Below are 115343 nucleotides of genomic sequence, written 5' to 3'. Positions count from 1 at the left end.
TATAAGCAGCTCCAGGACCGCCAATAAACGAGCTGGCGCTGATATAGGTGGCGGTGAGCGTCATCGCTAATACGAAGCCACCCATTGAACGGCTACCGAGGAAATACTCGTTAAGGAAATTTCCTGTCGTGCGACGCCTCATGGCATACATTGAAATGCCAAAGACGACTAACAGATAGGCTACCAGCGGCAGTACGACTTCAAGCTGCATGATCATCCTCCAATGGGATATCGCGGAAGATGAACTTCACCATGGCCCAGCACAGCAAAATAAACAGCAGAGGTACCAGCAGGCACGCCATTTCAAACCAGTGTGGGAGACCTGTTGGGCCGATATCGTTATTAGGTAAGTAAGCAGCCACTAACCATGCTGCGAGATAAAGAAGGGTTAGCCAAAGCGCCCAGCGGGCTTCTTTATGGGCCTGAACAAAACGCGCGTCCATTGTTGTCCCTTGAGTTGGCGGAAAGCGGCGATTGTAACGCATAGCCAAAAAAGAAAAAGGCCGGATAACCGGCCTTTTAGCGATGTTGACTGAGAAAACTTAGTCCTGAAGACCCAGTTTCTTCTCCAGATAGTGGATGTTAGTCCCGCCGTGCTGGAAGTTTTCATCGTTCATGATGCGAGTCTGCAAATCAACGTTGGTTTTGATGCCATCGATGATCAGCTCAGCCAGGGCGTTCTTCATACGCGCAATCGCCACTTCACGGGTTTCACCGTAACAAATAAGTTTTGCGATCATTGAATCGTAGTATGGAGGAACAGTGTAGCCGGAATAGATATGCGATTCCCAACGTACACCAAAACCACCCGGCACATGGCAGCGAGTAATTTTGCCAGGACTTGGCAGGAAGGTATTCGGGTCTTCGGCGTTAATACGGCATTCAACCGCGTGGCCTTTAACCTGAACATCTTCTTGCTTGATAGACAGTGGTTGTCCTGCAGCAATGCGAAGCTGTTCTTTAATCAGATCAACACCGGTGATCATTTCTGTTACCGGGTGTTCAACCTGGATACGGGTGTTCATCTCGATAAAGTAGAACTCACCGTTTTCGAACAGGAACTCGAATGTACCTGCACCGCGATAGTTGATATCGATACACGCTTTAGAACAGCGCTCACCGATGAATTTACGCAGCTCAGGCGTGATGCCTGGTGCTGGCGCTTCTTCCACAACTTTCTGGTGACGACGCTGCATAGAGCAGTCACGTTCAGCCAGATAGATCGCTTTACCCTGGCCATCAGCAAGAACTTGAATCTCGATGTGGCGTGGGTTTTCCAGGTACTTCTCCATATAGACCATATCGTTGTTGAAAGCAGCTTTTGCTTCCGCACGGGTCATATTAATGGATTGTTCCAGATCGGCATCGTTACGTACGACACGCATACCACGACCGCCGCCGCCGCCGGACGCTTTAATAATTACCGGGTAACCGATGCGTTTAGCATGGGCACGGTTTTTATCCATATCGCCGTCAAGAGGGCCGTCAGAGCCTGGTACGCAAGGTACACCAGCTTTCTTCATTGCGTTGATTGCAGAAACTTTATCGCCCATCAGACGGATAGTTTCAGCACGCGGGCCAATGAAGATAAAGCCTGAACGCTCAACCTGCTCAGCGAAGTTGGCATTTTCAGACAGGAAGCCATAACCCGGGTGAATCGCAACGGCGCCAGTAATTTCTGCCGCAGAGATGATAGCCGGGATATTCAGATAGCTTTTTACGGACTGAGCCGGGCCGATACAAACAGTTTCGTCCGCCAGCAATACGTGTTTTAGATCGCGATCGGCAGTGGAGTGTACCGCGACAGTCTTGATGCCAAGTTCTTTACAGGCACGAAGAATACGCAATGCAATCTCACCACGGTTAGCGATGACAATTTTATCCAGCATGTTCGCCTCGTTACTCGATGACGACCAGCGGCTCGTCAAATTCAACCGGTTGACCATTTTCAACCAGAATGGCTTTCACCACACCGGCTTTGTCAGCTTCGATCTGGTTCATCATTTTCATTGCTTCAACGATACACAGAGTGTCGCCAACGTTAACCTTCTGGCCAACTTCAACAAATGATTTAGCATCCGGGCTTGGGGTGCGGTAGAAAGTACCGACCATTGGGGAACGCACGATGTGACCACTGATTTCAGCAGCCGCCGGTGCTTCTGCCGGAGCGGCAGGTGCAACAACGTTAGACAGGCCGGCCTGTGGCTGTGGCTGGTACATTGGCGCAGCATAAGCCTGTTGCATCATCGGGTAGCCGGTGTTTACCGGTGCACGACTGATGCGAACAGATTCTTCGCCCTCAGAAATTTCCAGTTCAGAAATGCCTGATTCTTCAACCAGCTCGATCAGTTTTTTAATCTTACGAATATCCATGAGTGGGTTCCGTACTCTTGTTTAGATGGATTTTGACAAGCGTTTTACCGCCGTCTGTAGTGCATATGAATAGCCGTCAGCGCCTAATCCGCAGATGACACCAACCGCTTTATCAGAAAGATATGAATGATGGCGGAACGGTTCGCGCGCATGCACATTGCTCAGATGGATCTCGATAAACGGAATATCCACCGCTAACAAGGCATCACGCAGCGCAACGCTGGTATGTGTAAACGCGGCCGGATTAATCAGAATAAAATCGACAGTGTCTTTAGCCTGATGAATTCGGTCGATCAACTCATATTCAGCATTAGATTGCAGGTGGCTGAACGAGACATTTAGCGTTTTTGCTTCTTCTTCGAGAGAGTTAACAATTTGCGCTAGCGTCAGCGTGCCGTACTTCTCAGGCTCGCGTGTTCCCAGCATGTTAAGATTCGGACCGTTCAAAAGCAAAATGTGAAAATTAGCCGACATCGTGCTGCCATCTCCTGCAATTTGTAGGTATTTTACAAAATATACCTAAGTTGCTCGGTTGTCACCTTCAGAGCCAGAAAATGGCCTGTCAGAAAAACCAAAGTCGCACATTATAACGATTTCGTAGCATTTGGCAGCTAAATACTGGTCTTATCAGGGAAGATGATCAACTCATATCCTTTTTAGGGGCACAGTTGATCACTTTTCTGCGGAGAAGAACACATATCTGGAGTTAACGCAGCCACATCCGGAATTTCTTATAGCGCAAGGCCAAAAGGATGAATGCGCCAAGAGCATACAGCAACGGTTGCGGGGAAATAACCTTTACTGACCATAAAAAATGTATGGGGGCGAGAATTGCGACCAGATAGACGAAGTTATGCAGTTTTTGCCAGCGTGAACCTAATTTTCGTTGTAAAGATTGGGTCGATGTTGCCGCCAATGATAGCAGCACCAGCCAGCTGATTATTCCTAAAGTCAAATAGGGGCGCGTGACCAACTCCTTGCCGAGCAGTGCCAGATTACTGATTCCCAGTTCCAGCATGGCGTAGCTAGTTAGATGAAGAGTGGCCCAGGCAAAACACCACAATCCCAGTAGACGACGGGTACGAATCAGCAGTGGTTGTTTACCGTATCGCGCTAAAGGGGTGACCAGGAGAGTCGCCAGCAGTAACTTGAGCGCCATCCTGCCGGTAAAATGCTGGATATCCTTCGCCGGATCGGCGCTCAAAAAACCTTGGTTTGCGGCATAAAATAGCCAGACAAAAGGTAAGAATGCCGCGAGATGTAACCCCACTTTTAGCCACGTGATTTGCTTTGCAGTTAATCTCACTTAGAAATTCTCCTTCAGATTTAAACCTCGGTACAGCGAAGCAACCTGATCGGCATAGCCATTAAACAGCAATGTAGGCTGGCGTTTTACATCAAGCACGCCACCTGAACCAATGAATCTTTCACTCGCCTGCGACCAGCGTGGGTGGTCAACATTTGGGTTTACGTTGGCATAAAATCCATATTCATTTGGAGCTGCCATATTCCAGGTGGTGGGCGGTAGTTCACTAACCAGTTTGATACTGATGATCGATTTAATCCCTTTAAAGCCATATTTCCACGGAACGGTCAGGCGGATTGGCGCGCCGTTTTGCGGCGGTAGCGCTTTGCCATAAACACCCACAGTCAGCAAAGTTAGCGGATGCATCGCTTCATCAAGTCGCAGTCCTTCAACGTAGGGATACTTCAAACCGCCGCCAATAAATCGATCTTTCTGTCCAGGCATTTGCTCAGGGTCGTAAATTGTTTCGAAGGCGACATATTTCGCATTGCTGGTTGGTTCAACCAAAGCCAGCAACTTGCTGAGTGGGAAACCAATCCACGGCACAACCATTGACCAGGCTTCAACACAACGCATGCGATAAATTCGCTCTTCAAGCGTGAATTTTTTGTAGAGATCGTCGTAATCCAGTGTCAGTGGTTTTGCTACTTCGCCACTAATGGTGATTTTCCACGGATCGGTTTTCAGACTCCCGGCGTTTGCCGCAGGGTCGGCTTTATCCAGACCAAATTCGTAGAAGTTATTGTAGCCAGTGACTTTATCTTCTGGGGTCATGGCGAGCTTTGCCTGCCATTGTTCCGGTTTACTAAATTGCAAAGGTTTCCCTGAAGGGGCTGGTGGCCGGTCATTACCTTTAAACCAGGAAAGAATATCTGCATTTGCAGTCTGAGGAAGCGAGAGGGCAGCCGCACTGATACCTAGTGCTTTCAGTACCTGGCGGCGTTTCATCATAAAAACGGATTCAGCTGTGACATCAGCTTCTGTGAAGCGGGCGACCTTCTTCATCTTATACTCCAGCGTGGCTTTATTCCCTAAGCATGACGGAGAACGCTAAACCCTGCGAATTTGTCACAAAAAATTGAAACTTAAACATAGTTCTAGGTTTGTTGAATATTTGTTAATAGGGGCAGAGCTGTCAGCAGCTATACTTGAGTTTCAGTGTGCAAAACACTCGCTTTGCAACAAAGGGTGAGAATATGTTCACTGTGTTTGCCAGGGCACCTCTTTTGCTATGTAATGCCGCATCAGGTCAGGCTTGGTATATCTTCACCAAACGGAGTTAACACAAGGATGCGATTAACGACGAAACTCTCTGCTTTTATGACATTGCTGACGGGGCTCGCTATTTTTGTGACGCTCGTTGGTTGTTCATTAAGCTTCTTTAATGCGATGCATTATAAAGTGCATCAGCGTGTGGTTGCTGTTGCCACCATTATTGATAACGATTTAGTTTCCAGCTCACCAGATGCTCTGATCAAGCGCCTCAATGAGGTTATGGTTCCGATTGATATCATCGCGGTCGATTTCAAAATTGGCGATAACACCGTTTATCAGCACCAATTGACCCAAACCTATCGCTTGCTGGGAAACAGCTACAATTTCCGCACCGTGACTGTTGAATTAATGAAGCATCCCGGCATGTTTCTCAGTTTGACCTATCGCGATCCGGTCGCGGATTACTACAAATCTCTTTTCGCGACGGTACCTCTTTCTATCACGATTGGATTCATGCTTATCGTGCTGTTCTTTGCTATCCGCTGGATGAAAAAACAGCTTGCCGGGCAAGAGTTACTGGAAAGCCGTGCGCGACGAATTCTGAATGGCGAAAGAGGTGTTGAAGTACGTGGCTCGGTGCTGGAATGGCCGCCACAAGCCAGTAGTGCGCTTGATGTGTTGCTTTCAGATCTGCAAAACGCCAGCGAACAACGTAGCCGAATGGATACTCTGATTCGTGCTTTCGCCGCGCAAGATGCGAAAACGGGTCTGAATAATCGCCTGTTCTTTGATAACCAACTGGCGACTTTACTCGATGAGCAGGAGCAAGTTGGCGCGCATGGTGTGGTGATGATTATTCGTTTACCGGATTTTGAAACACTGCATGAAACTTGGGAGCGAAACGCAGTAGAAGAGTATTTGTTTACGATTATTAATATGTTATCGACATTTGTGATGCGCTATCCGGGGGCTTTGCTGGCACGCTATTTCCGTAGTGATTTTGCCGTTTTGTTGCCGCACCGCACATTGAAAGAAGCCGATAGCATTGCCAACCAATTACTGAAGGCCGTCGATTCGCTACCCCCAACGCGAATGTTGGATCGTAATGACATGATGCATATCGGTATTTGCGCATGGCGTAGCGGGCAAAGCAAAGAGCAAGTTATCGAGAATGCAGAGGTGGCGACGCGTAATGCTTCCCTGCAAGGAACCAACGGCTGGTCGGTTTATGACGATAGTTTGCCGGAAAAAGGGCGTGGTAACGTTAAATGGCGTACGCTCATTGAGCAGGTGTTGCAACGTGGCGGTCCACGCTTCTACCAAAAACCGTCCGTGAAGCGCGATGGCTATGTGCATCATCGGGAAATTATGTGTCGGATTTTCGACGGTGAACAAGAAGTATTGGCGGCAGAGTATTTGCCGATGGTTAAGCAGTTTGGTTTATCGGAGCAATATGACCGACAAATCATCGCACGGCTATTGCCGTTAGCAGGATTCTGGCCTGAAGAAACGTTAGCCATTCAAGTGTCGGTTGAATCACTGATTCGGGCTCCTTTCCAGCGTTGGTTGCGTGATGCGTTAATGCAATCTGAAAAATCACTTCGACGACGTATTCTTTTTGAACTTGCAGAGGCAGATGTTTGTCAACACATCAGCCGTTTGCAACCTGTGATTCGTTTGATCAAAGCATTGGGCGTACGTATTGCAGTTTCCCAGGCGGGATTGACCGTAGTGAGTGCGTCTTATATTAAAGAGTTGGATGTAGAGTTGATAAAACTGCATCCAGGGCTTGTGCGTAACATTGAGAAACGAACCGAAAATCAGCTGTTTGTACAGAGTTTGGTTGAGGCTTGTAACGGGACTCAGACACAAGTTTTTGCGGTCGGTGTAAGAACGCGAAGTGAATGGCAGACACTGGTAGAGAAAGGCGTGGCGGGTGCTCAGGGAGATTTTTTTGCGGCCTCTGAACCGCTCGATAGCAACGTGAAAAAATATTCGCAAAGATACTCGGTTTAACCTGCCGTTTATAAATATTTCACGTAGAATAACGCGCGCTGCATCTCAAGGGGGTGGATACGCCTGCTGACCAGATTGTTAAAGCACGAATGAACCCAGTTTGCTTCCTTGCACTGTTCGTTTAACCTACAGCGTTTGTTTAATTCCTCTGCGGTTCGAGGATAAACGTGCCGAAAGTGTAACGGTCGTAGTAAACTGCGCAAATTTTCACCATTGCAGAACATTTATGCGCCTTGTCGCTGCAATGAGTGGTTGGTAAAGTAAGCGGATTTTGTTTCCGCCCCAGCTTTCAGGATTATCCCTTAGTATGTTGAAAAAATTTCGTGGCATGTTTTCCAATGACCTGTCCATTGACCTGGGTACCGCGAATACCCTGATTTATGTAAAAGGACAAGGCATCGTACTGAATGAGCCATCTGTCGTGGCCATTCGCCAGGATCGTGCCGGTTCACCTAAAAGTGTTGCGGCCGTAGGTCATGATGCTAAACAGATGCTGGGTCGTACCCCTGGCAACATCGCGGCTATCCGTCCGATGAAAGATGGCGTTATCGCTGACTTCTTCGTGACCGAAAAAATGCTGCAGCACTTTATCAAGCAAGTGCATAGCAACAGCTTTATGCGCCCAAGCCCGCGTGTTCTGGTTTGTGTGCCAGTTGGCGCAACTCAGGTTGAACGCCGTGCTATCCGTGAATCTGCGCAAGGTGCAGGTGCTCGTGAAGTATTCCTGATTGAAGAGCCAATGGCTGCGGCTATCGGTGCTGGCTTGCCAGTTTCTGAAGCAACCGGTTCTATGGTTGTGGATATCGGTGGTGGTACTACTGAAGTTGCCGTTATCTCTCTGAACGGTGTGGTTTACTCCTCTTCCGTTCGTATTGGTGGTGACCGCTTTGATGAAGCCATCATTAATTATGTGCGCCGTAACTACGGTTCACTGATTGGTGAAGCAACCGCTGAACGTATCAAACACGAAATCGGTTCTGCTTACCCAGGCGATGAAGTGCGCGAAATCGAAGTTCGTGGTCGTAACCTGGCTGAAGGTGTTCCACGCGGCTTTACTCTGAATTCCAATGAAATCCTCGAAGCCCTGCAAGAGCCTTTGACCGGCATCGTGAGTGCGGTAATGGTTGCGCTGGAGCAGTGCCCACCAGAATTGGCTTCTGACATTTCTGAGCGCGGTATGGTTCTGACTGGTGGTGGCGCATTGCTGCGTAACCTCGACCGTCTGCTGATGGAAGAAACAGGCATTCCGGTAGTAGTTGCAGAAGATCCATTGACTTGCGTAGCCCGTGGTGGTGGCAAGGCACTGGAAATGATCGACATGCACGGCGGCGACTTGTTCAGCGAAGAGTAATCAGCCACACGTAAAAGGCAGTGACCATCACTGCCTTTTCCTTGCTGGCCCTGGAATACGCATAGCCTATGAAGCCAATTTTTAGCCGTGGCCCTTCGTTGCAGTTTCGCCTAATTCTGGCGGTGCTGGTGGCGATTGGTGTCATTATTGCCGATAGCCGTCTGGGTACGTTCAGTCAAATTCGAACGTATATGGATACTGCCGTCAGCCCTTTCTATTTTGTCTCAAATGGTCCCCGTGAATTGCTCGACAGCGTCTCGCAAACACTGGCATCACGCGATCAGCTAGAACTCGAAAATCGTGCACTGCGTCAGGAACTGATCCTGAAAAACAGCGAATTACTGATGATGGGTCAATATCGTCAGGAAAACGCACGTCTGCGCGAATTGCTTGGTTCACCGTTGCGTCAGGACGAGCAAAAAATGGTGACTCAGGTTATCTCTACCGTTAACGATCCTTACAGTGACCAGGTTGTCATTGATAAAGGGAGCGTGAATGGGGTCTATGAAGGTCAGCCAGTCATCAGTGATAAAGGTGTCGTAGGTCAGGTCATTGCGGTGGCTAAACTCACCAGCCGTGTTTTGCTTATCTGTGATGCGACCCATGCGCTGCCGATTCAGGTACTGCGTAATGACATTCGCGTTATTGCGGCGGGTAACGGCTGTACTGACGATCTACAACTGGAACATTTACCGGCAAATACCGATATTCGCGTAGGCGATGTATTGGTGACGTCTGGTTTAGGTGGTCGCTTCCCTGAAGGTTATCCGGTGGGTGTCGTTTCCTCTGTGAAACTTGATACTCAACGTGCGTACACAGTTATTCAGGCTCGCCCAACCGCGGGTTTACAACGTCTGCGTTATTTGCTGCTGTTGTGGGGCGCGGATCGTGAAGGCAAAACCCCTATGCCGCCGGAAGAGGTTCATCGCGTAGCTAATGAGCGTCTGATGCAAATGATGCCGCAGGTATTGCCTCCGGCTGATTCTGTTGGCCCGCCAGCCCCAGCTCCGATTCCACCTCCGGCAACCGGAATGACTCAGGCTCCTGCAGGGAAGCCCGCTTCTCCTGCACCTGCTACCCAGGGAGGGCAGTAGTGGGGAGTTACCGTAGTCAGGGTCGTTGGGTAATCTGGCTCTCTTTCCTTGTCGCCTTGCTGTTACAAGTAATGCCCTGGCCTGACGATCTGAAAATCTATCGTCCGGACTGGGTTTTACTTATTCTGCTGTACTGGATTCTGGCGTTGCCCCACCGGGTAAATGTTGGCACTGGTTTTGTGGTGGGTGCCATACTGGATCTGATCAGCGGTTCCACCCTGGGCGTGCGAGCGTTATCTCTGAGTATCGTTGCTTACCTGGTGGCGTTGAAGTACCAGCTATTCCGCAATCTCGCGCTTTGGCAACAGGCTTTAGTGGTTATGCTGTTGTCATTGATGACAGATGTCATTGTTTTCTGGTCTGAATTTTTAGTCATTAACGTATCTTTCCGTCCGGAAATTTTCTGGAGTAGCGTGGTTAACGGCGTGCTGTGGCCATGGATATTTTTGCTGATGCGTAAAATTCGCCAACAATTTGCTGTGCAATAGGATTTAACATGACATCTTTGTATCTGGCATCGGGTTCTCCACGTCGTCAGGAACTTCTGACTCAGTTGGGTGTGTCATTTGAGCGCATCATTACCGATGTAGAAGAACAGCGTCTTAGCGGTGAGAGTGCGCAACAATATGTTGTGCGCCTGGCGCGAGATAAAGCGCGGGCAGGTGTGGCATTAGCGCAACATGACTTACCGGTTTTAGGTGCAGATACTATTGTTATCTACAATGGCAACGTGTTGGAAAAACCTAAAGATGAACAACATGCTGCCGAAATGCTGCGCATGTTGTCCGGGAATCAGCATCAAGTGATGACGGCAGTAGCGTTAGCCGATCGCGAATCGTTACTGGATTGCCTGGTGACGACTGAAGTGACATTTCGCGCATTATCAGAACAGGATATCGCCGGCTACGTGGCCTGCGGTGAACCCATGGATAAAGCAGGTGCATACGGTATTCAAGGGCTTGGTGGTTGTTTTGTCAGGAAGATTAATGGCAGCTACCATGCTGTAGTCGGCTTACCGCTAGTTGAAACCTATGAATTGCTGAGTAATTTTCACGCTTTGCGTGATGGACGAGGAAAACATGACGGCTGAATTATTAGTCAACGTGACCCCATCGGAAACTCGGGTGGCTTACATTGATGGTGGAATACTGCAAGAGATCCATATTGAACGCGAAGCACGTCGCGGGATCGTAGGGAATATCTACAAAGGTCGTGTAAGCCGGGTACTTCCGGGAATGCAGGCGGCATTTGTAGATATTGGCCTTGATAAGGCAGCGTTTCTTCACGCTTCTGACATCATGCCACATACCGAATGTGTGGCTGGTGAAGAGCGAAAAAACTTCACAGTACGCGATATCTCCGAACTGGTGCGCCAGGGGCAAGACCTGATGGTTCAAGTGGTGAAAGATCCGCTGGGTACTAAAGGCGCGCGACTGACCACTGATATCACACTGCCGTCCCGTTACCTGGTCTTTATGCCAGGAGCCTCGCATGTGGGGGTCTCTCAACGCATTGAAAGTGAAGCTGAGCGTGAGCGCCTTAAACGTGTGGTTAACGCATATTGCGACGAGCAAGGCGGATTCATCATCCGTACTGCGGCAGAAGGGGTATGTGAAGACGATTTATCTGCAGATGCAGCTTACCTAAAGCGTGTATGGACAAAAGTCAGCGAACGCAAAAAACGTAATAAAACACGATGCCAGCTGTACGGTGAATTAGCGTTGGCACAACGTGTACTGCGTGATTTCGCAGATGAGGCACTTGACCGAATTCGTGTCGACTCCCGCCTGACTTACGACATGCTGCTGGAATTTACCGCAGAGTACATGCCGGAAATTCACGGCAAAATTGAACACTACAGCGGTCGCCAGCCTATTTTCGACCTGTTTGACGTTGAGAACGAAATTCAGCGCGCGCTGGAACGAAAAGTTGAGCTGAAATCTGGCGGCTATCTGGTTATCGATCAGACTGAAGCCATGACTACCGTGGATATCAACACGGGGGCATTTGTTGGTCATCGCAATCTCGACGATACTATTTTTAATACTAATATCGAAGCGACGCAGGCTATTGCCCGCCAGTTACGTTTGCGTAATCTGGGCGGCATTATCATCATCGACTTCATTGATATGAGTAATGAAGATCATCGCCGTCGCGTGTTGCATTCTCTTGAGCAAGCGTTGAGTAAAGACCGTGTGAAAACCAGTATTAATGGTTTCTCGCAGCTTGGCCTGGTTGAAATGACACGTAAACGCACGCGCGAAAGCGTTGAACATGTGCTGTGTAATGATTGTCCAACTTGCCACGGTCGCGGTACCGTGAAAACGGTTGAAACGGTCTGTTATGAGATTATGCGTGAAATTGTCCGCGTGCATCATGCTTACGATTCTGACCGCTTCCTGGTTTATGCCTCACCAGCCGTGGGGGAAGCACTGAAAAGTGAAGAGTCCCATTCACTGGCCGAAGTTGAAATTTTTGTCGGCAAGCAAGTCAAAGTACAGATCGAGCCGCTCTATAATCAGGAGCAGTTTGACGTCGTTATGATGTAGCTCTCTGTGCGGTTGGCGCAGGTTCGAGTCCCGCTCCGGCGGCTAACAAGGAGATATACGTGAGGCGACTGCCCGGCATTCTGCTACTCACTGGCGCAACGCTTATCGTTATCATCGCACTGCTGGTGAGTGGTTTGCGGCTGGTTTTACCGCATCTCGATGCCTGGCGCCCGGCTTTGTTAGATAAAATCGAAGCGATGACTGGCACGCCTGTCGACGCCAGCCAGATAAAGGCAAGCTGGGAGAATTTTGGCCCGACGCTCGATGTGCGTGATATTAAAGCGGGTCTGAAAGACGGCGGTGAGTTGAGCGTTAAGCGTGTGACGCTGGCGCTCGACCTTTGGCAAAGTATTTTGCATGCGCGCTGGCAATTCCGCGATCTCACTTTTTACCAAATGCAGATGCGTACTAATACCCCATTGAGTCAAAACAAAGGGGATAGTAAATTCGAGCCGGGTAAAATCAGCGATCTCTTTTTACGCCAGTTCGATCACTTTGATTTGCGCGACAGCTCCCTTAGTTTCCTGACTCTATCTGGCCAACGAGCCGAACTCACGATCCCACAACTTACCTGGCTTAACACCAAAAACCGTCACCGTGCTGAAGGATTAGTCAGTCTGTCGAGCTTTACCGGACAACACGGTCTGGCAAAAGTACGGATGGATTTACGGGACGAAAATGGCCTGCTGAATATCGGCAAAGTCTGGCTACAGGCTGATAACGTTGACGTAAAACCCTGGCTCGGCCGCTGGATGAAGGACAATGTTGATTTACAGACTGCCAAATTCACCCTCGAAGCATGGATGGATATCAAAGATGGCGATATTGCTGGTGGCAATATCTGGCTGAAGCAAGGCGGTGCAAGCTGGGCTGGGAAAAGCTCCTCTCACCAGCTGTCTGTTGATAATTTAATGGCTCACGTCAATCGTTCTGATGCGAGCTGGGATCTTGCTATTCCTTCAACCAATATCACGCTTGATGGTAAAACCTGGCCGAAAGGTTCGCTATCTTTAGCGTGGATTGCTCCGCAGGATGTGGGTGGAAAAGGGAATACTCGTGGTGACGAATTGCGGGTGCGCGCCACAAATATGGAGCTGGAAAGCTTCACTGGTTTACTGCCGATTGCCGAGAAAATCTCACCCGATTTAGGTGATATTTGGACCTCCTTGCAACCTCGCGGGCACATTGATGTGTTGGCACTGGATATCCCGCTCCAGCAAACGGAAAACACCCGTATGCAAGGGCGCTGGAAAGACGTGAGTTGGAATCAATGGAAAATGCTTCCCGGTGTCGAACACTTCGCAGGTTCAATTACCGGTAGCGTTGCCCACGGGCAGCTTAATGCACAGATCCTCGATGCTAAAATGCCTTATGAAGGTGTATTCCGCGCACCGCTAGAGATTGAACATGGCGCCGCAACGCTTGAGTGGCGGAAAAATGCTTCTGGTTTCCAGCTTGATGGCAAAAATCTTGATGTAAAAGCTCGCTCGGTATGGGCGGCTGGCGACTTCCGTTATTACCAGCCTGAGGGTGGTGACCCATGGTTAGGTATTTTAGCCGGAATCAGTACCAACAACGGTGCTGATGCCTGGCGTTATTTCCCTGAAAACCTGATGGGCAAAGAGCTGGTTGATTACCTCAGTGGTGCTATTCAGGGCGGTGAAGCTGAAAACGCGACGTTGGTCTACGGCGGCAACCCCCATCTTTTCCCTTATCTGCATAACGAAGGACAGTTTGAGGTCTACGTTCCGCTACGCAATGCTAAATTTGCTTTTCAGCCTGACTGGCCTGCATTAGAAAACCTGAATATTACACTTGATTTCATCAATGACGGTTTATGGATGAAGTCTGATGAAGTGAAACTCGGGGGCGTTACTGCGCGCAACCTCACGGCGATTATCCCGGATTACTCGAAAGAAAAACTGTTGATTGATTCTGATATCAACGGCCCTGGAAGTGCAGTTGGCCCGTATTTCAAAGAAACACCTCTAAAAGATTCGCTGTCTGCTGCTCTTGATGAACTCCAGATCGGTGGGGATGTAAATGCTCGCTTACATCTGGATATCCCATTTAATGGCGATATGACCACGGCTTCTGGCGACGTCCAGCTTCACAATAATACGCTGCTGATAAAACCTCTCTCCAGCACGCTGAACAACCTGACGGGTAAGTTCAGTTTTGTGAACGGTGATTTGAAAAGTGAACCGTTGAAAGCTTCCTGGTTTAACCAACCAGTAGGTATTGATTTTAATACCAAAACGGGTGAGAAAGATTACAAGATTGGCGTCAATTTGCTGGGCGACTGGCAGCCAACTAAAATGGGTGTTTTGCCTGAGCCGGTTAACAAAGAGTTGAGCGGTAACGTTCCGTGGAAAGGTGATGTGGCGATAACGCTTCCTTATCACGGAGAGGCAAATTATCAGGTCAATGTGGATGCAGACCTAAAAAATGTGAGTAGTCACTTACCTGCTCCTGTGAATAAATCAGCGGGCCAGGCACTGCCATTGAAAATCGCAGTGAAAGGCGACCTGAATAGCTTCAATTTGACAGGTAATGCTGGGCCGACAAATCACTTCTCCAGCCGCTGGCTTCTGAATAAGAAACTAACACTGGATCGCGCTATTTGGGCAACGAACAGTCACACAATTCCACCGTTACCTGACAATCCGGGTGTTGAGCTTGATCTCCCTGCGATGGACGGCGCGCAATGGTTAGCGCTCTTTAGCCAAGGTGCGGCGGAAAGTGTCGGTAACTCTGCATCATTCCCATCAGATATTACGTTACGTACGCCTTCGCTGACTTTCGCTGGGCAGCAGTGGAATAACCTGAGTCTGGTTTCCCACGCGATACCTGGCGGTACGCGTGTTGAAGCACAGGGGCGTGAAGTGAATGGCTCGTTGACGATGCAAGATAATGCACCGTGGCGTGCAGCAATCAAATACCTCTATTTCAACCCTGACTGGGGTAATAGCACAGCCAAAACGACCAGCACTTCTCCACTGGGAGACAATACTTCAATTGATTTCCGCAGCTGGCCTGATCTGCAACTGCGTTGCGCCGAATGTTGGCTGTGGGGGCAAAAATATGGCCGTATTGAAGGTGATCTTGCTGTTAAAGGGAACACGCTGGAATTAGAAAATGGATTAGTCGATTCAGGATTTGCAAGACTAACCGGCAGTGGTCAATGGGTTAACAGTCCAGCAGAAGAGCGCACTTCTATAAAAGGTAAACTTCATGGCAGCAAGCTTGATGCCGCAACCAATTTCTTTGGGGTTAAAACGCCAATTCAGGGTTCATCTTTTGATGCGGATTATGATTTGCACTGGCGTGATAAACCCTGGCAGCCAGACTTTGCTTCACTAAACGGAATCTTACATACCAAATTGGGTAAAGGTCAGATTGCCGATCTGGGCACAGGCCACGCCGGGCAATTGCTGCGTTTGGTGAGTGTCGATGCGCTAATGCGTAAGCTGCGTTTCGATTTCAGCGACACCTTCGGTGATGGTTTCTATTTTGACTCCATCCGCAGTACGGCCTGGATTAAAGATGGTGTGTTGCATAGCGACGATACGTTGGTTGATGGTCTGGAAGCTGATATCGGCATGAAAGGCTCCGTTGATCTGGTTCGACGTCAGTTGGACCTTGAAGCTGTTGTCGCACCTGAAATCTCGGCAACCGTTGGTGTGGCGACTGCATTTGTAGTTAACCCAATAATAGGTGCCGCCGTGTTTGCCGCGAGTAAAGTGTTAGGGCCTTTGTGGAGTAAAATCTCCGTGTTGCGCTATCACATCACGGGATCGGTCGATCAACCGCAAATTAATGAAGTGCTCCGTCAGCCAAGAGTTAACGACGCTAAGTGATTTGACGCGAACGGCTAATTGCCGCAAGCTCAATAGATATCTCCAATCGATAGACAAATAAGAGTAGCGAAACGATGAGTCTGAACCTGGTAAGTGAGCAGTTGCTGTCTGCGAATGGCTTAACCCATCAAGATCTTTTTTCCATTTTGGGACAATTGTCCGAGCGCCGACTCGACTATGGCGATCTCTATTTCCAGTCCAGTTATCACGAATCCTGGGTGCTGGAAGACCGCATCATTAAAGACGGCTCTTATAACATCGATCAAGGTGTTGGCGTGCGTGCGGTCAGCGGTGAGAAAACCGGTTTTGCTTATGCCGACCAGGTCAGCTTACTGGCACTAGAACAAAGTGCCCATGCGGCCCGAAGCATCGTGCAGGATAAAGGAAATGGCCGCGTACAGACATTAGGTGCTGTGCAGCATAGCGCGCTTTATACCAGCGCTGACCCGCTGCAAAGCATGACGCGCGAAGAGAAACTCGACATCCTGAAACGTGTTGATAGCGTAGCCCGTGCGGCAGATAAGCGCGTTCAGGAAGTGACAGCCAGCCTGACTGGTGTTTACGAACTGATTCTGGTCGCGGCAACTGACGGTACACTGGCAGCTGACGTTCGCCCATTAGTGCGTCTTTCTGTTAGCGTGCAGGTTGAAGACGACGGTAAACGTGAACGCGGCTCAAGCGGTGGCGGTGGTCGCTTCGGTTATGACTATTTCCTCGAAACCGTTGATGGCGAAGTTCGTGCCGACGCGTGGGCGAAAGAAGCTGTGCGTATGGCACTGGTGACCCTTTCTGCTGTAGCAGCACCTGCAGGTACGTTCCCAGTAGTGCTTGGCGCGGGCTGGCCGGGCGTGCTGTTGCATGAAGCGGTTGGTCATGGTCTGGAAGGCGATTTTAATCGTCGCGGTACTTCCGTATTCAGTGGTCAAATGGGCCAACTGGTTGCTTCTGAGCTTTGCACTATTGTTGATGACGGCACCATGGCCAATCGCCGTGGTTCCGTTGCCATTGATGATGAAGGTGTTCCGGGCCAGTACAACGTATTGATTGAGAATGGCATCCTGAAAGGCTATATGCAGGACAAACTGAATGCCCGCTTAATGGGTGTTGCGCCAACAGGTAATGGTCGTCGCGAATCTTATGCACATCTACCAATGCCACGTATGACCAACACTTATATGCTCGCTGGTAAGTCTACTCCGCAAGAGATCATCGAATCCGTTGAGTACGGTATCTATGCTCCTAACTTTGGTGGCGGTCAGGTAGATATCACATCTGGTAAGTTTGTGTTCTCAACTTCCGAAGCCTATCTCATCGAAAACGGCAAAGTGACGACTCCGGTAAAAGGCGCAACGCTGATTGGTTCCGGTATCGAAACGATGCAGCAGATTTCGATGGTAGGTAACGATCTGGCGCTGGATAACGGCGTCGGTGTGTGTGGCAAAGAAGGGCAGAGTCTGCCAGTCGGAGTTGGCCAGCCAACGCTTAAAGTCGATAACTTAACGGTTGGCGGCACAGCGTAATATTCTACTTTCTCTCGTAATAATCAGCCGGGTTAACCCCGGCTTATTTATTTTCAATTTCGCCCATTTTACCCCACATCTTTCCCGCGTCCTTTGTTGTCGCGTACCCCTTGATAAAGATGCGAAACCTTCACGAAATACTCGGTCAGATAGTTAATACAAACCTGTACTTTCAAAGGCAGCTTATCTTTTTCGGTATACAGCGCGTACACCGGGCGCGGATCAGATTGATAGCTCGGCATTAAGATCTCAAGCGTCCCATCATTGATCTCATCGATCACCCACATCAGTGGTACGTAAGCGATCCCGGCACCTATTTTTAGCCAGCGGCTTAACGTCATGGGATCGTTTGTGACAAAGCGACCTTGCGGGATCATACGTGTGGTGAGGCCTTCCGGAGCGATCAATTCAAATTCATTGTGCGGGCGAATGCTGTATTCAAGCCAGGAATGGCTGGCAAGATCGGCAGGTTTTTCTGGTGTACCGTTTTGTTGCAGGTAGCTTTTTGCGGCACAAATTACCATCGGCATCGACCCGAGGCGTGTGGAGAAAAGGCTTGAATCCTGCAACGCACCGACACGAATAACGACGTCCAGACCATCGGCAATTAAGTCAGGTGCTGGAATCCCCGTGACAAGATTTACTGTCAACTCAGGGTACTCTTTGAGCATGTCAGCGGTCATGGACGCGAGGACATTTTGTGCCATAGTTGAAGAACTTCCGATGCGCAGCGTGCCAATTGGTGTGTTGTTAAATGCATAAAGTTGTTCATGCACAGCCTGCGCTTCATGTAGCATCTTGCGGCAACCGAGGTAGTAAATTTTACCCGCTTCGGTCAGCCCAATACTGCGTGTGCTGCGGTTTAGCAGCTTGACCTGTAACTCATCTTCTAATTTGGAAACGGTTTGGCTGATGGATGATACGCTCATTTCCAACTGCCTGGCCGCGGCGGTGAAAGAGCCAAGTTCGACAACTTTGGCAAATACCGACATGCGTTTAAGTCTTTCCATTGTTCACTCTGAGTTAAAAGTGATTTAGATCACAGATTATAGATAACGGGCTAACTATTGCGGTAATATATTATTAACAACACGACCCGTATCACTCGTTAGCTCAGTATTCCTGGCCGTCCCAGGGTTTGTGTCTTCCGTATTTTCTGCAAGGTTAACATGAGTCTATTTCCCGTTGTCGTGATATTCGGTCTTTCTTTTCCGCCGATATTCTTCGAGCTAATTCTTTCGCTGGCGTTGTTCTGGTTGGTTCGCCGTCTGCTGACTCCGACGGGAATTTATGATTTTGTCTGGCACCCGGCATTATTTAACACAGCACTTTATTGCTGCCTGTTTTATCTGATCTCGCGCCTGTTTGTTTGAGGTTGATGTGAAAGCACTTACAACAAAAATGATCCGCACTGCCATCACACTAATTCTGGTGCTGCTGGCTTTCATCGCTATCTACCGCGCCTGGGTGTTTTATACCGAATCACCGTGGACGCGTGACGCCCGCTTTACCGCAGATGTTGTCGCGATTGCACCCGATGTTTCCGGCTTAATTACTGATGTGAAGGTCCACGACAACCAGCTGGTGAAGAAAGATCAGATTCTCTTCACTATCGATCAACCCCGTTATCAGAAAGCATTCGAACAAGCTCAAGCCGATGTTTCCTACTTCCAGGCTTTAGCTGGTGAGAAACGTCGTGAAGCCGGGCGTCGTAATTCCTTAGGCACGCAGGCCATGTCGCGTGAAGAAATTGATCAGTCCAACAATGTGCTTCAGACCGTTTTACATCAGCAGGCAAAAGCTGAAGCAACCCGTGATTTAGCCCAACTGGACTTGCAACGTACTATTATCCGCGCACCCGCAGAAGGTTGGGTCACTAACCTGAATGTTTATACCGGGGAGTTTATTACCCGTGGCTCAACCGCTGTGGCGCTGGTCAAACGTGGCTCTTTCTACATTCTTGCCTACATGGAAGAAACCAAACTTGACGGTATCCGCCCAGGTTATCGGGTGCAAATTACACCGCTTGGCAGCAATCGTGTATTACGTGGCACGGTCGATAGTATTTCTGCCGGTGTAACCAATGCCAGCAGTACCCGGGATACCAAAGGTATGGCGACGGTTGATTCCAATCTTGAGTGGGTGCGTCTGGCGCAGCGTGTGCCAGTGCGTATTCATCTTGATGAGCAACAGGCTAATCTCTATCCCGCTGGGACAACGGCAACCGTCGTGGTGACAGGGGATAAAGACAGAGATACCGACCACGAATCGGTATTCATTAAACTCATGCATCGTTTGCGTGAGTTCGGTTAAGCGTAGGTCGATATGTATTATATTTCGCGGTTACATTTGCGCTTCGCTTTCAAATTGGCTTTTGCCATCGTGCTGGCGTTATGGGTAGGGTTTCATTTTGAACTGGAAACCCCGCGCTGGGCGGTGCTGACGTCAGTGCTGGTCGCCGCCGGTCCTGCTTTTGCGGCAGGCGGTGAACCCTATTCCGGAGCAATTCGCTATCGCGGAATGCTGCGTATTGTCGGCACATTTATTGGTTGCTTCGCCGCGTTATTCATCATCACGACATTGATTCGCGCCCCAGTCGTTATGCTACTGGTGTGCTGTATCTGGGCCGGATTTTGCACCTGGATTTCCTCGCTAGTTAAAGTCGAAAACTCTTATGCCTGGGGGTTGGCGGGCTACACCGCCCTGATTATTGTTGTCACCATTCAAGCCAATCCTCTGGTGGCCCCGCAGTTTGCCGTTGAGCGATGCAGTGAAATTGTGATTGGTATTGTTTGCGCCATCATTGCTGATTTAATTTTCTCCCCGCGTTCTATTAAGAAAGAAATCGACAGCCAGCTGGACAGTCTGTTGGTGGATCATTACCGCCTGATGCAGTTGTGTATCGCGCATGGCGATAAAGAAGAAGTTGATAAAGCCTGGGCAAGCCTCGTTCAGCGCACGACGGTTCTTGAAGGAATGCGTAATAACCTGAAGATTGAATCTGCTCGTTGGGGGCGTGCGAACCGCCGCCTGAAAGCGCTCAATACGGTTTCTCTGGCATTGATTACTCAGGCATGTGAAACCTTCCTGATTCAAAATACGCGCCCTGAATTTGTCACACCTGAATTTCGCGAGCTATTTGAAACGCCTGTAGAAACGGCTGCGGATGTACATCAGCAGTTGAAAGTTATCCGTAAAGTCGTGTCGTTCGCCGGTGAGAAGTATACCCCTGTCACCATTGGTAGTTGGGTTAGCGAAGCGACGCGCTATTTAGTGCTGAAACGAAGCGTTATCAGCAATACTCGTATCAATGCGATTGAAGAAGAGATTTTAACCCAGGAAGTTGTGGTAAAAGTGCAGTCTGCTGAAGGCCACCACGCGATGATCAACTTCTGGCGCACCACGATTTCTTGCCTGTTAGGCTGCTTGTTCTGGCTTGCTACCGGTTGGACATCCGGTAGCGGTGCCATGGTCATGATCGCGGTGGTCACATCGCTTGCCATGCGTTTGCCGAACCCTCGCATGGTGGCGTTAGATTTTCTCTACGGAATGCTGGTGGCGTTACCGCTGGGAGGACTCTATTTTCTGGTCATCATTCCTGCGACCCAGCAAAGTATGGTGCTGCTTTCTATTAGCCTTGCGTTATTGGCGTTCTTTATTGGTATTGAAGTACAAAAACGACGCCTGGGTTCGATGGGGGCGCTGGCCGGGACAATTAACGTTATCGTGTTAGACAACCCAATGACGTTTCATATCAATACATTTCTGGATGGGGCGTTGGGGCAAATTATTGGCTGTTTCGTGGCGCTTATGGTGATACTTATCATCCGCGATAATTCGAAAGCACGAACGGGGCGCACGCTGTTGAACCAGTTTGTCTCTGCGGCGGTTTCCGCGTTAACAACCAACAACGCTCGCCGCAAAGAAAACCATCTGCCCGCACTGTATCAGCAGCTTTTCTTACTGCTGAATATGTTCCCAGGAGATATCCCGCGTTACCGCCTGGCGCTGACATTAATCATTGCTCACCAGCGTTTACGTGATGCACCGATACCGGTGAACGACGATCTTTCTGCATTCCATCGTCAACTGCGCAAGACAGCAGATAAAGTGACTTCGGCTTCCAGCGATGACAAGAAACAGCGTTATTTCAAGCAATTGCTGGAGGAACTGGATATCTACCAGGAAAAATTACGTATCTGGGAGGCGCCGTTGCAGGTCACGGAACCGGTGCGACGGCTGGCTGAGGTGCTGCACAAATACCGGCACGCTTTCATCGCCGCCTGACCCGAGCCGACGCAATGCGTCGGCTTTTTTGTATCTATACTTATACCCGTCATACTTCAACTTGCAGATGCGTTGGCTGCGTTTGCTCACCCGAATCACTTACCAGAGTAAGCTCATCGGGATTCACTCGCTTGCCGCCTGCCTGCAACTCGAATTATTTTGGGTATATCAGATGCCCAATTCATAACAGGAGAAAACTATGACAAATCAGGCACTCCAGGACAGTGAATTATTCAACACTGGCTATCTCGTAAATGGTGAATGGCGCAAGCTGAGTGAAACTTTCGAGGTTATTAACCCCGCAACGGGCGAGGTTGTCGCCAAAGTCGCAAAGGCTGGTAAAAAAGAGGCTGAAGAAGCTATCGCCGCTGCCGCTAAAGCCTTTCCCGCATGGCGTGCAAAAACCGCCAAAGAACGCTCCACCATTCTCTACCGTTGGTTCCAGTTGATAATTGAGAACAAAAGCTGGCTCGGCCGCTTGATGACTACCGAACAAGGCAAACCGTTGAAAGAGGCAGAAGGGGAAGTCGAGTACGCCGCGAGTTTTATTCAGTGGTTTGCGGAGCAGGCTAAACGGGCAAATGGTGAAATTATACCTGCGATCAAACCGGGCTCACGTATTCTCGCCACCCGTGAACCGATAGGCGTTGTAGCCGCCATTACTCCGTGGAATTTCCCGATGGCAATGCTGACCCGCAAACTCGGCCCGGCGCTCGCCGCGGGCTGTACCGGAATCATCAAGCCTGCTAATAACACGCCGCTATCAGCATTTGCTTTACTGGCGCTGGCGAAGAAAGCAGGCGTGCCTGATGGCGTGCTAAATGCTGTAGCCGGTAATACGCAAGAAATCAGCGACGCGATAATGGCGAGCCATGAAGTGCGGAAGATTTCGTTTACTGGATCCACCGCCGTTGGCAAAACGCTGGTGCGCAATGCCGCGGAAACCATGAAAAAAGTCTCCATGGAATTAGGCGGTAACGCGCCGTATATCGTCTTTGATGATGCCGATATTGATGAAGCCGTGAAAGGTGCGATTGCTAACAAATTCCGTAACGCCGGGCAGGTTTGCGTCAGTGTTAACCGTTTCTTTATTCAGGAAAAGGTTTACGACCAGTTCGTCAACAAGCTGGCCGATGCGGTTAAAGCCCTCAAAGTTGGGAATGGCCTGGAAGAGGGCGTCGCCATCGGGCCATTAATTGAGAAATCCGCAGTCGATAAGGTCTGTGAACACGTGGAAGATGCGCAAGCGAAGGGTGGCAAAGTACTGGTGGGTGGCAAGAACCATGAATTGGGTGGCAATTTCTGGCAACCCACGGTGATTGTCGATGCTAATGACGACATGAAACTGGCGCAGGAAGAAACTTTTGGCCCGGTGGCTGCCTGTTTCCGATTCAAAACGGAAGAGGAAGTTATTGAGCGGGCGAACAATACGCCATTTGGTTTGGCAGCCTACTTCTATACTCAGAATCTGTCGCGCGTATTCCGTGTCTCTCAGGCGCTTGAAAGTGGGATGATAGGGATTAACGAATGCGCAGTTTCGACTGAACTGGGACCATTTGGCGGCGTGAAAGAGTCCGGTCTTGGTCGTGAGGGTTCGGTATTGGGTCTGGATGAGTTTCTGGAAGTCAAAACCTTGCATATTGGTGGGTTGTAGAACGATTCGTTCTGGTTAAGGTGGCAAGCAATGAAAAAATACACCTTTGATTTTAGTCAGATAGAAGACCAGCCTGGATTCTATCGTCACTTTACCCAGGTATTTCAACTTGAGAAAAAGCAGGTCCACGATCTCGACAGCTTATGGGATGTGGTCGTCGGGGGCACTTTACCTCTCCCGGCGGAAATCGAGTTTGTTCATTTACCAGAGATGCAAAAGCGGCGTTACGGGGCTTTGATTTTGCTTTTTGACGAAGCAGAGGAAGAGCTGGAAGGGCAGTTGCGCTTTAACGTGCGCGGCTAACGCTATTTTAGATACAAAAAAGCCCCCGCGAGCGGGGGCAAAGTCGTCAGAATTTGACGACGAGGGTTTATTTATACAGTTCAGCGGTGGCGTGCCAGCTATCGCCAGTACGTGCTTCGGTAATGCGATATGCCGATGCACCTTCTTTAGTCGCCTTCTGTGATAATTCCTGACGCATATCCATTGGCGCACTGCCAGTCTGACTGACAGAAATGCTACCCATAGACTGCATGTTTTGTGCTTGTTCGCTGTTTACCTGATGCGCGGCTGCGTTAGCGCCGAAAGAGATAACAGAGAAAAGGCTCAGTGCTGCGATGGTTAATTTGGTTTTCATGATGTCTACTCCTGAATTATGTTCTCAACGACCGGAAGGGCTTAACTGCGTTTATTGTTCTTGGGGCCGTCGTTTTGATTAATCGATATTACTTATACCTGCCAGGCTTATTTATACAGCTCAGCAGTGGCGTGCCATGCATCACCAGAACGTGCTTCAACGATGCGATAAGAAGATGCACCTTTCGCTTCAGCTTTTTCATTCAGCATTTGGTGCATATCCATTGGTGCACTGCCTATCTGGCTTACAGAAACTGTGCCTATCGGCTGAAGATTCTGTGCCTGTTCTGCGTTAACAGATGTGGCTGCGAAAGCACCAAATGACAGCATTGAAAGCAGGCTGGCGGCTACTACTGTTGATTTCATGTTCATAATTTTTACCTCGTCGTATTCTTTTATTTGGGTCCTCATTCCGTGACCCTCATCACAAAATCAAGTATACACTAATAACGTGGAAAATTAATACCACGCTAATTATTCTCTATGAAACTTTACAATAATAGAGGTTTTCTTTATTACGTAAAGTTATTAAAAATGATCTTTTATTGCTTTTCTTATGTTAAATATAAGTAAAAACAATGAGATATCAGACTTTGACTTTTTGTGCGGTTCATCACATAACTTGCTGATGGGTTGGGTTTTTAAAGTAGGAGTAGATGTGAAGAATGAAATTTGCAGGCAGGTATAAGAAAACAGAAGGATGTTATCAAGCAGGTTGCTCCCGCCATTCAATAACAGCGGGAACAGCCGTTTTAAGACTTAAAGCTCTTGTTCGAAGAGCACCAGAATCGCTTCATAAAGCTCTTTAACCGTGAAGTCTTTGGCAGGCGTAGTAAAGATAGTGTCGTCTCCGGCAATCGTGCCCAGGATCCCTTCAGCTTTACCTAAAGAATCCAGTAGGCGTGCAATCAACTGTGCGGCACCCGGGCTTGTGTGGATAACGACAACGGCATCGTTGTAATCAATATCCAGTACCAGATTTTTTAATGGACTGGATGTGGTCGGCACACCCAATTCAGCAGGCAAACAATACACCATTTCCATTTTTGCATTGCGAGTACGCACCGCGCCAAACTTGGTCAGCATGCGGGATACTTTGGACTGGTTAATGTTTTCGAAACCTTCATTTTGCAAGGCATGGACGATCTCGCCTTGAGAACTAAATTTCTCTTCTTTCAATAATGCTTTGAATGCTTTGACTAATTCTTCTTGTTTTGAGGAAATACGCATAGGTCACCCATATTCAGGTCAGCAAAGATAACATTATTATGCATTTAAATGAATTTTTATGCAAATCAATGGCTGGGTGTAAGCTTGAAATAATGTTATGAAAGGGGCTGATTTTATCAAACTTTGTTATCGAGAAACATGCCTTCGTCACGACTCGAAAATAAGTTGTTAGGTAAATTAAATGTTATCAAAATGATGTTGTTTTGCTGCGTAGGGAGGGGTAATGTAACCGCCTGTTGATGTGACAACATCAGGTTGTGACCGGGCGCTAAGGCGTCGTTTCCACCCGGCGAGTAAATGCAGCAGTAACGTTTCAGGATTGCGTAACTTCGCAAACCTTGAGCGGGAATATTGTAATTACCCCTTCTCTGGATTATGGTCGCCACCGCATGGAGTTACGGCACCTATTTGCTAACCATAATAAGGAGTTTAGGATGAAAGTTGCAGTCCTCGGCGCAGCAGGCGGAATTGGCCAAGCGCTTGCCCTTCTACTCAAGACCCAACTGCCTTCAGGTTCAGAACTCTCTCTGTATGATATTGCACCTGTAACCCCAGGTGTTGCAGTCGATCTGAGTCATATCCCGACCGATGTAAAAATCAAAGGTTTCTGTGGTGAAGATGCAACTCCTGCACTGGTTGGTGCGGATGTGGTGCTTATCTCTGCCGGTGTAGCACGTAAACCAGGTATGGACCGTTCTGACCTGTTTAACGTCAATGCGGGAATCGTGAAGAATCTGGTTCAACAGATTGCTAAAACTTGCCCTAAAGCCTGTATCGGTATTATCACAAACCCTGTGAATACCACCGTTGCTATTGCAGCGGAAGTGCTGAAAAAAGCAGGTGTGTACGATAAAAACAAATTATTTGGCGTAACTACGCTGGACATCATCCGCTCCAACACCTTTGTTGCTGAGCTGAAAGGCAAACTGCCGACCGATATCGAAGTCCCTGTTATTGGCGGACACTCTGGCGTGACTATTCTGCCACTGCTGTCTCAGATCCCAGGCGTAAGCTTCACTGAGCAGGAAGTTGCTGATTTAACTAAACGTATTCAGAATGCAGGTACTGAAGTTGTAGAAGCGAAGGCTGGTGGCGGGTCTGCAACCCTGTCAATGGGTCAGGCTGCTGCACGTTTTGGTCTGTCTCTGGTTCGCGCGCTGCAAGGCGAAAGCAATGTGGTTGAATGTGCGTATGTTGAAGGCAATGGCGAGCACACTCGTTTCTTCTCTCAGCCGCTGCTGCTGGGTAAAAACGGTATTGCAGAGATCAAATCTTACGGCAAACTGAGTGCGTTTGAGCACCAGGCGCTGGAAGGTATGCTGGATACCCTGAAGAAAGATATTACTCTTGGTGAAGAGTTCGTTAACAAGTAAACACCAGGCTTCAGAGATAAAAAAACCGGAACTGAGTTCCGGTTTTTTATTGCCTGTCATTCAGCATTTATCAGTTAGTGGCTGGATATTCCTGAATCGTCACTTGTAACGTCAGCTTCTTATCATCGCGCATTACTTCAACCGGAATGACTGAGCCTGGGCGAATTTCTGCCACCTGATCCATAGTGCCTAATGCCGAAATCGCTGGTTTATTGTTCACCGAAATAATCACGTCGTTAACCAGAAGGCCTGCTTTCGCCGCTGGACCGCCAGGTGAAACTTCGTTAACGATAATCCCCTGAATCTGATCAATGCCGGTAGCCGGGCCATGCAATGGTGTTATCTCACGCCCGCCAATACCTATGTAGCCACGAATCACGCGGCCATCGCGAATAAGCTTATCCATGATTTTGGTGGAAAGCTGAGTCGGGATTGCAAAGCCAATACCTTCCGGTGTTTCGCCATCATTACTTTTATCAAACGACAACGTGTTAATACCCATTAACTCACCTAGTGAGTTAACCAGCGCACCGCCTGAGTTACCGTGGTTAATTGAGGCGTCAGTTTGCAGGAATGACTGGCGGCCTGAAGGGCTAAGGCCAATACGACCCGTCGCGCTGATTATCCCCTGCGTAATGGTCTGCCCAAGGTTATACGGGTTGCCAATCGCCATGACGACATCACCAATATGCGGCACCCGCTTATTGTTGATAGGAATAACGGGGAGGCTGGTGGCATTGATCTTCAACACAGCGAGATCGGTAAGGCTGTCGGAGCCAACCAGTAGCGCTTCAAACACACGGCCATCTTGCAGTGCAACGATGATTTGCTCGGCATCATTAATAACGTGTTTATTGGTAATGATGTAACCACGCTCGTCCATGATGACGCCTGAACCGAGAGTTTTAATTTCTAGCTGATTTTGCGAATTGTTACCAATGCTGCGGTTGTATACGTTCACCACAGCAGGCGCAGCGCGTCGCACCGCAGAGTTGTAGCTCACCGGAGTTTCATCAGCACTGTCAAACTTTGAGGGGGCTAAAGGGACGATTTTCTGGCGCAGCGTTGGTAATGCAACCAACAACAATCCAGCCACAATCAGGCCAATTACCACCGAGCGTAATATCTTTAGAAACATGGATTTGAATTAGTTAATAATAAGCCGGAAGCAGAATAGCATGAGTTAATCGGACATCGTACAGAGATGTCCGATTACTGATCAGATTAACGTACTAACAGATATATGCTCTCTTCACCACGCGCCACATGCAACGCAATGACGTCTGGTTTGCTTTCCAGAACCTTACGCATTTCCGCGATACTTGAGACCCGCTCGCGGTTCACGCCAATGATAAAATCATCTTTGTGTAACCCGGCTTGTGCCGCAGGTGTACCTTTTTCAACGCTGTCGAGTTTAATGCCCTTAGTGCCATCTTTTAACTGGCCATCACTCAGGGTTGCGCCTTGTAAGGCTGGCATAATCAGTTCTGCGTTGGCTGATGATGCAGTACTTTTATCCAGCGTCACGCTCACTTCCAACGGTTTCCCATCGCGCAGTAGGCCCAGTTTCACTACAGTTCCGGGTTCAGTTGTGGCGATTTTAGCTCGCAATTCAGCAAAACTACTGATGGCTTTGCCATTCAGGCTAGTAATCACATCACCGGCTTTCACGCCTGCTTTTGCTGAACCTGATTGCGGTAAGACTTCGCTGATGAACGCGCCACGCTGAGTTGTGAGGTTGAAGGCTTTAGCGATATCCGCACTCATCTCAGTACCTTTAATACCGAGCAAGCCGCGTTTGATTTCACCAAATTCCATCAGTTGTTTAGCCAGGGTTTGCGCCATATTACTTGGAATAGCAAAACCGATACCGACACTACCGCCGCTTGGCGCGAGAATCGCGGTATTAATGCCGATAAGCTCGCCGTTCAGGTTCAGCAACGCGCCACCGGAGTTACCACGGTTAATGGAAGCATCTGTCTGAATAAAGTTTTCTAACCCTTCAAGGTTAAGACCACTACGACCGAGTGCTGAAACGATACCTGATGTGGCTGTTTGCCCAAGGCCAAATGGGTTACCTACGGCTACCGCGAAATCACCAACGCGCAACTTGTCTGAATCAGCCACGGCGATTTGCGTCAGGCCACTCGCATTCTGGATTTGAATCAGTGCGATATCACTTTGGTCATCACCGCCAATTAATTTGGCATCAAACTCACGTCCATCATTTAACTGCACGCTGATTTTCTCAGCATGGTTAATGACGTGATTATTTGTTAATACATAGCCTTTCTCTGCATTGATGATGACGCCAGAGCCAAGACCTTCAAATGGCTGAGCTTCCGATGGTGGCATGTCATCACCAAAGAACTTTTTAAACTCTTCTGGGACTTTCTGGCTCGGTGCTGCAGCTGTGCCTTCTACCTGCACGCTGACTACCGCGGGTAATACTTTTTCCAGCATTGGTGCAAGGCTTGGTATTGCTGCCTGGCCCGGAACTTGTGCTGGCAACGCCGCATTTACCTGCGATGCAATACCGAACGTTAGTCCGATACTTAACGCTAATGCACTCAACAACAGTGTTTGTTTCTTCATTGGTGGCTTGCTCTCGTGACCTGGAAAAAGGAAAACCCGACCGACCTGTCATCTATCAAGCTACAGGGGATGACACTCCGATGTTATTGAAATATCAACCGGGTAACAATGTTGTTATAGAGTGATGAGATACTAGTAAATGATAGCTGTGCGTGAGAGAGATTGGGGTACGAAAACCGCACCCCAGGAAAAAAATACAGAATTGTGATTAATCGCGTTTTGCGCGTTCGGTACGCAGCAAACCGGATGCGCCATCGGAATAGTCACGCGGCATTTGAACCGGTGCCTGATCGTTGCTGGCTTCAGACTCAGCGAGGCGGTTACGGAATGGATTCGCTTCTGCTGACATTTCTGGCAACAAGCTGCTGGAGCTTTTTGCCATGTGTTGATAAAGCTGGCGGTAATCATCAGCCATGTTATCGAGCAATTCGGCACTACGTGCAAAATGGCTGACTAACTCTTCACGATACTCTTCAAGTTCCGCTTTGTTTTTCTCAATCTCGTACTGCATAGCTTGCTGCTGACGCAGCTTGCGGTTGCCGAAACGCATAGCAACTGCACCAACGATGATGCCAACAACTAACCCAATTAGCGCATATTCCCAGGTCATGAACTTCTCCCGTTGTATTGTGTTTCCGTAGGGTAATGTAGCCACTATAACCGTTAACCTAAGAGAAGTGGAATCCTGACGCAGCATCGCTTAGGGTAGAACGGCCTTTTTTTCGACAACCGTCCTTTTTTGAGCATTAAGTAAACGGCAATCCGATTTTTAAGGGAATACCATAATACCATGCAAAATCTCTCCCCTGCATCGCGCTACCAACAAGCCCTGACCGAGGGCAGCTATCAACCGGATGATGTGCAACGTGAGGCTGTCGCCAGACTGGACGTCATTTGGCAGGCATTAACCAGTCAAACGCCAACAGTGGCAGCTAGCGGTAATTTCTTTGGCAAACTCTTTGGTAAACGTAGCGCTTCGACAAATCAGGAGCCTGTCCGTGGGCTGTATATGTGGGGTGGAGTGGGGCGAGGGAAAACTTGGTTAATGGATATGTTTTTTCAGAGTTTACCTGGCGAACGCAAGCTACGGTTGCACTTTCATCGATTCATGCTGCGTGTACATGAAGAACTGGCTGAGTTACAGGGGCAAATAGATCCACTGGAAGTCATTGCAGACCGCTTCAAATCCCAGACGGACATTCTTTGTTTTGATGAGTTTTTCGTGTCGGATATCACGGATGCGATGTTGCTCGGCACGCTAATGCAAGCGCTGTTTGCTCGCGGTATTACGCTTGTGGCTACATCCAATATTCCGCCGGATGATCTGTATCGTAACGGTCTACAGAGGCCGCGATTTATCCCTGCGATTGACGCGATAAAGCGCCACTGTGAAATCATGAACGTTGATGCGGGTATCGATTATCGCTTGAGAACGTTGACCCAGGCCCATTTATGGCTTTCCCCACTTAATGACGAAACCGCAGGGCAAATGGAAAAACTCTACACAGCGCTGGCCGGTGCGGCGCGGGAAGGAGAGCCAGTGCTGGAAATTAATCATCGTCCATTAGCCACTTTAGGTCTTGCCAATCAAACGCTTGCTGTTGATTTCAATACGTTGTGTGTCGATGCTCGCAGTCAGCATGACTACATCGCATTGTCGCGTCTGTTCCATACCGTGATGTTGTTTAATGTACCGGTAATGAATACGCGTAATGAAAATGAAGCGCGTCGCTTCATCGCACTGGTAGATGAGTTTTACGAACGTCACGTCAAGCTGGTGGTATCAGCACAAGTTTCGCTGTTTGATATTTACCAGGGGGAAAGGCTGCGCTTTGAGTTCCAGCGCTGCCTGTCGCGCCTGCAGGAAATGCAAAGTGAAGAGTATTTGCGGTTGCCACATATGCCTTAAACGGCAATGTGCAATTGGGGCTGACTATAAAGTGAGACAAAAACGACAAAAAGGTTCGACCTTTAGGGGCGACTTCCCTATAATCTTGCGACCCCACGTTACAACCAAAGTTTTTTTCCCAAAACTTGGTCGTGCTGGCATTGGCTATTCGAAGGGGTAGGTTTGCCGGACTTTGTCGTGTGAACCTTGAACTGATTTTAAACGTTTGGGTGAACACCTACGTGTAACTATATATTGGGTAAGCTTTTAATGAAAACTTTTACAGCTAAACCAGAAACCGTACAGCGCGACTGGTTCGTTGTTGACGCTGACGGTAAGACCTTAGGTCGTCTGGCTACTGAATTGGCTAGCCGTCTGCGCGGTAAGCACAAAGCGGAATACACTCCGCACGTTGATACTGGTGATTACATCATCGTTCTGAACGCAGAAAAAGTTGCTGTAACCGGCAACAAGCGTACTGACAAAGTGTATTACCGCCACACCGGCTACGTCGGTGGTATCAAACAAGCGACCTTTGAAGAGATGATTGCTCGCCATCCTGAGCGTGTGATTGAAATCGCGGTTAAAGGCATGCTGCCAAAGGGCCCGCTGGGCCGTGCTATGTTCCGTAAACTGAAAGTTTACGCGGGCACCGAGCACAACCACGCGGCACAGCAACCGCAAGTTCTGGACATTTAATCGGGATTATGGCAATGGCTGAAAATCAATACTACGGCACTGGTCGCCGCAAAAGTTCTGCAGCTCGCGTTTTTATCAAACCGGGCAGCGGTAAAATCATCATCAACCAACGTTCTCTGGAACAGTACTTCGGTCGTGAAACTGCCCGCATGGTAGTTCGTCAGCCGCTGGAATTGGTTGATATGGTTGAGAAATTCGATCTGTACATCACTGTTAAAGGTGGTGGTACTTCTGGTCAGGCTGGTGCGATCCGTCATGGTATCACCCGCGCTCTGATGGAGTACGACGAGTCCCTGCGTGGCGAACTGCGTAAAGCTGGTTTCGTTACTCGTGATGCTCGTGAAGTTGAACGTAAGAAAGTCGGTCTGCGTAAAGCACGTCGTCGTCCTCAGTTCTCCAAACGTTAATTGTCGTCTGCTTTTGCAGAATACAATTTGCGAAAAAACCCGGTCTTGTACCGGGTTTTTTTATGCCTGAAAATTATATTTAGTGTTGCTAACTTCATGATAGCACTAGCTTTTCAGTCAAAATCCAGATCCATCCCCCACAAAACCCGTAAAATCTGGTAAACTATCAACCAATTTTCTGCCCTCATGTCGGCATCAGTTTGTTTTTGCCTCTTTTTTGGCAACTGGTGGTGTTCCGGCGTCTTGGGTATCAAACGGTCAGGTTAGTTGCCGCTTGCGGCTATTAGCAGTAATTTTCTGATAAACTTGGAGGTTTTCATGGCTGTCGCTGCCAACAAACGTTCGGTGATGACGCTGTTTTCCGGTCCTACTGACATCTATAGCCACCAGGTGCGTATCGTACTGGCTGAAAAAGGTGTTAGCGTTGAAATTGAGCATGTGGAAACGGATAACCTGCCTCAGGATCTGATTGACCTCAACCCAAATCACAGCGTACCGACCCTGGTTGACCGCGAACTTACCCTGTGGGAATCCCGCATCATCATGGAATATCTTGATGAGCGTTTCCCGCACCCACCATTAATGCCGGTTTATCCGGTTGCACGTGGTGAAAGTCGCCTGTACATGCATCGTATCCAGAAAGACTGGTATTCACTGATGCACATCGTGATGAACGGTTCTGCTCAAGAAGCTGATGCTGCACGCAAGCAATTACGTGAAGAACTACTGGCCATCGCACCTGTATTTACTCAGAAACCTTTCTTCCTGAGTGATGAATTCAGCCTGGTAGATTGCTACCTGGCGCCGCTGCTGTGGCGTTTGCCGCAGATGGGTATTGAGTTGACAGGCGCGGGTTCTAAAGAGATGAAAGGCTATATGACTCGCGTGTTTGAGCGTGATTCATTCCTCGCTTCTTTGACCGAACCTGAGCGCGAAATGCGTCTTCAGACCCGGGGCTAATTGATGGAAATGTCGCAATTGTCACCACGTCGTCCTTATCTGCTTCGTGCTTTTTACGAGTGGCTACTGGATAACCAGCTCACACCGCACTTGGTTGTGGATGTGACATTGCCAGGCGTGCATGTGCCTATGGAATATGCACGTGACGGGCAAATTGTCCTGAATATCGCGCCGCGAGCGGTAGGAAACCTGGAGCTAGCCAATAGTGATGTGCGTTTTAATGCGCGTTTCGGTGGTGTGCCACGTCAGGTGTTTGTTCCTATGGCTGCGGTTCTGGCTATTTACGCGCGTGAAAATGGTGCTGGCACCATGTTCGAGCCGGAAACTATCTATGACGAAGATGGTGAAAGTCATAACGATATTGAGCAGCAACCATCGGATTCAGAAATGGTGATGCAGGTGATCGATGGCTCACGCCCCGATCACGATGAAGATGACGATGGTCCGGATGATGAGCCCCCACCACGTGGTGGCCGTCCGGCATTACGCGTTGTGAAGTAACTCGCGAAATCATGCCCCTCAAAGTGCAAATCGAAGCCAGTCTTATGACTGGCTTTTTATTGTCTTAAACAAGCTGACAGACTGCATCTTTACGTAAGACATGATTTGCTGTGTTATGATTCGGCTATATTATTTGCGATGCTTCTTCCATAAACGGCCGATTCTGACGCTATGAGTACATTTGACGAGCAACCACCTGAGACGACTGAGACCATCGGTCATACGATGCGCCGTCGCCCGCTTGCGCGTAAAAAGCTCTCTGAAATGGTAGAAGAAGAGCTTGAGCAAATGATTCGCAGACGTGAGTTTGCTGAAGGTGAACAACTGCCTTCCGAGCGCGAACTTATGGCCTTTTTCAATGTTGGTCGTCCTTCAGTTCGCGAAGCACTGGCGGCACTTAAAAGAAAAGGTCTGGTGCAAATTAGTAACGGAGAGCGCGCTCGCGTTTCTCGTCCTTCTGCAGATACCATCATTGGTGAGTTGTCAGGTGTAGCGAAAGATTTCCTTTCGCGTCCTGGCGGGATTGCGCACTTTGAACAATTGCGTATGTTTTTTGAATCTAGCCTGGTTCGCTATGCCGCTGAATTTGCCACAGACGATCAAATAGCTCGTCTTGGAAAAGCGCTGGAGATGAACAACCAGGCCCTGGATGATAACGATCTGTTTATTCGATCCGATATCGAATTCCACCGGGAATTGGCGGAGATCCCTGATAATCCGATCTTTATGGCAGTGCATGTCGCATTGCTAGACTGGTTGATTGCGGCGCGTCCAACGGTTTCTCAGGACGTTCTTCATGCCCACAACAACATTAGCTATCAACAGCATATTGAGATTTATAACGCGATTCAGGCTCGTGATCCTGATGCTGCTGACGCGGCATTAAAAGTTCATTTGAAAAGCGTGTTCGCCTCCTACTATCCCACGCCGCGCAAACGCACTTCCAAGAAGTAGCCAACTTTAATCTGAGATCCCTCGCACGATTTTTTAGTACGTCTCATTAACCATCATAATTTCATATGAGCAAGATCGCATCCTGAGCGCTTAGTGATGTGGTGTTTACTTTTTGATTTGGTATAACAGGTATAAAGGTATATCGTTATGTTAATAAACCAGACAACAATAGAGGCGTATATGACACAGAATCTTCGCGGTGTGATGCCCGCACTGCTTACTCCGTTCAATCAGCAACAACAGGTAGATACCGACAGCTTGCGCCGTCTGGTTCGTTTCAACATTGAACAGGGTATTGATGGTATCTACGTAGGGGGATCGACAGGAGAGGCCTTTCTACAGAGTGCGCAGGAACGTGAGCAAGTGCTCGAAATCGTTGCTGAAGAAGCCAAAGGTAAAATAACTCTGATTGCGCATGTAGGCAGTATCAGTACTCATGAGAGCCAGGTGCTGGCGAGTGCCGCACACCGCTACGGTTTTGATGCCGTCTCCGCCGTAACACCATTCTACTATCCATTTAGTTTCAATGAACATTGCGATCATTACCGCGCAGTAATTGATGCATCTGAAGGTTTGCCAATGGTGGTCTACAACATACCAGCATTAAGTGGCGTGAAACTCACTCTCGAGCAAATTGATACCTTAATCAATTTGCCGGGTGTGGGAGCATTAAAACAGACGTCGGGTGATCTCTACCAAATGGAACAGATCCGTCGTGCCCATCCAGATCTGGTGCTCTACAACGGTTATGACGAGATCTTTGCATCTGGTCTGGTTGCAGGAGCAGATGGTGGTATTGGTAGTACTTACAACGTAATGGGATGGCGCTACCAGGCAATAAGGCAAGCAGTTCAGAGCGGCGATATGCAACGTGCCAGTCAGCTTCAAAGTGAATGTAATAAAGTTATTGATGTACTGATTAAAGTGGGTGTTTTCCGTGGACTGAAAACTTTACTGCATTACATGGATGTTGTTGCTGTACCGCTGTGTCGCAAACCATTCTCGCCAGTGGAAGAGCATTATCTACCAGAGCTTAAAGCACTCGCAGCCCAGCTTCAGGAAGAACGTGTAGCGTTCTGAATGAGATAAATAAACCATGGTGTTGTAAACCATACCTAATCAGACCCAACTAAAGGACGAGTTTTTACGAACTCGTACCGGGAGTGCTTTATGAATAACACTGCCCAACGGATCCCGTGGTATCGCCATTTAACTAAGCCGCAATGGAAAGCATTTTCAGCCGCCTGGATTGGCTACTTATTGGATGGTTTTGATTTTGTCTTGATAGCGTTAGTACTAACTGAAATTCAAAGTGAATTTGGCCTTACCACTGTTCAGGCGGCGAGTTTGATCTCTGCGGCCTTTATCTCGCGCTGGTTTGGCGGTCTGGTTCTAGGTGCAATGGGCGATCGTTATGGCCGAAAGCTTGCGATGATAACCAGCATCGTGTTGTTCTCTTTCGGTACGCTGGCATGCGGCTTTGCTCCAGGCTTTACGACGATGTTTCTTGCTCGTCTGCTGATTGGCATGGGGATGGCTGGTGAATATGGGTCTAGTGCCACCTATGTCATCGAAAGCTGGCCTAAACATATGCGTAATAAGGCGAGTGGCTTTCTTATCTCAGGCTTCTCTGTAGGAGCGGTAATTGCAGCTCAAGTATATAGCGTTGTGGTACCGGCATGGGGCTGGCGCGCGCTGTTCTTCATCGGTATTTTGCCTATTATCTTTGCGCTCTGGCTGCGTAAAAATATTCCGGAAGCAGAAGACTGGAAAGAGAAGTTTGCTGATACAAAACCAACCAAAACCATGGTGGATATTTTGTACCGTGGCGAGCATCGGGTTATCAATATTGGCCTGACAGTTGTCGTTGCAACGGCGCTTTACTTCTGTTTTGCCGGTAACCTTGGCAACGCGGTACTTATTGCTGTACTAGGTTTGATATGTGCTGCGGTGTTCATCAGCTTTATGGTGCAAAGCAGCGGTAAGCGCTGGCCAACAGGTGTCACACTGATGGTTGTGGTGTTCTTTGCCTTCCTTTATTCATGGCCTATTCAGGCACTGTTACCAACATATCTGAAAACTGAGCTGGCCTACGACCCAAAAACCGTTGCACATATCCTGTTCTTTAGCGGTTTTGGTGCTGCAGTCGGTTGCTGTGTAGGTGGTTTCCTCGGTGATTGGTTAGGTACTCGCAAAGCTTATGTCTGCAGCCTCCTGGCGTCGCAATTATTGATTATTCCGGTATTTGCTATTGGTGGCGGTAACATTTGGGTGCTGGGTCTGCTGTTGTTCTTACAACAGATGTTGGGGCAAGGAATCGCAGGTATTTTACCAAAACTGATTGGTGGTTATTTCGATACCGAACAGCGTGCTGCGGGTCTGGGCTTTACCTATAACGTTGGTGCGCTGGGTGGTGCACTGGCTCCGATAATTGGCGCCACTATTGCTCAGCGCCTCGATTTAGGCACTGCACTTGCGTCGCTTTCGTTTAGCCTGACCTTTGTAGTCATTCTGCTGATTGGCCTGGATATGCCATCACGGATTCAGCGCTGGATTCATCCTGAAGCAGTACGGACTCACGATGCAATAGATGGGAAGCCGTTTAGTGGGGCTGGTGTTGTTAAAGAAGGGGCGGTTAAGGGACCGATGATGCACAAAGCTGTGAAATAAAGCAGTCTGATAGAACATAAAAAAGCCCGGTGATTTTCATATCACCGGGCTTTTCGTATTGATAAGTCAGGTAAGCGAATCGCTACCTGACAGACAAATTACACTTCAAGGAAGTTCAGTATCCCGTCAGCCGCTTTACGGCCTTCAGCGATTGCAGTTACCACCAGATCGGAACCACGAACGGCGTCACCGCCAGCAAAGATTTTCGGGTTGCTGGTCTGGAATGGATTATCACTACCTTCCGGTGCCAGAATACGGCCCTGGCTATCGAGTTCAACACTATGTTTTTCCAGCCACTGCATGGCATGTGGACGGAAACCAAACGCCATAATCACCGCATCGGCAGGCACAACGTGTTCTGAACCAGCGACAATTTCTGGGCGGCGGCGGCCATTGGCATCCGGTGCACCCAGCTCAGTACGAGCCACTTTCACACCTGATACGCGGCCGTTGCCATTCACTTCGACACCCAGTGGCTGCACGTTGAACTGGAACTCAACACCTTCTTCACGCGCATTTTTCACTTCGCGTTTAGAGCCCGGCATGTTCTCTTCATCACGGCGGTAAGCACAGATAACGTGCGTTGCACCCTGGCGAATAGAACTACGCACGCAGTCCATCGCGGTATCACCACCGCCAAGTACCACAACGCGTTTGCCTTCCATATTCACATACGGCTCTTCTGGTGAGTCGCCGAAGCCCATGATCTTTTTGGTGTTAGCAATGAGGAACGGTAGGGCGTCAAATACGCCTGTTGCATCTTCATTCTCTAAACCACCGCGCATTGACTGATAAGTGCCAACACCCAGGAACACGGAATCATACTCTTTCAGCAGGTCGTCAATCTGAACGTCACGGCCCACTTCGGTGTTCAACTTGAATTCGATGCCCATGCCACTGAAGATTTCCCGGCGTTTGGTCATCACTTCTTTTTCCAGTTTGAACGCTGGAATACCGAAGGTCAGCAGGCCACCAATTTCTGGGTGACGGTCATAAACCACAGCTTTCACACCGTTACGTGCCAGCACATCAGCACATGCAAGCCCAGCAGGGCCAGCACCGATGATGGCAACACGCTTGCCGGTTTGCTTAACGCCCGTCAGGTCTGGTTTCCAGCCCATCTCAATCGCTTTATCGTTGATATAGCGCTCGATGTTACCGATGGTGACGGCACCAAACTCGTCGTTCAGCGTACAAGAACCTTCGCAAAGACGGTCTTGTGGGCAAACACGTCCACACACTTCCGGCAGGCTGTTTGTCTGATGAGACAGTTCAGCCGCTTCAATAATGCGCCCTTCGTTGGCAAGCTTCAGCCAGTTTGGAATGTAGTTATGAACCGGGCATTTCCATTCACAGTACGGGTTGCCACAAGACAAACAGCGGTCTGCCTGTGCTTTGGCTTGGCCTTCTGAGAACGGCTCGTAAATTTCCACAAATTCAATTTTACGGATCTTGAGCGGTTTCTTTGGCGGATCAACGCGCTGTAAGTCGATAAATTGATAAACGTTTTGACTCATCGTGACCTCTTACTGCGCCTGCACCCGCAGCTCAGCTGCGGAACGACTGCGGTGACCCAACAATGCTTTAACATCACTGGACTTCGGTTTAACCAACGTGAATTTCGAGGCAAATTCCGGCCAGTTAGCCAGAATTTCTTCGCCGCGCTGGGAACCCGTCAGTTGCACATGCTCGGTAATCATTCCGCGCAGGTGTTCTTCGTGAATAGCCAGCTCATCAACGTTGAGCAGTTCAACCAACTCAGGGTTAACGCGTTTACGGAAATCACCATCTTCATCAAGCACGTAAGCGAAACCACCGGTCATACCTGCACCAAAGTTCACGCCCGTCTTGCCGATGACACAGACAATGCCGCCAGTCATGTATTCACAACCGTTATCGCCAATGCCTTCTACCACGGTAATCGCACCGGAGTTACGCACAGCGAAACGCTCACCCGCACGGCCTGCAGCATAAAGTTTGCCGCCTGTTGCACCGTACAAGCAGGTGTTGCCTATGATGGTTGCTTCGTGGCTGCGGAAGAATGAACCTACCGGAGGACGCAGCGAGATCAAACCGCCAGCCATACCTTTACCGACGTAGTCGTTGGCATCGCCAATCAGGTGTAACTCAACGCCACCGGCGTTCCATACACCAAAACTTTGCCCGGCAGTACCGCTGAAATGCGCTTTAATCGGATCGGCTGCAAGCCCCTGGTCGCCATTATGCTGTGCAATATAACCAGACAATGTGGCACCCACTGAACGGTCAGTGTTGCGGATATCAAACCAGAACGTTTTGCTCTGCTTGTCATCAACATACTGCTTCGCCTGAGCGAGCAGTTGAGCGTTCAGGTCGCCTTTATCGAATGGCGGGTTCGTTTCAGTCCAGTAGACTGCTTTGCCCGGCATAGGCTCCGCTGTTTTCAGCAGATTCGACAGATCCAGGTTTTGTTGTTTGGCAGTGAAACCGTCCAGCTCTTTGAGCAGGTCAGTACGGCCAATCAAGTCAACCAGGCGCTTCACGCCTAACTGCGCCATCAACTCACGTGTTTCACGGGCAATGAATTCAAAGTAGTTTGTCACTTTGAATGGCAGGCCGTGATAGTGGTTTTTACGCAGTTTTTCATCCTGAGTTGCAACACCGGTTGCGCAGTTGTTCAGGTGGCAAATACGCAGGTATTTACAACCCAATGCGACCATTGGACCGGTACCGAAACCAAAGCTTTCTGCGCCAAGAATCGCGGCTTTGATAATGTCTAAGCCCGTTTTCAGGCCGCCATCAACTTGCAGGCGAATCTTATGACGCAGGCCGTTCGCAACCAGTGCCTGTTGTGTTTCCACCAGACCCAGTTCCCACGGGCAACCTGCATATTTCACTGACGACAGCGGGCTTGCACCGGTACCACCGTCGTAACCGGCGATAGTAATCAGGTCGGCATAGGCTTTCGCCACACCTGTTGCGATGGTGCCAACGCCTGGTTCGGAAACCAGTTTGACAGAGATCATCGCCTTCGGGTTGACCTGTTTCAGGTCGAAAATCAGCTGCGCCAAATCTTCGATAGAGTAGATATCGTGGTGCGGCGGAGGTGAAATCAGCGTAACGCCAGGTACTGAATAACGCAGTTTTGCGATATACGGCGTAACTTTATCACCCGGCAACTGACCACCTTCGCCAGGCTTAGCACCCTGAGCGACTTTAATCTGGATAACATCGGCGTTCACCAGGTAAGCCGGGGTCACACCGAAGCGTCCAGAAGCCACCTGTTTGATACGGGACACTTTATTGGTGCCGTAACGCGCAGGGTCTTCACCACCTTCACCAGAGTTGGAGTTGCCGCCGATGCTGTTCATCGCTTCTGCCAGCGATTCGTGTGCTTCCGGGCTCAATGCACCGATAGACATCGCCGCAGTATCGAAACGTTTATAAAGCTCAGTGGCAGGCTCAACATCTTCAATCTTGACTGTTTCATCTTGCGGGTTCAGAGCAAGCATATCGCGCAGTGTTGCCACCGGGCGCTCGTTCACAAGTTTCGCGTACTCTTGATAATCTTTGTATTCGCCACTGTTTACTGCTTTTTGCAGCGTCTGAACCACGTCCGGGTTGTAAGCGTGATATTCACCACCGTGAACGTATTTCAGTTGCCCGCCCTGGTCCAGCGGCTTGCGAGCGAGCCATGCGCGCTTAGACAGGTTCAACAAATCTTGTTGGAAGTCGTTAAAGCCTGCACCACCAATACGGCTAACAACGCCCTGGAAGCACAGTTCAGAAACTTCTTTATGCAGGCCAACCGCTTCAAACAGCTTAGAGCAACGATAAGAGGCGATAGTCGAGATGCCCATTTTGGACATGATCTTGTACAGACCCTTGTTGATGCCGTTGCGGTAGTTCTGCATGACTGCACGGTACGGCTTTTCGATAGCAGTGCTGTCGACTAACTTCGCCAGTGTTTCGTAGGCGAGGTATGGATAGATTGCCGTGGCACCAAAACCGAGCAGAACAGCGAAGTGGTGCGGGTCACGCGCACTTGCCGTTTCAACGATAATGTTCGCATCGCAACGCAGATTTTTCTCGACCAAGCGAGTCTGTATCGCGCCAACCGCCATCGGTGCCGGAACGGGCAGGCGATCTTTAGCAATGTTACGGTCAGACAGCACCAGCAAAACGGTGCCATTGCGAACCATGCGTTCAGCTTCATCGCACAGTGTATTGACGGTTTCGTGGAGCGACTGGGTGGAAGCATCGTAAGTGATGTCCAGCGTGTCAGCCCGATAATGCTCTTCTTCAAGCGTTGTCAGCTGCTGGAAATCAGACCACAACAGAATTGGCGATTTGAAGCTCAGGCGGTGAGCCTGGCCTTCTGCTTCACAGAAGACGTTCATTTCGCGGCCAATGCTGGTTGCCAGTGACATAACGTGCGCTTCACGCAGCGGGTCGATTGGCGGGTTAGTTACCTGCGCAAACTGCTGACGGAAGTAGTCGTAAATAATACGTGGCTGGCTAGAAAGTACAGCAAACGGGGTGTCGTCACCCATTGAACCCACAGCTTCCTGGCCATTCTCACCCAGCACACGAATCACAGAATCCAGCTCTTCTACGCTGTAGTTAAACTGTTTCTGGAAGCTTGCGAGGGTATCGTCATCCATTTCACGGGAGCCAACTTCTTCGTCTGGTAAATCTTCAAACGGCACCAGGCGACGGACGTTGTTTTCCATCCACTCTTTATACGGGTGGCGGCTCTTCAAATCGGCATCGGTTTCAGCTGAATGCAGAATTCGGCCAATACGCGTATCGATAACCATCAACTCGCCAGGACCGACACGGCCTTTCTCGATGACTTCGTCAGGCTGGTAATCCCAGATCCCAACTTCAGAAGCACAAGTGATCAGCTTATCTTTAGTGATGACGTAGCGCGCCGGGCGCAGGCCGTTACGGTCCAGGTTACAGGCGGCGTAGCGCCCATCGGACATAACGATACCGGCCGGGCCATCCCATGGCTCCATATGCATGGAGTTAAAGTCGAAGAAAGCGCGTAACTCTGGGTCCATGTTCGGGTTGTTCTGCCAGGCTGGTGGAACCAGTAAACGCATGGCGCGAACAATATCCATACCGCCTGCTAACAGCAGCTCGAGCATGTTATCCATGGAGCTTGAATCGGAACCGGTTTCGTTCACGAATGGCGCTGCGTCATGCAAATCCGGAATCAATGGAGTCTGGAACTTGTAGGTACGGGCGCGTGCCCACTGGCGGTTACCGGTGATGGTGTTGATTTCACCGTTGTGCGCCAGGTAGCGGAACGGCTGAGCCAGCGGCCAGCGTGGTACGGTGTTGGTGGAGAAACGTTGGTGGAACAGGCAAATAGCTGATTCCAGGCGTAAGTCCGCCAGGTCCAGGTAAAAGCGCGGCAAATCTGCCGGCATACACAGACCTTTATAGATGTTAACCAGGTTGGAGAGACTACAAACGTAGAAGTCTTTATCCTGGATGCGTTTCTCAATGCGGCGGCGGGCGATAAACAGGCGACGTTCCATATCACGCGGGCGCCAGCCAGCCGGAGCATTAACAAAAATTTGTTCGATGCGAGGTTTTGAGGAGAGGGCGATTTCACCGAGTACGTCTTCATTGGTTGGCACTTCGCGCCAGCCGACAATCGACAAGGTCTCGTTTTGCAACTCTTCTTCAACGATGCGGCGGCTTGCACTTGCCAGCGCGTCGTCTTTGTTTAAGAAAATCATGCCTACCGCATAATTTTTTGCCAAACGCCAACCACGTTCTTCCGCAACGATTCGGAAGAAACGGTCAGGTTTTTGCAACAGCAGGCCACAACCATCACCGGTTTTACCATCGGCGAGGATTGCTCCACGGTGTTGCATTCGGGCCAGTGCGTGAATAGCAGTACGCACTACCTTGTGGCTAGGTTCGCCTTCTATGTGGGCGATCAGGCCGAAACCACAGTTATCCTTCTCAAGGGATTTATCGTACAACATATCAGTGAACCTCCCCAGGCTCTACGTGATTCCCGATACCGATTGCGTCCAGACGCAGCAAGGGCATGGCGACGGGGTTTGCGCATCTACGCTCACCTCGCGTGTCGCCCTCTTTATGTCTAACGCATCCGGTTGCACAAGTATTGAGGACTTGCTTTAGAGGGAATCTTAATTACTGCATAAATATGGTGGGCACAGAACCCACCCAGAAAGCTTCCAGCGGATTTCCAAGTTATCGGGAAAGCGCACACAGGTCAAATGGCATTCTTATTTATACGATTATGTGCTAAATGGTATTTAACATCATGAATGTAAACATTTTATTATCATTTTTATCGTATTTAAGCGGCAGGAGGATCGCCTGGGTATTGTGATCTCTCTCACTATCTGGCGGGCTGCAAAATTCCAGACCGTGCTGGCAATGCTTAAGTTGGCAGGATCTTGTGCTATCAATGAGGTCTGGCGTGTTGTATGCCACTGTTTTTCACATGGGCACATATTCTTTAAAAATAGAGGGTCAATATAAGGAAAAGTAATCATCTTATGCGTGCGTAAAATTGCACTAATTTTGCATTGTTATGCAACAGATAAAGCTGCGCCTAAGCGATTGATCCAGGTCATCGCTAAATTGGTCAGATAATGGCAGGCTACGTCCCTTTTACAGGGCGGCCCATCAGATTATGCAGTTACAAAAATTAGTCAATATGTTTGGTGGGGATCTTCAGCGTCGTTACGGCCATAAGGTCCATAAACTCACGCTGCACGGCGGTTTCAGTTGCCCAAACCGAGACGGCACTATTGGACGTGGCGGCTGTACTTTTTGCAATGTGGCCTCTTTTGCCGATGAAACCCAACAAAACCACTCTATAGCTGATCAACTGGAGCGCCAGTCGCAGTTGGTGAATCGCGCGCAGCACTACCTTGCTTATTTTCAGGCGTACACCAGTACGTGGGCGGAAGTACAGGTACTGCGTTCGATGTATCAACAAGCCGTCAGTAAGGCATCTATTGTTGGGCTATGCGTTGGCACACGTCCGGATTGTGTACCGGACAGCGTGCTGGATTTGTTAAGCGAATACCATGAGAAAGGCTATGAGGTCTGGTTAGAGCTGGGCTTGCAGACGACGCATGATAAAACTCTACATCGTATTAATCGTGGGCATAATTTTGCCTGCTACCAGGAAACCACGCACCGGGCCCGTACCCGGGGTTTAAAAGTGTGCAGCCATTTGATTGTCGGCTTGCCGGGTGAAAAACACGATCACTGTATGGAGACGCTGGAAAAAGTCGTTGAGACAGGCGTGGACGGTATCAAACTCCACCCATTACATATCGTCAACGGCAGCACGATGGCCAAAAGCTGGCAGGCAGGGCGGTTGCAGGCGATTGAATTAGAAGAGTATGCGACAGTCGCCGGGGAGATGATTCGCCATACCCCGCTTGATGTCGTGTTCCATCGCATTTCGGCTAACGCACGGCAGCCAACCCTGTTGGCACCACTGTGGTGTGAGAATCGTTGGGCCGGAATGGGCGCTATCGATAAGTATCTGACTGAGCATGGCACACAAGGTTCGGCGATAGGTACACCATGGAGCCCGGCAATTCTGTTGTAATCCCTAAGCGTGCGGTATATTTAGCTGATTGATGACGAGGGAAACGTTCCATGAAGCAAATCCGGTTACTGGCACAATATTACGTTGATTTGATGGTGAAGCTCGGATTAGTGCGCTTCTCGTTGTTGCTGGCCTCTGCCCTTGTGGTGTTGGCTATTGTGGTGCAAATGGCCGTGACCATGCTGTTACGTGGCCAGGTTGAAAGTATTGATGTTGTCCGTTCTATCTTCTTTGGCCTGTTAATTACGCCCTGGGCCGTCTATTTCCTATCCGTGGTGGTTGAACAGCTCGAAGAGTCGCGCCAGCGGCTTTCAAAGCTGGTGCAGAAACTTGAAGAGATGCGCGAACGCGATCTAAAACTCAATGTGCAGCTCAAAGACAACATTGCACAGTTGAACCAGGAAATTGCCGACCGCGTTAAAGCCGAAGATGAACGCCGTACCATGCTTGAGCAATTGAAAGTTGAGATGCAGGAGCGTGAAGAGACGCAACTCCAGCTTGAGCAGCAGTCGTCATTCTTACGCTCTTTCCTTGATGCTTCCCCGGACCTGGTTTTCTATCGCAATGAGGACAAAGAGTTTTCGGGTTGTAACCGTGCGATGGAACTGTTGACGGGCAAAAGCGAAAAACAGCTGATTAGCTTGAAACCGGAAGATGTCTATTCGCCAGAAGCGGCGCAGAAGGTTATCGAAACGGACGAAAAAGTATTTCGTCATAATGTTTCCCTTACCTACGAACAATGGCTGGATTACCCCGATGGGCGTAAAGCCTGTTTTGAAATTCGTAAAGTGCCTTATTACGACCGTGTCGGCAAACGCCATGGCTTGATGGGCTTTGGTCGCGATATTACTGAGCGTAAGCGTTATCAGGATGCGCTTGAGGGCGCCAGCCGCGACAAAACTACCTTCATTTCTACGATTAGCCATGAACTACGTACACCGCTGAACGGTATCGTCGGTTTAAGCCGTATCTTACTTGATACCGAACTGAATGCTGAACAAACAAATTATCTCAAGACCATTCACGTTTCGGCGATCACGCTGGGTAATATTTTCAACGATATCATTGATATGGATAAGCTTGAACGCCGTAAGGTTCAGCTTGATAACCAACCAATTGATTTCATCAGTTTCCTTGCTGATCTCGAAAACCTCTCCGGCTTGCAGGCGCAGCAAAAAGGGCTGACGCTTGAAATGAACCCAACCCTACCGTTGCCGCATAAAGTGGTGACGGACGGTACGCGTTTGCGCCAGATTCTCTGGAACCTCATCAGCAACGCCGTGAAGTTCACCCCGAAAGGCGGGTTAGTCGCTGTGCGTGTGCAGTATGAAGAAGAGAATACGCTGCGCTTTGAAGTGCAGGATTCCGGTATTGGTATTCCGCAGGATGAGCAGGACAAGATCTTCGCCATGTATTATCAGGTGAAAGATAGCCACGGTGGTAAACCAGCAACCGGTACGGGGATTGGTCTGGCGGTATCGCGCCGTCTGGCTAAGAGCATGGGTGGCGATATTACCGTTAGCAGTAAGCCGGGTGAAGGCTCTCTGTTTACCCTGACAATTCAGGCACCGCGCGTGGCGGATGAAGTTGAAGATACCCTTGAAGACGACGAAATGCCGCTGCCAGCGTTGCACGTGTTGCTGGTGGAAGACATTGAGCTCAACGTGATTGTTGCACGCTCGGTGCTTGAAAAGTTGGGTAATAGCGTAGATGTCGCAATGACAGGCAAAGAGGCGTTAGAAAAATTCACCCCGGGAGAATATGACCTGGTGCTATTGGATATTCAGTTGCCTGATATGACGGGGCTGGATATTTCCCGTCAGCTGACAACACGTTACGCCCGTGAAGATTTACCGCCGCTGGTGGCCTTGACTGCTAACGTATTGAAAGATAAAAAAGAGTATCTGGATGCTGGCATGGATGATGTGCTGAGCAAACCACTCGCAGTTCCGGCGTTGATGGCGATGATCCAAAAATTCTGGGACAACCAAAAATCAGAGTCTGAAAAGGAGTCTCCAATGTCTCAAGTTAATAGTGAAAAGCAACAAGCCTTGCTCGATATTCCGATGCTTGAGCAGTACATGGACTTAGTAGGACCAAAACTGATTACTGATGGACTGGCGATGTTTGAAAAAATGATGCCGGGTTACCTGAGTGTGTTGGATTCCAATATGACCGCTCGCGACCAGAAAGGTGTGGTGGAAGAAGGCCATAAAATTAAAGGTGCTGCGGGATCTATTGGATTGCGCCATTTACAGCAAGTTGCTCAGCAAATTCAGTCGCCGGACTTACCAGCCTGGTCAGAAAATGTGGGTGAGTGGATTGAAGAATTGAAGCATGAATGGCAACACGATGTTGATGTTCTGAAAGCCTGGGTTGCTAACGCCCCCAAAAAATGACCCCGGATAAACCGGGGTGCGCGAATTCTGCGCCAACACCAGGGAAAAGCCCGGTTGCGCCGTAAGTTATAAGTTTTTATCCAGTCGGCGCAGCCGATAATCTCGTATGCTGCTCAGGCATTAAGATAGCAAATCTTAAATGATTTGTTACGTGAATCAGTAAAATGTGTGAAGCATAGCGATCAAATCATAATAACTGATGATAACTATCGCATGATCAATAGGAATGGCCGAATGAAGAAGATTGGTGTGGTGCTTAGTGGCAGTGGGGTTTACGACGGTAGCGAGATTCAAGAAGCTGTTATTACTCTATTGGCAATCGCTCGCTCTGGCGCTGAAGCTGTTTGTTTTGCACCTGATAAACCTCAAGCAGAAGTTATTAATCACCTGACTAATAATAAGTCTATTGAGCATCGTAATGTACTGGTTGAAGCTGCTCGAATTACCCGGGGGGCTATTACTCCACTGGAGCTGGCCGATGCTAACGAACTGGATGCGTTGATTGTTCCAGGTGGCTTTGGTGCGGCAAAAAATCTGTGCGATTTTGCCAGTAAAGGTAGTGAGTGTCAGATTGATGGCGATTTACGCCGCCTTGCCAGGGATTGTCACGCGCAGGGTAAGCCTCTTGGTTTTATCTGTATTGCTCCTGTGATGTTGCCAAAGATTCTTGATGTACCAGTGCGTTTGACCATTGGCACGGATATCGACACCGCAGAAATAGTTGAAGAGATGGGGGCAGAACATGTCCCTTGCCCGGTCGATGATATCGTGGTTGATGAAGAGCAAAAAGTAGTGACCACGCCAGCTTATATGTTGGCAACACGTATTGATGAAGCCGCATTGGGCATCGAGAAACTGGTCGCTCGCGTTATGGATATGACTGCATGAAGAAAGGGCGAATTGCGCTCTTGAGTACCCTGAGGCGCTGGCTATTTCGCGGTGTACTGGCTTTCGCCGGAGTCTGGCTGGCGGGGGTTATTCTGTTTAGCTTTTTGCCTGTGCCGTTTTCAGCCGTAATGGTAGAGAGGCAGCTCAGCGCCTGGTTTAGCGGTGATTTCGGTTACGTAGCTCACTCGGATTGGGTAAGTATGGATGAGATCTCACCGTTGATGGGGCTTGCGGTTATTGCGGCAGAAGACCAGAAATTTCCCAACCACTGGGGATTTGACGTTAATGCTATCGAAAAGGCCATTGCCCATAATGAACGTAATGAAAATCGCGTTCGCGGCGCATCGACACTTTCTCAGCAAACTGCCAAGAACTTGTTTTTGTGGGATGGACGAAGCTATGTCCGTAAAGGTCTTGAGGCTGGGCTAACGCTGGGTATGGAGGCCGTCTGGACTAAACGCCGCATTCTCACGGTTTATCTAAATATCGCGGAATTTGGCGAGGGGATTTTTGGTGTGGAAGCCGCTTCACAGCGCTATTTCCACAAACCAGCAAGCCGTCTGACGGCATCAGAAGCGGCATTGCTGGCTGCTGTATTGCCCAATCCGATTCGCTTTAAAGCGAATGCACCTTCTGGCTATGTACACCAGCGGCAGCAATGGATATTGCGCCAGATGCGCCAGTTGGGTGGCGAGTCATTCATGGCGCAGAATGAGCTGAAGTAAATTAGTCTTCGTCAAAACCTGAATTAAACAGGGCGATAACCGCATTCAAGGCTTGCTCTTCTTCAGGCCCGGTAACTTCAATTTCGATGTGTCCACCTTTAGCGGAATCCAGCATCAGCAATGCAATCACGCTGTTGGCTTCCGCCTCCGTGCCAGCCTCGTTACGCAGCATTACTTCGGCATCAAAGCTTTGCACCAGTTCGAACAGTTTCATTGCTGGGCGCGCGTGCATGCCCAGTTTGTTGGTGATCTCAACGGTCTGTTTTACTGTCATGTTTTGCGTTTTTCCAGCGTACGGTGACGGGATTGCACATTTTTCCCGCGCGAACGGAAATAGTCTGCCAGTTGTTCAGCAATATAAACTGAACGGTGTTTACCGCCTGTACAACCAATTGCCACAGTCAAATAGCTGCGGTTATTGGTTTCCAGCATCGGTAACCACTGCTCAAGATAACTGCGTGTCTGGTAGATAAAATTGTGCACTTCGGTGTGACGGTCAAGGAACGCAGCGACAGGTCTGTCGAGACCAGTCATCGGACGAAGCTTCGGATCCCAATGCGGGTTTGGCAGGAATCGTACGTCGAATACGTAGTCAGCATCGATTGGAATACCGTGTTTAAAGCCGAAGGACTCGAACACCATAGTCAATTCGCGTTCACGTTTGCCGAGCAGGCGCGTACGCAACATTTCCGCAAGTTCGTGCACTGACATTTCAGAGGTATCGATAATCAGATCAGCTCTGGATTTCAGTGGTTCCAGCAGGTCACTTTCTTCATCAATTGCACTTTCTAACGAAAGATTTTTGTTGGAAAGTGGATGCAATCGACGCGTGTCGCTATAACGACGGATCAGCGTATTGCGATCGGCGTCGAGGAATAATAATTGTGGCGAAAATGAGTCAGGCAGATTACTCATCGCCTGTTCAAAAATTTCCGGGTTTTCCGGCATGTTACGCACGTCGATGCTCACTGCCGCAGAAATTTTTCGCTCTGCGAGAGTTTTGGCAAGATCAGGTAACAGCACCACTGGTAGATTATCTACGCAGTAGAATCCCATATCTTCTAGTGCACGCAAGGCTACAGACTTCCCTGAACCAGAGCGGCCGCTGACGATCATCAGCACCATTTTTTCACTCCCCCAACTTCTCTTGCTGTGATGTCAACACAATCACAGCCAGATTATTCACTTTCACTACCATGTTCTGTTTCGGTAATGATCTGATAAAGCTCTTCATCGCTTTGCGCAGAACGCAGGCGTCGACAAATTGTTTTGTCTGCCAGACGCTTTGCCACCAGAGATAATGTGTGCAAATGCGTTTTTGTTTGATCCGCCGGTACAAGCAGCGCAAACATGAGGTCTACCGGCTGGTTATCAATCGCATCAAATGCGATAGGGGTCTCCAGTTTAATAAACACCCCAACCGCGCGGGTGGTATCTTCTTCCAGCTTCCCATGAGGTATAGCGATACCGTTACCGATACCGGTACTCCCCATACGTTCGCGCGTCAGCACGGCTTCAAAAACCACTTGTGGTGGCAGGCCGAGTTGCTTTGCTGCCAGCTCACTGATGATTTCCAGTGCACGTTTTTTACTCTGGCAATGTACGTTGGTACGAGTACATTCCTTGTTCAGGACATTACTAAGTTGTAGAGCAGAATCGTTGTTCATCATAAGTTCACCTAAGCACCCTGTTATGCTAACGGCCCGTTAAGTAACGAGCCGTCTATGCTGGAACAGTTGCCCGGATTATCAGTGTTGTTTTAGTTTATCTTTATGTTTGGTTAACTGGCGCGCCAGTTTATCAATTAAGCCATCAATTGCCGCATACATATCCTGGCCATCAGAGCTTGCATGGATTTCACCACCATTCACATGAAGCGTTGCATCGGCAATATGCGTGACCTTTTCAACCTTTAACACAATGTAGACCTGGTTAATTCTATCGAAGTACTGCTCCAGTTTGGCAAACTTCGTACTCACAAAATCGCGCAGTGCGTCAGTGATTTCGACGTTTTGTCCTGTAATGTTGAGCTGCATAGTGTCTTCCTTATCGGTTAAGTCATACCAGCTGTTTACGCTGATTTGACGGTGGTATGGATAAAGACTCTCGGTACTTCGCAACAGTGCGGCGTGCCACCATGATCCCCTGATCGGATAGCATAGTCGTTAACTTGCTATCACTCAGAGGTTTCGCAGGGTTTTCCGCAGCAATTAATTTCTTCACTAGTGCCCGAATCGCCGTAGATGAGGCCTCGCCTCCGCCTTCGGTATTCACATGGCTTGAGAAGAAATACTTCAATTCAAAAATGCCGCGTGGACTGTGCAAATATTTTTGCGTGGTCACACGGGAAATAGTCGATTCATGCATTTCGACTACTTGGGCAATATCAGCAAGAACCATCGGTTTCATGTGCTCTTCGCCGTGCTCAAAAAAACCTTGTTGCTGCTCAACGATACAGCGACTGACGCGCAGCAGCGTATCGTTGCGGCTTTCAAGACTTTTAATCAACCACTTCGCTTCTTGCAGGTTACTGCGAATAAATTGTGAGTCGCTGTCATTGCGGGCATTGGTACCCATTGCAGCGTACTGCTGATTAATTTTAAGGCGTGGAATGCTGTCGGCGTTTAATTCTACCGTCCAGCGCCCCTGAATCTTTTTGACCAGAATATCGGGAATGACATATTCGGGTTCACTGGTTTGAATCGATTGGCCTGGGCGTGGATCCAGAGACTGAATCAGGCACATTGCCTCTTTCAGAACTTCTTCTTTCAGGCGAGTGACGCGCATCAGGCTACGGAAATCATGGTTGGCCAGTAGATCCAGATGATCGCTGACAATCAGTCGTGCCTCGGTCAGCCACGGTGTTTCTCTGGCGTACTGAGAAAGTTGGATGAGCAAGCAATCGCGGAGATCGCGTGCGGCAACGCCAACAGGATCAAAACGCTGGACGCGTTTAAGTACCGCTTCTACTTCGTCGATCGTGATTTCTTCATCGCCCATGCTTTCCAGAATTTCTTCCAGCGAAACCGTGAGATAGCCCATCTCATCGACAGCATCGACAATAGATGTCGCAATGGCAGTATCGGTATCAGAGAACGGAGTGAGATCGACCTGCCACATCAGGTAATCCTGAAGTGACTGGGTAGTTTCCCCTTGATAAACCGGCAATTCGTCATCACTGTAATCAGAGCCTGTTCCTGATGGCGCGCCCGCGGTGTAGATCTCGTCCCAGCTGGTATCTAACGGCAATTCGTCAGGCATCTCTTTTTGTTCGAGAGCTTCACGGGTATCTAACGCTTCGTTTTCACGAACTTCCTGAGTTTCAATTTCTTCATGCAGATCGGTTTGCTCAAGCAGTGGGTTACTTTCCAGGGCTTGTTGGAGTTCTTGCTGAAGCTCTAACGTTGACAACTGCAACAGGCGGATTGCCTGCTGTAACTGTGGAGTCATAGCAAGTTGTTGGCTAAGCCGTAATTGCAAACCTTGCTTCATATTCAGAGCGAGCTTCCTCAGGTATATACCCGGCATACTTCGAGTTGCAGGAACGTGGGCAACTCGAATTACCCAGAGTATTAATAATTATACTTCCTACCCTATCAGAGTCTGAACTCTTCGCCCAGATAGACGCGCTTAACATGCTCATCTTCCAGGATTTCCGCAGGCGTGCCATGGGCAATTAACTGGCCCTGGCTTACGATGTAGGCTCGTTCACACACGGCCAACGTTTCGCGTACGTTATGGTCAGTAATCAGCACACCAAGCCCGCTATCGCGCAAGTGCTCGATAATCCGCTTGATGTCGATGACGGAGATTGGGTCAACACCTGCAAAAGGTTCGTCCAAAAGAATAAATTTCGGGTTTGCAGCCAGAGCGCGGGCAATTTCAACACGACGGCGCTCACCACCAGACAGAGACTGCCCGAGGTTATTGCGCAGATGCTCAATGTGAAACTCTTCCATCAACTCATTCGCACGGTCTTCACGCTGCTCAGCGCTGAGGTCATCACGAATTTGCAGGACAGCCATCAAGTTATCGAACACGCTTAAGCGACGGAAAATTGACGCTTCTTGCGGTAAATACCCAATCCCGCGACGGGCACGAGCATGAAGCGGCAGAAGACTAATGTCTTCATCATCAATAATGATGTTCCCTGCATCACGCGGCACAATGCCAACAACCATGTAAAAAGTCGTGGTTTTGCCTGCACCGTTAGGGCCAAGTAAACCGACAATTTCACCTGATTTAACGGTCAGGCTGACGTCTTCAACAACGCGGCGGCCTTTGTAGGCTTTGGCGAGATGTTTTGCAATTAAAGTAGCCATAACGAATTAGTTACTCTTTTTCGGGGCTGGCGCCGGAGCCTGGCCGTCTTTTTTCTGCAATTGAGAAGGGACCAGAACTGTGGTGACACGTTTCCCTTTTTCGCTAAAGGCCTGCATTTTCTGCTCTTTAACCAAATAGGTAATTTTGTCGCCTTTAATATTGCTGTCGACCTGCTCAAGATAGGCATTGCCAGTCAGTACGACAAAATCGTTCTGCAACTCATAGTGCATGGTCGCTGAGTGGCCACTAACGGGTTTACCACTATCTTGCATCTGATAGAACGTGGCTGGATTACCGTAGCCATCAATGATTTCTTTACCTTGCTCACCGCCCGGACGGGTCACAACCACTTTATCAGCGTTAATTTTGATACTGCCTTGCGTCACGATCACATTGCCGGTGAAGGTGACGACGTTGCCTTGCATATCCAGCGACTGTTGGTCAGATTCAATGTGAATCGGCTGATCGGTATCACCGGTCAGCGCAAATGCCGAAAAACTGGCGGCTAAAAGCGTACTAGTCAGTACTAAATTACGGCTGAGTTTGTTTATTCTGGATTTCATAGGATGTTCTAACCTTTTCAATCAGCTCGGCATTTTTGCTGCGTAAGTTTCCACGCATTTTGAGGCCGGTAGAGTTAAAGCTGGTTCCGTACAAGGTTACCTGGTCATCAGACGCAACATCCTGAGTGACTAAATTAACCTGCGCATTGTCCGTGGTAATTTTGCGTAGCTGTGAATCTGGTGTCAGGGCTGTCAGCACCACATTTCCGTACAAATACAGCATCCGATCGTTAGTCAGTTTGGCGCGATCTGCCCGTAATGACCAGGTTGCTACTTTGTTTTCGTCATACTGTGTCATCACCGGATTGGTGAACCATGAAACAGCAGTGTCGGAAAAGTATTCAACGTGTTCTGCGACCAGCCGGTAATTTAAAGCCCCTTCAGGACTGTAGGCGAGGGTCGTAGAATGTTCACTTTTATAGGTTGGCTCGTTACTGTTCACTGTTTGTGGTGCAACAGTGTCTTTATCGACCAGATTTACACCAATCAATACCAGTGCCAGCAATGAAAGCAGGATGATAACCCAACGTCTGGTCTTACTCATATAGATAGCCCTTTGGCCTCATCAAGCTTTCCTTGGGCCAGTAAAAGGAGATCGCAGACTTCGCGTACTGCTCCTCGTCCGCCAGCAATACGTGTAACGTAGTCTGCACGAGGAATAAGTAAAGGATGAGCGTCCGCTACTGCGACACTCAAACCTACTTTAGCCATTACAGGCCAGTCGATTAAATCATCCCCGACATAAGCCACTTGCTCAGCTGGAATGGCGAGCTTATCTAATAGATCCTGAAAAGCCAGCAGCTTGTCAGATTGACCTTGATAAAGATGGGTAATGCCAAGCGTTTCGCACCTGTCCTCAAGAAGTTTTGCTTTCCGGCCAGTAATAATCGCCACTTCGATATCAGAGGTTAGTGCACAGCGAATTCCATAGCCATCACGCACGTTGAATGCTTTCAGCTCTTCGCCGCTATTACCCATATAAATCAGGCCATCAGACATTACACCGTCAACGTCTAAAATAAGCAGGCGCACGTTTGCTGCCCGCTCCATCACGCGCGTGCTTACCGGCCCATAACAAGTGGCAAGAGACGCTTCATGGTTACTCATTAAGGCTAATCCTTTGTTAAACCACGCCTGCGCGTAGCATGTCATGCATATGTACCACACCCAGTAGTTGCTCGCCATCTGCAACCAGTACTGAGGTTATATGGCGGGACTGCATCAAGTTCAGTGCATCAACCGCCAATAGCGTTGGGCGAACACGAATTCCGCCGACAGTCATGACATCTGCGATATTCAGGGAGTGGAGATCAACGCCCATATCAAAGACTCGACGTAAATCACCATCAGTGAAGATCCCTTCAATTTTCATCAGGGAGTCACAGATTACGGTCATACCCATATTTTTGCGCGTTATTTCCAGTAATGCATCGCGCAATGAAGCATCTTTACTGACATGGGGGATCTCATTGCCAGTGTGCATAATATCGCTGACACGTAATAACAGTTTACGTCCCAATGCACCGCCTGGGTGAGAAAGTGCAAAATCTTCTGCAGTAAAGCCACGAGCTTTCAGTAGAGCAACAGCAAGCGCATCACCCATCACAAGTGTTGCCGTGGTGCTGGATGTTGGAGCCAGTCCTAGGGGGCAAGCTTCTTGGGGAACCTTGACACAAAGATGGACATCGGCCGCTTTGCCCATTGAACTTTCCGGGCGACTGGAGATGCAAATCAGTGGCACCTGCAATCGTTTGAGAACCGGAATCAGCGCCAGAATTTCGTTTGACTCGCCAGAGTTTGAAATAGCGATAACAATATCTTGCGTGCTAACCATGCCGAGGTCACCATGGCTTGCTTCACCTGGGTGAACGAAAAACGAAGGTGTACCGGTACTTGCAAAAGTTGCCGCCATCTTTTTACCGATGTGACCCGATTTGCCCATACCCATGACAACTACTTTGCCCTGGCAATAAAACATTTTTTCACAGGCCGCAGAGAAGTCTGTATTGATGTATTGCTCAAGTTGATCCAGGCCTTCACGTTCGATCTTCAGTACTTCTTTACCTGCTTGCTGAAAGTCAAAACCCGGTTGTAATTCTATCTGTGACATAATTTCCGTTCCGCTTTACCCTACGACAGGTGATGCAATAAACCACAGCATCACAATCCATACGAAGAAACTACATGTTAACAGAGCACCTGCTGCCTTGCCGATAGAGCGTGATTTACGCCAGCAAAGTACTGCAAAAATGGCACTGACTACCAACATGACCCAATAGTCACGAGCAAAGGCATGCGGGTCAATTTCACCCGGTGCAATCAAGGCAGGAATACCCAATACCAAAACAATATTGAATATGTTCGAGCCGATGATATTGCCAATCGCAATATCGTCTTCACCTTTACGTGCACCTGCGATGGTCGTTGCAAGTTCAGGCAGGCTCGTGCCTACAGCAATAATCGTCAGGCCAATCACTAACTCGCTTACGCCAAAGTAATGCGCGAGTACGCTGGCGTTATCGATAACCATGCGAGTGGCCATCGGCATAATAATTAAAGCCACGGCGAGCCATAAAAATGCGACGGGACGGCTCCCTTCACGAGGAAGTTCTGCCAGCTGTTCGCGGGTCAGGTTGTCAGCCCCTTCATTTCCGGCAAGGCGAGCTATTTTAATCGTAAACAGCAGATAAGCTACTGCGACAGCAATCAGTACTACGCCATCAATACGGCTAAGCTGGTTATCAAAAAGAAGCCATCCGATCACGCCGCTGACGACTAACATTAGGGGCAATTCACGCCGTAGAATATCGGAATTCACGGTAAATGGATGCAAAAGTGCCGCTAAGCCGAGAATCAGTAAGATATTGGTGATATTCGAACCTAATGCTGTTCCCACCGCTAAATTCAATTGGCCATTTAGAGCGGCAGAGCTTGCGACGAGCAGTTCAGGTAATGATGTCCCGATGCTTACAACGGTTAAACCGATAAGGAGTGGCGGAACGCCGAAACTACGGCAAAGTATCGAGGCGGCGAACACCAGACGATCCGCGCCATAGACGACCAAAAGCAAACCGATAATTAACAGAGCTGTAGCTAACAGCATGCAAAATCCTTTATTCAGGTATAATCGCCGGTCTCGTGCTGTGAAAGTACCGGCAGAGCATACAGATCTGTAGGCCATGGTGAATTCTTAATTCTGACTTTATGTGGCAGAAAAGTAAAACAAATGCCAGTTTTCGCTAATCAGGGCTGATAACATTCTGTGAAAATGTTGGGTTGGAATTGAGTTGCTATCCAATGCTTCGTCCGTGAACTTGATAAAAGGAAAGATGATGAGCCAGACGCAGACGAATCTGGTCGAAATTCGCGATGTTAGTTTTACTCGCGGCAGTCGGCGCATCTTTGACAATATTTCTCTGAACGTGCCTCGTGGCAAAATTACGGCCATCATGGGGCCTTCAGGAATTGGTAAAACGACATTGTTGCGGCTGATTGGTGGTCAAATTCAGCCTGACAATGGCGAAATCCTATTCGACGGTGAAAACGTGCCGGCTATGTCGCGCTCACGACTATATAACGTGCGTAAACGTATGAGCATGCTGTTTCAATCCGGCGCGTTATTTACCGATCTCAATGTCTTCGAAAATGTGGCATATCCGCTTCGCGAACATCGCCGCTTGCCGGAGGAGTTGCTGCATAGCACCGTTATGATGAAGCTTGAGGCGGTGGGATTACGTGGAGCCGCTAAACTGATGCCAAACGAACTCTCTGGCGGTATGGCTCGACGAGCTGCACTTGCGCGTGCCATCGCACTCGAACCTGACCTTATAATGTTTGATGAGCCATTCGTTGGTCAGGACCCTATTACAATGGGTGTGCTGGTTAAACTGATTTCAGAATTAAACAGCGCATTGGGTGTTACCTGTATTGTGGTTTCGCACGATGTACCTGAAGTGCTGAGCATCGCAGATTACGCCTATATTGCAGCAGATCAGCATATTGTCGCTGAAGGGACTCCAACCGCCTTGCGCGAAAATTGTGACCCTCGGGTTCGTCAGTTCCTTGATGGTATTGCCGATGGACCAGTACCGTTCCGCTATCCGGCAACGGATTATCGGAATGACTTATTATCAAAAACAGGGAGTTAAGTTACTCATGCTCTTTAATGCACTGGCATCGTTCGGGCAGCGGGGACTGAAAACCTGCGCGTCATTCGGCCGGGCCGGGATAATGCTTTTTAATGCGCTGGTGGGGAAACCGGAATTCCGCAAACATGCGCCATTGCTGATTCGCCAGCTGTATAACGTCGGCGTATTGTCGCTGCTGATTATTATCGTTTCTGGTCTGTTTATCGGCATGGTTCTTGGCTTGCAGGGCTACTTAGTTCTGACGACTTATAGTGCGGAATCAAGCCTGGGGATGCTGGTTGCCTTGTCGCTATTGCGTGAGCTTGGGCCTGTGGTGGCAGCGCTGTTGTTTGCTGGTCGCGCAGGTTCGGCTTTGACCGCCGAAATTGGCCTGATGAAGGCAACAGAACAACTTTCCAGTATGGAGATGATGGCGGTTGATCCTTTGCGCCGTGTCGTTTCTCCTCGTTTCTGGGCTGGTGTAATTTCCTTGCCGTTACTGACGCTTATCTTTGTCGCAGTAGGGGTATGGGGAGGGGCGCTGGTTGGTGTGAACTGGAAGGGAATCGACTCTGGGTTCTTCTGGTCTGCCATGCAAGATGCCGTCAACTGGCGTACCGATCTGATTTACTGTGTTATCAAGAGCGTAGTGTTTGCGATAACCGTTACCTGGATTGCGTTATTCAATGGCTACGATGCTATTCCTACGTCCGCAGGGATTAGCCGGGCAACAACACGAACCGTTGTGCACGCTTCATTGGCCGTTTTAGGGCTGGATTTTGTGCTCACTGCACTGATGTTTGGGAATTAAGTTCATGCAAACTAAGAAATTTGAAACTGGGGTTGGGGCATTTTTAATTATTGCATTGGCAGCCATCGTCTTCTTGTGTCTGAAAGTGGCTAATGTCACTTCGCTGCGCAGTGAGCCAACGTATCGGGTTTACGCCACCTTTGACAACATCGGTAGCCTGAAAACCGGTTCTCCATTACGCCTTGGCGGCGTAGTGATTGGACGGGTTGATGACATTACACTTGATCCAAAAACGTACTTACCGCGAGTCACTCTGGATATCGAAGAACGCTATAACCATATTCCTGATACCAGTTCGTTAGCTATCCGCACTTCAGGTTTACTCGGTGAGCAATACCTCGCACTGAACCTTGGTTTTGATGACCCTGAACTAGGTTCATCTATCCTTAAAGAGGGCGGCACGATTCAGGACACTAAATCAGCCCTGGTGTTGGAAGATCTGATTGGCCAATTCTTGTATAAGAGCGGTAATGACGATAATCAGAAATCAGAGGATTCCTCATCGCAGGATTCAGAGAATAATAGTGCAGCGCCACAGCCTGGCACGACGCACTAATCTAAGAGGAAAAGTTTTATGTTTAAAAGACTTATTATGATTGCCATGTTGGTTATTGCGCCACTGGCGAATGCTACGGATCAAAGCAACCCATACAAACTGATGGGCGAAGCGGCGCAAAAAACATTTGACCGACTGAAAAACGAGCAGCCTAAAATTCGTCAGAATCCGGACTATTTGCGTGAAGTTGTTGGGCAAGAACTTCTACCATATGTGCAGGTGAAATACGCGGGTGCACTGGTACTGGGCCGCTACTATAAAGATGCCACCCCTGCACAGCGTGATGCCTACTTCAAAGCGTTCGAGGCGTATCTGAAACAGGCCTACGGCCAGGCGCTTGCGATGTATAACGGGCAATCCTACCAAATCGCACCTGAGCAGCCTCTGGGTGATGCGACCATTGTGGCGATTCGTGTAACGATTGTTGATCCAAACGGCCGTCCACCTGTGCGTCTTGATTTCCAGTGGCGCAAAAACACACAAACTGGTAACTGGCAGGCTTACGACATGATTGCTGAAGGTGTCAGCATGATTACCACTAAGCAAAACGAGTGGAGCGATATCCTGCGTACCAAAGGGATTGATGGTTTGACGTCTCAGCTGCAATCAATCTCTAAACTGCCAATTACCCTGGAAAATAAAAAGTAATGGCTGATGAACTTAACTGGCAGCGTGAAGCCGTAACGTTACACCTGGCGGGTGAGTTAGATAGCGATACGGTAGGGCCAGTATGGCGTCAGCGTGAGCAAATCATGGCTGGTATCAAAGTGTTAAATCTTTCTGGTTTATCGCGTGTAGATACTTCAGGTTTAGCGCTTTTGATTCATCTTGTGGATTTTGCCCGGTGCCAAAATGTTGAGATAGAACTCCAGGGCGCCAGCGAGAACTTACAGACGCTGACTAAACTTTATAACCTGCCAGAAGACATCCTTCCTGCTTTTGCAGGCTAGTGTTTTCATAGCGTTACTATCATTGCCCCTGATCTAATTGGATCAGGGGCTTTTTGCTTATTTAAGCCTGCGCCACTTTCCTCTAAGATGTGTGGCTTGTTTCCTTAACCGACGAATTATATCCCATGGAAAATCATGAAATTCAGACAGTGCTGATGAATGCACTGCCCCTCCAGGAAGTCCACGTCTCAGGCGATGGTAGCCATTTTCAGGTGATTGCGGTGGGTGAGTTATTCGCCGAGTTAAGTCGCGTGAAGAAGCAACAAACAGTTTATGCGCCATTGATGGAGCTGATTGCTGATAACCGTATCCATGCGGTTTCCATCAAGACCTATACTCCGCAAGAGTGGGATCGCGATCGTAAACTTAATGGTTTTTGAGCAATTCGCCACGGCGGGTTGTAACGATTTGAATTTAATAGAGAGCAGTTGCAATGGATAAATTTCGAGTTCAGGGGCCAACCCGACTGAGTGGTGAAGTGACGATCTCCGGGGCGAAGAACGCCGCGCTGCCGATCCTCTTCGCAGCACTGTTGGCCGAAGAGCCAGTTGAGATTCAAAACGTTCCAAAACTGAAAGACATTGATACCACAATGAAGCTGTTAAGCCAGTTGGGTACCAAAGTTGAACGTAACGGTTCGGTGTGGATCGATGCCAGTGAAGTAAATATCTTCTGTGCGCCTTATGATCTGGTTAAGACCATGCGTGCTTCTATCTGGGCGCTTGGGCCGCTGGTCGCACGCTTTGGCCAGGGCCAGGTTTCTTTACCTGGCGGCTGTGCAATTGGTGCACGTCCGGTTGATTTGCATATTACCGGCCTTGAGCAACTGGGTGCGGAAATTAAACTGGAAGAAGGCTACGTTAAAGCTTCTGTTCAGGGCCGTCTGAAGGGTGCGCATATTGTGATGGATAAAGTGAGCGTAGGTGCCACTGTTACCATTATGAGTGCTGCAACTCTTGCTGAAGGTACAACTATCATTGAAAACGCTGCCCGTGAGCCGGAGATCGTTGATACAGCGAACTTCCTCAACACGCTGGGTGCGAAAATTACAGGTGCAGGCACCGATCGCATTACTATCCAGGGCGTTGAACGCTTGGGTGGCGGTGTTTATCGTGTGGTGCCAGATCGTATCGAAACCGGTACTTTCCTGGTAGCAGCTGCGATTTCTGGTGGGAAAATTGTTTGCCGTAATGCTCAACCAGACACGCTTGATGCGGTGCTGGCGAAGCTGCGCGAAGCGGGTGCTGATATTGAAGTTGGCGAAGATTGGGTTAGCCTCGATATGCACGGTAAGCGTCCAAAAGGCGTGACAATCCGTACTGCGCCGCACCCAGGCTTCCCTACAGACATGCAGGCTCAGTTCACTTTGTTGAACCTCGTGGCGGAAGGTACTGGTGTTATCACTGAAACCATTTTTGAAAATCGCTTCATGCACGTCCCGGAACTTATCCGTATGGGCGCACATGCAGAGATTGAGAGCAATACAGTGATTTGCCACGGCGTTGAGAAGCTATCTGGTGCACAAGTAATGGCAACCGACCTGCGCGCGTCAGCAAGCCTCGTTCTGGCGGGTTGTATCGCAGAAGGGACCACCGTGGTTGATCGGATTTACCACATCGATCGTGGCTACGAGCGCATTGAAGATAAACTTCAGGCGTTAGGTGCGAAGATTGAACGTGTGAAAGGTAATAGCGGCGAATAAAATTCGTTGTTAAAAAGAAAAACCGGGCTTGCCCGGTTTTTTTATCTTTTCCGCATCAAACTCATTCGGTCAATGAACTGATGAGTTTCCGGATCGTAGTAGCGTGAAGGCCAAATCACCCAAGGTGAAGTTTCCAGTGCCTGCGCGATGATTAATTCACCTTTTGGCCAGGGTCGTGTCAACGTATTAGCCAAAGTAGAAGAGCTTAGACCTGCTTTCCGTGATTCAGCCGCAAGTGATGTTCCGCGTTTGCGTAGCCCTGCAATGATATCTGCCGGGTGCCAGTCAGTATTGTTACTTTCCATGTTTCTCCCTGTAACCACTTCTATTTACCGGTTTACTCAATTGCGGTTATAGCACAGCATTCACCCAAAAGACTCCAATAAATGGCGTAAAAATTCAAATTTGTGTTAACACACACAAAGTGAATGAAACCAATGAATACAGGATCCTGCGGGGAGTGGTTTTGAGGGCTTGAATGAATTTATTGGAAACTTAGTGCGCCTTTAAACGGCGCACTAACTAGAGATTAACGATCGCGTTGAACAGCCATGCGAGCCAGAGCAATTAAAGCTTCTTTGTACTCGCTTTCAGGCAGAACATTCAGAGCTGAAATAGCTTTGTCAGCTTCTTGTTCTGCTCGTAGTTGAGTCCATTCCAGCGAGCCACAGGCCGCCATAGCATCTAACACTGGCTGCAGTAAATGACGCCCGTTGCCTTGCTCAATAGCCTCACGAATCATCTTTGCTTGCTCAGCGTTACCGTTACGCATTGCGTGCAGTAAAGGGAGAGTCGGCTTGCCTTCGTTCAGGTCATCACCCACATTTTTACCAAGTGTTTGCCCATCGGCACTATAGTCCAGAAGATCGTCGATAAGCTGGAAAGCAGTGCCGAGATAGCGGCCATAATCCTGAAGTGCGAGTTCTTGTTCCGCAGTTGCATCAGCTAAAATACCTGAGCACTGAGCTGCAGCTTCGAACAAACGCGCTGTTTTGCTGTAAATCACCCGCATATAGCTTTCTTCAGTAATATCAGGGTCATTACAATTCATCAATTGCAGAACTTCACCCTCGGCTATGACATTCACCGCTTCGGACATCACTTCCAGAACCTTGAGCGAGCCTAGTTGAGTCATCATCTGGAAGGCGCGGGTATAAATAAAATCACCAACTAATACACTAGCGGCATTGCCAAATGCGGCGTTAGCCGTTGCCTTCCCGCGACGCATATCTGACTCATCAACGACATCATCATGAAGTAGTGTCGCGGTGTGGATAAATTCAATGAGAGCCGCAATATTGATATGCGCGCTTCCCTGATAACCAAGCGTGCGAGCAGCAAGAACAGCAATCATTGGGCGGATACGTTTACCACCGCCACTGACGATGTAATACCCTAACTGATTGATCAATTGGACATCTGAATTCAACTGTTCAAGGATGACCGCATTGACTCCCGCCATATCTTGCGCGGTTAACTCGTTAATTTTTTCTAAATTCATCGCAAAAGTCTGGCTTAAAGTCCTGTTTACCACATGTCTTTATGGAATCACGTGAGGGTAGAGGAGTAATAATGTAGTACAGATTGTACTGAAAAAACGAGGCAGATAAACGGCTGGTGTGATGTTGCGTTTTTTTTCTACTCTGTTTAATGACAGGGCTTGTCAAAGGCTCTCGTTTTGCGTAATATTCGCGCCCTATTGTGAATATTTATAGCGCCACCTGAAACATACGTAGGGTGCGTGCGGAAAGCGGAGTTTTATATGTACGCGGTTTTCCAAAGTGGTGGTAAACAACACCGAGTAAGCGAAGGTCAAACCATTCGCCTGGAAAAGCTGGACATCGCAACTGGCGAAGCAGTTGAGTTCGCAGAAGTTCTGATGATCGCTAATGGTGAAGAAATCAAAATCGGCGTTCCTTTCGTCGATGGCGGCGTAGTTAAAGCTGAAATTGTTGCTCATGGTCGTGGCGAGAAAATTAAGATTGTTAAGTTTCGTCGTCGTAAACACTACCGTAAGCAGCAGGGTCATCGTCAGTGGTTCACTGATGTGAAAATCACCGGCATCAGCGCTTAATACAGGGGAGCATATTAAATGGCACATAAAAAGGCTGGCGGCTCTACTCGTAACGGTCGCGATTCCGAAGCTAAACGTCTGGGCGTAAAACGTTTCGGCGGAGAAGCAGTTCTGGCAGGCAGCATTATCGTTCGTCAACGTGGTACCAAATTCCACGCTGGCACCAACGTAGGTTGCGGCAAAGATCATACTCTGTTCGCTTTGACTGACGGTAAAGTTAAGTTCGAAGTTAAAGGTCCGAAAAACCGTAAGTTCATCAGCATCGTTGCTGAATAAGTTTTTCGCGTCCCGGTAACGGATAGAAGCCCCGCAACACGTTGCGGGGCTTTTTACATTCTGCGACCGGTAAATCAATGAAGTATTTTCTTCAGATTTCGGGTTGCAGGATTAGATCATGAAACAGCAGGCAGGGATTGGCATTCTCCTGGCGCTTACAACAGCAATTTGCTGGGGTGCATTGCCAATAGCGATGAAACAGGTGCTGACGGTAATGGAACCGCCAACGGTTGTTTTTTATCGCTTCCTGATGGCAAGTCTGGGTTTGGGTAGTATTCTCGCGATACGCGGAAAATTGCCTCCGTTGGCGTTGTTCAGAAAGCCACGTTGGTTGGGCCTACTCGCGATTGCAACGGGTGGCTTGTTCGGTAACTTTTTGCTGTTTAGTTCATCACTACAATATTTAAGCCCGACGGCATCTCAAGTTATTGGCCAGCTTTCCCCGGTGGGAATGATGGTGGCAAGCGTTGTTGTGCTGAAAGAAAAAATGCGCGGTACGCAGGTCATCGGGGCCACAATGCTTCTTTGCGGGTTGGTGATGTTTTTTAATACCAGCCTGATAGAAATTTTTACCCGCCTGACAGATTACACCCTTGGGGTGATTTTCGGTGTTCTGGCGGCGACAGTGTGGGTCACCTATGGTGTGGCGCAGAAGGTATTATTACGCCGCCTGGCCTCGCAACAGATCCTCTTTTTACTGTACACTTTATGTACTCTTGCGCTTTTTCCATTGGCTCAGTTGGATAAAATCTTCCAACTCAGTAATTGGCAACTGGCGTGTTTAGTTTTCTGTGGCCTGAATACACTGGTTGGGTATGGGGCACTGGCAGAAGCCATGGCACGGTGGCAGGCGGCACAGGTTAGCGCCATTATTACGCTAACTCCGCTGTTTACTTTGCTATTTTCAGATTTATTAGCGTTAGCCTGGCCCGATTTCTTCGCCATGCCGTTACTTAACCTTGTGGGTTATTGCGGCGCGTTTATCGTGGTTGCAGGTGCGATGTATTCAGCCATTGGTCACCGTCTTTGGGGACGCTGGCGCAAAACCGAAGCTGTTCTTCCAGTACAACGTTCGGGCGAATGATTTACGGAGAAGTGAAATGAAGTTTGTTGATGAAGCAACGATCCTGGTCGTAGCAGGTGATGGCGGTAACGGCTGCGTTAGCTTCCGTCGTGAAAAATATATTCCCAGAGGCGGCCCGGACGGTGGTGATGGCGGTGATGGTGGTGATGTGTGGCTTGAGGCTGACGAAAACCTCAACACCCTTATCGACTATCGCTTTGAGAAATCTTTCCGCGCTGAACGTGGTCAAAATGGCCAGAGCCGTGACTGTACCGGTAAACGTGGTAAAGACATTACCGTTAAAGTGCCTGTAGGGACGCGTGTTATCGATCAGGGCACTGGCGAGACTATGGGTGACATGACCCAGCATGGTCAAAAGCTGATGGTTGCTAAAGGTGGCTGGCACGGTTTGGGTAACACCCGCTTCAAGTCGTCTGTAAACCGTACACCACGCCAGAAAACCATGGGTACCCCAGGTGAGAAGCGTGATATCCAACTTGAGCTGCTGCTGTTGGCAGACGTGGGTATGCTTGGTTTGCCAAATGCGGGTAAATCTACCTTTATTCGTTCTGTCTCTGCGGCAAAACCAAAAGTGGCGGATTATCCGTTTACTACGCTTATCCCAAGCCTTGGTGTTGTCCGTATGGATAACGAGAAGAGCTTTGTGGTTGCCGATATTCCAGGGCTTATCGAAGGTGCAGCTGATGGCGCAGGCCTCGGCATCCGCTTCCTGAAACACCTTGAGCGTTGCCGCGTGTTATTGCACCTCATCGATATCGCACCAATTGACGAATCAGATCCGGTTGAAAATGGCCGAGTCATCATTGGTGAGTTGGAAAAATACAGCGAGAAACTTGCTGAGAAGCCACGCTGGTTGGTCTTCAACAAATGCGATTTGATGAGCAAAGAAGACGCCGAAGCGCGTGCAAAAGAAATTGCGACCGCAATGGGCTGGGAAGAGAAGTACTACCTGATCTCTGCAGTTAACCGCGAAGGCGTTAATGCACTGTGCTGGGATGTAATGGACTTCATCATTGCTAACCCGAAAATCACTGAGCTTCAGCCTGTTGCTCCTGAGAAAGTCGAGTTTATGTGGGATGATTATCATCAACAGCAACTCGATGCAGTAGAAGCAGAAGAAGATGATGACTGGGATGACGACTGGGATGAAGATGACGACGAAGGTGTCGAAATCATCTACCAAAAATAAGACGTTATCTAATGAAGGGCCGGAATTTTTCCGGCCTTTTTTATTGGCTTTGCGAAGGTATCCAGCAACTTGCTAGCAGACCAACTCCTTCTGGGCCGTTTTCCAAATCTAACCTTCCATGGTGTAACTGTACAATACGCTGGACAATATTCAGCCCAAGACCACTGCCACCATAACGTTCATCCATACGACGGAACGGGTCGGTAATCGTCTTGCGGTGCTGTTCATTAATGCCAGGTCCCTGATCAGCAATCATCAGTGTCGCGCCAGCCCCCTGAGCATCTAACGAAACCGTTATAATACTTTTCGTCGGGCTGTAACGGGATGCATTTTCCAGCAGGTTACGTAGCATCAGGCGCAGCAATACCGCATCCCCTTGCACCATATTTTCACTTTCTTTTGCCCAGACGATGGTTTGCTCGCGTAAGGCGACCATTTCTTCCATTTCCATCTTGAGCGGCGAAATAATGTCGCGTTGCCAGTTCAGCGTATCGTAATGCCCACTCGCCAGAGCCTGCCCCGCACGCGAGAGCATTAGCAACTGCTCTATGGTATGCATCAGCTGATCTATTCGCTCCAACAGCATAGGGGCTTTCTGAACGCCTGAGTTTGCCATCAACTCAAGGTGCAGTCGGATGCCAGCAAGCGGCGTACGAAGCTCGTGTGCGGCATCTGCAGTAAATAAGCGTTCTTGCTGAATGGTATGAGCAAGCCTTGCCAGCAATTGATTCAGTGAATTGGTGACGGCAACCATCTCTTCCATGTCTGAATACATTGGCAGAGGGGTAAGATTATCAGCGGAACGATTAGCAAGACTGGTGCGCAGGCGATTCAATGGACGGGTAATCCAGGTGATCGCCCAGAAAGAAAAGAACAATGTGAAACCAATCATTACCAGGGAAGGAACAAGCAATGAAGCAATAGCTTCGCGGATCTCTTTCTCTACATGCTGATTTCGTGCCTTGGCAGACAGCGTTTCACTGACCAGGAAACTGATTTGCTCACGACTTTCATGCCATAACCAAATGACACTAATTAGCTGGAAAAACAAAAGAATAAGAGCGAGAAGAATCATCAATCGCTGGCGCATGCTATTCATGTTCGGCTCTCCAGTCGATAGCCAACACCACGCACAGTTTTTATTCTGTCTTTGCCTAGCTTGCGTCGAAGATTGTGGATATGCACTTCTAGCGTATTTGAGCCAGGGTCATCCTGCCAACTGTAGATATCTTGCTGTAATGTTTCACGGTGCACCGTCTGCCCGATTCGCATCATTAAGCGTGTGAGTAACGCGAACTCTTTGGGTGTGATTTCAACAGCCAGGTCTTGTAGCAGCACTTGCTGAGTTTGCAGGTTGAGTGTCAGATCATCATGCTGAAGAAGGTTATCGCTATGTCCCTGATAGCGGCGAATCAATGCCCGCGTACGAGCTTGTAATTCAGCTAGAGCAAAGGGTTTGACCAGATAATCATCGGCACCAGAGTCCAGACCGTTAACTCGATCTTCAAGAGCGTCACGTGCTGTTAATATCAACACTGGTGTACTGATACTACGGCGTCGCCATTGCCTCAAAAGAGTGGCACCATCTTTGTCTGGTAGGCCAAGATCGAGGATGATCATGCCATATTCACCACTTTCTATCAGTGCATCCGCTTCGGCGGCAGTCGTTGCACAATCGAGAGCATAACCCTCGTTGTTTAATGCCAGCACCAGGCCTTCCCGTAACAGTAAATCGTCTTCAACAATCAGCAGTTTCATAACTCAATTATTCTGGTAGATATCCTTATAGAGGCGACTTTCAAAGCGCACTAATGGGATACGACGGTTACGTTGATCGGCAGGCTCAACAGCATAGCCTGACAAATATTGCACAAAGGCCATGCGCTGGCCGCTGGCAGTGGTGATAAATCCGGCAAGGTTATATACACCTTGCAGTGAGCCTGTCTTAGCCGAAACTTTGCCGTCAACACCTGCCTGATGTAGGCCTGCACGATACTGCAGTGAGCCGTCATAACCGGCCAACGGTAACATTGAGATAAAGTTAAGCTCAGTGTCATTCTGGGCGATGTATTGCAGCACCTGCATCATGGTGGCGGGTGAAATCAGATTATGTCGAGACAACCCAGAACCATCTACGACGATACTATTACCTAAATCGACACCCGCTTTTTGGCGCAGAATTTGTCGTACTGCATCAGCACCTGAACGCCATGTCCCTGGTACGCCAAAACGGTTATGGCCGATGGTGCGAAAAACAGTATCGGCGATCATGTTGTCTGATTTCTTCAGCATTACCTTTAGCAAATCGTGCAGTGGTGCAGATTGCTTGCTGGCAATTATCGTTCCAGGGGTATTGGATTGCGTCTGACGCAATAAGGTTCCGCTATAACCGATCCCAGCCTCTTTCAGCTCGGCCTTCAAAATCGCTCCCGCGTAACTGGCTCCATCTTGTATCGCGAAAGCGAGTGGGAGGGGGTCTGCACGTTGTGTCATGCAGCCGGTAAGCGTAAAACGATTCAAGTCGCCTGGCACTACATCCAGTTCACAATATTGTGCATCTGGTGAGCCTTTGGCGAGAGTTCTCACCTGGCTGAACATAACCACAGGATAGTAGGAAGCGATGCGGATGAAGGCTAAATCATCAGCTTTTGGGGCACTATAGAGCGAAACAGAAAAACAGTTTCGGTCGACGATTGCAGCAGCGGGCGGGGCGCTAAAACACTGAGTCATGTCATTCCACGGCCAGCCAGGCGCTTTGTCATGACTGGCGAATATGGATGTGTCGATCAGTACATTACCCTGAATTTGCTGTACGCCTGATTTTTTCAGGACTGCGACCATATTGCGAATATCCTGACGTTTTAGCGTAGGATCGCCACCAAATCGGGCAATAAGGTCACCTTGCAATACACCGTTATTGACTTGCGCATTACTTTCAAGCGTGGTGTTAAACCTGAAATCTGGGCCCAATTGTAATAATGCTGCCAGAGCCGTGATGACTTTTTGGGTGCTTGCGGGCAGCGCCATCTGTTGACTGTGATAGTCAATCAATGGGGCCGGCGCACCAACTTTTTGCACCATCAAAGCCAGGTTCGCGCCAGCGGGTAGCTGGGAAGTATAGTCTTCAACGTTGGCGGCCTGGACGGTAAACACCACAGCACTGGTCAATCCAATGACAAATCTAAAAAATCGCATAATCTCGCGGTAACAACCTGGAAACGTATCGTCATACTACGGTGCAACGCAGTGCAAAGTAAACGATGACCCTTAGTGAACTCCAGGGTAAAATACAGGTCAATTTGGAAACCGTTACTGGCCTGGTGCTTTGCTCCGGGTCAGTTTTATTTTGCTTAGTGCCAGGGGTTTGGCTTATTTAAAGCAAACCAGGCTCTGGATTCAGGAATACCGTTTGGTAATTCTGAACAGGAAAGTTTTGAAGAGGTATAACAATGCAACCTATTCCGATGACCCTACGTGGCGCAGAAAGATTACGTGAAGAGCTGGATTTCCTGAAGTCTGTGCGCCGTCCACAAATTATTGCCGCGATTGCTGATGCTCGCGAACATGGCGATCTGAAAGAAAACGCTGAGTACCATGCCGCGCGTGAGCAACAGGGTTTTTGTGAAGGCCGTATCCAGGATATCGAAGCGAAGCTGTCCAACGCTCAGATTATCGATATCACCAAAATGCCAAACAATGGCCGTGTCATTTTTGGCGCGAGCGTTACAGTTTTGAATCTGGATAACGACGAAGAGCAGACTTATCGCATTGTTGGTGATGATGAAGCTGATTTTAAACAGAATCTTATTTCAGTGAACTCACCGATTGCTCGTGGCCTTGTGGGCAAAGAGCAGGAGGATGTTGTTGTTATCCGCACGCCGGGTGGTGATGTAGAGTTCGAAATACTAAAAGTGGAATATTTATAATATCTGCTACGCTTTTTTATAGCGTGGAGTATTGTAAAGAAAGGAAAAAGGCCGCACCGCGGCCTTTTATCAACTAACAGAGCGTGGCATTTTGCACACTCTCTGCTTATTTTGGCAGAGAGATTTTGCGCTCTTTAGACGCGCGATAGAGCACCAGCGTTTTACCGATAACCTGTACATTACAGGCGCCGGTTTCACGCACGATGGCATCCACGATCAGGGTTTTAGTTTCGCGATCTTCCGTTGCGATTTTCACCTTGATTAACTCATGATGTTCAAGCGCTTGTTCAATCTCGGCCAGTACCCCTTCGGTCAAACCGTTATTGCCAAGCATAACTACTGGCTTGAGCGGATGAGCAAGACCTTTCAGGTGCTGTTTTTGTTTAGTACTCAGATTCATCGTATTTTTTGCTTACGTTGGGATTGAAAACGGTTCATTCTACCGCCATATCTCCCGTATCGCCAATCGGCTGTGCTGATAACTCTTACAGCCTGCTATTCACGATGAACAAAGTTGGAATTTGAGATGACAGGTAAAAAGCGTTCTGCCAGCTCTAGTCGCTGGCTGCAGGAACACTTTAGCGATAAATATGTAATTCAGGCGCAGAAAAAAGGGTTACGTTCCCGTGCCTGGTTTAAACTTGATGAAATACAGCAAAGTGACAAACTTTTTAAGCCAGGAATGACTATTGTTGATCTTGGCGCTGCTCCCGGAGGCTGGTCACAGTATGTGGTGACTCAAATCGGGAATCAGGGGCGAATCATTGCTTGCGATCTTTTACCAATGGATCCTATCGTTGGTGTTGATTTCCTTCAGGGTGACTTTCGTGATGAATTAGTCGTGAAAGCTCTGTTGGATCGTGTTGGTGACAGTAAAGTTCAGGTTGTCATGTCAGATATGGCTCCAAATATGAGCGGGACACCGGCAGTTGATATTCCTCGGTCTATGTATTTAGTAGAGCTGGCACTGGAAATGTGTCGTGATGTTCTTGCACCGGGTGGTAGTTTTTTAGTGAAAGTGTTTCAGGGCGAAGGTTTCGATGAGTACCTGCGGGAAATTCGCTCCCTGTTTACGACAGTTAAAGTTCGTAAACCGGACTCTTCTCGTGCCCGCTCACGTGAAGTGTACATTGTAGCGACTGGGCGAAAAGTATAGTCCCCTGACGCTGTTTGTTAACACAGTTGTAATATGAGGTTAATCCCTTGAGTGACATGGCGAAAAACCTAATACTCTGGCTGGTCATCGCGGTTGTGCTGATGTCTGTGTTCCAGAGCTTTGGGCCCAGCGAGTCAAACGGCCGTAGGGTGGATTACTCCACTTTCCTGTCTGAAGTAAATCAAGACCAGGTTCGCGAAGCGAGTATCAATGGACGTGAAATCAAAGTTACCAAGAAAGATAGTAACCGATACACGACTTACATCCCCGTTAACGATCCTAAGCTGCTTGATAATCTGCTGACCAAAAATGTGAAAGTAGTAGGCGAACCGCCTGAAGAGCCAAGCTTGCTGGCTTCTATTTTCATCTCCTGGTTCCCAATGCTATTGCTAATTGGGGTCTGGATCTTCTTTATGCGTCAAATGCAGGGCGGCGGTGGCAAAGGTGCCATGTCGTTTGGTAAAAGCAAGGCGCGTATGCTCACCGAAGACCAAATTAAGACCACTTTTGCTGACGTTGCTGGCTGTGACGAAGCAAAAGAAGAGGTTGCTGAGCTGGTTGAGTATCTTCGTGAGCCAAGCCGTTTCCAGAAACTGGGCGGTAAAATCCCGAAAGGTGTGCTGATGGTTGGCCCTCCGGGTACAGGTAAAACCTTGCTGGCGAAAGCCATTGCGGGTGAAGCGAAAGTACCGTTCTTTACTATTTCCGGTTCTGACTTTGTTGAAATGTTTGTGGGCGTGGGTGCATCTCGTGTTCGTGACATGTTTGAACAAGCTAAGAAAGCGGCACCATGCATCATCTTTATTGATGAAATCGACGCCGTAGGCCGTCAGCGTGGCGCGGGTCTTGGTGGTGGTCACGATGAGCGTGAACAGACACTGAACCAGATGCTGGTTGAAATGGATGGCTTCGAAGGTAACGAAGGTATCATCGTTATCGCTGCGACTAACCGTCCAGACGTACTTGACCCAGCGTTGCTGCGTCCAGGCCGTTTTGACCGTCAGGTTGTTGTTGGCCTGCCAGACGTGCGTGGTCGTGAGCAAATCCTGAAGGTGCATAGCCGCCGTGTGCCACTGGCTCCAGATGTCGATCCAGCAATCATTGCACGTGGTACTCCAGGCTTCTCCGGTGCCGATCTTGCAAACCTGGTGAACGAAGCTGCTCTGTTTGCTGCCCGTGGCAACAAGCGCGTGGTTTCCATGGTTGAATTCGAAAAAGCGAAAGACAAAATCATGATGGGTGCTGAACGTCGCTCCATGGTGATGACAGAAGCGCAAAAAGAATCCACCGCATACCACGAAGCGGGTCACGCAATTATTGGTCGCTTGGTTCCAGAGCATGATCCTGTGCATAAAGTAACTATCATTCCGCGCGGTCGTGCGCTGGGTGTGACGTTCTTCCTGCCAGAAGGTGATGCAATTAGTGCGAGCCGTCAGAAACTTGAAAGCCAGATTTCTACGCTGTACGGTGGTCGTCTTGCTGAAGAAATTATTTACGGTGCTGAACATGTTTCTACCGGTGCGTCTAACGACATCAAAGTAGCAACATCTATCGCTCGTAACATGGTTACCCAATGGGGCTTCTCTGAGAAACTCGGTCCGTTGCTATATGCGGAAGAGGACGGTGAAGTGTTCCTGGGCCGCTCCGTTGCGAAAGCGAAACATATGTCCGATGAAACTGCACGTATCATCGATCAGGAAGTGAAGCTGTTGATTGAGCGTAATTACGCTCGTGCTCGTCAGCTCCTGAATGAAAATATGGATATTCTTCACACCATGAAAGACGCACTGATGAAGTATGAAACCATCGATGCTCCACAGATTGATGATCTGATGAATCGTCGTGATGTGCGTCCGCCAGCGGGCTGGGAAGAATCAAATAGCGGCAACAACAATTCTGATAACAATGGTACACCACGAGCACCGCGTCCGGTCGACGAACCGCGTACGCCAAATCCTGGTAATACTATGTCAGAGCAGTTGGGCGATAAATAAGTCGTCTCTGCCGAATGTTACTGCAGTAATCTATAAAACCCTGGGCTTGTCCCGGGGTTTTTGTTTTTGTCTTAACCAAAGTCTATGCAGGGAATTTTGATGAAACTCACCGCACAGGGCACTACGCTCGATCTTTCTCATCCTCATATCATGGGTATTTTGAACGTCACGCCAGACTCTTTTTCCGATGGTGGAAAGCACAATTCGTTAGTGGAAGCCTTAAAACACGCTAACGCGATGATCAATGCGGGTGCGACGATTATTGATATTGGTGGTGAGTCGACTCGCTCAGGGGCGGCTGACGTGAGTGTAGATGAGGAGCTGTCGCGTGTGATTCCGGTCGTGGAAGCAATTGCACAGCGCTTTGAGATCTGGATTTCAGTCGATACCTCCAAACCTGAGGTGATTCGCGAAGCGGCTCGGGTTGGGGCACATATAATTAACGATATTCGCTCGTTGCAGGAACCTGGCGCGCTTGAAGCAGCCGCTGAAACTGGTTTGCCCGTTTGCCTGATGCACATGCAGGGCGAACCTAAGAATATGCAGCAGGCTCCGCGTTACGATGATGTTTTTGCAGATGTGAATCGCTTTTTTATCGACCAAATAGCCCGCTGTGAAGCGGCAGGCATCGCAAAAGAAAAATTGTTGCTCGACCCGGGCTTCGGTTTCGGTAAAAATCTGACCCACAATTACCAACTTTTGGCCCGACTTTCCGAATTCCATCACTTTGGCTTACCGCTATTGGTGGGGATGTCGCGTAAATCAATGGTTGGCCAACTGCTGAATGTCGGGCCGGATCAACGCCTGAGTGGCAGTATTGCGTGTGCAGTCATTTCTGCGATGCAAGGGGCTAACATCATTCGAGTTCACGATGTAAAAGAGTCAGTCGAAGCGATGCGCGTGGTGGAAGCCACACTTTCAGCGAAGGAAAAAAAAACGCTATGAGTAACCGTAAATATTTTGGCACAGATGGCATCCGCGGTCGTGTAGGCGATTCCCCAATTACCCCTGACTTTGTGCTGAAGCTCGGCTGGGCTGCGGGTAAAGTATTAGCACGCCACGGCTCGCGTAAGATTATTATCGGCAAAGATACTCGTATCTCTGGTTACATGCTGGAGTCCGCTCTCGAAGCAGGCCTCGCTGCTGCGGGTTTGTCTGCTTCATTCACGGGTCCGATGCCAACGCCTGCCGTTGCTTATCTGACCCGTGCATTCCGTGCCGAAGCAGGGATCGTTATCTCTGCATCGCATAACCCGTTCTATGATAACGGAATCAAATTCTTCTCGATCGACGGCACAAAACTGCCAGACGAAGTTGAAGAAGCCATTGAAGCTGAAATGGAAAAAGAGATCACCTGTGTTGATTCTGCGGAACTGGGCAAAGCCAGCCGTATTGTGGATGCGGCAGGTCGCTATATCGAATTCTGCAAAGGCACATTCCCTAATGAGTTAAGCCTCAGCAGCCTCAAAATTGTTGTCGATTGCGCCAATGGAGCAACTTATCACATTGCGCCAAATGTGCTTCGTGAGCTGGGTGCTACGGTCATTACCGTGGGTTGTGAACCGAACGGCGTCAACATCAACGAAAAATGTGGTGCCACTGACGTGCGTATGCTGCAGGAACGAGTGCTGGCTGAAAAAGCTGACATCGGTATTGCACTTGATGGTGATGGTGACCGTGTCATCATGGTGGACAATCTGGGCCATAAAGTTGATGGTGACCAGATCCTCTACATTATTGCTCGTGAAGGACTCCGTCAGGGCCAGTTGCGCGGTGGTGCTGTTGGTACGCTGATGAGCAACATGGGGCTGGAACTGGCATTGAAACAGCTCGGTATTCCGTTTGCGCGTGCAAAAGTGGGCGACCGCTATGTACTGGAAAAACTTCAGGAGAAAGGCTGGAGAATTGGTGCTGAAAACTCCGGCCATGTGATCCTGCTAGATAAGACCACCACTGGTGACGGTATCGTTGCAGGTTTGCAAGTACTTACCGCTATGGTGCGTAACCATATGAGCCTTCATGACTTGTGCAGCGGAATGAAATTATTCCCACAAGTTTTGGTTAACGTGCGCTTTACTGCGGGCAGCGGCGATCCACTTGAGCACGATTCAGTTAAAAAAGTGACCGCTGAAGTTGAAGATGCATTGGGTAATCGTGGCCGTGTGCTGTTGCGTAAATCGGGCACTGAGCCTTTAATCCGCGTGATGGTAGAAGGTGAAGATGAAGCGCTGGTTATCGAGTATGCCAACCGCATCGCTGATGCCGTAAAAGCGGTTTAATTTATTACCGCTTTGGTTGTGTAAAAAGGCGGCATTTGCCGCCTGTTTTATAAACAAATCCAAATGTATTGCTGTTTTTTTCTCCAGTCAGTGAAATGTGAATAAATTGCCCTTGCGCGTGACCCCGGCTTTGGTTAGTATTCTCACCCGCTTCAGTGGGTAAACTTAAACGTATCCGCTTGACTGGTTTGAAGCTTTGGTATGCGGTAATACCGCAAGGAACAGGTTGATAATATGTACGAAGCTCTTTTAGTTGTTTTCCTTATTGTAGCCTTGGGCCTTGTGGGTCTTATCATGCTGCAACAAGGTAAAGGCGCTGATATGGGAGCCTCCTTCGGAGCAGGCGCTTCCGCTACGCTGTTCGGTTCAAGTGGTTCAGGTAATTTCATGACCCGCATGACCGCTGTGTTAGCAACGCTGTTCTTTATCATCAGCCTGGTACTGGGTAACCTCAATACCAACAAAACCGATAAAGGAAGTGTGTGGGATAATTTAACTCAGCCAACAAAAACTGAGTCACAGCCAGCGGCACCTACCAAGCCGAGCAGCGATATCCCGCAGTAAGTAGTAAGCTTCAATACGGTAAGAAGTGATTGCCGTGTTCAAAGTGCCGAGGTGGTGGAATTGGTAGACACGCTACCTTGAGGTGGTAGTGCCCGATTGGGCTTACGGGTTCAAGTCCCGTCCTCGGTACCAAAATATCTGCATTTCTTGCATTTTATGCAATATCGGCGTAATATTTGCCACGTTTTCGGACGCGGGGTGGAGCAGCCTGGTAGCTCGTCGGGCTCATAACCCGAAGGTCGTCAGTTCAAATCTGGCCCCCGCAACCACTTTCCCTGAGAGTTCTTTTTCAAATATACTGTGAACACCAGATGGTGCCTCGCGAAGAATTTAGAAAAAAATTCTCCTGGATATTGTCCGAGCCGCATTCGCGGTGTACAGGGTTCAGTTATATAAAGCCTCGATTTATCGGGGTTTTTTGTTATCTGACTTTAGAATAACTGGGCTATATGCCCTTTTTTTATTTCTTGGGGGTGGGCTTGTCCACATTAGAGCAAAAATTAACAGAGATGATTTCAGCACCGGTCGAGGCGCTGGGCTATGAGTTGGTAGGAATCGAATTTGTTCGAGGTCGCCAATCCACGCTGCGCATCTATATTGATAGTGAAGATGGCATCAATGTTGATGATTGTGCTGATGTCAGTCACCAGGTAAGCGCAGTACTGGATGTCGAAGACCCTATCACTGTTGCTTACAACCTGGAAGTTTCCTCACCAGGCCTTGATCGCCCAATGTTTACCGCCGAGCATTACGTTCGTTTTACCGGTGAAGAAGTAAGCATTGTGTTGCGAATGGCCGTGCAAAACCGTCGTAAATGGCAGGGTATTATTAAAGCCGTAGAAGGTGAGATGATCACGGTTACGGTGGAAGGCAAAGATGAAGTGTTCGCGCTGAGCAACATCCAGAAAGCGAACCTGGTACCCCACTTTTAATAGTTTGGATTGAGGTGAAAACCCAGGATGAACAAAGAAATTTTGGCTGTTGTAGAAGCAGTTTCCAACGAAAAATCACTGCCGCGTGAGAAGATTTTCGAAGCGCTGGAAAGTGCACTGGCAACAGCGACCAAGAAAAAATACGAACAAGAGATTGATGTGCGCGTTAGCATCGATCGTAAAAGTGGTGACTTTGATACTTTCCGCCGTTGGGTCATTGTAGAAGAAGTTACCCAACCTACGCGTGAAATCACTCTTGATGCAGCTCAATTCGAAGATCCAGAGCTGAATGTTGGCGGATATGTTGAAGACCAGATTGAATCTGTAACCTTTGACCGTATCACTACTCAAACTGCAAAGCAGGTTATCGTACAAAAAGTACGTGAAGCTGAACGTGCAATGGTGGTTGATCAGTTCCGCGAGCACGAAGGTGAAATCATCACCGGTGTGGTGAAGAAAGTTAACCGCGAGAACATCTCTCTTGATCTCGGCAGCAACGCTGAAGCTGTAATTCTTCGCGAAGATATGTTACCGCGTGAAAACTTCCGCCCTGGTGACCGTATCCGCGGTGTGCTTTATGCTGTGCGTCCGGAAGCTCGTGGTGCTCAACTGTTTGTTAGCCGTTCTAAGCCTGAAATGCTGATCGAATTGTTCCGCATTGAAGTGCCGGAAATTGGCGAAGAAGTTATTGAAATCAAAGCCGCTGCTCGTGATCCTGGTTCTCGTGCGAAAATCGCCGTGAAAACCAACGACAAGCGTATCGACCCAGTAGGTGCTTGTGTTGGCATGCGCGGTGCGCGTGTTCAGGCAGTTTCTACTGAACTGGGCGGTGAGCGTATTGATATCGTGCTGTGGGACGATAACCCGGCACAATTCGTTATCAATGCTATGGCTCCGGCTGACGTGGCTTCCATTGTTGTTGACGAAGACAAACATACAATGGATATCGCGGTAGAGGCAGGCAATCTGGCACAAGCAATCGGTCGTAACGGACAAAACGTTCGTCTGGCCGCACAGCTGAGTGGCTGGGAACTCAACGTCATGACTGTTGATGACCTGCAAGCCAAGCATCAGGCTGAAGCACATGCTGCCATTGATACCTTTACCAAATACCTCGAGATCGACGAGGATTTTGCCACTGTATTGGTAGAAGAAGGCTTCTCCACCCTCGAAGAGTTGGCATACGTGCCGATGAAAGAGTTGCTGGAAATTGACGGCCTTGATGAAGATACAGTGGAAGCATTACGTGATCGCGCCAAAAACGCCCTCACCACACTGGCATTGGCGCAGGAAGAAAGCCTGGGCGATAACAAACCTCAAGAGGATCTGCTGAACCTCGAAGGTATGGATCGCAACTTGGCCTTTAAACTCGCTTCACGCGGTGTGAGCTCGCTGGAAGATTTGGCTGAGCAAGGTGTCGACGATCTGTCAGATATTGAAGGTTTAACCAACGAGAAAGCCGGGGAATTGATTATGGCTGCTCGCAATATCTGCTGGTTTGGCGGCGAAGCGTAATAAACTGTAGCAGGAAGGAACAGCATGACAGATGTAACCGTAAAAGCGCTGGCCGCAGAGATTCAGACCTCCGTGGACCGCCTGGTACAGCAATTTGCTGATGCAGGGATCCCTAAGGCTGCTGATGATTCTGTCTCGGCCCAGGAAAAACAGACATTACTGGCGCACCTGAATCGTGAACACGGTTCTGCGCCAGATAAGTTGACATTACAGCGCAAAACGCGCAGTACTTTAAACATTCCAGGTACCGGTGGGAAAAGTAAATCGGTACAAATCGAAGTCCGCAAGAAGCGCACCTTTGTGAAACGTGATCCGCAAGAGACAGAACGTCTTGCCGCGGAAGAACAGGCGCAGCGTGAAGCGGAAGAGCAAGCCCAACGTGAGGCGCAGGAAGCTGCCAATCGTCAGGCGCAAGAAAAAGCTAAACGTGAAGCTGAAGATAAAGCTAAGCGTGAAGCCGCTGATAAAGCGAAACGTGAAGCTGCGGAAAAAGACAAAGTGAGCAATCAACAAGACGATATGACGAAAAGCGCCCAGGCAGATAAAGCCCGTCGCGAAGCTGAAGCTGCAGAGCTTAAGCGCAAAGCTGAAGAAGAAGCCCGTCGCAAATTAGAAGAAGACGCCCGTCGTGTAGCTGAAGAGGCCCGTAAAATGGCTGAAGCTAACGCAGGTGTTTGGACGGAAGAAGAGAAAGTGGAAGACGATAAATCTGATTACCATGTAACCACTTCTCAACACGCTCGCCAGGCTGAAGACGAAAACGACCGCGAAGTTGAAGCTGGCCGTACTCGTGCTCGTACTGCGACAACTAAAGCACCACGCCAGAAAAAAGGCGGCAAACACGGCGAGTCTAAAGCTGACCGTGAAGAAGCGCGTGCTGCAGTTCGTGGTGGTAAAGGTAAGCGTAAACCAAGTTCTCTGCAGCAAGGCTTCAACAAGCCTGCGCAGGCAGTTAACCGTGACGTCGTAATCGGCGAAACAGTGACTGTTGCAGAACTGGCTAATAAAATGGCTGTTAAAGGCTCTCAGGTCATCAAAGCGATGATGAAACTGGGCGCAATGGCAACCATTAACCAGGTCATCGACCAGGAAACCGCACAGCTGGTTGCCGAAGAGATGGGCCACAAAGTTATCCTGCGCCGTGAAAACGAGCTGGAAGAAGCGCTGATGAGCGACCGTGACACTGACGCAGTTGCTGAGTCACGTGCTCCAGTTGTTACCATCATGGGTCACGTTGACCACGGTAAAACTTCCCTGCTCGACTACATTCGTTCTACTAAAGTAGCGTCTGGCGAAGCGGGTGGTATTACCCAGCACATCGGTGCATACCACGTAGAAACTGAAAACGGTATGGTTACCTTCCTGGATACCCCGGGCCACGCAGCGTTTACGTCTATGCGTGCTCGTGGTGCTCAGGCAACGGATATCGTTGTTCTGGTTGTTGCTGCAGACGATGGTGTGATGCCACAAACTATCGAAGCTATCCAGCACGCGAAAGCGGCGCAGGTGCCGGTAGTGGTTGCAGTGAACAAAATCGATAAGCCAGAAGCTGATCCAGACCGTGTTAAGCAGGAACTGTCTCAGTACGGCATCATGCCAGAAGAGTGGGGCGGTGAAAGCCAGTTCATCCACGTATCTGCTAAAGCAGGTACTGGTATTGACGAACTTCTGAACGCAATCCTGCTGCAAGCTGAAGTTCTCGAACTGAAAGCAATGCGTGATGGTATGGCGAGCGGTGTGGTTATCGAATCCTTCCTGGATAAAGGTCGTGGCCCGGTAGCAACTGTTCTGGTTCGTGAAGGTTCCCTGAATAAAGGCGACATCGTTCTTTGTGGCTTCGAATATGGCCGTGTTCGTGCAATGCGTGACGAAATGGGTCGTGAAGTTACTGAAGCGGGTCCGTCTATTCCTGTTGAAATCCTTGGTCTGTCTGGTGTTCCGGCAGCGGGTGATGAAGTAACAGTTGTTCGTGACGAGAAAAAAGCTCGTGAAGTTGCTCTGTATCGTCAGGGTAAATTCCGCGAAGTTAAACTGGCTCGCCAGCAGAAATCTAAACTTGAAAACATGTTCGCCAACATGACCGAAGGCGAAGTGTCTGAAGTTAACGTTGTGCTGAAAGCGGACGTTCAGGGTTCTGTTGAAGCGATCTGCGATTCCCTGCTGAAACTGTCTACTGATGAAGTTAAAGTTAAAATCATCGGTTCCGGTGTTGGTGGTATCACTGAGACTGACGCTACGCTTGCTGCAGCTTCTAACGCTATTCTGGTTGGCTTCAACGTTCGTGCTGATGCATCTGCACGCCGCGTTATTGAGTCAGAAAGCCTGGATCTGCGTTACTACTCCGTCATCTACCATCTGATTGACGAAGTTAAAGCAGCAATGAGCGGCATGCTGTCTCCGGAACTGAAACAACAGATCCTCGGCCTGGCCGAAGTTCGCGATGTGTTCAAATCACCGAAATTTGGCGCAATCGCAGGTTGTATGGTTACCGAGGGTGTGGTCAAACGTCACAACCCAATCCGTGTTCTGCGCGACAACGTTGTTATCTATGAAGGCGAGCTGGAATCCCTGCGCCGCTTCAAAGATGACGCTAACGAAGTTCGTAACGGTATGGAATGTGGTATCGGCGTGAAGAACTACAATGATGTGCGTGTTGGTGATGTGATCGAAGTATTCGAAATCATCGAAATCCAACGTACCATCGCCTGATATCAGCCGGGTACATAGCTAATATCTTTAGGGGGCCGAGCGCCCCCTGATTTTATGGAGAATTTATTATGGCGAAAGAATTTGGTCGCCCACAGCGTGTTTCCCAGGAATTGCAGAAAGAAATCGCAATCATCCTGCAGCGCGAAATTAAAGACCCGCGTCTGGGCATGATGACCACCGTTTCTGGTGTCGAAGTGTCACGCGATCTGGCTTATGCAAAAGTGTTTGTAACCTTCCTGAACGATAAAGACGAACAAGCAGTGAAAGAAGGCATCAAGGTTTTACAGGATGCTTCTGGCTACATTCGTTCTTTGCTGGGCAAAGCAATGCGCCTGCGTATCGTGCCTGAACTGACTTTCTTCTACGATAACTCGTTGGTTGAAGGTATGCGCATGTCGAATCTGGTTTCTAACGTCATCAGAAACGATGATGAGCGCCGTGTAAACGATACGGATGACAGCAAGGAGGATTAATGAGTCGTCCTCGTCGTCGTGGTCGTGATATCCACGGAGTACTGTTGTTAGATAAACCTCAGGGTTTATCTTCGAACGACGCGTTGCAGAAAGTGAAGCGTATTTATAACGCTAACCGTGCCGGTCATACCGGAGCGCTTGACCCGCTTGCAACCGGAATGCTGCCGATTTGCCTCGGAGAAGCGACAAAATTCTCGCGTTATCTACTTGATTCCGACAAGCGTTACCGTGTTATTGCCCGCCTTGGGCAACGCACTGATACTTCTGATGCTGATGGCACAGTCGTTCAGGAGCGTCCGGTAACCTTTACCGAACAAGAGCTGGCGCAAGCGTTAGATAGCTTTCGTGGTGAAACACAGCAAGTTCCATCGATGTACTCCGCACTGAAATATCAAGGCAAGCCACTTTATGAGTATGCGCGCCAGGGTATCGAAGTGCCGCGTGAAGCACGGTCTATCACGGTTTACGAACTTCTGTTTATTCGCCATGAAGGCAATGAACTTGAGTTGGAAATTCACTGTTCTAAGGGAACGTACATCCGGACCATCACTGATGATTTAGGTGAAAAACTCGGTTGTGGTGCCCATGTGACTTTCCTGCGTCGCCTTGCAGTGAGCAAGTATCCTGTCGAACGCATGGTAACGCTTGAGCAATTGCATGCATTGGTTGAGCAAGCACAAGCGCAAGAAATTGAGCCATCGGTGCTGTTAGATCCATTATTGATGCCAATGGATAGTCCGGCTTCAGACTTCCCAATCGTGAATTTATTACCTGCTGTTGCGGGTTACTTCAAGAATGGGCAGCCAGTGCAAGTGGCGGGTAGCCCGGCAGAAGGGCTAGTCCGCGTCACCGAAGGTGATGAAGGCAAATTTATCGGCATGGCCGAAATTGATGATGATGGACGCGTAGCGCCTCGTCGTCTGGTTGTTGAGTATCCGCTCTGACACCTGGAGTTGCCTTGCGATAAGAGGTGGCTACAGGTAAAATGGCGCGGCTTAACTTTCATACCTTTGTTTAACATTGTTGTGAAAGTGCACTGGAGTTGCTGAATTAGAGATCGGCACTCTATCTTTTTATCTATAATTTTGGAGTTTAAAATGTCTCTAAGCGTTGAAGCTAAAGCAAAAATCGTTTCCGAGTTTGGTCGTGGTTCTAACGACAGCGGTTCTACCGAAGTTCAGGTTGCACTGCTGACTGCTCAGATCAACCACCTGCAGGGTCACTTCTCTGAGCACAAAAAAGATCACCACAGCCGTCGTGGTCTGCTGCGTATGGTTTCTCAGCGTCGTAAACTGCTCGACTACCTGAAGCGTAAAGATGTAGCACGTTACACCAGCCTGATCGAGCGTCTGGGTCTGCGTCGCTAAGTCTTGCGAGTTTCAGAAAAAGGGGCCTTTTAAGGCCCCTTTTTTCAACCAGATGGCAGCAATTCTATGGAAACTAATGTATTGTTGCAGTGTGTGATCTTTGTTGCAGAGGTTCGCGCGGCTAATGAGAGGCTTTATCCGCATGGGCGGGTTAGGGTTGTCATTAGTCGCGAGGATGCGATAGAGATCGGGTTAAACGGAGCAAGTGCAATCACCTGCTACCAAAGATTATTAAGGATATTATTTTGCTAACTCCGATTGTCCGTAAATTTCAATACGGTCAGCATACGGTCACAATAGAGACCGGTATGATGGCTCGCCAGGCTACCGCAGCAGTAATGGTCAGCATGGACGACACCGCTGTATTCGTGACCGTAGTCGGTCAGAAAAAAGCGAAAGCAGGCCAGGATTTCTTCCCTCTGACTGTTAACTATCAGGAGCGTACTTACGCTGCTGGTCGTATCCCGGGTAGCTTCTTCCGTCGTGAAGGCCGTCCAAGCGAAGGTGAAACACTGATCGCGCGTCTGATTGACCGTCCAGTGCGTCCGCTGTTCCCGGAAGGTTTCGTGAACGAAGTTCAGGTTATCGCGACTGTTGTTTCCGTGAACCCACAAGTTCACCCAGATATCGTTGCAATGATTGGTGCTTCTGCCGCTCTGAGCCTGTCTGGTATTCCGTTCAACGGCCCAATTGGCTCTGCACGTGTTGGTTATATCAATGACCAGTATGTTCTGAACCCAACTGCTGATGAACTGAAAACCAGCAAACTGGACCTGGTTGTTGCCGGTACCGAAGGTGCTGTGCTGATGGTTGAATCCGAAGCTGAACTGCTGAGCGAAGACCAGATGCTTGGCGCGGTTGTATTTGGCCACGAACAACAGCAAATTGTTATCCAGAACATCAACTCTCTGGTTGCTGAAGCTGGTAAACCACGTTGGGACTGGCAGCCAGAAGCGGCTAACGAAGCGCTGAATGCACGCGTTGCTGCACTTGCTGAATCCCGTCTGAGCGATGCTTACCGTATTACTGATAAGCAAGAGCGTTACGCACAAGTCGACATCATCAAATCTGACGTTATCACTGCATTGTCAGCTGAAGACGATTCAATTGATGCTGGCGAAGTAAGCGACATTCTGCACGCTATCGAGAAAAATGTTGTTCGTAGCCGTATTCTGGCTGGCGAGCTGCGTATCGATGGCCGCGAAAAAGACATGATCCGTGGTCTGGATGTGCGTACTGGCGTTCTGCCACGCACTCACGGTTCTGCACTGTTCACCCGTGGTGAAACTCAGGCGCTGGTTACAGCAACTCTGGGTACCGCACGTGATGCACAGAACCTGGATGAGTTGATGGGCGAACGTACCGACAACTTCCTGTTCCACTACAACTTCCCTCCGTACTCCGTAGGCGAAACCGGCATGGTCGGTTCACCGAAGCGTCGTGAGATTGGTCATGGTCGTCTGGCTAAGCGTGGCGTACTGGCTGTTATGCCAGAAGCTGACCGCTTCCCGTACACCGTGCGTGTAGTGTCAGAAATTACTGAATCTAACGGTTCTTCTTCCATGGCTTCCGTATGTGGTGCTTCTCTGGCACTGATGGATGCAGGCGTGCCAATCAAAGCCGCTGTAGCCGGTATTGCGATGGGTCTGGTTAAAGAAGGCGAGAACTTTGTTGTTCTGTCTGACATTCTGGGTGACGAAGATCACCTGGGCGACATGGACTTTAAAGTTGCTGGTAGCCGTGAAGGTATCTCTGCACTGCAGATGGATATCAAAATCGAAGGCATCACCCGCGAAATCATGCAGGTGGCTCTGAACCAGGCTAAAGGTGCGCGTCTGCATATCCTTGGCGTGATGGAACAGGCTATCAACGCTCCGCGTGGCGATATCTCTCAGTTCGCTCCACGTATTCACACAATCAAAATCAACCCAGACAAGATCAAAGACGTGATCGGTAAGGGTGGTTCTGTGATTCGTGCGCTGACCGAAGAAACCGGTACAACTATCGAAATCGAAGATGACGGCACCGTGAAAATCGCGGCGACCGATGGCGAGAAAGCGAAGTTTGCTATTCGTCGTATCGAAGAGATCACTGCTGAAATCGAAGTCGGCCGTATCTACCAGGGTAAAGTTACTCGTATCGTAGATTTCGGTGCATTCGTTGCTATCGGCGGCGGCAAAGAAGGACTGGTGCACATTTCTCAAATCGCTGACAAGCGCGTAGAGAAAGTGACTGACTACCTGCAGATGGGTCAAGAAGTTCCAGTTAAAGTACTGGAAGTTGACCGCCAGGGCCGTGTTCGTCTGAGCATCAAAGAAGCAACTGAGCAGTCCCCAGCGGAAAGCGCAGCACCAGCTGCACCAGAAGCTGAGTAAGCTATACCGATTAAGCTCTCCATGGCGACATGGAGAGCTATTTATTACGGGGCAGGGAGTCTCGTCTTAGAGCCGGCGGACAGGACGTCATCCATATGTTGTCTTCGGGAGTGGGAAATGAAGCCTTTTTTGCGCTGGTGTTTCGTTGCGACAGCTCTCGCGCTGGCAGGATGCAGCAACTCCTCCTGGCGTGAACGTGAAGTCCTGGCGGTGCCATTGCAGCCGACTTTGCAGCAAGAAGTCATTCTTGCACGCATGGAACAGATACTTGCCAGCCGGGCTTTAACCGATGATGAGCGCGCGCAGCTTTTATATGAGCGCGGAGTGTTGTATGATAGCCTTGGCTTGCGGGCTCTAGCGCGAAATGATTTTTCACAAGCGTTGGCAATCCGCCCCGATATGCCTGAAGTATTCAATTACTTAGGTATATATTTAACGCAGGCAGGCAATTTTGATGCTGCCTATGAAGCGTTTGATTCTGTACTTGAGCTTGATCCAACTTACAACTATGCGCATTTAAATCGCGGTATCGCCCTCTACTACGGTGGTCGTTATCGTTTAGCGCAAGATGATCTGCTAGCGTTTTATCAAGACGATCCCAATGATCCTTTCCGTAGTCTGTGGCTCTACATTGCTGAAAGCAATTTAGATGCAAAGCAGGCTAAAGTGGCGTTACAACAGCGCCTCGATAAATCGGACAAAGAGCAATGGGGATGGAACATTGTCGAGTTCTACCTGGGGAACATTAACGAAAAAACGTTAATGGAACGCCTCGAGGCGGACGCAACGGATAACACCTCGCTCGCTGAGCATCTCAGTGAAACCAACTTCTATTTAGGTAAGTACTACCTAAGTCTGGGGGAAAAGGACAGCGCTACGGCACTGTTCAAGTTAGCGGTCGCTAACAACGTACACAACTACGTTGAGCATCGTTATGCATTGTTGGAATTAGCGCTCTTGGGCCAGGAGCAAGATGACCTGGCAGAATCGGACCAGCAATAGCTGACGAACATCGATCAGCCCATAAACTTTTTTATTAAAGTCATCACCTTAACGGGTGAGGGCGTTTTTGTTCGTTAATCAACCAAATTTGAGCCGGTTCACACTTTTCAATGAAAATTGCAGGTCAATTTCACGATGAGTTATGTAGACTGGCCGCCATCTACGAGGCACGTGTACTACATGACTGACATCATCGAGACTACTACTATCGAAACTACTTTTTCTGATCTGGGTCTTAACGACTCCATCCTTAAAGCCCTGAACGATCTGGGTTACGAAAAACCATCTCCAATCCAAGCAGAGTGTATCCCACAGCTGCTGGCTGGCCGCGATGTACTGGGTATGGCCCAGACTGGTAGCGGCAAAACTGCAGCGTTCTCTTTACCGTTGCTGCACAACCTTGATCCAGAGCTGAAAGCACCACAAATCCTGGTGCTGGCACCGACCCGCGAACTGGCGGTTCAGGTTGCTGAAGCCATGACGGATTTCTCTAAACATATGCATGGCGTAAACGTTGTTGCCCTTTACGGTGGCCAGCGTTATGACGTGCAGCTGCGCGCCCTGCGTCAGGGACCACAAATTGTTGTTGGTACCCCAGGTCGCCTGCTTGACCACTTAAAACGCGGTACGCTGAATCTGTCCAGCCTGAAAGGTCTGGTACTGGACGAAGCTGACGAAATGTTGCGTATGGGCTTCATCGAAGACGTTGAAACCATCATGGCTCAGATCCCAGAAGGTCATCAGACCGCTCTGTTCTCTGCAACTATGCCAGAAGCGATTCGTCGTATTACCCGTCGTTTCATGAAAGATCCGCAGGAAGTACGCATTCAATCTAGCGTTACTACTCGCCCGGACATCAGCCAGAGCTACTGGACTGTACACGGCATGCGTAAGAATGAAGCACTGGTTCGTTTCCTCGAGTCTGAAGATTTTGATGCGGCGATCATTTTCGTACGTACCAAAAACGCAACTCTGGAAGTGGCAGAAGCGCTGGAACAGAGCGGCTACAATAGTGCTGCACTGAACGGTGACATGAACCAGGCGCTGCGTGAGCAAACTCTGGAGCGTCTGAAAGACGGTCGTCTGGACATCCTGATTGCAACCGACGTTGCAGCTCGTGGCCTGGACGTTGAGCGTATCAGCCTGGTTGTTAACTACGACATCCCGATGGACTCTGAGTCTTACGTTCACCGTATCGGCCGTACAGGTCGTGCAGGTCGTGCTGGTCGTGCTCTGCTGTTCGTTGAGAACCGTGAGCGTCGTCTGCTGCGTAACATCGAACGCATCATGAAGCTGACTATTCCTGAAGTTGAACTGCCAAACCGTGATCTGCTGAGTGAGCGTCGTCTTGCTAAGTTTGCAGCTAAAGTTCAGCAGCAACTGGAAAGCAGCGATCTGGATCTGTACCGTGGTCTGCTTGCAAAAATCCAACCTTCTGCTGAATCAGAAGAAGCGCTGGATATGGAAACACTGGCTGCAGCACTGCTGAAAATGGCACAGGGCGAACGTCCTCTGATCCTGCCACCAGATGCACCAATGCGTCCACGTCGTGAATTCCGTGAGCGCGATGAGCGTTTCGAACGTTCAGACCGTGCACCACGTGGCGATCGTCCAGATCGTGCACCGCGCGGTGACCGTCCAGAGCGTTCAGATCGTCCACAGCGTGATGGTGATGCACCACGTCGCGAACGTCGTGATGTTGGCGATATGGAACTGTACCGCATTGAAGTTGGCCGTGATGATGGTGTTGAAGTTCGTCATATCGTTGGCGCTATCGCTAACGAAGGTGATATCAGCAGCCGTTACATCGGTAACATCAAACTGTTCGGTACTCACTCTACTATCGAACTGCCAAAAGGCATGCCGGGCGAAATCCTGCAGCACTTTACCCGTACTCGTATTCTGAACAAACCAATGAATATGCAGCTGATGGGTGATGCTCAGCCTCGTACTGACCGTGGCGGCGAACGTCGTGGCGGCGGTGCAGCAGCAGGTGCTGGTCGTGGTTTCGGTGGTGGTGAGCGTCGTGAAGGCGGTCGCGGTCCACGTCGTGATGGCCCAGCAGGTGCTGGTGCACCACGTAGTTTCAGTGGCGAACGTCGTGAAGGCGGTCGTGGCCCACGTCGTGAAGACGGTGCAGCTCCTGCTCGTCGTCGTACCACAGAAGCATAATCACAGAAGTTTATGCCTGCTGTTTACCAGCAGGCAGTGATAAAAATCCTGGTTAACGCAACCGGGATTTTTTTTATCCAAATTGTACTCATGTACTGGTACAATGTAGCGCAGCAAGCCTGTCACTTCGACAGTCGTTCATTGTCTCAGGAATTCGTATGGCAACTTTAGCAACCACCCACGCCTCGCCGTCTATTTTTGGTGGGGTAATGATTATTGGCGGCACTATTATTGGTGCAGGAATGTTCTCTCTGCCGGTGGTGATGTCTGGGGCGTGGTTCTTCTGGTCTATTGCAGCGTTATTAGTGACCTGGTTTTGTATGCTGCATTCCGGATTGATGATTCTGGAAGCCAACCTCAACTACCGCGTAGGCTCAAGCTTTGATACCGTCACTAAAGATTTGCTGGGTAAAGGTTGGAATCTGATTAACGGTCTGTCCATCGCGTTTGTGCTGTATATCCTGACCTATGCCTATATTTCGGCGAGCGGTTCCGTAATCCATCATACGCTCGGCAAAATGTCTGTCGATTTCCCCGCCAGATTTGCCGGGTTAATCTTTGCCCTGGTAGTGGCGTTTATTGTCTGGATAAGCACGCGTGCCGTTAGCCGCATGACCACTATCGTTCTCGGCGCAAAAATACTGACTTTCTTTATGACGTTTGGCGGCTTGATGTGGCACGTCGAACCGGCAACATTGCTTGATAGCAAAGCGATTAACCCGAGCTATTTGCCGTATCTCTTTATGACTCTGCCATTTTGTCTCGCCTCATTTGGCTATCACGGTAACGTACCCAGCCTGATGAAGTACTACGGCAAAGATCCACAAACCATTAAGCGCTGCCTGATTTGGGGCACGCTGATGGCGTTGGTGTTGTACATCATTTGGTTGGTGGGCAGTATGGGAAATATTCCGCGCAGTGATTTTATTGCGATTGCTTATAAAGGCGGGAATATTGATGTGTTGGTCGGTGCATTGAGTGGTGTACTGAACAGTCGTACCCTGGATTTACTGTTGATCGTTTTCTCCAACTTCGCTGTTGCCAGTTCATTCCTGGGGGTGACATTAGGCTTATTCGATTATCTGGCCGACCTGTTTAAATTTGATGATTCACCCGTTGGCCGTTTGAACACCGCCCTGGTGACATTTATTCCACCGATGTTGGGCGGTGTTATCTGGCCTGACGGGTTTATTTACGCGATTGGATTTGCGGGGTTGGCGGCGACTATCTGGGCGGCAATTGTTCCAGCTCTTCTCGCAAAAGCTTCTCGCAAGAAATTTGGCAGCCCGACTTACCGGGTGTGGGGCGGGAATAAAATGATTGTGCTGATTCTTATCTTCGGTGTGACAAACGCCGCTATCCATATCCTTTCAAGCTTCGATTTACTGCCGGTTTATCACTAAGTTTTCGCCCCTCCACCGAGGGGCGAAAACTTTACAGGCTCTCGTAAACATCCATCGCCAGGTCAAAGGAATGCAGGCGAGCTTGGGTATCAAAAATCTGGCCATTAACCATAATTTCATCAGCCTGCGTTTCACGCAGCAATGAGATCAGACCGTGGCGTACTTTCGCAATATCACCCACCAGAGACATGCTCAATGCCTGCTGCACGCCATATTTCTCTGCCGGGCTCCAGAAGCTATCCATGTTTTCAATCGGCGGTGGCAACTGGCCCGTTTCGCCACGACGCAATTTAGCGAAAGCTTGCTGCATCGAGGTAAACAGGAATTCGGCATCGCGGTTGCTGTCAGCTGCAATAATATTGATGCATACCATTGCATACGGTTTTTCCAGGCGGGCAGACGGTTTGAACTGGGCACGATAAAGTTGCAGCGCCTGGAACAACATATCGGGTGCAAAGTGTGAAGCAAAGGCGAACGGCAGCCCAAGTTGGGCCGCCAGTTGGGCGCTATACAAGCTTGAACCCAGCAGCCAGACAGGAATTTTAGTGTTGTAGCCAGGAACCGGGCGCACTGCCGGGTTTGGGTCTGTGGCATCAAACCATGACACCAGTTCACTGACATCGCGTGGGAAATTGTCGATATCACCACTCATATGGCGGCGCAACGCCATCATAGTGCGCTGGTCGCTTCCCGGCGCGCGACCTAATCCTAAGTCAATACGCCCAGGATAAAGAGTCTCCAGGGTGCCAAACTGCTCGGCAATCACGAGAGGTGAGTGGTTCGGCAACATCACGCCACCGGAACCGAGGCGCAACGTTTCGGTATTCGCCGCCAGATAGCCAATCAACACGGACGTCGCAGCACTCGCGATGCCGGTCATATTGTGGTGCTCTGCCAGCCAGTAGCGGTGATAGCCGCGCTTCTCGGCCAGGCGAGCTAAATCTAAGGATCGATGGAACGCATCACGAGGCTGGGAGCCTTGTGGAATAGGGGCTAGATCGAGTAGTGAAAAAGGAGTTTGAGACATAACGGCTCACTCTGTTTATTGATGATTGTCTTTCAGTATTGCCGAAAACCATCAACAATTAAGTAACAAAGTGAGCCTTTTTTAGCTCTGAGTCACCAGTTCTAAGCCAGCAACGCGTCGCCAGTAGCCATTACAATCGTTTTGCTGTGCCAAAGATAACGGCGCATTGCCATTCTCATTTTTGCGGAAGGCTTCCAGAACGCGAAGTGTTTCCATACCCATCGGTGATAAACGCACCATATCGACTAAGCCTTTCATCGAGGCCAGTTCGTTTCCGAGGTTGTACACATATCCGCTCATGGTCTGAATTCCATTAAGCACAAACACTTGCTGATTTTCCTGAGACAACATGTTGCGGCCGACAGGATATTTAATGCAGCAGGTTTCGCATTCATCTTTTGGTTTGTCTTCGGAACGTGCGGTGAAACAGCGTGCGGAATACGCCAAAGGCAAATGGCCATAGCTGAGCACTTCGACTTCAAACTTATTGCGAATACCCAACTCGTCACACTGAGTGAGCATGTTTGCCAGCCAGTCACGTGAAAGCTCAACCGGCATACACCAGCGAACCATACCTTGTTTGAGCAGTATGCGCAGCGTCACCGCGTTATAGCAGTTGAGCGCGTGGCCTGCGACAAACGGCAGTTTGCGTTCTGCCGCCATATTCACGGCACCGAGATCATTGGCTTCAATCAGGAAATCACCATTCTCGACGTAGCGTTTGAGTTCGTTTAATTCAGACGGTGCCTGAACCAGCGCCAGCGTGGAGAGGACAACTTGCTTACCCTGGCTTGCCAGGCTTTTCGCCATATCCAGCCATTCGCCCGTTTTGGTTGCACGGCGCTTGCTGCACACTGACTCACCAAGATAAATCGTCTCGGCACTGCTGTTTGCTGCAGCTTGGTAAAATTTTTCCAACGTCTCTTTTGGCCAGTAGTACAGCACTGGCCCTAATGAATATTTCATGGTCATCCCTACTGCCATTTACGGTGATAGGCACCGAGAGTGGTTTGCGTGCCTTCGGCCATCGCTCCCAGATCTTCCATCCACGCAGGTTTCGCACGGTAGTTTTCCGGATCAGCCATACACAGATCGATTGCTTGACGCCAGACTTTCGCTACCTGGCTGACATAGGCCGGGCTACGCTGGCGGCCTTCGATTTTCACCGACGCAATATTCGCGGCTAATAATTCAGGCAGCAGTTCAAGTGTGTTCAGGCTGGTTGGCTCTTCAAGAGCGTGATATTTCTGATCGTCAACCAGATAGCGACCTTTGCAAAGCGTCGGATAACCTGCGTTTTCACCATCCTGATACCTGTCGATAAGTACATCATTGAGGCGTGACTCAAGGCCTTGCGGAGTTTGCTGCCAACGCACAAAGCGCGCAGGGGAACAGGCCCCCACCGTGTTAGGCGACTCACCGGTCAGGTAGGAGGAAAGATAGCAACGCCCTTCGGCCATAATGCACAGGCTACCAAAAGCAAAAACCTCAAGCGGTACAGGGGTTACGCGAGCCAACTGTTTTACCTGATGAATGGATAACACGCGTGGTAAAACAACACGCGCAACGTCGAAGTTGCGATGATAAAAGCGGACTGCTTCTTCATTGGTGGCGGAGGCTTGTACCGATACGTGGCGCTCAATATGCGGATAACGCTCAGCCGCGTATTCAAGCATGGCGAGGTCGGCCAGAATTAAAGCGTCGGCTCCGAGTTGCGCTGCCATATCTACTGCATGTTGCCAGCGCACGTAGCCGTCCGGATGCGCAAACGTATTGATAGCGATATGCAATTTACGGCGATGTTGATGCACGTAACTTACCGCTTCTTGCAGTTTCTTCTCCGTGAAATTCAGTCCAGCAAAATGGCGGGCGTTGGTATCATCTTTAAGACCAATGTAAACCGCATCGGCACCATTATCGATGGCCGCTTTCAACGCCGGTAAGTTTCCAGCTGGGCAAAGCAACTCCATAATTTATCCTGAATCATTGGGTAACCTGAGAGGAAACCCATGCGGCCCAGTGTCGGACAGCAAAATTGTTAACGAACTGGGATTTTAGTTAACCCGTCCACGACAAATTTTGATTTAAGGCAGCTAATGGCGTATTGATGAAATCAATATGATGGTATTGATAACCCGCAAACTTGTTGATTTACACCGCTACGGAGAATGGCTGGTGTGGCAAAATGGTGGTTAAATTTCTCAAGGAGTAAAGCTTGTGTTGGATAAATTGCGTTCACGCCTGGTCCATCTCGGCCCGTCACTGTTAAGAACACCGGTTAAACTGACGCCCTTTGCTCTAAAGCGCCAGGTGCTTGAACAGGTTCTTGGCTGGCAGTTCCGTCAGGCAATGGAAGAAGGTGAACTCGAATTTCTTGAGGGACGCTGGTTAAGTATTGAAGTGCGTGATCTCGGTCTAAAATGGTTTACTTCGGTACAAGATAACAAACTGGTTGTGCGTGAAGATGCTCCGGCTGATGTGAGTTTCAGTGCGACAGCCAACGATTTGTTGATGATCGCTGCACGTAAACAAGATCCCGATACCCTGTTTTTCCAACGCCGCCTGATGATTGAAGGTGACACTGAACTGGGTCTGTACGTCAAAAATTTAATGGATGCCATTGAGCTGGATGCGATGCCAAAACCACTACGCATGCTGCTACTGCAACTGGCTGATTTTGTCGAAGCGGGGATGAAGCATAAACCTGCTCCAGAAAGTAACTCGGTAGGTGAGCCATGCTAATTCGTGTAGAAATACCTATTGATGCTCCAGGCATCGACGCTTTACTTCGCCGCTCCTTTAATAGCAATGGTGAAGCAGATTTGGTGAAGGATTTACGAGAAGACGGCCTTTTAACACTGGGTGTTGTTGCCACGGATGACGAAGGTCAGGTCGTGGGTTATGCCGCATTCAGTCCGGTTGCGGTCGAAGGTGAAGAACTACAGTGGGTTGGTCTTGCGCCACTGGCTGTAGACGAAGCTTATCGCGGCCAGGGGCTGGCGAAAAAACTGGTTTACGAAGGACTCGATTCACTCAATGAATTTGGTTATGCCGCCGTTGTGACGTTGGGCGAACCCGCGCTATATAGCCGCTTTGGTTTTGTTCCCGCTGCACAATTCGATTTGCGCTGTGCCTGGCCTGATACCGAAGCCTATTTTCTGATTCATCCACTGGCCGATGACGCGCTCAATGGCGTGAGTGGTTTAGTGGAATATCACGAACATTTTAACCGAGAGTTTTGATCTCTGATTTCGTTTGAAGGCCTGCCAAAAGGTCTTCAAACGACAATGCTCCTTTTACCAACATCTCTTTCTGCGCTTTAGTTAGCTGCTTGATGCGATACTCCAGGCGCAATGCGCTTGAGCGATCGCCTACCAGATGGCTAAAGGCCAATGTTAACTCACCTTTCCCACGCAATGCTTTCGCACCTTTCCCGGTTTGATGCTGAGAGAAACGGCGCTCCACATCGGTGGTAATGCCCGTATATAAACGGTTATCGAGGGTGCGGATTAAATAGAGATACCAGGGGGACATAGGTCGGGCGCATAATTGATGTTTTCCGCAGAATATCACTCTTCAGGTTGCACATGGAAACTCTCAATGCCATTAGTCGTTGGCTGAACAAACAGCATGTACTGACTTACTGCGCAGGCAGTAATGGTGATTTATGGTGCGCAAATGCGTTCTACTTATTTGATGAACAGCGCGTCACTTTTTACCTGTTAAGCGAAACTCACACTCGTCACGGAGAGTTGATTGGAAACCAGGCCAATGTAGCCGGAACGGTTAATGGGCAGCCCAAAACCGTGGCGTTAATTCGTGGCGTACAGTTCCGCGGCGAAATCACGCTGGTGGCAGAGCAAGAATCCGATAGCATTCGTGCTCGTTACTGCAAGCGCTTCCCTGTAGCGCGAGTGATGAAGGCACCGGTGTGGGAAATTCGTCTTGATGAAATAAAAATGACCGACAACACGCTCGGTTTTGGTAAAAAGCTCCACTGGCTGCGAGATGACACTAAACTTGGTTAATAGGCGACAGGAGAACTTATGAACCGGGTTTTGATTACGGGGGCCACAGGCCTTGTTGGTGGGCACTTACTGCGCATGCTAATCAATGAGCCGCAGATCGGTCATATCGTTGCTGCAACACGGCGCCCTTTGCCTGCAATGAATAAAGTCACCAACCCCTACGATCCTCAGTTGAGTGATGCACTCACACAATTGACCGAGCCGATTGATACAGTCTTTTGCTGCCTCGGTACCACTATGAAAGAAGCGGGCAGCAAAGAAGCTTTTGTGCTGGCGGATTACACGCTAGTGGTGGACACCGCCATCACTGGGCTGCGTTTGGGAGCTAAACAGATGCTGGTGGTTAGCGCCATTGGCGCGAACAGCAAATCGCCATTCTTTTATAATCGGGTAAAAGGTGAGATGGAGGAGGCATTGATAGCGCAACAGTGGCCGCGTCTGACGATTGCTCGTCCATCCATGCTGCTCGGCCATCGGGAATCACAGCGTTTAAATGAGTCGCTGTTTGCACCATTGTTCAAAATCATGCCTGGGAAGTGGAAGTCCATTGAAGCAAGGGATGTAGCGAAAGCAATGCTGCATGAGGCGCTTAAGCCTACAGGCGAGGGTGTGAATACTCTGGACTCAAGTCAGTTGCGTGAAATAGCAAAAGCCCCATAAGGGGCTCTATCGCAAATGATGTACGACCTGGTTGCTACTGCCGCGCCAGACCAGCGCTGGGTCTTTCAAATCCTGAACGAACTTGCCATCGATTAACACGTTAATTAAATCAACCACTTCGCGTTGAGCTTCGGTTAATTCATCAAGCTTGTAACCCGTCCACATCCAGATATCTTTGCCAGGGCATTCCGCCCGCACTCGCTGCACCAGCTTTAGCACATCCGCGATGTTTTGCGGATGAAGCGGATCGCCGCCCGAAAGCGACAGCCCCTGGCGGCGGATACGCGTATCGTTCAGATCGTTAATGATCCTATCTTCCATTTCCTGGGTGAACGGCATACCTGAATTTAACCGCCAGGTGCTTTTGTTATAGCACCCGGGACATTCATGTACGCAGCCGGAAACGAACAGCGTGCAGCGTGTTCCCGGCCCGTTAACAATGTCTACCGGATAGTATTGATGCACATTCATTTTCGCTTTGCTCTGACGTTAATTGCTTTGCGAAGAATCTAACTGCCCGTTACCCAAATGCTTCACGCGGCGCTTCACTTCTTCCTGCTTACCGGCGTTAAACGGACGTGCATCCGGGCTGCCAAGATAACCGCAAACACGGCGTGTTACGGATACGCGAGCCGCGTCGTGGTTGCCACATTTCGGGCAGGTAAAGCCTTTGCTGGTGCATTCAAACTCACCAGTAAAGCCACACTCGTAGCACTCATCAATTGGTGTATTGGTGCCGTAATACGGAACGTGTTTGTAGCTGTAATCCCAGACGTCTTCCAGCGCTTGCAGGTTGTGCTGGATGTTCGGGTATTCGCCGTAACAGATGAAACCACCATTCGCGATCGGTGGATACGCTGCTTCAAAGTCGATTTTGTCGTATGGATTAACTTTCTTCTCAACATCTAAGTGGAAGCTGTTGGTGTAGTAACCTTTGTCGGTCACGCCTGGAACCACGCCAAACTCAGCGGTATCAAGACGGCAGAAGCGGTCACACAGGTTTTCACTTGGTGTGCTGTAGAGGCTGAAACCGTAGCCAGTCTCTTCTTTCCAGCTGTCGGTTGCCTGGCGCAGACGCTCAACAATTGCGACGGCTTTCGCACGCAACTCTTCGCTGTCGTAAACGTGCTGATTACCAAACAGTGCATTCACCGTTTCGTGGATGCCGATGTAACCCAGAGAAATCGACGCACGGCCATTTTTGAAGATTTCAGAAACGTCGTCGTCTGCTTTCAGGCGCACACCGCAAGCCCCTTCCATATACAGGATTGGTGCAACACGCGCTTTCACACCTTCCAGGCGCGCAATACGCGTCATCAGTGCTTTGAACGCCAGCTCCAGACGGCTATCGAGCAGCGTCCAGAAGGCAGCTTCATCGCCTTTCGCTTCCAGCGCAATGCGTGGCAGGTTCAGGCTGATAACGCCGATGTTGTTACGGCCATCGTGAATCTGCTCACCGTTTTCTTCGTACACACCAAGAAAACTGCGGCAACCCATAGGCGTTTTGAACGAGCCGGTGACTTTAACGACCTGGTCGTAGTTCAGAATGTCCGGATACATGCGTTTGCTGGCGCATTCCAGAGCGAGCTGTTTGATGTCGTAATTTGCATCGCCAGCCTTGTGGTTCAGGCCATCTTTAATAGCGAAGACCAGTTTTGGGAACACCGCAGTTTTACGGTTTTTACCCAGACCCGCGATGCGATTACGCAGAATAGAGGTCTGAATCAGGCGTGATTCCCAGCTAGTTCCCAGGCCGAAACCGAAGGTCACGAATGGTGTCTGACCATTAGCGGTGTGGAGCGTATTCACTTCATATTCCAGCGACTGGAAAGCGTCGTAACACTCTTTCTCAGTACGTGAAAGCGCATAACCTTTAGCGTCTGGGATCTGCCATTCTTCGGCAGTTTTACGGTGCTTCTCAAAGCTTTCTGTAACAAATGGCGCCAGCACTTCATCAATGCGATTAATTGTGGTGCCGCCATAAATGTGGCTGGCAACCTGGGCAATGATTTGTGCGGTAACAGCTGTTGCTGTTGAGATGGATTTTGGCGGCTCAATTTCCGCATTACCCATTTTAAAGCCGTGCGTCAGCATGCCTTTAAGATCGATAAGCATGCAGTTAAACATTGGGAAGAACGGGGAGTAGTCCAGATCGTGGTAATGAATGTCCCCACGTTCATGCGCCAGAACCACATCACGCGGTAACAGGTGCTGTGAGGCATAGTGTTTAGCCACGATACCGGCTAACAGGTCGCGCTGAGTCGGGATAACTTTGCTGTCTTTATTGGCGTTTTCATTGAGCAAAGCGGAGTTGGTTTGTTCTACCAGACCACGAATTTCCTGGTTCAGGCGGCCACGCTTCTCACGTTCGATATCGCGGTCGTGGCGATATTCAATGTAAGCGCGTGCAAGTTGCTTGTAGTCACCAGCCATCAGTTGGTTTTCAACTGCGGTCTGGATTTCGCCAATATCTACCTGGCTGCGGCCTTCCATCTGCGTGCGGACAATATCTGCTACGGTGGCGCAATAGTCTGCGTCATCGACTCCCGCTGCTTTAGCTGCACGAAGAATAGCTTCTTTGATGCGCTCTGAAGTGAAAGGCACTTTGCACCCATCTCTTTTCATCACATGCGGTGTCATGATCTCTCCATTTTTAAAAAAGGTTATCCACAAAGGATTAGAATTGCCCGCGAGCTGTATTTACCCGCGTTACCATAGGTTTTTTGTTTTAGGGCCTATGTTTATCCACAGATAATCCCCAGAATTGTCTGTAGGACATGTTGTTATAATAGACGGGGACTACAACATGTTGGGTCGGGGTGCATTTTAAGGTCTATATGTAGTGATTTGCATCAAAGATGTTTGCGATTTTATTGATGCAGAACAAAGTAAATCGGGCACAGCAGGAAGGATGGGCAGCGGGCAAAACTCTTAAAATTTGAAGGAGGAGATCTCCCTCAAATATGAGGGAGAAATCGGGTAAGGATTAACCTTGCAACCAATAAACAGCTTCGAAAGGCCGTAAGCTTATCTCGCCAGGTTTACCTACAGCGTCAGAATAGTTACTCATCAGTACATCCCAGTCACCTTCGAAGGCTTCCGGCATCCACCACTGGTTTTCACGGCTGAGGTTGGCAGCCACGACTAATGTTTGCCCTTGCCACTCACGGCGGTAACACCATAAATATGGGTGCTCCGGCAGCAAGTCCTGATAACTACCCCAGGTAAACACAGGGTTTGCTTTGCGCAGCTTAATCAGTTGCTGGTAGGCATAAAATACCGAGTCCGGGTCATCAACCGCTGTTTTAGCGTTGATGGTTTGATAGTTATCGCACAGGTTAATCCACGGAGTTCCCTGGGTAAAACCTGCGTTTTCACCATCGTCCCACTGCATCGGTGTGCGGCTGTTATCGCGCGATTTACTGGCAAGAATGGCCAGCAGATTGTCGCTATCCCGGCCTTGCGCACGCAGTTCGGCGTACATGTTGTGGCTTTCCACATCGCGATAATCAACGATGCGTTTAAAGTGCGGATTGGTCATCCCCAGCTCTTCGCCCTGGTAAATATATGGCGTACCTTGCATACCGTGCAGCACCATGCCCAGCATTTTCGCCGCGGGAACGCGCAGTTCACCTTCATCGCCAAAGCGCGATACAATTCGCGGCTGGTCGTGGTTACACCAGAACAACGCATTCCACGCCACATTGTGCATGCCTTGCTGCCAGTGGCTGAAAATCGCTTTCAGCGCGATGTAATCAGGAGCCGCCAGCGCCCATTTTTGCCCGCCAGGGTAGTCAACTTTCAGGTGATGGAAGTTGAACGTCATCGACAGTTCATTGCTGTTTAGCGCGGCGTATTGCTGGCAGTTATCAAGCGTGGTTGACGACATTTCACCAACAGTCATCAACCCGCGTGGTGTAAACACATCACGGCTGAATTCTTGCAGATACTCATGAATGCGCGGCCCGTCGGTATAGAAACGACGCCCATCGCCGCCATCAATATCGGCTGGGAAATCTTGATCTTTCGATATCAGGTTGATCACATCCAGGCGCAAACCATCTACGCCACGATCGGACCAGAACTCGCAGACTTTCTTCAGTTCCGCGCGAACCTGCGGATTTTCCCAGTTCAGATCCGCCTGCTCAGGAGCAAACAGATGTAGATAATACTGGCCGCTTTCCGCATGCCAGCGCCAGGCGTTACCACCGAATTTAGAGCGCCAGTTGTTTGGCACCATATCCGGTGTGCCGTCACGCCAGATATAAAACTCGCGGTACGGACTCTCTTTATTCAGCGCTTCGTGGAACCATGCGTGCTGCGTTGAGGTGTGGTTAAACACCATATCCAGAATGATACGAATCCCGCGGTCGTGCGCTTCAGCGACCAGCTTGTCGAAATCATCGAGGGTGCCGTAAGTCGGGTCAATCGCGCAGTAGTTGGCAACGTCATAGCCATTATCAATCTGCGGGGAGATATAAAACGGGGTCAGCCAAATTGCATCAACACCCAGCAGTTTTAAGTAGTCCAGGCGTTTAATGACGCCTGCAAGATCGCCGGTGCCGGTGCCGGTCGTATCCTGAAAACTCTTCGGGTAGATCTGGTAGATGACACCATGTTGCCACCAGGGAGGAGTTGTATTCATAGCACTTTCCTAAACGCCCGTCATACTTCGAGCCGCAACTGTGTTGGATGCGCTCGCTCACCCCAGTCACTTACTTTAGTAAGCTCCTGAGAATGAGCTCTCTTGCCGCCTTGCTGCAACTCGAATTATTTAGGGCATAAGTTAAAAATTGAACCACCAAAAATCTACACCACCAACAACGTGCCCTGACGGTATTTGCGTTTATACATCACGCTGGTCAGTACGATTGGCACAATCACCGCAATCAGAATCGCCAGGGAATAAACTTCCCAGTAACGTGGCTGAATGGACAGAATGCCAGGCAAGCCGCCAACGCCAATCCCGTTTGCCATCACGCCGCTCAGGCCACACAACAAGCCTGCAAGCCCTGAACCAACCATTGCGCACAGCATCGGGAAGCGGTATTTCAGGTTGATGCCGTACATCGCCGGTTCGGTAACACCGAGGTAGGCGGAAATCGCTGCCGGAACTGAAATCTCACGTTCGTTATGTTTACGGCTGCAAATAATGATGCCGACAACCGCTGACGCCTGAGCAATGTTAGACAGTGCAATCAGTGGCCAAACCGGTGTGCCACCCATGCTCTGAATCATCTGCATGTCGATGGCGAGTGTTGTCTGATGCACGCCGGTAATCACCAGCGGTGCGTACAGGAAGCCAAACAGTGCTGCACCTATCGGCGCAAAACTGCCGGTCATCAGGTGGCGAACCGCAAAGGCCACACCGTCGCCAATCCAACGACCAAACGGGCCGATAAACGCATGCGCCAGAAATACCGCCAGAATCAGTGAACAAACAGGCACTATTACAAGATAGAGGTAATCTGGCACGATGCGTTTCAGACGCGTCTCAATAAAGCCAAGAGCAAGACCTGCCAGCAGTGCTGGAATCACCTGTGCCTGGTAGCCCACTTTTTCGATGGTGAACCAGCCAAAATTCCACACTTCAGGAATTTTGCTACCTAATTCATAGGCATTCATAAGTTGTGGGGAGACGAGCGTGACGCCAAGTACAATCCCAAGGATAGGCGTTCCACCCATTTTCCGCACAGCTGACCAGCAAATACCGACCGGCAGATAGAAGAAAATAGCTTCGCCAATCAGCCATAAGAAGTCGTAGATCGATTGCAGTGAAGGGTGCATTTGCGCGAGCGTAAGCCCGTTGCTCATTGGCAAATCGCCAATCACATTACGGAAGCCGAGGATCAAACCACCGCTGATCAAAGCTGGTAACAGCGGGAAGAAGATCTCGGCGAAGTGGGAAATTAACTGCTCGTGCCATTTCATGTTCTGGCGTGCGGCGAGCTTCGCTTGCTCTTTATCTGCGGAGCTGTGCCCTGTGGCGGCAATCAGCGCCTGATAGTAATCACCCACTTCGGGGCCAATCACGACCTGGAATTGCCCGGCATTGGTAAAGCAGCCTTTTACCATCGGCAGCTCTTCAATCTCTTTTGGTGAAGCTACTTGTGGGTTGTTCAATACAAAACGCAGCCGGGTAATGCAATGACTCACGGTTGCGATATTGCCCCGTCCGCCGACTAGGTCTATCAGCTTTTCTATATCCTGTTGTTTCACTTTGGCCATGATGAGGTTCCGAAGTAGGTAGGGAGAAGTTATCTGCCAGCAAGGTTATCTTTTAATCTTTTTACCGGAAATGGGAACGTTCCCGAAACAAGGCGACGATCACAATAAACCTGAGTTTGGAGCGTTTATTGAAGAGTGCAGGGGATGACTATCTGGCGTAACTCAAGATCTTGCGTAACTTGCCCAATCAATTGCAATACCGCCTGGCGACCTGCTTCGGCATAGCCAGGGTCGACGGTGATGATTTCCGGATGCAGGAACTTCATCAGTGGCGTATTACCGACGCTCGCTAGTTGCAGCGTGGTGCGTTGGTGTTCCTGTAGATATTTGCTGGCGCCCAGAGCGAGGGTGTCGGTCGCGCATAGCAGGGCGGTGGTTTCTGGCAACAAAACTTCAGCGACGTGTTCGTAACCTTGTTTCATCGCCAACCCCGGCAATGCCACGTTTGGCGTCAGTTGGCGTTGTTTGCAGAAGGCGAGATAAGCTTCATGGCGGCGTAAACCTGTTGTCACATCACTATGCGGCACGCCAAGAAAACTAATATGACGATGGCCCTCGGCATAAAGTTTCGCCATCAGGCTGGTGATAGCGCCTTCGTCGTCATAACAAACGGAAGCAAAGCCCTTGGCATCACGCGCCATCAGAACCAGCGTCGATTGCCACGGAGTGAGCATTTTTTCGTTGATGCCGGTAAAACCAAACAGAATCACACCGTCGATATTGCGCCGCTTGAGCATGCCAAGATGTTCTTCCACCAGCTCCGGGTCGAACTGGCTTTCCATCATGATCGGGTCATATCCTTGCTCGTACAGCGACGGCAGCATGGTTTGTACCGCGAGGTTTTCGGAGAGTGAATCCAGACGCGTCACAATAATGGCAACCACTTTATCGCTCTGGCCACGCATGGCACGCGCCGAGCGGGAAGGGGAGAAACCCTCTTGCTGCATGACCGCTTCCACTCGTTCTCGTGTACGGGCACTGACGCCGCTTTCATTATTCAGAACACGGGAGACCGTGGATTTACCGACACCGCTTAAACGGGCGATGTCTTTGATAGTGAGGCGGCTTTGCATCGTTTAGGTTCCCGGCAGTCAATTGCTCATTAGAATCAAGGCAAGCCAACAATACCACAATGGAAAAAATCTGGTTTACGTCAGGTTTAGGTTTGCGGGTGTAGAATGCCCGCGATTAGTGTAATGACTTTTTCTTTTAACCGGAGGCGACATGGAACCTGATCCCAGTCCAGACCCTGTAATGACAGGAATAATCCGGTAAGACTCCCTTCTTTGAAGCAACTGCCTTTGAAGCGACTGCCTTACCGGATTGCGTAAGGCAGAGATCTATCTTGTATCAATCAACGATGTCCCTGCTGAAGAAATTATTTGGCCTGCAAGGCAAGGATTAGCCGCGCCTGCATGTCACCAGGCTCCGCATTGCGTGGGGCCGAGGGACTACTATGCTGTTAAAAAATCTGACCCGGCAGTTGTTTGCACAACTGAGCCGCCACCTGCCACGTCGCTTGATCCAACGCGACCTGATGCCGGATGACAATACCGTTGCTCATGCTCAAGAGGTTCCCGCCTCTCTGACCGAAGCCTGCTTGAAATATGCAGCAGCTCCTGAAGAGCAACTTTATCGCGATTTCAAAAGCCACCCGGAAGGGCTGAATGCGCAGGAAGTTGAACAAGCCATTGAGCTTCATGGCCTCAACCAAATCCCGGCGCAAAAGCCGTCGCCGTGGTGGGTTCATCTTTGGACCTGCTACCGCAACCCTTTCAATATCCTGCTCACAATTCTCGGCATTGTTTCCTACTCCACTGAGGATATGTTTGCCGCAGGCGTCATTGCGCTGATGGTGGTGATTGCCACATTGCTCAACTTCGTTCAGGAAGCGCGTTCCACTAAAGCGGCGGACACGCTCAAAGCGATGGTCAGCAACACCGCGACCGTACTGCGTGTAGTGAATGAAAGCGGTGAAAATGCGTTTATCGAAATCCCGCTCGAAAGCCTGGTGCCGGGCGACATTGTTAAACTGGCGGCAGGCGATATGATCCCGGCGGATCTGCGCGTGATACAAGCGCGTGATCTCTTCGTCGGCCAGGCCTCGCTGACTGGCGAATCCTTACCGGTTGAAAAGGTCGCGATCAGCCGTGATATGTCGCACAACAACCCGCTGGAATGCGACACGCTGTGCTTTATGGGCACAAACGTGGTGAGCGGCACAGCGCTTGCGATGATCATCTCAACAGGTGGCAATACCTGGTTTGGTCAACTGGCCGGGCGTGTCACGCAGCAAGAAAGCGAGCCGAATGCGTTCCAGAAAGGCATCAGCCGTGTGAGCTGGGTACTGATCCGCTTTATGCTGGTGATGACACCAATTGTGCTGCTGATCAACGGCTTCACCAAAGGTGACTGGTGGGAAGCGGCGCTGTTTTCGCTCTCGGTTGCGGTCGGCTTAACGCCGGAAATGCTACCGATGATCGTTACCTCGACGCTGGCCCGCGGCGCGGTGAAACTCTCTAAACAGAAAGTGATCGTCAAACACCTGGATGCTATTCAGAACTTTGGTGCGATGGATATTCTGTGCACCGACAAAACCGGCACGCTCACGCAAGATCGCATTATTCTGGAGTCGCACACCGATATTTTGGGTGCCACGAGCGACCAGGTGCTGCATACCGCCTGGCTTAACAGCCATTACCAGACCGGGCTGAAAAACCTGCTTGATGTCGCGGTGCTGGAAGGTGTTGATGAGGATCATGCACGTAACGCTGCCACACGCTGGCAGAAAGTGGATGAGATCCCGTTCGACTTTGAACGCCGCCGTATGTCAGTCGTGGTGTCCGAACAGCCGCAAGTGCATCAGTTGATCTGCAAAGGCGCACTGCAGGAGATCCTCAGCGTCTGCACCCAGGTTCGTTATGGCGATGAGATCGTGCCGCTCAGTGAAACTCTGTTGGCTCGTATTCGCCGTGTGACTGACGATCTGAATCGCCAGGGTTTACGTGTGGTCGCTGTTGCCACCAAATTCCTGCCTGCGCGGAGTGAAGATTACGGCCGTGTTGATGAGTCGGATCTGATCCTCGAAGGCTACATCGCGTTCCTTGATCCACCGAAAGAAACCACCGCACCTGCGCTGAAAGCACTTAAAGCCAGCGGCATTGCCGTTAAGATCCTGACTGGAGATAGCGAGCTGGTGGCCGCGAAAGTGTGCCGCGAAGTGGGTCTGGATGTGGGCGAGTTGGTGACAGGCAGCGAAATCGAAAATATGCCTGACGAGCAGCTTGCGGCGTTGGCTCTGCGTACCACGCTGTTTGCCCGCCTGACGCCAATGCACAAAGAACGTATCGTGCGCCTGCTGCGTGGCGAAGGGCATGTAGTCGGCTTTATGGGCGATGGCATTAATGACGCGCCAGCACTGCGCGCCGCCGACATCGGGATTTCAGTGGATGGCGCGGTAGACATTGCGCGTGAAGCTGCAGATATCATCCTGCTGGAAAAAAGTCTGATGGTGCTGGAACAAGGCGTGATTGAAGGGCGCAGAACCTTTGCCAACATGCTGAAATACATCAAAATGACCGCCAGTTCTAACTTCGGTAACGTGTTCAGTGTGCTGGTGGCCAGTGCCTTCTTGCCATTCTTGCCAATGCTTCCGTTGCACTTACTGATTCAGAACCTGCTATACGATGTCTCCCAGGTGGCGATTCCGTTCGATAACGTTGATGACGAGCAAATCAAAAAACCACAGCGCTGGAACCCGGCGGATTTAGGCCGCTTTATGGTGTTCTTCGGGCCGATAAGCTCCATCTTCGACATTCTGACATTCTGCGTCATGTGGTGGGTGTTCAAGGCAAACGTGCCAGAAGCACAAACCCTGTTCCAGTCTGGCTGGTTCGTGGTTGGGTTACTGTCACAAACATTGATTGTGCATATGATTCGTACCCGCCGCATTCCGTTCATTCAGAGTCGTGCTGCGTGGCCATTGATGGTGATGACGCTTGTCGTGATGGTGGTTGGGATTGGCCTGCCGTTCTCGCCGCTAGCAAGTTATCTGCAACTCCAGGCGCTGCCGCTGAGCTACTTCCCATGGCTGATTGCAATCCTTGCCGGATATATGACGCTGACTCAGTGTGTTAAAGGGTTCTACAGCCGTCGTTACGGCTGGCAGTAATATACCCATCATCCTTCAAGCTGAAGCGGCGTTGGCTGCAACTCGAATGCAGTAAAAATCAGCGGGATGTGATCCGCATCTCGCTGATTCTCGCCATAACCTTGATGAATATTTCTACACGTGTTACCAGATTGTTTTTGCTTTTTTCTGGCCCGTCATTGTTAAAGGAATATTCATGTTTAAATCAATACGTTTGAGCCTGCTGGCAGGTTGCATTGCTGCAACTTGTCAGGCCAGGGCTGCTCCGGCAGGTGATTTACCATTAATGCCCTGGCCGCAGCAGGTTGACCGCCCGGCCGCAGAAGGGACGCTGGTTCTCGACAACGCCATTTCCATTAAAATCAGCGGCGACAAACTCCCCGGCGCAATTGACCGTTGGCGGCAGAGAATCTCTCAGCAAACGGGCTGGCAATTACAACCTGCACAGGCCAACCCTGCAAAACCCACCATTGATATCCAAATCAAACAAGCCGTTGCCTCATTACCTGAACTCAACAGCGATGAAAGCTACCAGTTAAGCGTCACTGCTGGCGGCGTAAAGCTCACGGCAAACACGCGCTTTGGCGCGATGCGCGGCATGGAAACCCTGCTACAGCTCATTCAGAACGGCCCGGAAAACACCGCCATTCCGTTTGTGGCTATCAAAGATCAGCCGCGCTTCCCGTGGCGTGGGTTGTTAGTCGACTCAGCTCGCCACTTCATGCCCATCAAAGATATTCTGCGCCAGTTAGACGGCATGGCCGCGGCCAAAATGAACGTTCTGCACTGGCATTTGACTGACGATCAGGGCTGGCGTTTTGCCTCCACCTCCTATCCGAAATTGCAGCAACTGGCGAGTGACGGAGATTTCTACACTCAGGCGCAAATGAAAGAAGTGGTGCGCTACGCCGCATCGCTCGGTATTCGAGTGGTGCCGGAAATGGACTTGCCGGGCCATGCGTCGGCGATTGCAGTGGCCTACCCGGAACTGATGAGCGAGCCGGGACCGTATCAAATGGAGCGCCACTGGGGCGTGTTAAAACCGCTGCTGAACCCAACAAACGACGCCGCTTATCAATTTGTCGATACCTTAATTGGCGAGCTGACGGCCATTTTCCCGGACAGCTATTTGCACATTGGTGGCGATGAAGTTGATGACGAGCACTGGAAAAATTCATCGCAAATCCAGGCGTTTATGAAGCAGCATAATCTTGCCGACACGCACGCTTTGCAGACCTACTTCAACCAACGGCTGGAGAAGATCCTCGAAAAACATCACCGCCAGATGATGGGTTGGGATGAGATCTACCATCCGGATCTACCGAAAAGTATTCTGATCCAATCCTGGCAAGGGCAGGACGCACTGGGGATGGTCGCGGCGAACGGTTACAAAGGTATTTTGTCGACCGGCTTCTATCTCGATCAACCGCAATCAACGGCTTACCACTATCGTAATGAGATCCTGCCGCAAGGGTTGAATGGGATCGATAAGCTTACCGAGTCAGACAGCGCGCAAAGTTGGTTCTTCAATATGCCGCGCCTAAAAGGCAGTGCGGTGGAAGGCAGTTTCACTCTGGTGAGCAGTCAGACGGCATGGCGTGGCTTTATCGACTTCAAAGGTAAATCCCGCCGCGCGGTACGTGAGATTGAATGGCTGAGCCCAACCCAGGTGACGTTCACCGTCGATACCTGGATGGGAGAAACACGCCCGGTATTAACGCTCGATAAAGACAAATTGAGCGGCTATATGCTGGTGGGTAATGTGCGTTACCCGGCAACCGGCCAGAAATTAGATGACGTGCCTGATGGCATTCAGCCGGTCGTGCCAACACCTGAGCAGATGAACAATATTATCGGTGGCGAGGCGGCGCTGTGGGCCGAAAACGTCGCATCGCCGCTGCTGGATATCAAGCTTTGGCCGCGTGCCTTTGCGGTCGCTGAACGTTTGTGGTCCGCCGAAGATGTGAAAGATATCGATAATATGTATCAGCGTCTGCAGGCGATAGATGCATGGTCGACGGTTTCAGTGGGCTTGCAGCAGCATGCCGCCGCCGCGCAACAAATGACGCGCCTTGCGGGCACGACGGAGATTATGCCGTTGCAGATTCTCGCTCAGGCGGTTGAACCAGCGCAGTACTACACTCGCCAGCACCTGAAATTCCAGGCCGGGAATTACCATCACTTCGAGCCGCTAAACCGTTTTGCTGATGCACTAGGCGCGGAAAGCAACCAGGTGCGCTCACTCGATATGTGGGCTGATAAACTGGTGGCTGACCCGGAAGACAGCAACAGTGCGGAGTCTTTGCGCCGTACTTTTACTCGCTGGCAAAGTAACACGCCAGATGTGCTGGAACTTATCGATGGCAATTACCAGCTTAAAGCGCTGAAACCAGTGGCTGAAAATGTCGATAAACTGGCGGGAATAGGGCTGCGTTTAACGGATCTGGTAGCAAAACAGGGAACGTTGAGCACTGATGAAGTTCAGGGGATTCAGAAACAGCTCGATGATGCGGCACAAACGCAAGATGAGGTCGTTGTTGCGGCAGTCTATCCGTTACAGAAATTGTTGCGGGCGAGTGTGAAATAGGTCGGATTGGCGTAGCGACATCCGACAAAATTTAAGGCCGCGTTTGCGGCCTTAAAATTGAAACGTTAGCGGCGAATGGCAATCGCTTCGATCTCAATCTTCACATCTTTAGGCAGACGAGCTACTTCAACGCAAGAACGCGCAGGGAAAGTTGCTTTGTGCTCATTAAAGAATGCTTCGTAAGTTGCATTTACGGTCGCAAAGTCATTCAGATCTTTGACGAAAACAGTCGTTTTAACGATATCGCCAACTTTCAGGCCAGCGGCTTCAACAATCGCCTGCACGTTTTCCAGAGACTGGCGCGCTTGTGCTGCCACATCTTCCGGTACGGTACCTGTTTTTGGGTTCACTGGGATCTGGCCAGAAGTGATAATCATGCTGCCAAGATCGACACCCTGAACATATGGGCCGATTGCTGCTGGGGCGTTTTCGGTGCTGATAATACGAGACATATATCATTCCTTAATGGTTCGTAGGCAAACAAAAAGCTCCCGCCCATTATAGAGGCGAGAACTTCAGCGGCAATGATTAATCTGCCAGCACAACGTGATGCGCAAACTCTTTTTCACAATATTTGCATTTGAGACTGATGTTTTCGTCGCGTTTTTTCACTGCAAACGAAGAATGAACGGGTTCGCTGCGGCTGATGCAGTTGGTATTCGGGCAAACCAACACTTTATCGATGCGTGAAGGCAGGCTCGGTTTGCTCTTACCGACCACTTCATATTCATCAATGCGGTTGACCGTTGCATGCGGTGCATACAGTGCCAGTTGGTTAACTTGCTCATCCGTCAGGAAGGTGTTTTCGATTTTAATCAGGTCTTTACGGCCCTGTTCTTTTGAAGGCAAGTTCAGGCCGATAGTGATGCGCTGGTCGGTTTCCGTTAACTGAAAAAGAGTCAGTAACTTAAAGCCAACCTGTGCAGGAATATGATCGATAACCGTACCGCGTTTGATCGCTTCAACTTGTAATTTGTTGTCGTGTGTCATCTGTATCTTCCTCTCACTCAAACCAGTTCACGATTCAAAACTAACGCCAGCAAAGCCTGACGAGCATAAATACCGTTGCCTGCCTGCTGGAAATACCAGGCGTGCGGGGTTTTATCGACATCCGTAGTGATTTCATCAACGCGTGGCAGCGGGTGCAGTACTTTCATGTTTTCGCGGGCATCGGCAAGGTCTGCTGCACGTAGGACAAACTGCGCCTTCACGTTGGCGTATTCAGACGGGTCCAGCCGCTCTTTCTGCACACGAGTCATGTACAGAATATCCAGCTCGCCTACCACGTCGTCGATAGCTTCATGGCAGCTCCAGACGATGCCTTTTTCATCCAGCATATCGAGAATGTATTTCGGCATCGCCAGCGCATTTGGCGCGATAAAGTAGAAGCGGTTGCCTTCAAATTTCGCCAGCGCCTGCGCCAATGAGTGCACGGTACGGCCATATTTCAGGTCACCCACCATGGCGATATTCAGGTTTTCCAGGCGGCCCTGCGTTTCCTGGATGGTGAACAAATCCAGCAGTGTTTGTGTTGGGTGCTGGTTGGCACCGTCACCGGCATTCAGCACCGGCACATTGCCTGAGAACTCAGTTGCCAGGCGTGCAGCGCCTTCTTGCGGATGGCGCATGACGATTGCATCAACATAGGTGCTGATAACTGAAATAGTATCGGCCAGCGTTTCGCCTTTCTTACCCAGTGAGGTATTGCTGCTGTCGGAGAAGCCGACAACCGATGCACCCAGGCGGTGAATCGCGGTCTCAAAAGAGAGACGAGTGCGCGTTGAAGCCTCAAAGAAACAGCTGGCAACAACGATATGTTTCAACAGTTCAGGTTGCGGATTGGCTTTCAGTTTTGCCGCGGTAGATAACACCAGTTCAAGTTCTTCACGACTGAGATCGTTTATGGAAATGATATGTTTTTGATATAGGGGGTTAGCCATGTTTATCTCCTGTTCTCGGGCGTCGGGCAAAAAAAAAGCCCCTCAATGAGGGGCCTTTGGAATTGATTGATGCAACGGAAAGAAAAACAGGTTAGCGCCGTCTTTTAGACGACGTGGTGTGGCAATTTTTTGAACACACTGGACCATGCTTCCTCCGGCAAATTGTGGCGCATTATACGCATGTGGGAGGACACTTCAAGGGATAAATTCACATATTTTAGCCATTAGCAATCGGTTGCTGTGAATATTTATCCGACTCTAATGTAATCCAAGGGTTTGCATAACTCGCCGATGGACCTGTGCGGTTTTTTGTACCTCGCGTGGTGCAATCCATACAATGCTGCTGCCCGCTACTACGCCTAAAATCTCTGGCACTGCTCGATAATCGAGAATTCTTGCTATGGCCCGCCCGTATCCATGAACGGCATGAATCATGACAAACTCAGCATTATGCTCGACGCTAATCACCATCTCTGCGATTGAACGTGCTGCATCCGGTGCGGGTTGAGATTGCGGATTTAATGCATAAATTTTCTGACCTTTGGCGTTGCGTACTTTTATAACGCCAAGCAATTTCAGCAGCCGGGACACCGTAGACTGACTAATGTTTTCAAATCCGTGGAGCTGCATATCGCGACGCAGTTCTTCTTGCGATTGATAGCTTTTATGGACAATGAGTCTTTGGCAGAGTGTTAGTTGATTATGATCCTTCTCAGAGGGGGCGTGGGATACGCTCATTGCATTCACCATTCCTTGATTTATCAGGCGACTAATTTACGCCGCTTATAAATTTAAACTGTTCGTTTGATCGGGTTTTTCAAGGTTTATCAATAATAAATGTTGCAAATTATTAGGTTTAAAGAATTTAACGCCCCTAAGGGGCGTTAAACATATCAAGTGATCTGTATTGATCCGGAAACAACCAGTTTTAATGTCCAGGCCGCCAACAGCAAGATCGCCGCCGCAATCGCCCATTCATAACCCTTCAGCATTTGTTGCCCCTGTTGTTTCTTCTGCCACAGGAAGACCAAAAGCCCTGGGGTGAACAACAACGAACTCAGTAGCATTGAGTCGCCAGCGGCATAGCAAAGCCAGAATCCGTAGACGGTGGCGATGATGCCGAGAATCAATCCGCTGGTGCGTGATTCCCCTTTCGCATAGCGTTCGCCCGTCCAGGCCAGTTTCAGCCCATAGGCGGCGCTAAACAGATAAGGAGGCAGAATGGCAGCGGTTGCGATAGAGAACAGCGCCTGATAACCCGCCTGGTAGAACAGTGTGAGGATGAGGAATAACTGGATCAGGCCGTTGGTTATCCACAATGAGAACGAAGGGGAATGTCTGGCGTTCTCTTTGGCAAAGATTTTCGGGAAGATACCGTCTTTGGCGGCAACGCGGGGCAGTTCTGCGGCGAATAGCGTCCAGGCGAGCAGGGCACCTGCAACAGAAAGAATAACGCCACCGGCAACAAATTTAGCACCCCATGGCCCAACCACACTCTCCAGCACACCGGCCATAGAAGGGTTTCTCAGCCCGGCAAGTGACGCCTGGTCCAAAATCCCCATCGACAACACGCTGACCAGCACATAAATAGTCAGTGCGCCCAGTAAACCAATCACTGTAGCCTTACCGATATCGCTACGATTTGCGGCACGTGCAGAAACGACGGTCGCCCCTTCAATACCGATAAACACCCATGTGGTCACCAGCATAGTATTTTTCACCTGATCGAACAGCTCAGGCGCGGTGCCGTTGACGACCATCATGCGGCCCCAGAAGTCGGCTGTGAACACGCCAATCTTAAAGGCTATCAACACGGCGACGATAAACACCAGCAGGATAACCACTTTGACGACAGTGAGTATGGTGTTGATGTAAGCCGCTTCACGCACACCACGCAGAACCAGCGCGTGTACCAGCCACAGCACTACAGATGCGCCGATGATCGACGGCAGGTTATTACCATCGCCGAATACCGGGATGAAAAAGCTCATCGCGCTAAACAGTAATACCGCGTAGGAAACGTTGCCCAGCCAGGCGGAGAACCAGTATCCCCAGGCGGACTGGAAGCCGATGAAATCGCCGAATCCAGCGCGAGCGTAGCTATAGACGCCCCCTTCAAGTTCCGGACAACGGGAGCTGAGGTTTTGATAGATAAATGCGAGACATAACATCCCGACTCCGGTAATTACCCAACCAATGAGTAACGCGCCCGGTGAGGCGACGGAGCCAAAGTTTTGCGGCAGGCTGAATACCCCACCGCCAATCATTGAACCAATTACCAGCGCAACCAGCGCGCTAAGCCCTAATTTTGTTTCTTTTGTTGTGGATGTCGCGGCGACATCACCGTGGGTAGCATCGGCCATTTTCATTTCCTCTTGCTGTGGGATACAGCATGAATGCGCGGGTGGCGGCGAGACTATTCCCGCCGCCAGTGCGAATTACTCTCCGAGCGTGGCAACCATGACGGCTTTAATCGTATGCATGCGGTTTTCGGCTTCATCGAAGACAATGGAATGTGCTGATTCAAAGACTTCTTCAGTCACTTCCAGCCCTTTCAGGCCGTACTCTTGCTCGATTTCTTTACCGACTTTGGTGTTTTCGTTGTGGAAAGCAGGCAGGCAGTGCATGAATTTCACATTCGGGTTGCCAGTGGCATTAATGACGTTTTGGTTAACCTGATAAGGCGTCATGATGCTGACGCGTTCAGCCCAGGCTTCTTTAGGCTCGCCCATAGAAACCCACACATCGGTGTAGAGGAAATCAACGCCGGCAACCCCTTCTTCGACGCTGTCGGTCAACATGATGCGGCCACCTGTTTCTTTGGCGATAGCGCGGCATTGTTCAACCAGGGCAGGTTCTGGCCAGAACGCTTTTGGTGCCACCAGGCGAATATCCATACCCATCTTCGCAGCACCCACCATCAGGGAATTACCCATGTTGTTGCGTGCATCGCCCAGATAAGCGAAAGCGATGTCCTGAAGTTTTTTGTCCGGTGCGTGTTCAAGCATGGTCATCAAATCCGCGAGAATTTGAGTCGGGTGATATTCATTGGTCAGGCCGTTCCACACCGGAACACCGGCGTACTCGCCCAGCTCTTCAACGATATCCTGGCCGTAGCCACGATATTCGATGCCGTCATACATCCGACCTAATACGCGGGCGGTATCTTTCATTGATTCTTTATGACCAATCTGTGAGCCGCTTGGGCCGAGATAAGTCACCAGAGCACCTTGATCAAAGGCACCAACTTCAAATGCGCAGCGTGTGCGGGTGGAGGTTTTTTCAAAGATCAGCGCGATGTTTTTGCCCACCAGGGTTTTCTTCTCAGTACCTGCTTTTTTGGCGGCTTTCAGTTCGCGAGACAAATCGATCAGGTACTGGATTTCTACAGGTTTGAAGTCCAGCAGTTTCAGGAAGTTGCGGTTTTTCAGGTTAATAGTCATTTTTACATCCTTAATATTGTTGGTGGATGACGCTGCCGCTTATCCGCCCTACGCTTTGAGGGCAAGTGCTGCGCCATCCGACAAAATTGCTGCATCTATTCGCGAATCAGTGTGCCTTTCTCGCCTGCCAGAATTGCCGGGCCATCTTCGAGCGCACCAATTCCGGCAATACCGTGGCACTGCGCGACGAATTTGCTGCAGGCGGCGACCTTTGGTCCCATAGAACCGGCATCGAATTTCATGGCGTCTAACTCTTGTGGCGTAATATGCGAAATCGGGCGTTGCGCAGGGGTTCCCCAATCGAAATAGACCGCGTCCGCATCGGTGAGGATCAAAAGCGCATCGGCCTCGATCTGGCGTGCCAGCAATGCGGCGGAAAGATCTTTATCAATCACCGCTTCGATACCGTGGTAGCCATCGGCTTTTTCCACTACCGGAACACCGCCGCCACCGTTACAAATCACCAGGTGATCGCGCTGGATAAGGGCGTTGATCGCATCGCTTTCTACAATCTGTTTTGGTTGTGGGGATGGCACCACACGGCGGAAATACTGGCCGTCGGCTTTAACTGTCCAGCCTTTTTCAGCAATCAGCATGTCGGCTTGCGCCTTGTCATAGACCGGGCCGATGTACTTCGTTGGGTTCTGGAATGCGGGATCATTGGCATCCACTTCAACCTGTGTCAGCAGTACGCTGACTTCCCGGTTTGGCAGCTGGTTTTTCAGCGACTGCTGTAGCATGTAGCCAATCATTCCCTGGCTTTCGGCCCCAAGAATATCGAGCGGATATGGCGTCACTTTTTCATAGGCACTGTTTTGTAGTGCCAGCAACCCGACCTGCGGGCCATTGCCATGAACCAGCACGACACGCCAGGAGGAGGTGAGTTGTGCTATAGTTTTAGCCGCTAACTCAATGTTCTTACGTTGTATTTCCGCTTCCAGAGGCTCGCCACGCTTCAATAGTGCATTGCCGCCCAGTGCTACAACCAGTGTCGGTTTGTGTTCCATTTCA

The 115343-nt window shown here is 49.6% G+C and carries 109 protein-coding genes and 2 tRNA genes (1 of these 111 cut by a window edge); 62 read left to right on the top strand and 49 right to left on the bottom strand.

Going from position 1 to position 115343, the window contains the following annotated elements:
- The 7 genes from panF to msrP form a co-directional block, all read right to left on the bottom strand.
- On the bottom strand, window positions 1-211 hold the 5' end (the start) of the coding sequence (gene panF, locus M977_RS08970) for a sodium/pantothenate symporter (RefSeq protein WP_064514171.1). Its footprint begins 1244 nt before the window's first position; only the first 211 of its 1455 coding nucleotides appear in the window; the start codon lies at window positions 209-211; the stop codon falls past the left edge of the window.
- On the bottom strand, window positions 201-443 hold the full coding sequence (locus M977_RS08965) for a YhdT family protein (RefSeq protein ID WP_064514169.1): 243 nt from the start codon (window positions 441-443) through the stop codon (window positions 201-203). The genes panF and M977_RS08965 overlap by 11 nt, the downstream gene beginning before the upstream one ends.
- Window positions 444-542: 99 nt before the next feature.
- Window positions 543-1889 carry an acetyl-CoA carboxylase biotin carboxylase subunit gene (accC, locus tag M977_RS08960; protein ID WP_064514167.1) on the bottom strand — a complete coding sequence of 449 codons (1347 nt, stop codon included), beginning with the start codon at window positions 1887-1889 and terminating at the stop codon, window positions 543-545.
- 10 nt (window positions 1890-1899) lie between these two features.
- A complete protein-coding gene (accB, locus tag M977_RS08955; protein ID WP_064514164.1) occupies window positions 1900-2373 on the bottom strand; it encodes an acetyl-CoA carboxylase biotin carboxyl carrier protein in 474 nt (157 codons plus the stop codon).
- A gap of 21 nt (window positions 2374-2394) precedes the next feature.
- Entirely contained in the window at window positions 2395-2847 is a 453-nt protein-coding gene (gene aroQ / locus M977_RS08950) for a type II 3-dehydroquinate dehydratase (protein WP_034459855.1), read from the bottom strand.
- Between the two features lie 232 nt (window positions 2848-3079).
- Window positions 3080-3679 carry a protein-methionine-sulfoxide reductase heme-binding subunit MsrQ gene (gene msrQ, locus M977_RS08945; RefSeq protein ID WP_064514162.1) on the bottom strand — a complete coding sequence of 200 codons (600 nt, stop codon included), beginning with the start codon at window positions 3677-3679 and terminating at the stop codon, window positions 3080-3082.
- Window positions 3680-4684 (bottom strand): protein-methionine-sulfoxide reductase catalytic subunit MsrP, encoded by a 1005-nt coding sequence (msrP, locus tag M977_RS08940; protein WP_064514160.1) that lies wholly within the window; start codon window positions 4682-4684, stop codon window positions 3680-3682.
- 285 nt (window positions 4685-4969) lie between these two features.
- On the opposite strand from msrP, the gene csrD reads away from it, so the two are divergent.
- The 8 genes from csrD to tldD all read left to right on the top strand — a co-directional run bounded on the left by csrD (window position 4970) and on the right by tldD (window position 17284).
- Entirely contained in the window at window positions 4970-6910 is a 1941-nt protein-coding gene (csrD, locus tag M977_RS08935; RefSeq protein ID WP_064514158.1) for an RNase E specificity factor CsrD, read from the top strand.
- Between the two features lie 307 nt (window positions 6911-7217).
- Window positions 7218-8261, top strand: a complete 1044-nt coding sequence (gene mreB, locus M977_RS08930) for a rod shape-determining protein MreB (RefSeq protein ID WP_000913396.1) — start codon at window positions 7218-7220, stop codon at window positions 8259-8261.
- Between the two features lie 68 nt (window positions 8262-8329).
- A complete protein-coding gene (gene mreC / locus M977_RS08925) occupies window positions 8330-9355 on the top strand; it encodes a rod shape-determining protein MreC (RefSeq protein WP_064514156.1) in 1026 nt (341 codons plus the stop codon).
- Window positions 9355-9843: a rod shape-determining protein MreD gene (gene mreD / locus M977_RS08920; protein WP_034459838.1), complete on the top strand. Its 489-nt coding sequence runs from the start codon at window positions 9355-9357 to the stop codon at window positions 9841-9843. The genes mreC and mreD overlap by 1 nt, the downstream gene beginning before the upstream one ends.
- A gap of 8 nt (window positions 9844-9851) precedes the next feature.
- Window positions 9852-10445 (top strand): Maf family protein, encoded by a 594-nt coding sequence (locus M977_RS08915; protein ID WP_034459836.1) that lies wholly within the window; start codon window positions 9852-9854, stop codon window positions 10443-10445.
- Entirely contained in the window at window positions 10435-11904 is a 1470-nt protein-coding gene (gene rng / locus M977_RS08910) for a ribonuclease G (protein ID WP_064514154.1), read from the top strand. Before M977_RS08915 ends, rng begins: the two co-directional genes overlap by 11 nt.
- A 59-nt stretch (window positions 11905-11963) precedes the next feature.
- On the top strand, window positions 11964-15764 hold the full coding sequence (gene yhdP, locus M977_RS08905; RefSeq protein ID WP_064514152.1) for an AsmA2 domain-containing protein YhdP: 3801 nt from the start codon (window positions 11964-11966) through the stop codon (window positions 15762-15764).
- A gap of 74 nt (window positions 15765-15838) precedes the next feature.
- Window positions 15839-17284 carry a metalloprotease TldD gene (tldD, locus tag M977_RS08900; protein ID WP_064514150.1) on the top strand — a complete coding sequence of 482 codons (1446 nt, stop codon included), beginning with the start codon at window positions 15839-15841 and terminating at the stop codon, window positions 17282-17284.
- A gap of 68 nt (window positions 17285-17352) precedes the next feature.
- Here tldD and aaeR read toward each other — a convergent pair whose 3' ends face one another.
- On the bottom strand, window positions 17353-18294 hold the full coding sequence (aaeR, locus tag M977_RS08895) for an HTH-type transcriptional activator AaeR (RefSeq protein ID WP_064514148.1): 942 nt from the start codon (window positions 18292-18294) through the stop codon (window positions 17353-17355).
- A gap of 159 nt (window positions 18295-18453) precedes the next feature.
- On the opposite strand from aaeR, the gene aaeX reads away from it, so the two are divergent.
- From aaeX to M977_RS08870, 5 genes are all read left to right on the top strand, one after another.
- Entirely contained in the window at window positions 18454-18657 is a 204-nt protein-coding gene (gene aaeX / locus M977_RS08890; protein ID WP_034459825.1) for a p-hydroxybenzoic acid efflux pump operon protein AaeX, read from the top strand.
- 28 nt (window positions 18658-18685) lie between these two features.
- Complete coding sequence (aaeA, locus tag M977_RS08885; protein ID WP_425339044.1) at window positions 18686-19597, top strand: p-hydroxybenzoic acid efflux pump subunit AaeA; 912 nt, start codon at window positions 18686-18688, stop codon at window positions 19595-19597.
- 12 nt (window positions 19598-19609) lie between these two features.
- A complete protein-coding gene (gene aaeB / locus M977_RS08880) occupies window positions 19610-21571 on the top strand; it encodes a p-hydroxybenzoic acid efflux pump subunit AaeB (protein ID WP_064514146.1) in 1962 nt (653 codons plus the stop codon).
- 199 nt (window positions 21572-21770) lie between these two features.
- Window positions 21771-23225 (top strand): NAD-dependent succinate-semialdehyde dehydrogenase, encoded by a 1455-nt coding sequence (locus tag M977_RS08875; protein ID WP_064514145.1) that lies wholly within the window; start codon window positions 21771-21773, stop codon window positions 23223-23225.
- Window positions 23226-23255: 30 nt separating this feature from the next.
- Window positions 23256-23528, top strand: a complete 273-nt coding sequence (locus M977_RS08870) for a barstar family protein (protein WP_064514142.1) — start codon at window positions 23256-23258, stop codon at window positions 23526-23528.
- 67 nt (window positions 23529-23595) lie between these two features.
- On the opposite strand, the gene yhcN (M977_RS08865) is transcribed toward M977_RS08870, so the two are convergent.
- The 3 genes from yhcN (M977_RS08865) to argR all read right to left on the bottom strand — a co-directional run bounded on the left by yhcN (M977_RS08865) (window position 23596) and on the right by argR (window position 25091).
- Window positions 23596-23862, bottom strand: coding sequence for a peroxide/acid stress response protein YhcN (gene yhcN / locus M977_RS08865; protein WP_064514141.1), 267 nt, complete (start codon window positions 23860-23862; stop codon window positions 23596-23598).
- Between the two features lie 107 nt (window positions 23863-23969).
- The gene (gene yhcN / locus M977_RS08860) at window positions 23970-24233 is read right to left on the bottom strand and encodes a peroxide/acid stress response protein YhcN (RefSeq protein WP_064514139.1); all 264 of its coding nucleotides are present in this window, start codon (window positions 24231-24233) and stop codon (window positions 23970-23972) included.
- Window positions 24234-24620: 387 nt separating this feature from the next.
- Window positions 24621-25091 (bottom strand): transcriptional regulator ArgR, encoded by a 471-nt coding sequence (gene argR, locus M977_RS08855; RefSeq protein WP_034459812.1) that lies wholly within the window; start codon window positions 25089-25091, stop codon window positions 24621-24623.
- A gap of 434 nt (window positions 25092-25525) precedes the next feature.
- On the opposite strand from argR, the gene mdh reads away from it, so the two are divergent.
- Window positions 25526-26464, top strand: a complete 939-nt coding sequence (gene mdh / locus M977_RS08850; protein ID WP_064514137.1) for a malate dehydrogenase — start codon at window positions 25526-25528, stop codon at window positions 26462-26464.
- Between the two features lie 70 nt (window positions 26465-26534).
- On the opposite strand, the gene degS is transcribed toward mdh, so the two are convergent.
- From degS to zapG, 3 genes are all read right to left on the bottom strand, one after another.
- Window positions 26535-27602, bottom strand: coding sequence for an outer membrane-stress sensor serine endopeptidase DegS (degS, locus tag M977_RS08845; protein WP_064514134.1), 1068 nt, complete (start codon window positions 27600-27602; stop codon window positions 26535-26537).
- A gap of 86 nt (window positions 27603-27688) precedes the next feature.
- Window positions 27689-29059, bottom strand: a complete 1371-nt coding sequence (degQ, locus tag M977_RS08840) for a serine endoprotease DegQ (protein ID WP_064514132.1) — start codon at window positions 29057-29059, stop codon at window positions 27689-27691.
- 208 nt (window positions 29060-29267) lie between these two features.
- The gene (zapG, locus tag M977_RS08835; protein WP_064514130.1) at window positions 29268-29669 is read right to left on the bottom strand and encodes a Z-ring associated protein ZapG; all 402 of its coding nucleotides are present in this window, start codon (window positions 29667-29669) and stop codon (window positions 29268-29270) included.
- Window positions 29670-29849: 180 nt separating this feature from the next.
- On the opposite strand from zapG, the gene zapE reads away from it, so the two are divergent.
- The 8 genes from zapE to M977_RS08795 all read left to right on the top strand — a co-directional run bounded on the left by zapE (window position 29850) and on the right by M977_RS08795 (window position 37138).
- Window positions 29850-30968, top strand: a complete 1119-nt coding sequence (gene zapE / locus M977_RS08830; RefSeq protein WP_064514128.1) for a cell division protein ZapE — start codon at window positions 29850-29852, stop codon at window positions 30966-30968.
- A gap of 249 nt (window positions 30969-31217) precedes the next feature.
- Window positions 31218-31646, top strand: a complete 429-nt coding sequence (rplM, locus tag M977_RS08825; protein ID WP_064514126.1) for a 50S ribosomal protein L13 — start codon at window positions 31218-31220, stop codon at window positions 31644-31646.
- A gap of 14 nt (window positions 31647-31660) precedes the next feature.
- The gene (gene rpsI, locus M977_RS08820) at window positions 31661-32053 is read left to right on the top strand and encodes a 30S ribosomal protein S9 (RefSeq protein WP_034459799.1); all 393 of its coding nucleotides are present in this window, start codon (window positions 31661-31663) and stop codon (window positions 32051-32053) included.
- A 318-nt stretch (window positions 32054-32371) separates the two neighbouring features.
- Window positions 32372-33013 carry a stringent starvation protein SspA gene (sspA, locus tag M977_RS08815; protein WP_034498882.1) on the top strand — a complete coding sequence of 214 codons (642 nt, stop codon included), beginning with the start codon at window positions 32372-32374 and terminating at the stop codon, window positions 33011-33013.
- Window positions 33014-33016: 3 nt separating this feature from the next.
- On the top strand, window positions 33017-33514 hold the full coding sequence (gene sspB, locus M977_RS08810) for a ClpXP protease specificity-enhancing factor (RefSeq protein WP_064514124.1): 498 nt from the start codon (window positions 33017-33019) through the stop codon (window positions 33512-33514).
- Window positions 33515-33685: 171 nt separating this feature from the next.
- Window positions 33686-34468, top strand: a complete 783-nt coding sequence (locus M977_RS08805) for a transcriptional regulator NanR (protein ID WP_064514123.1) — start codon at window positions 33686-33688, stop codon at window positions 34466-34468.
- A 180-nt stretch (window positions 34469-34648) separates the two neighbouring features.
- Window positions 34649-35548: an N-acetylneuraminate lyase gene (gene nanA / locus M977_RS08800; RefSeq protein ID WP_064514121.1), complete on the top strand. Its 900-nt coding sequence runs from the start codon at window positions 34649-34651 to the stop codon at window positions 35546-35548.
- A 90-nt stretch (window positions 35549-35638) separates the two neighbouring features.
- Window positions 35639-37138, top strand: a complete 1500-nt coding sequence (locus tag M977_RS08795; RefSeq protein WP_064514119.1) for an MFS transporter — start codon at window positions 35639-35641, stop codon at window positions 37136-37138.
- Between the two features lie 98 nt (window positions 37139-37236).
- On the opposite strand, the gene M977_RS08790 is transcribed toward M977_RS08795, so the two are convergent.
- Entirely contained in the window at window positions 37237-38655 is a 1419-nt protein-coding gene (locus tag M977_RS08790; protein WP_064514117.1) for a glutamate synthase small subunit, read from the bottom strand.
- 9 nt (window positions 38656-38664) lie between these two features.
- Entirely contained in the window at window positions 38665-43122 is a 4458-nt protein-coding gene (gene gltB, locus M977_RS08785; RefSeq protein WP_074392009.1) for a glutamate synthase large subunit, read from the bottom strand.
- 680 nt (window positions 43123-43802) lie between these two features.
- On the opposite strand from gltB, the gene mnmL reads away from it, so the two are divergent.
- The 4 genes from mnmL (at window position 43803) to mtgA (ending at window position 48747) form a co-directional block, all read left to right on the top strand.
- The gene (gene mnmL / locus M977_RS08780) at window positions 43803-44735 is read left to right on the top strand and encodes a tRNA modification radical SAM protein MnmL/YtqA (protein ID WP_064514115.1); all 933 of its coding nucleotides are present in this window, start codon (window positions 43803-43805) and stop codon (window positions 44733-44735) included.
- A gap of 50 nt (window positions 44736-44785) precedes the next feature.
- The gene (gene arcB / locus M977_RS08775) at window positions 44786-47134 is read left to right on the top strand and encodes an aerobic respiration two-component sensor histidine kinase ArcB (protein ID WP_064514113.1); all 2349 of its coding nucleotides are present in this window, start codon (window positions 44786-44788) and stop codon (window positions 47132-47134) included.
- A 234-nt stretch (window positions 47135-47368) separates the two neighbouring features.
- Complete coding sequence (gene elbB, locus M977_RS08770) at window positions 47369-48022, top strand: isoprenoid biosynthesis glyoxalase ElbB (protein WP_064514111.1); 654 nt, start codon at window positions 47369-47371, stop codon at window positions 48020-48022.
- Window positions 48019-48747 carry a monofunctional biosynthetic peptidoglycan transglycosylase gene (mtgA, locus tag M977_RS08765; RefSeq protein ID WP_064514110.1) on the top strand — a complete coding sequence of 243 codons (729 nt, stop codon included), beginning with the start codon at window positions 48019-48021 and terminating at the stop codon, window positions 48745-48747. The genes elbB and mtgA overlap by 4 nt, the downstream gene beginning before the upstream one ends.
- Window position 48748: 1 nt before the next feature.
- On the opposite strand, the gene npr is transcribed toward mtgA, so the two are convergent.
- The 11 genes from npr to M977_RS08710 all read right to left on the bottom strand — a co-directional run bounded on the left by npr (window position 48749) and on the right by M977_RS08710 (window position 56736).
- Window positions 48749-49021, bottom strand: a complete 273-nt coding sequence (npr, locus tag M977_RS08760; protein ID WP_034459769.1) for a PTS phosphocarrier protein NPr — start codon at window positions 49019-49021, stop codon at window positions 48749-48751.
- Window positions 49018-49872: an RNase adapter RapZ gene (rapZ, locus tag M977_RS08755; protein ID WP_064514108.1), complete on the bottom strand. Its 855-nt coding sequence runs from the start codon at window positions 49870-49872 to the stop codon at window positions 49018-49020. The genes npr and rapZ overlap by 4 nt, the downstream gene beginning before the upstream one ends.
- Window positions 49873-49925: 53 nt before the next feature.
- Window positions 49926-50417, bottom strand: coding sequence for a PTS IIA-like nitrogen regulatory protein PtsN (gene ptsN, locus M977_RS08750; protein WP_064514106.1), 492 nt, complete (start codon window positions 50415-50417; stop codon window positions 49926-49928).
- Window positions 50418-50495: 78 nt separating this feature from the next.
- Window positions 50496-50783 (bottom strand): ribosome hibernation promoting factor, encoded by a 288-nt coding sequence (hpf, locus tag M977_RS08745; RefSeq protein WP_064514104.1) that lies wholly within the window; start codon window positions 50781-50783, stop codon window positions 50496-50498.
- Window positions 50784-50805: 22 nt separating this feature from the next.
- On the bottom strand, window positions 50806-52239 hold the full coding sequence (gene rpoN / locus M977_RS08740) for an RNA polymerase factor sigma-54 (RefSeq protein ID WP_064514102.1): 1434 nt from the start codon (window positions 52237-52239) through the stop codon (window positions 50806-50808).
- 104 nt (window positions 52240-52343) lie between these two features.
- Window positions 52344-53069 carry an LPS export ABC transporter ATP-binding protein gene (gene lptB, locus M977_RS08735; protein WP_034459758.1) on the bottom strand — a complete coding sequence of 242 codons (726 nt, stop codon included), beginning with the start codon at window positions 53067-53069 and terminating at the stop codon, window positions 52344-52346.
- 6 nt (window positions 53070-53075) lie between these two features.
- A complete protein-coding gene (gene lptA / locus M977_RS08730) occupies window positions 53076-53633 on the bottom strand; it encodes a lipopolysaccharide ABC transporter substrate-binding protein LptA (protein ID WP_064514100.1) in 558 nt (185 codons plus the stop codon).
- A complete protein-coding gene (gene lptC, locus M977_RS08725) occupies window positions 53602-54177 on the bottom strand; it encodes an LPS export ABC transporter periplasmic protein LptC (protein WP_064514098.1) in 576 nt (191 codons plus the stop codon). Before lptC ends, lptA begins: the two co-directional genes overlap by 32 nt.
- Window positions 54174-54740, bottom strand: coding sequence for a 3-deoxy-manno-octulosonate-8-phosphatase KdsC (kdsC, locus tag M977_RS08720; protein ID WP_064514096.1), 567 nt, complete (start codon window positions 54738-54740; stop codon window positions 54174-54176). Before kdsC ends, lptC begins: the two co-directional genes overlap by 4 nt.
- A gap of 16 nt (window positions 54741-54756) precedes the next feature.
- Complete coding sequence (gene kdsD, locus M977_RS08715) at window positions 54757-55743, bottom strand: arabinose-5-phosphate isomerase KdsD (protein ID WP_064514093.1); 987 nt, start codon at window positions 55741-55743, stop codon at window positions 54757-54759.
- A 15-nt stretch (window positions 55744-55758) separates the two neighbouring features.
- Window positions 55759-56736: a calcium/sodium antiporter gene (locus M977_RS08710; protein WP_064514092.1), complete on the bottom strand. Its 978-nt coding sequence runs from the start codon at window positions 56734-56736 to the stop codon at window positions 55759-55761.
- A gap of 229 nt (window positions 56737-56965) precedes the next feature.
- Here M977_RS08710 and mlaF point away from each other — a divergent pair, with 229 nt between their 5' ends.
- The 7 genes from mlaF to murA all read left to right on the top strand — a co-directional run bounded on the left by mlaF (window position 56966) and on the right by murA (window position 61779).
- Complete coding sequence (gene mlaF / locus M977_RS08705; RefSeq protein WP_064514090.1) at window positions 56966-57781, top strand: phospholipid ABC transporter ATP-binding protein MlaF; 816 nt, start codon at window positions 56966-56968, stop codon at window positions 57779-57781.
- Window positions 57782-57788: 7 nt separating this feature from the next.
- Entirely contained in the window at window positions 57789-58571 is a 783-nt protein-coding gene (mlaE, locus tag M977_RS08700) for a lipid asymmetry maintenance ABC transporter permease subunit MlaE (protein WP_064514217.1), read from the top strand.
- Between the two features lie 4 nt (window positions 58572-58575).
- Entirely contained in the window at window positions 58576-59127 is a 552-nt protein-coding gene (mlaD, locus tag M977_RS08695; RefSeq protein WP_064514088.1) for an outer membrane lipid asymmetry maintenance protein MlaD, read from the top strand.
- An 18-nt stretch (window positions 59128-59145) separates the two neighbouring features.
- Window positions 59146-59775 carry a phospholipid-binding protein MlaC gene (gene mlaC / locus M977_RS08690; protein ID WP_064514086.1) on the top strand — a complete coding sequence of 210 codons (630 nt, stop codon included), beginning with the start codon at window positions 59146-59148 and terminating at the stop codon, window positions 59773-59775.
- Window positions 59775-60077: a lipid asymmetry maintenance protein MlaB gene (gene mlaB, locus M977_RS08685; protein ID WP_064514084.1), complete on the top strand. Its 303-nt coding sequence runs from the start codon at window positions 59775-59777 to the stop codon at window positions 60075-60077. The genes mlaC and mlaB overlap by 1 nt, the downstream gene beginning before the upstream one ends.
- Window positions 60078-60202: 125 nt before the next feature.
- Window positions 60203-60457 (top strand): BolA family iron metabolism protein IbaG, encoded by a 255-nt coding sequence (gene ibaG, locus M977_RS08680; RefSeq protein ID WP_034459734.1) that lies wholly within the window; start codon window positions 60203-60205, stop codon window positions 60455-60457.
- Window positions 60458-60510: 53 nt separating this feature from the next.
- The gene (gene murA, locus M977_RS08675; protein WP_064514082.1) at window positions 60511-61779 is read left to right on the top strand and encodes a UDP-N-acetylglucosamine 1-carboxyvinyltransferase; all 1269 of its coding nucleotides are present in this window, start codon (window positions 60511-60513) and stop codon (window positions 61777-61779) included.
- A 41-nt stretch (window positions 61780-61820) separates the two neighbouring features.
- On the opposite strand, the gene sfsB is transcribed toward murA, so the two are convergent.
- A complete protein-coding gene (gene sfsB / locus M977_RS08670; protein ID WP_064514080.1) occupies window positions 61821-62084 on the bottom strand; it encodes a DNA-binding transcriptional regulator SfsB in 264 nt (87 codons plus the stop codon).
- Between the two features lie 224 nt (window positions 62085-62308).
- Window positions 62309-63280, bottom strand: coding sequence for an octaprenyl diphosphate synthase (gene ispB, locus M977_RS08665; protein ID WP_064514078.1), 972 nt, complete (start codon window positions 63278-63280; stop codon window positions 62309-62311).
- Window positions 63281-63541: 261 nt separating this feature from the next.
- Here ispB and rplU point away from each other — a divergent pair, with 261 nt between their 5' ends.
- From rplU to cgtA, 4 genes are all read left to right on the top strand, one after another.
- Window positions 63542-63853, top strand: coding sequence for a 50S ribosomal protein L21 (rplU, locus tag M977_RS08660; RefSeq protein ID WP_034498836.1), 312 nt, complete (start codon window positions 63542-63544; stop codon window positions 63851-63853).
- A gap of 18 nt (window positions 63854-63871) precedes the next feature.
- Window positions 63872-64129: a 50S ribosomal protein L27 gene (gene rpmA / locus M977_RS08655; protein ID WP_024549632.1), complete on the top strand. Its 258-nt coding sequence runs from the start codon at window positions 63872-63874 to the stop codon at window positions 64127-64129.
- Window positions 64130-64247: 118 nt separating this feature from the next.
- Complete coding sequence (locus tag M977_RS08650; protein WP_064514076.1) at window positions 64248-65213, top strand: DMT family transporter; 966 nt, start codon at window positions 64248-64250, stop codon at window positions 65211-65213.
- Between the two features lie 16 nt (window positions 65214-65229).
- Entirely contained in the window at window positions 65230-66402 is a 1173-nt protein-coding gene (gene cgtA, locus M977_RS08645; RefSeq protein WP_064514074.1) for an Obg family GTPase CgtA, read from the top strand.
- 40 nt (window positions 66403-66442) lie between these two features.
- On the opposite strand, the gene pmrB is transcribed toward cgtA, so the two are convergent.
- The 3 genes from pmrB to dacB are packed head-to-tail and all read right to left on the bottom strand — an operon-like array spanning window position 66443 to window position 69597.
- Window positions 66443-67501: a two-component system sensor histidine kinase PmrB gene (gene pmrB / locus M977_RS08640; protein ID WP_064514071.1), complete on the bottom strand. Its 1059-nt coding sequence runs from the start codon at window positions 67499-67501 to the stop codon at window positions 66443-66445.
- A complete protein-coding gene (gene pmrA / locus M977_RS08635) occupies window positions 67498-68160 on the bottom strand; it encodes a two-component system response regulator PmrA (protein ID WP_064514070.1) in 663 nt (220 codons plus the stop codon). The genes pmrB and pmrA overlap by 4 nt, the downstream gene beginning before the upstream one ends.
- A 3-nt stretch (window positions 68161-68163) precedes the next feature.
- Window positions 68164-69597 carry a serine-type D-Ala-D-Ala carboxypeptidase gene (gene dacB / locus M977_RS08630; protein ID WP_064514068.1) on the bottom strand — a complete coding sequence of 478 codons (1434 nt, stop codon included), beginning with the start codon at window positions 69595-69597 and terminating at the stop codon, window positions 68164-68166.
- Window positions 69598-69851: 254 nt separating this feature from the next.
- Between dacB and greA the strand changes: the two genes are divergently transcribed.
- Window positions 69852-70328, top strand: coding sequence for a transcription elongation factor GreA (greA, locus tag M977_RS08625; protein ID WP_034459707.1), 477 nt, complete (start codon window positions 69852-69854; stop codon window positions 70326-70328).
- A gap of 106 nt (window positions 70329-70434) precedes the next feature.
- Here greA and yhbY read toward each other — a convergent pair whose 3' ends face one another.
- Window positions 70435-70728: a ribosome assembly RNA-binding protein YhbY gene (gene yhbY / locus M977_RS08620; protein ID WP_064514066.1), complete on the bottom strand. Its 294-nt coding sequence runs from the start codon at window positions 70726-70728 to the stop codon at window positions 70435-70437.
- Window positions 70729-70854: 126 nt separating this feature from the next.
- Here yhbY and rlmE point away from each other — a divergent pair, with 126 nt between their 5' ends.
- The 18 genes from rlmE (at window position 70855) to mtr (ending at window position 90269) form a co-directional block, all read left to right on the top strand.
- Window positions 70855-71484 carry a 23S rRNA (uridine(2552)-2'-O)-methyltransferase RlmE gene (rlmE, locus tag M977_RS08615; protein ID WP_064514064.1) on the top strand — a complete coding sequence of 210 codons (630 nt, stop codon included), beginning with the start codon at window positions 70855-70857 and terminating at the stop codon, window positions 71482-71484.
- A 56-nt stretch (window positions 71485-71540) separates the two neighbouring features.
- Window positions 71541-73478, top strand: a complete 1938-nt coding sequence (ftsH, locus tag M977_RS08610; protein WP_064514062.1) for an ATP-dependent zinc metalloprotease FtsH — start codon at window positions 71541-71543, stop codon at window positions 73476-73478.
- Window positions 73479-73577: 99 nt separating this feature from the next.
- Complete coding sequence (gene folP / locus M977_RS08605; protein WP_064514060.1) at window positions 73578-74423, top strand: dihydropteroate synthase; 846 nt, start codon at window positions 73578-73580, stop codon at window positions 74421-74423.
- Window positions 74420-75757 carry a phosphoglucosamine mutase gene (gene glmM / locus M977_RS08600; RefSeq protein WP_064514058.1) on the top strand — a complete coding sequence of 446 codons (1338 nt, stop codon included), beginning with the start codon at window positions 74420-74422 and terminating at the stop codon, window positions 75755-75757. Before folP ends, glmM begins: the two co-directional genes overlap by 4 nt.
- A gap of 234 nt (window positions 75758-75991) precedes the next feature.
- Window positions 75992-76321 carry a preprotein translocase subunit SecG gene (gene secG, locus M977_RS08595; protein ID WP_034459692.1) on the top strand — a complete coding sequence of 110 codons (330 nt, stop codon included), beginning with the start codon at window positions 75992-75994 and terminating at the stop codon, window positions 76319-76321.
- A 45-nt stretch (window positions 76322-76366) separates the two neighbouring features.
- Window positions 76367-76453, top strand: a tRNA-Leu gene (locus tag M977_RS08590).
- Window positions 76454-76513: 60 nt separating this feature from the next.
- Window positions 76514-76590, top strand: a tRNA-Met gene (locus M977_RS08585).
- 210 nt (window positions 76591-76800) lie between these two features.
- The gene (rimP, locus tag M977_RS08580; protein WP_072009469.1) at window positions 76801-77253 is read left to right on the top strand and encodes a ribosome maturation factor RimP; all 453 of its coding nucleotides are present in this window, start codon (window positions 76801-76803) and stop codon (window positions 77251-77253) included.
- A gap of 27 nt (window positions 77254-77280) precedes the next feature.
- Window positions 77281-78768 carry a transcription termination factor NusA gene (gene nusA, locus M977_RS08575; protein ID WP_034459687.1) on the top strand — a complete coding sequence of 496 codons (1488 nt, stop codon included), beginning with the start codon at window positions 77281-77283 and terminating at the stop codon, window positions 78766-78768.
- Between the two features lie 24 nt (window positions 78769-78792).
- Window positions 78793-81477: a translation initiation factor IF-2 gene (gene infB, locus M977_RS08570; protein ID WP_064514056.1), complete on the top strand. Its 2685-nt coding sequence runs from the start codon at window positions 78793-78795 to the stop codon at window positions 81475-81477.
- A 68-nt stretch (window positions 81478-81545) separates the two neighbouring features.
- A complete protein-coding gene (rbfA, locus tag M977_RS08565; RefSeq protein ID WP_034459684.1) occupies window positions 81546-81950 on the top strand; it encodes a 30S ribosome-binding factor RbfA in 405 nt (134 codons plus the stop codon).
- The gene (truB, locus tag M977_RS08560) at window positions 81950-82894 is read left to right on the top strand and encodes a tRNA pseudouridine(55) synthase TruB (protein WP_064514053.1); all 945 of its coding nucleotides are present in this window, start codon (window positions 81950-81952) and stop codon (window positions 82892-82894) included. The genes rbfA and truB overlap by 1 nt, the downstream gene beginning before the upstream one ends.
- Window positions 82895-83047: 153 nt before the next feature.
- Entirely contained in the window at window positions 83048-83317 is a 270-nt protein-coding gene (gene rpsO / locus M977_RS08555; protein ID WP_064514052.1) for a 30S ribosomal protein S15, read from the top strand.
- Between the two features lie 245 nt (window positions 83318-83562).
- Complete coding sequence (gene pnp / locus M977_RS08550; RefSeq protein WP_064514050.1) at window positions 83563-85692, top strand: polyribonucleotide nucleotidyltransferase; 2130 nt, start codon at window positions 83563-83565, stop codon at window positions 85690-85692.
- 117 nt (window positions 85693-85809) lie between these two features.
- The gene (gene nlpI / locus M977_RS08545; protein ID WP_064514048.1) at window positions 85810-86694 is read left to right on the top strand and encodes a lipoprotein NlpI; all 885 of its coding nucleotides are present in this window, start codon (window positions 85810-85812) and stop codon (window positions 86692-86694) included.
- 110 nt (window positions 86695-86804) lie between these two features.
- Window positions 86805-86882 carry a protein YrbN gene (yrbN, locus tag M977_RS25230; protein WP_110510645.1) on the top strand — a complete coding sequence of 26 codons (78 nt, stop codon included), beginning with the start codon at window positions 86805-86807 and terminating at the stop codon, window positions 86880-86882.
- On the top strand, window positions 86875-88866 hold the full coding sequence (locus M977_RS08540) for a DEAD/DEAH family ATP-dependent RNA helicase (protein WP_064514046.1): 1992 nt from the start codon (window positions 86875-86877) through the stop codon (window positions 88864-88866). Before yrbN ends, M977_RS08540 begins: the two co-directional genes overlap by 8 nt.
- A 158-nt stretch (window positions 88867-89024) precedes the next feature.
- A complete protein-coding gene (mtr, locus tag M977_RS08535; protein ID WP_064514044.1) occupies window positions 89025-90269 on the top strand; it encodes a tryptophan permease in 1245 nt (414 codons plus the stop codon).
- Between the two features lie 31 nt (window positions 90270-90300).
- Here the strand turns inward: mtr and M977_RS08530 are convergent, their stop codons facing one another.
- From M977_RS08530 to ubiU, 3 genes are all read right to left on the bottom strand, one after another.
- Window positions 90301-91296 (bottom strand): luciferase-like monooxygenase, encoded by a 996-nt coding sequence (locus M977_RS08530; protein ID WP_064514042.1) that lies wholly within the window; start codon window positions 91294-91296, stop codon window positions 90301-90303.
- 81 nt (window positions 91297-91377) lie between these two features.
- Complete coding sequence (locus M977_RS08525) at window positions 91378-92262, bottom strand: U32 family peptidase (protein WP_064514215.1); 885 nt, start codon at window positions 92260-92262, stop codon at window positions 91378-91380.
- Between the two features lie 8 nt (window positions 92263-92270).
- Entirely contained in the window at window positions 92271-93266 is a 996-nt protein-coding gene (gene ubiU, locus M977_RS08520; RefSeq protein ID WP_064514039.1) for a ubiquinone anaerobic biosynthesis protein UbiU, read from the bottom strand.
- A 247-nt stretch (window positions 93267-93513) separates the two neighbouring features.
- Between ubiU and ubiT the strand changes: the two genes are divergently transcribed.
- On the top strand, window positions 93514-94038 hold the full coding sequence (gene ubiT, locus M977_RS08515; RefSeq protein ID WP_034459662.1) for a ubiquinone anaerobic biosynthesis accessory factor UbiT: 525 nt from the start codon (window positions 93514-93516) through the stop codon (window positions 94036-94038).
- Window positions 94032-94538, top strand: a complete 507-nt coding sequence (locus M977_RS08510; protein ID WP_064514037.1) for a GNAT family N-acetyltransferase — start codon at window positions 94032-94034, stop codon at window positions 94536-94538. The genes ubiT and M977_RS08510 overlap by 7 nt, the downstream gene beginning before the upstream one ends.
- Here the strand turns inward: M977_RS08510 and M977_RS08505 are convergent.
- Window positions 94522-94830 (bottom strand): GIY-YIG nuclease family protein, encoded by a 309-nt coding sequence (locus M977_RS08505; RefSeq protein ID WP_064514035.1) that lies wholly within the window; start codon window positions 94828-94830, stop codon window positions 94522-94524. The genes M977_RS08510 and M977_RS08505 overlap by 17 nt on opposite strands.
- Before the next feature lie 53 nt (window positions 94831-94883).
- Between M977_RS08505 and M977_RS08500 the strand changes: the two genes are divergently transcribed.
- Window positions 94884-95324 carry a YhbP family protein gene (locus M977_RS08500; RefSeq protein ID WP_064514033.1) on the top strand — a complete coding sequence of 147 codons (441 nt, stop codon included), beginning with the start codon at window positions 94884-94886 and terminating at the stop codon, window positions 95322-95324.
- Between the two features lie 18 nt (window positions 95325-95342).
- Entirely contained in the window at window positions 95343-95984 is a 642-nt protein-coding gene (locus M977_RS08495; protein ID WP_064514031.1) for an NAD(P)H-binding protein, read from the top strand.
- Window positions 95985-95990: 6 nt separating this feature from the next.
- On the opposite strand, the gene nrdG is transcribed toward M977_RS08495, so the two are convergent.
- The 5 genes from nrdG to treR all read right to left on the bottom strand — a co-directional run bounded on the left by nrdG (window position 95991) and on the right by treR (window position 103285).
- Window positions 95991-96455 (bottom strand): anaerobic ribonucleoside-triphosphate reductase-activating protein, encoded by a 465-nt coding sequence (gene nrdG / locus M977_RS08490; RefSeq protein ID WP_064514029.1) that lies wholly within the window; start codon window positions 96453-96455, stop codon window positions 95991-95993.
- Window positions 96456-96473: 18 nt separating this feature from the next.
- Window positions 96474-98624, bottom strand: a complete 2151-nt coding sequence (nrdD, locus tag M977_RS08485) for an anaerobic ribonucleoside-triphosphate reductase (protein ID WP_064514027.1) — start codon at window positions 98622-98624, stop codon at window positions 96474-96476.
- A gap of 346 nt (window positions 98625-98970) precedes the next feature.
- Window positions 98971-100629, bottom strand: a complete 1659-nt coding sequence (gene treC, locus M977_RS08480; RefSeq protein WP_064514025.1) for an alpha,alpha-phosphotrehalase — start codon at window positions 100627-100629, stop codon at window positions 98971-98973.
- 164 nt (window positions 100630-100793) lie between these two features.
- Window positions 100794-102212 (bottom strand): PTS trehalose transporter subunit IIBC, encoded by a 1419-nt coding sequence (treB, locus tag M977_RS08475; protein ID WP_064514023.1) that lies wholly within the window; start codon window positions 102210-102212, stop codon window positions 100794-100796.
- A gap of 125 nt (window positions 102213-102337) precedes the next feature.
- A complete protein-coding gene (treR, locus tag M977_RS08470) occupies window positions 102338-103285 on the bottom strand; it encodes a trehalose operon repressor TreR (protein ID WP_064514020.1) in 948 nt (315 codons plus the stop codon).
- Between the two features lie 386 nt (window positions 103286-103671).
- On the opposite strand from treR, the gene mgtA reads away from it, so the two are divergent.
- Window positions 103672-106383, top strand: coding sequence for a magnesium-translocating P-type ATPase (gene mgtA / locus M977_RS08465; RefSeq protein WP_064514213.1), 2712 nt, complete (start codon window positions 103672-103674; stop codon window positions 106381-106383).
- Between the two features lie 175 nt (window positions 106384-106558).
- Window positions 106559-108949: a beta-N-acetylhexosaminidase gene (locus M977_RS08460; RefSeq protein WP_064514017.1), complete on the top strand. Its 2391-nt coding sequence runs from the start codon at window positions 106559-106561 to the stop codon at window positions 108947-108949.
- A 65-nt stretch (window positions 108950-109014) separates the two neighbouring features.
- Here M977_RS08460 and ridA read toward each other — a convergent pair whose 3' ends face one another.
- The 7 genes from ridA to M977_RS08425 all read right to left on the bottom strand — a co-directional run bounded on the left by ridA (window position 109015) and on the right by M977_RS08425 (window position 115339).
- Window positions 109015-109401, bottom strand: a complete 387-nt coding sequence (ridA, locus tag M977_RS08455) for a 2-iminobutanoate/2-iminopropanoate deaminase (RefSeq protein ID WP_064514015.1) — start codon at window positions 109399-109401, stop codon at window positions 109015-109017.
- Window positions 109402-109477: 76 nt separating this feature from the next.
- Window positions 109478-109939: an aspartate carbamoyltransferase regulatory subunit gene (gene pyrI / locus M977_RS08450; RefSeq protein ID WP_064514013.1), complete on the bottom strand. Its 462-nt coding sequence runs from the start codon at window positions 109937-109939 to the stop codon at window positions 109478-109480.
- A 17-nt stretch (window positions 109940-109956) separates the two neighbouring features.
- Entirely contained in the window at window positions 109957-110889 is a 933-nt protein-coding gene (pyrB, locus tag M977_RS08445; RefSeq protein WP_064514011.1) for an aspartate carbamoyltransferase, read from the bottom strand.
- 258 nt (window positions 110890-111147) lie between these two features.
- On the bottom strand, window positions 111148-111627 hold the full coding sequence (locus M977_RS08440; protein ID WP_064514009.1) for an arginine repressor: 480 nt from the start codon (window positions 111625-111627) through the stop codon (window positions 111148-111150).
- A gap of 155 nt (window positions 111628-111782) precedes the next feature.
- Window positions 111783-113252: an arginine-ornithine antiporter gene (gene arcD, locus M977_RS08435; protein ID WP_064514007.1), complete on the bottom strand. Its 1470-nt coding sequence runs from the start codon at window positions 113250-113252 to the stop codon at window positions 111783-111785.
- Between the two features lie 75 nt (window positions 113253-113327).
- Window positions 113328-114332: an ornithine carbamoyltransferase gene (gene argF, locus M977_RS08430; RefSeq protein WP_064514005.1), complete on the bottom strand. Its 1005-nt coding sequence runs from the start codon at window positions 114330-114332 to the stop codon at window positions 113328-113330.
- Between the two features lie 95 nt (window positions 114333-114427).
- The gene (locus tag M977_RS08425) at window positions 114428-115339 is read right to left on the bottom strand and encodes a carbamate kinase (RefSeq protein ID WP_064514003.1); all 912 of its coding nucleotides are present in this window, start codon (window positions 115337-115339) and stop codon (window positions 114428-114430) included.
- Window positions 115340-115343: the final 4 nt, after the last annotated feature.

The sequence above is a fragment of the Buttiauxella gaviniae ATCC 51604 genome (genome assembly GCF_001654835.1).
In the GTDB taxonomy this organism is placed as follows: Bacteria; Pseudomonadota; Gammaproteobacteria; order Enterobacterales; family Enterobacteriaceae; genus Buttiauxella; species Buttiauxella gaviniae.
This window is presented reverse-complemented; position numbering and strand designations above follow the sequence as displayed.

Coding starts and splice junctions, on each gene's coding strand:
- M977_RS08965 (WP_064514169.1), bottom strand. CDS start 443: ATGGACGCGCGTTTTGTTCAGGCCCATAAAGAAGCCCGCTGGGCGCTT.
- accC (WP_064514167.1), bottom strand. CDS start 1,889: ATGCTGGATAAAATTGTCATCGCTAACCGTGGTGAGATTGCATTGCGT.
- accB (WP_064514164.1), bottom strand. CDS start 2,373: ATGGATATTCGTAAGATTAAAAAACTGATCGAGCTGGTTGAAGAATCA.
- aroQ (WP_034459855.1), bottom strand. CDS start 2,847: ATGTCGGCTAATTTTCACATTTTGCTTTTGAACGGTCCGAATCTTAAC.
- msrP (WP_064514160.1), bottom strand. CDS start 4,684: ATGAAGAAGGTCGCCCGCTTCACAGAAGCTGATGTCACAGCTGAATCC.
- csrD (WP_064514158.1), top strand. CDS start 4,970: ATGCGATTAACGACGAAACTCTCTGCTTTTATGACATTGCTGACGGGG.
- mreB (WP_000913396.1), top strand. CDS start 7,218: ATGTTGAAAAAATTTCGTGGCATGTTTTCCAATGACCTGTCCATTGAC.
- mreC (WP_064514156.1), top strand. CDS start 8,330: ATGAAGCCAATTTTTAGCCGTGGCCCTTCGTTGCAGTTTCGCCTAATT.
- M977_RS08915 (WP_034459836.1), top strand. CDS start 9,852: ATGACATCTTTGTATCTGGCATCGGGTTCTCCACGTCGTCAGGAACTT.
- rng (WP_064514154.1), top strand. CDS start 10,435: ATGACGGCTGAATTATTAGTCAACGTGACCCCATCGGAAACTCGGGTG.
- tldD (WP_064514150.1), top strand. CDS start 15,839: ATGAGTCTGAACCTGGTAAGTGAGCAGTTGCTGTCTGCGAATGGCTTA.
- aaeR (WP_064514148.1), bottom strand. CDS start 18,294: ATGGAAAGACTTAAACGCATGTCGGTATTTGCCAAAGTTGTCGAACTT.
- aaeX (WP_034459825.1), top strand. CDS start 18,454: ATGAGTCTATTTCCCGTTGTCGTGATATTCGGTCTTTCTTTTCCGCCG.
- aaeA (WP_425339044.1), top strand. CDS start 18,686: ATGATCCGCACTGCCATCACACTAATTCTGGTGCTGCTGGCTTTCATC.
- aaeB (WP_064514146.1), top strand. CDS start 19,610: ATGTATTATATTTCGCGGTTACATTTGCGCTTCGCTTTCAAATTGGCT.
- M977_RS08875 (WP_064514145.1), top strand. CDS start 21,771: ATGACAAATCAGGCACTCCAGGACAGTGAATTATTCAACACTGGCTAT.
- M977_RS08870 (WP_064514142.1), top strand. CDS start 23,256: ATGAAAAAATACACCTTTGATTTTAGTCAGATAGAAGACCAGCCTGGA.
- yhcN (WP_064514141.1), bottom strand. CDS start 23,862: ATGAAAACCAAATTAACCATCGCAGCACTGAGCCTTTTCTCTGTTATC.
- yhcN (WP_064514139.1), bottom strand. CDS start 24,233: ATGAACATGAAATCAACAGTAGTAGCCGCCAGCCTGCTTTCAATGCTG.
- argR (WP_034459812.1), bottom strand. CDS start 25,091: ATGCGTATTTCCTCAAAACAAGAAGAATTAGTCAAAGCATTCAAAGCA.
- mdh (WP_064514137.1), top strand. CDS start 25,526: ATGAAAGTTGCAGTCCTCGGCGCAGCAGGCGGAATTGGCCAAGCGCTT.
- degS (WP_064514134.1), bottom strand. CDS start 27,602: ATGTTTCTAAAGATATTACGCTCGGTGGTAATTGGCCTGATTGTGGCT.
- degQ (WP_064514132.1), bottom strand. CDS start 29,059: ATGAAGAAACAAACACTGTTGTTGAGTGCATTAGCGTTAAGTATCGGA.
- zapG (WP_064514130.1), bottom strand. CDS start 29,669: ATGACCTGGGAATATGCGCTAATTGGGTTAGTTGTTGGCATCATCGTT.
- zapE (WP_064514128.1), top strand. CDS start 29,850: ATGCAAAATCTCTCCCCTGCATCGCGCTACCAACAAGCCCTGACCGAG.
- rplM (WP_064514126.1), top strand. CDS start 31,218: ATGAAAACTTTTACAGCTAAACCAGAAACCGTACAGCGCGACTGGTTC.
- rpsI (WP_034459799.1), top strand. CDS start 31,661: ATGGCTGAAAATCAATACTACGGCACTGGTCGCCGCAAAAGTTCTGCA.
- sspA (WP_034498882.1), top strand. CDS start 32,372: ATGGCTGTCGCTGCCAACAAACGTTCGGTGATGACGCTGTTTTCCGGT.
- sspB (WP_064514124.1), top strand. CDS start 33,017: ATGGAAATGTCGCAATTGTCACCACGTCGTCCTTATCTGCTTCGTGCT.
- M977_RS08805 (WP_064514123.1), top strand. CDS start 33,686: ATGAGTACATTTGACGAGCAACCACCTGAGACGACTGAGACCATCGGT.
- nanA (WP_064514121.1), top strand. CDS start 34,649: ATGACACAGAATCTTCGCGGTGTGATGCCCGCACTGCTTACTCCGTTC.
- M977_RS08795 (WP_064514119.1), top strand. CDS start 35,639: ATGAATAACACTGCCCAACGGATCCCGTGGTATCGCCATTTAACTAAG.
- M977_RS08790 (WP_064514117.1), bottom strand. CDS start 38,655: ATGAGTCAAAACGTTTATCAATTTATCGACTTACAGCGCGTTGATCCG.
- gltB (WP_074392009.1), bottom strand. CDS start 43,122: ATGTTGTACGATAAATCCCTTGAGAAGGATAACTGTGGTTTCGGCCTG.
- mnmL (WP_064514115.1), top strand. CDS start 43,803: ATGCAGTTACAAAAATTAGTCAATATGTTTGGTGGGGATCTTCAGCGT.
- arcB (WP_064514113.1), top strand. CDS start 44,786: ATGAAGCAAATCCGGTTACTGGCACAATATTACGTTGATTTGATGGTG.
- elbB (WP_064514111.1), top strand. CDS start 47,369: ATGAAGAAGATTGGTGTGGTGCTTAGTGGCAGTGGGGTTTACGACGGT.
- mtgA (WP_064514110.1), top strand. CDS start 48,019: ATGAAGAAAGGGCGAATTGCGCTCTTGAGTACCCTGAGGCGCTGGCTA.
- npr (WP_034459769.1), bottom strand. CDS start 49,021: ATGACAGTAAAACAGACCGTTGAGATCACCAACAAACTGGGCATGCAC.
- rapZ (WP_064514108.1), bottom strand. CDS start 49,872: ATGGTGCTGATGATCGTCAGCGGCCGCTCTGGTTCAGGGAAGTCTGTA.
- ptsN (WP_064514106.1), bottom strand. CDS start 50,417: ATGATGAACAACGATTCTGCTCTACAACTTAGTAATGTCCTGAACAAG.
- hpf (WP_064514104.1), bottom strand. CDS start 50,783: ATGCAGCTCAACATTACAGGACAAAACGTCGAAATCACTGACGCACTG.
- rpoN (WP_064514102.1), bottom strand. CDS start 52,239: ATGAAGCAAGGTTTGCAATTACGGCTTAGCCAACAACTTGCTATGACT.
- lptB (WP_034459758.1), bottom strand. CDS start 53,069: ATGGCTACTTTAATTGCAAAACATCTCGCCAAAGCCTACAAAGGCCGC.
- lptA (WP_064514100.1), bottom strand. CDS start 53,633: ATGAAATCCAGAATAAACAAACTCAGCCGTAATTTAGTACTGACTAGT.
- lptC (WP_064514098.1), bottom strand. CDS start 54,177: ATGAGTAAGACCAGACGTTGGGTTATCATCCTGCTTTCATTGCTGGCA.
- kdsC (WP_064514096.1), bottom strand. CDS start 54,740: ATGAGTAACCATGAAGCGTCTCTTGCCACTTGTTATGGGCCGGTAAGC.
- kdsD (WP_064514093.1), bottom strand. CDS start 55,743: ATGTCACAGATAGAATTACAACCGGGTTTTGACTTTCAGCAAGCAGGT.
- M977_RS08710 (WP_064514092.1), bottom strand. CDS start 56,736: ATGCTGTTAGCTACAGCTCTGTTAATTATCGGTTTGCTTTTGGTCGTC.
- mlaF (WP_064514090.1), top strand. CDS start 56,966: ATGAGCCAGACGCAGACGAATCTGGTCGAAATTCGCGATGTTAGTTTT.
- mlaE (WP_064514217.1), top strand. CDS start 57,789: ATGCTCTTTAATGCACTGGCATCGTTCGGGCAGCGGGGACTGAAAACC.
- mlaD (WP_064514088.1), top strand. CDS start 58,576: ATGCAAACTAAGAAATTTGAAACTGGGGTTGGGGCATTTTTAATTATT.
- mlaC (WP_064514086.1), top strand. CDS start 59,146: ATGTTTAAAAGACTTATTATGATTGCCATGTTGGTTATTGCGCCACTG.
- mlaB (WP_064514084.1), top strand. CDS start 59,775: ATGGCTGATGAACTTAACTGGCAGCGTGAAGCCGTAACGTTACACCTG.
- ibaG (WP_034459734.1), top strand. CDS start 60,203: ATGGAAAATCATGAAATTCAGACAGTGCTGATGAATGCACTGCCCCTC.
- murA (WP_064514082.1), top strand. CDS start 60,511: ATGGATAAATTTCGAGTTCAGGGGCCAACCCGACTGAGTGGTGAAGTG.
- sfsB (WP_064514080.1), bottom strand. CDS start 62,084: ATGGAAAGTAACAATACTGACTGGCACCCGGCAGATATCATTGCAGGG.
- ispB (WP_064514078.1), bottom strand. CDS start 63,280: ATGAATTTAGAAAAAATTAACGAGTTAACCGCGCAAGATATGGCGGGA.
- rplU (WP_034498836.1), top strand. CDS start 63,542: ATGTACGCGGTTTTCCAAAGTGGTGGTAAACAACACCGAGTAAGCGAA.
- rpmA (WP_024549632.1), top strand. CDS start 63,872: ATGGCACATAAAAAGGCTGGCGGCTCTACTCGTAACGGTCGCGATTCC.
- M977_RS08650 (WP_064514076.1), top strand. CDS start 64,248: ATGAAACAGCAGGCAGGGATTGGCATTCTCCTGGCGCTTACAACAGCA.
- cgtA (WP_064514074.1), top strand. CDS start 65,230: ATGAAGTTTGTTGATGAAGCAACGATCCTGGTCGTAGCAGGTGATGGC.
- pmrB (WP_064514071.1), bottom strand. CDS start 67,501: ATGAATAGCATGCGCCAGCGATTGATGATTCTTCTCGCTCTTATTCTT.
- pmrA (WP_064514070.1), bottom strand. CDS start 68,160: ATGAAACTGCTGATTGTTGAAGACGATTTACTGTTACGGGAAGGCCTG.
- dacB (WP_064514068.1), bottom strand. CDS start 69,597: ATGCGATTTTTTAGATTTGTCATTGGATTGACCAGTGCTGTGGTGTTT.
- greA (WP_034459707.1), top strand. CDS start 69,852: ATGCAACCTATTCCGATGACCCTACGTGGCGCAGAAAGATTACGTGAA.
- yhbY (WP_064514066.1), bottom strand. CDS start 70,728: ATGAATCTGAGTACTAAACAAAAACAGCACCTGAAAGGTCTTGCTCAT.
- rlmE (WP_064514064.1), top strand. CDS start 70,855: ATGACAGGTAAAAAGCGTTCTGCCAGCTCTAGTCGCTGGCTGCAGGAA.
- ftsH (WP_064514062.1), top strand. CDS start 71,541: ATGGCGAAAAACCTAATACTCTGGCTGGTCATCGCGGTTGTGCTGATG.
- folP (WP_064514060.1), top strand. CDS start 73,578: ATGAAACTCACCGCACAGGGCACTACGCTCGATCTTTCTCATCCTCAT.
- glmM (WP_064514058.1), top strand. CDS start 74,420: ATGAGTAACCGTAAATATTTTGGCACAGATGGCATCCGCGGTCGTGTA.
- secG (WP_034459692.1), top strand. CDS start 75,992: ATGTACGAAGCTCTTTTAGTTGTTTTCCTTATTGTAGCCTTGGGCCTT.
- nusA (WP_034459687.1), top strand. CDS start 77,281: ATGAACAAAGAAATTTTGGCTGTTGTAGAAGCAGTTTCCAACGAAAAA.
- infB (WP_064514056.1), top strand. CDS start 78,793: ATGACAGATGTAACCGTAAAAGCGCTGGCCGCAGAGATTCAGACCTCC.
- rbfA (WP_034459684.1), top strand. CDS start 81,546: ATGGCGAAAGAATTTGGTCGCCCACAGCGTGTTTCCCAGGAATTGCAG.
- truB (WP_064514053.1), top strand. CDS start 81,950: ATGAGTCGTCCTCGTCGTCGTGGTCGTGATATCCACGGAGTACTGTTG.
- rpsO (WP_064514052.1), top strand. CDS start 83,048: ATGTCTCTAAGCGTTGAAGCTAAAGCAAAAATCGTTTCCGAGTTTGGT.
- nlpI (WP_064514048.1), top strand. CDS start 85,810: ATGAAGCCTTTTTTGCGCTGGTGTTTCGTTGCGACAGCTCTCGCGCTG.
- yrbN (WP_110510645.1), top strand. CDS start 86,805: ATGAAAATTGCAGGTCAATTTCACGATGAGTTATGTAGACTGGCCGCC.
- M977_RS08540 (WP_064514046.1), top strand. CDS start 86,875: ATGACTGACATCATCGAGACTACTACTATCGAAACTACTTTTTCTGAT.
- mtr (WP_064514044.1), top strand. CDS start 89,025: ATGGCAACTTTAGCAACCACCCACGCCTCGCCGTCTATTTTTGGTGGG.
- M977_RS08530 (WP_064514042.1), bottom strand. CDS start 91,296: ATGTCTCAAACTCCTTTTTCACTACTCGATCTAGCCCCTATTCCACAA.
- M977_RS08525 (WP_064514215.1), bottom strand. CDS start 92,262: ATGAAATATTCATTAGGGCCAGTGCTGTACTACTGGCCAAAAGAGACG.
- ubiU (WP_064514039.1), bottom strand. CDS start 93,266: ATGGAGTTGCTTTGCCCAGCTGGAAACTTACCGGCGTTGAAAGCGGCC.
- M977_RS08510 (WP_064514037.1), top strand. CDS start 94,032: ATGCTAATTCGTGTAGAAATACCTATTGATGCTCCAGGCATCGACGCT.
- M977_RS08505 (WP_064514035.1), bottom strand. CDS start 94,830: ATGTCCCCCTGGTATCTCTATTTAATCCGCACCCTCGATAACCGTTTA.
- M977_RS08500 (WP_064514033.1), top strand. CDS start 94,884: ATGGAAACTCTCAATGCCATTAGTCGTTGGCTGAACAAACAGCATGTA.
- M977_RS08495 (WP_064514031.1), top strand. CDS start 95,343: ATGAACCGGGTTTTGATTACGGGGGCCACAGGCCTTGTTGGTGGGCAC.
- nrdG (WP_064514029.1), bottom strand. CDS start 96,455: ATGAATGTGCATCAATACTATCCGGTAGACATTGTTAACGGGCCGGGA.
- nrdD (WP_064514027.1), bottom strand. CDS start 98,624: ATGACACCGCATGTGATGAAAAGAGATGGGTGCAAAGTGCCTTTCACT.
- treC (WP_064514025.1), bottom strand. CDS start 100,629: ATGAATACAACTCCTCCCTGGTGGCAACATGGTGTCATCTACCAGATC.
- treB (WP_064514023.1), bottom strand. CDS start 102,212: ATGGCCAAAGTGAAACAACAGGATATAGAAAAGCTGATAGACCTAGTC.
- treR (WP_064514020.1), bottom strand. CDS start 103,285: ATGCAAAGCCGCCTCACTATCAAAGACATCGCCCGTTTAAGCGGTGTC.
- M977_RS08460 (WP_064514017.1), top strand. CDS start 106,559: ATGTTTAAATCAATACGTTTGAGCCTGCTGGCAGGTTGCATTGCTGCA.
- ridA (WP_064514015.1), bottom strand. CDS start 109,401: ATGTCTCGTATTATCAGCACCGAAAACGCCCCAGCAGCAATCGGCCCA.
- pyrI (WP_064514013.1), bottom strand. CDS start 109,939: ATGACACACGACAACAAATTACAAGTTGAAGCGATCAAACGCGGTACG.
- pyrB (WP_064514011.1), bottom strand. CDS start 110,889: ATGGCTAACCCCCTATATCAAAAACATATCATTTCCATAAACGATCTC.
- M977_RS08440 (WP_064514009.1), bottom strand. CDS start 111,627: ATGAGCGTATCCCACGCCCCCTCTGAGAAGGATCATAATCAACTAACA.
- arcD (WP_064514007.1), bottom strand. CDS start 113,252: ATGGCCGATGCTACCCACGGTGATGTCGCCGCGACATCCACAACAAAA.
- argF (WP_064514005.1), bottom strand. CDS start 114,332: ATGACTATTAACCTGAAAAACCGCAACTTCCTGAAACTGCTGGACTTC.
- M977_RS08425 (WP_064514003.1), bottom strand. CDS start 115,339: ATGGAACACAAACCGACACTGGTTGTAGCACTGGGCGGCAATGCACTA.